The following is an 80,790-nucleotide window of genomic DNA, read 5'->3' as shown; positions in this document are numbered from 1 at the left end:
ACCGTTTATCCCGCACGAAACCATTCACTGAATAGGCAGACTTCACCGTTCACAAGACAACCCGGCTGTTTGTCAACTGCCTCAGGCTCCCGAGGGAGCCTGTTCTGTTTCAACGCTTCCACCGCCTATCGCGGCGTGATATGGCTTAGCCTCCGGCCAGCTTAACCTTCATGCCTTTGGCTTCCAGTAACTGCTTGAGTTGATCACGTTTGTCGCCCTGAATTTCGATCACGCCATCCTTTAACGCACCACCGCAGCCGCACTTCTTTTTCAGCTCTGCCGCAAGCCGCTCCAATGCTGCATCATCCAGATCGACACCCGTAATCAGGCATACGCCTTTGCCCTTTCGCCCACTGGTCTGACGCTGAATACGCACAATACCGTCCCCCTTCGGGCGAGCGGCTTTCTGTACAGGTTCGTCGACACGCCCGGTTTCAGTGGAGTACACCAGGCGACTGTTATCATCACGCATTATTTCTCTCCCAGCGACGCCAGGATCGTTTTCAGCGTCTGCGCCGGATCGGCTGACTGGGTAATAGGGCGGCCAATCACCATATAATCCACACCGGCCTGTTGTGCCTGCTGCGGCGTCATAATACGACGCTGATCGCCCGCGTCGCTGCCTGCCGGGCGAATCCCTGGGGTAATCAGCCGGAAGTCTGTGCCGCACACCTGCTTCAGTCTCAGCGCTTCATGGGCGGAACAGACTACGCCGTCCAGACCACATTGTTGCGTCAAACGTGCCAGTTTTTCCGCCTGCTCGGCCGGCGACAGGCTAATCCCCAACCCCTGAAGATCCGCCTCATCCATGCTGGTCAGCACCGTCACCGCTATCAGTAACGGCGCGTCGTTGCCAAACGGCGCCAGTGCGTCACGGGCTGCCGTCATCATGCGGGCGCCGCCGCTGGCGTGTACATTGACCATCCATACCCCCAGTTCCGCCGCTGCGGCTACGGCTCTGGCCGTGGTATTGGGAATATCATGAAACTTAAGATCGAGGAACACCTCAAAACCGCGCTGTTGCAGATCGTTAACCAGTTGTGGCCCGAACAGCGTGAACATCTCTTTGCCGACTTTCAGCCGACAGTCCTTCGGGTCAATGCGATCGACAAATGCGTAAGCTGCGCGCTGCTCAGCGTAATCCAGCGCAACAATAATCGGAGAGCCTGAAGCCAGGGTATTGGAAGAGGGGGTTGGGCCGTTCACTGATGTGCTCCCGTCGTTAAGCCTGAGTGAGTTAATCATTTCCGCCGCGCATTCTACCCGCCCCTGCCGGTAAATGCCAAACCGCGCCATCGCTTGACCAGAACGCGACCTGCCCACCAACAAGCATGTTGTAACTAAAAATACAAACAAAGCTTCCCGATAACGAGCCCGGACGGAACTATTCCCCATCCAGCCCGCGAATCGGCTTGACGCTGGCCCAGGTACGGCAGGAAGGACAATGCCAGTAGAGCGACTGCGATGTAAAACCGCATTTATGACAGCGATAACGCGGTTTAGCCTGAATCTGCTCGCCAACCATATTACGCAGCACCAACAGGCTTTCTTTAGCCCGGCCATCTTCCGCTTCACGCAGGTGGTAATCAATCAGCCGATGGAACACCCGCATGGTGGGGTGTCGCTGTAATTGGCGCGTAACGTAAGTTTGCGCCGACTCCGTGCTCTCATACTGTTCCAGCACATCCGCCATCATCAGATCCGCGCTGGAGCCACTTTTCTCTTCCACGCAACGGCGAAGAAACGCCGCCCATCCTTCCGGCTGCTGCAGGTAACGATAGCATTCCTGCAACAGGGGTAAGGTTTCGCTGACCAGCTCGGTATCCTGATCAAGCACTTGCTGCAGCATGGCAACCGCCTGAGGATAATTCTGCTGCGCCATATAAATACGCCCCAACATGATAGACACGCGGGCGCATTGGCTATCCGTCGCAGATGCTTTTTTCAACATTGCCACGGCCTTATCCAGATCATCGCTGCCCATCGCCTGTAGCGCCTGTTCACAATAGAAATGGGCGATTTCACTGCGTAGCTGGGTTTTGCCCAGCTTGACCAGCTTTTCAGCGGTATCGATGGCATTCGGCCAGTCGCTGGTAGATTGATGAATTTGCAACAGTTGCTGCAACGCACTGACGCGAAAATCCTCTTCATCCACCAATTGTTTGAAAATCTCTTCCGCGCGATCGTACAGCCCGGCCACCATGTAGTCGCGCCCCAGTTGCTGCACCGCCAGCAAGCGCTGTTCAAAACTGAGTGACGCGCTTTCGGTAAGCGCCTGATGGATGCGGATAGCGCGATCCACTTCGCCGCGCGAACGAAACAGGTTGCCCAGGGTCAGGTGCGCTTCAAAGGTATTGCTATCGTCTTTCAGCATGTCGAGAAACAGCTCGACGGCTTTATCCTGCTGGTTAGACAACAGAAAGTTCACCCCGGCGACATAGTCGCGCGACAGGCGGTTGGTTTCATCCTGTTTGTCCTGCTGTGCACCCCTGCGCCCCATATACCAGCCATAGGCGGCGGCAACCGGCAGCAACAGAAACAGCAGTTCAAGCATGGGGGTGTTCCTTAGTGGGTAGCGGACTCAGCGGAGGTCGCACCGCTGGCGCTCTCCGGGGCAGACAGTTGCTGCTCAAGACGTTTGATTTTACGTTGTTCGCGCCCCAGCGCAATGCGCAGACGCAGATAAAACAGGCCGCAGATCACCCAACCGAGTGCAAAACCGGCGGCAAACAACGTTGCCAGCAATGTCGATAACCGGTATTCCCCCTGCGCCAGCAAATAGTTGAAAGTCATCATCTGATCGTTATGCGCTCCCAGCGTAATCGATACGATGAATACCGCCAGCACCAGAAAAAAAATCAGCATATATTTCACGTTCGCTTCCTGTGATATCGCCTTAAACGGATGAATTATGCCAAATTTCGGCAGTGAACCCTATTAACTTAACATTTCCTCATCGGGGGGGAAACGCTAACGGGACGCACGGAGGGAAAAACGGCTGGCGGCGCACCCACTTAAGGATGAAACGTGCGGTGCTCCGACAGGCAAATCTGGCGAAACACCGTGATAATCATCGCCAGTGGCGGTCGTTCGTTCGGGTATAGGATTTGCGCCCGCCCGTCAGGCATCCGGATGGGCCGGACGACGATAGACGGTTGCCTTTTGCGGCGTACCGGTAGCGCGAAGCGGGCCACACCAGCGGTGCGCCAGCCAGACGGCAACCAGCGACACGCCGGCGCTGATCACCGCCGCAGCCGCCACATCTTGTGGCCAATGCATCCCCAACAACAAGCGACTGGCAATCACACTGTTCGCCCATAATATGATTACCACCACCGTCATATAGTGGCGGCGAGTCCACAATAATCCCACCGCTAACAGCGCCCAGGTGACGGCAAACATGGCATGGCCGGATGGGAAAGCGTAATCCGACTGTTCCTGCCAGTGCCGGCGCTGCCACTGCGGCAATGATGACGCCTGCTGCAGTTGTTGCTCCAGCAAGCCGGCGCGCTCATCGACAGGAAGCGAATAAAAATAACGGTCATCCACCTGATGTGCCTGCTCCAGCCAGACGACGAACGGCCGGGGCTCTTGCGTCCAGTTTTTCATCGCCGATTTAATCCCCTGCCCCGCGACTACGCTGGTAAACAGTATCGTCAGCAGCACCAGCGCCAGCCGGGCGGGTAAACGCAATAGCCATAAAAACCACGCCGATAACACCAGGCTCGTCAATATTCCCCAGGGTGCCGACACGGTTTCCGTCATCCAGAATAAGGGTTTGAGCCACCACCCTGATACGGTCGGTTGCCATTGCCATCCGATACTCCAGACCAGTATGGGCAACACCATCAATGATATTGTGCCAATCAGGGTGCGTCTGGCGAGGTCGTACATTATTTCTCCCTATAATTCAGCAGGATATTAGAACAAAATTTTCACAATTTTATCAAAAAAGGGGGCATAGGTTGTCAGTATGACGTAAAATACCTGCCAGTTATGTCAACGACACCACGATTATCCCGAGTCGTTCAGCACCGGTCAGAGAGACGGCTGACCATCCCGCTGTCGGGATGCGGCCGGTATCGTCGATACGTGATTCCCTTCCGCTCCGGAACGGGAATTCATCATTTATGCGTTGGAGATTAACATGCAGCTAAAACGGGTGGCGGAAGCCAAACTACCCACCCCGTGGGGCGATTTCCTGATGGTAGGATTCGAGGAAACAGCGACCGGGCGCGATCACCTGGCGTTGGTTTACGGTGATATTTCCAGTCCCGAACCGGTACTGGCCAGAGTACACTCAGAATGTCTGACCGGGGATGCACTGTTTAGCCTGCGCTGTGATTGCGGTTTTCAGTTGGAAGCAGCGCTGAATCACATTGCCGAAGAAGGACGCGGCATATTGCTGTATCACCGTCAGGAAGGACGCAATATTGGCCTGTTGAACAAGATCCGTGCCTATGCCTTGCAGGATCAAGGCGCCGACACGGTCGAGGCTAATCATCAGTTGGGCTTTGCCGCCGACGAACGCGACTTCACGTTGTGCGCCGACATGTTTAAATTATTGAACGTGGAAGCGATACGCCTGCTCACCAACAACCCGAAAAAGGTCACTATTCTGACCGAAGCGGGAATCAATATCGTAGAGCGTGTGCCGCTCATCGTGGGTCGTAACCCGAAAAACGAACACTATCTGGCGACCAAAGCCGCTAAAATGGGCCATCTGCTGGATAGCAAATAACCCTATTATTACACGCCAGACGTCATCCGCCTGGCGTGTCGTCATCAATGTTTGATGATGTAGATATCCTTACTGTAGTAATCCCCTTTCAAATCCGGCTTAAACCCGCCCACATACGGCTTCACCATCTGGCTGCGCACATAGTAGTAAATCGGGATCAGCGGCATCTGCTGTTGCAGGATAGCCTCCGCCTGATGATAAAACACGTTGCGCTCGTCCAGCGACGATGCTTTCACCGCTTTGTCCAGCACGTCGTCGTAGGCTTTGTCATTAAACTTGCCGCTGTTATTACTGTCATTGGCGCGCAGGGTATCAAAATAGGTCGACGGCTCGTTATAGTCGGCTCCCCAAGACCCCCTCACCAACTCAAAGTTACCGATACGTGAGGTATCCAGCAGGGTTTTCCACTCCTGATTCATCAACGTGGCTTCCACGCCGAGATTCTGCTTCCACATCGAGGCGGCGGCGATGGCGATCTTTTGATGCGATTCGGAGGTGTTGTACAGCAACTGGAATTTCAGCGGGCGGCTCTCATCAAAGCCCGCTTCTTTCAGCAGCTTTTTCGCTTCGGCATTACGCTGCTGCTGCGTCCAGCTCGCCCATTCCGGCTGATTGCTGGTATAACCGGCCATACCGCGCGGCACATAGTTATACGCCGGGACCTGCCCTTGCCCCAGGACCTTATCGGCAATCACCCCCTTATCCAGCGCCAGGTCCAGCGCGCGTCTTACACGCGGGTCATTGAACGGCGGTTTCTGGGTATTGAAGCGGTAGATATACGTCGAGAGAAACGGTGAAACCTTCACTTCATTCGGTAATTCCTGTTGCAACGATTTAAACAACTGGTTGGGCATGGTGTAGGTGGCATCCACCTCCCCGGCTTTGTAACGATTCACCTCTGCTGTATTGGAAACAATGACCAAATAGGTCACTTTGTTCAGCACCGTATGGGCATTATCCCAATAGTTCGTGTTGCGCTTGGCGGTAATACGCTCATTGACGACCCATTCGACCGGCACAAACGGCCCGCTGCCGACAAAATTAGCGGTTTGGGTCCACTTGTCGCCTAATTTCTCAATCGCGGCTTTAGGAACGGTGACCATCACATAGTGATCCACCATCGGCAAGAAGTAAGACAACGGCTGATCCAGCGTGACCTGTACCGTCTGTTTATCCAGCGCCTTGATGCCTAACTCTTGCGGGCTTTTTTTACCCGCGATAATGTCGCCGGCATTCAGCACATGCATACTGCCGACATACGTCTGGTACGGCGACAGGGTTTTCGGGTCGACCAGGCGCTGCCAACTGAACACCACATCATCTGCGGTAATCGGGCTGCCGTCAGACCATTTCAACCCCGGACGCAAGTGGAACGTCCAGACCTGGTTATCTTTATTTTCCCAGCGTTCGGCTAAACCGGGCACTACCGTACCGTCATCACGCACCGATATCAGTTTTTCGAAAAAATCGTGGGTGAGGTTACCTTCCACATCACTTTCCACTTTGTGCGGGTCCAGCGATGCCGGTTCGGAACCGTTGGCACGCACCAGTTCCTGCTTATCCGCCAGTTGTACACCGGCAGGCACCACTGCCGCCTGTACCGAAACCGCAGCAAAACTCAACGCACCCAGGATGGATGCCAGCCAACCCTTGTCTATTGTCATTCCATATGCTCCTCTATAATTTTATTTTATGGATCATGGCATTAAGCCATTATTCACTAATACTGCATCTGTGCGATCAGCACAAGGAAACATGGCATAATTCCTACGGTGGTGCCACGATGGCAAAAAAAATCAGCCTCGGATTAGAGGCTGATAGCGAGTGGAAGACGCCGACTGTTCAAGCGTCAGACATGCTGTGAATCACCCAGCATACGGCGGATAACATAGTGCAGGATGCCGTCATGGCGAAAATAGGTCAGCTCGGTGCCGGTATCAATGCGGCAGCGGGTCTGGATGATCAACGGCTCACCATCCGGGCGGGTAAGCGTCACCGCAACCGTCGCCCCCGGCGTCAGATCGGACAGATTACGGATCTCAATCTGCTCGTTACCGGTCAAATTCAGCGTTTTGCGGTTTTCGCCATTCAGAAATTCCAGTGGCAAAATGCCCATGCCAATCAGGTTGGAACGGTGAATACGCTCAAACGACTCGGCAATCACGACCCGTACGCCCAGCAGGCGCGGGCCTTTTGCCGCCCAGTCCCGGCTGGAACCCGAGCCGTACTCCTTACCGGCAATGACCGCCAACGGTATGTGCTGTTCACGGTAGCGTACCGCCGCGTCATAGATCGTTGTGACCGACTGCGACGGTACATGGCGGGTAAAGCCGCCCTCTTTGTCCGGTACCATGTCGTTGCGGATGCGTACATTGGCAAACGTGCCGCGCATCATCACCTCATGGTTACCGCGCCGCGCGCCGTAAGCATTGAACGCCGCCGGCTCCACGCCGTGCTCCTGCAGATAACGGCCCGCCGGGCTATCAGGCCGGATACTGCCTGCCGGCGAGATATGATCGGTGGTGACCGAATCACCCAACATTGCCAGAATATGCGCGCCACAGATATCCTGCACCGGCGCAGGCGTTTTCTGCATAAGGTCGAAAAATGGCGTACGTCGAATATAGGTGGAATCGGCTGGCCAACGGTAGGTCGGTTCCTCATCCACCTCGATCGCCTGCCATTCGGGCGTGCCATCAAACACCGACGCATAGGCTTTGCTGAACAAGCCGGCATTCACCGTCTGCATCGTATCCGCTACCGTATCGGCAGACGGCCAGATATCACGCAGATAGACCGGCCGCCCCTGTGTGTCCTCGCCCAACGGCTCACGAGTCAGATCCAGCGCGATGTTCCCAGCCAACGCGTAAGCCACCACCAGCGGTGGCGAGGCCAGCCAGTTGGTTTTTACCAGCGGATGGATGCGCCCTTCAAAGTTACGGTTACCGGATAACACTGCCGCCACGGTGAGATCATCCTCACGAATCGCGCTTTCGATGGCCTCCGGCAGCGGCCCGGAGTTACCGATACAGGTAGTGCAACCGTATCCCACCAGATGGAAGCCCAGTTGCGCCAGCGGTTCAGTCAACCCGGCCAGCGCCAAATAGTCTGAAACGACCCGCGATCCGGGCGCCAGCGAGGATTTCACCCAGGGTTTGATTTCCAACCCGCGATCGACGGCATTACGCGCCAGTAATCCCGCCGCAATCAGCACGCTGGGGTTCGAGGTATTGGTACAAGAGGTAATGGCGGCAATCACCACCGCGCCGGGCGCCAGTGGCGTCGCCGGGTCTTTCTCCGCCGTTGAGGCAACGCTGGCTGCACGGGTTTCCATCGTCAATTCCAGCTCCCGGCTGGCGTTAAACGCACGCGGCACCTCAGACAGCGTTACCCGGTCCTGTGGACGTTTAGGACCGGCCAGACTGGCTTCAACGCTCGCCATATCCAGCTCCAGCACACTGCTAAAACGTGGCTCATCCCCCGCATGACGCCACAATCCCTGCTCGCGGCAATACGCTTCCACCAGCGCGATCTGTTCATCACTACGGTTGGTTAGCCGCAGGTAATCCAGCGTGATGTCATCTATTGGGAAAAAGCCGCAGGTCGCGCCATACTCCGGCGCCATATTGGCCAGCGTGGCGCGATCCGCCAGCGGTAGATGGGCGAGTCCCTCGCCGAAAAACTCAACAAATTTGCCCACCACGCCGTGCTGGCGCAGCATCTGAGTCATGGTCAACACCAGATCGGTCGCGGTGATACCTTCACGCAATCGGCCACTCAACCGCACGCCGACGACATCGGGGATCAGCATCGATACCGGCTGCCCGAGCATCGCCGCTTCCGCTTCAATACCACCAACGCCCCACCCCAGAACCCCGAGTCCGTTGATCATAGTGGTGTGCGAATCGGTACCGACCAGCGTATCCGGGTAAGCCAGCAACACATCATCTTGCTGGCTGCTCCAAACCGCTTTCGCCAGATACTCCAGATTGACCTGATGGCAGATCCCCGTGCCCGGCGGCACCACCCGAAAATGCCGAAAAGCTTTCTGCCCCCAGCGCAAGAAGGCGTAACGCTCATGATTACGGACCATTTCCAGGCGGGTATTTTCTTCCAGCGCCCGTTCATCGCCGAAATGATCCACCGTGACCGAATGGTCGATGACCAGATCTACCGGCGTCAATGGGTTCACCCGGCTGACCTTTCCGCCCAGTCGCTGCACCGCATCACGCATCGCCGCCAGATCGACCACCGCCGGCACACCGGTAAAATCCTGCATTAACACTCTGGCGGGATGAAAAGTAATTTCGCGATCTGCGTGACCATCGCGTTGCCAGCCCGCCAGCGCTTGCAGGTCGGCATCCTGCACCGTGTCGCCATCCAGATGGCGCAACAGATTTTCCAACAGAATCTTCAGCGATTTGGGTAATCGATCAAGATTCCCCAGCCATTGGGCCGCCAGCGGCAAACTCCAGTATTGATAAGTGCGCTTATGGACCGTAAGAGTAGCGAGACAAGCATCGCCATAGGGTTGAGATGACATGGTTCCTCCCCGGCAGGCAACTGCCCGGCGGACTCACGTCAGTGAATACGACGCGGACATGGCTGCAGAATTTGTCGGACGCCTGAAAACCATGCGCATTGCATCGCCTTACAGTGACAGGCATCACCCAGTTAAAGATAACACAACCATCGTTAACGCGTTTTTAACACACCGATAAAACCACACGCCAGAGTGAACATTCCGACTTTGCAACCGATAACAATAGGCAAGGAAACGATTTATCTCAGGATACGAATATCGGGAAAAAGGTGGGCATCGGCAGTGCGTTGATTTCACAGTACTCTTATCTTGCGATACCGCGCACAACCTGATTATTTGATTTATAGCAATATGAATTCACACAAACGTGTGAAAACGCTTACCGTTGCTAACATTATTACCTGATACTACGATTCACCGCAAAGACGTTTACTGAAGGAATGGCGAATGAAACTCTATTACAAACCGGGAAGTTGCTCACTATTTCCTCACATCATCCTGCATGAAACCCGGGCCAAGTTCACTTTGGTGAACGTCGACCTGCGTACCAAGAAAACCGAACAGGGAAGTGACTATTTGCAGATCAACCCGAAAGGCATGGTGCCTGCGCTAGCCCTGGATGATGGAACCATCCTGACTGAAAACATTGCGATTGCCCTGTATCTGGCCGACAAAGCGCCGCAATACAATCTGATCGCGCCATCCAGCACTATTCATCATTACCGTGCCATTGAGTGGCTGGCGTATATCTCTACCGAGCTGCACAAATCCTTCTCTCCTCTGTTCCGCCCCGGCACGCCGGAGCTTTACAAAGATTTGCTGAAAAGCTATCTGGAGCAGCGCTTCCGTTACCTGAATCAGGTACTGAGCGAGCACGATTATCTGGTGGGCAATCGGTTTGGCGTGGCGGATGCTTACCTGTTCACCATTTCTCGCTGGGCGCACGATATGAAGTTCGATCTGATTCAGTTCCCGGCGTTGACGGCTTATCTGGAGCGTGTTTCCGGGCGGCCGGCGGTAGAGAAAGCACTGACGGCAGAAGGGCTTGACGTTAAATTCTGATATGTCGTACGCCAGATGAAAAGCAACGGGGCGCAATGCCCCGTTATTGTATTAGTAGCGACAAAGAAGACTAAAGGCGAACCGCCTGAAAATGGTGACGTGGCTGCACGATCCCCTCCTGCGCCGCCACCAGTTGCAGTTCATACTGCGCCATCTCTTTCGTCACCCGCATCACGTCATATACCGCTGCCGTCGTGTGTTCCAGCGCTTGCGGCGGCGTTGCCCCTTTCAGCAAGTTCACCAGCAATAAACCACTGGTCAAGTCGCCTACACCGACCGGCTGGCGCGGGCCGAAATCTACCAGCGGGCGCTGAATATGCCAGGCGCTTTCCGGGGTAACCAGCAGCATTTCAAAACTATCCTGGCGCGTAGCCGCGCGGCTCAGGTGCTTGACCAGTACCAGATTCGGCCCACGCCGACACAGCTCGCGGCTGGCCTGTACCGCCTCTTCCAGCGTGTGAATCGTGCGGCCGCTCAACAGTTCCAGCTCCGGCAGGTTGGGCGCAATCATATCGCTCGCCTGCAATGACTGGTTGCAGTGAAAATCGGTCACACCCGCCGGTACAATGCAGCCTTTTTCCGGCGTGCCCATCACCGGGTCACAAAAATAAATGGCTCGCGGATTGGCCGCTTTCACCCGGCGCACCACCTCCAGAATATGGCCGCCCTGTTCCGGCGAACCGATATAGCCACTCAACACGGCGTCGCAATCTTTCAGATGATCAATATTACTGATGCCCTGAGCTATCTCCGTCAGGTGCTCAGCAGGCATAACGCAGCCCGTCCATTGCCCATATTGCGTGTGGTTAGAGAATTGCACGGTATTCAGCGGCCAGACATTGACGCCCATCCGGCGCATGGGGAATTCCGCCGCGCTGTTGCCGGCATGACCGAAAACCACGTGAGACTGAATCGACAGTATGTTTTTCATGAAAATGACTACCTTTGCCTGCTCAAATGCGATGTATTTGTCTTTATATACTGTGGGTTATCAAACCGTTTCTTATCGAACAGCGTCATGCTGTTATCCCGTCCGCCACGGTATGGCTGATACGGTATTACCTGGTGTAACCTGTCAGGCTACCCCCTCTGTGGGGAGGCGCCTAAAAACGAAGGGAGCATTCCGCTCCCTTCGGTAAGTCCATCAGTCTTTCCAGCAGACCAGACAATAGTTTTTCTTGCCCCGACGCAGCAAGGTGTAACAGCCAAACAAACGATCAGCATCCGTAAAGGTGTATTCCGGATCAGACTGTTTTTCACCGTTGATAGTGATCGCGTTGGATGCAATGGTCTTGCGTGCCTGCCCGCGCGAGGGCTGCAATTCGGAATCAACCAGCGCCTGCTGTAAATCCGCGCCGGTCGCCAGCTCAACCATCGGCACGCCATCCTGCGCCAATTGGGCAAAATCGGCTTCGGTCAGGTCACTCAGATTACCGTTAAACAGGCTCTGGGTGATGCGTTTAGCCGCCACCAGCCCTTCTTCGCCATGCACCAGACGGGTCACTTCTTCCGCCAGTACATACTGAGCGCGCGGCGCTACACCACTGTTTTTGTCCTCTTCTTCCAGCGCATTGATGACATCGATGTCAAGGAAGGTGAAGAACTTCAGGAAGCGGTAGACATCGGCGTCGGCAGTGTTGATCCAGAACTGATAGAACTTGTACGGGCTGGTCTTCTTCGGGTCCAACCATACCGCACCACTCTCGGTTTTACCGAATTTGGTGCCGTCGGACTTGGTGATCAGCGGAACCGTCAAACCGAACACCTGCTTTTGATGCAGACGACGGGTCAGGTCGATCCCAGAGGTGATATTGCCCCATTGATCGGAACCGCCGATCTGCAATTCCACGCCATGCAGCGCATTCAGCGAGGCGAAATCATAGCCCTGCAACAGGTTATAGGAAAACTCGGTGAAAGAGATACCCACATCATCCCGATTCAGACGCTGTTTGACCGCTTCTTTGTTAATCATCTGGTTGACGGAGAAGTGCTTGCCGATATCACGCAGGAACGTCAGCACGTTCATGGAACCGAACCAGTCGTAGTTATTGGCCGCCACGGCGCTGTTATCGCCACAGTCGAAATCCAGGAAAGGGGCGACCTGACGACGGATTTTCTCTACCCATTCCTGCACCGTATCTTCGGTATTCAGCTTACGCTCGGCAGCTTTGAAGCTTGGGTCGCCAATCAATCCCGTTGCGCCGCCGACCAGCGCTACCGGTTTGTGACCGGCCATCTGAAAGCGTTTCAGGCACAGCAGCGGCACCAGATGTCCCAAATGCAAGCTGTCGGCGGTCGGGTCGAAGCCGCAATACAGTGCAATTGGCCCCTGCGCCAGTCGCTCTGCTAACGCGCCCTCGTCCGTAACCTGAGCCACCAGGCCCCGCTCTTGCAATTGTTGAATCAGATTGCTTGCCATCAAAGTCTCCATGTATAAACGACTGCACCTTTGCCGGTACACGACTTTTCGCCGCTTTGGCGAAAGAAAAAATTCAGGGTGACATAGAATAAAGCGCCGACACCGGGAGTGCCAGCGCTTAGCGCAACAAATTGCGGTGATTTACGGCGCCAGCCGGTCAATTGTCCAGCCATCGCCCTCACGCTGGTACATAAAGCGATCATGGAGACGATGTTCGCCACCCTGCCAAAACTCCATTGATTCGACAGTGACGCGAAACCCACCCCAGAAGGTCGGCAGCGGAATCTCGCCTTGCTGAAATTTCTGCTTCATTTCGAAGAATTTGCTTTCCAACATACTCCGGGCGGATATACGGCTGGATTGCTTTGAAACCCAGGCGCCGATCTGGCTGTCGCGCGGACGGCTGTGGAAATATTTCATGACCTCCAGCATCGGCAGTTTTTCCGCCTTACCCAGGACGATGACCTGCCGCTCCAGCATATGCCAGGGGAACAACAAACTGATGCGGGCGTTAACGGCAAGCTGTTGGGCTTTACGGCTGCCCATATTGGTATAGAACACCATGCCTTTTTCATCATAGTGTTTCAGTAGCACGATACGCTGATAGGGTTGCCCCTGCTCATCGACCGTTGCGACACACATCGCGGTAGGATCGGCCAGTTGCGCTTCACAGGCTTGCTTCAGCCAGCGCTCAAACAAGTCGAGCGGGTTGTCGGTAAGATCCCGGCGGCGCAGGCCGCCTTGAGTATATTCGCGTCGCAAATCAGCGATATCGACGCTTGCGGCTTGTTCTGGCGCCAGCGCTACCTTGTTGCGGGCATTATCGTTTTCGGTGGTCATGCAATCCTGCCGTTGCCTACTCGGGCGAGAAAAGGGAATGGCCCATTTTGCGCCCGCACCGGCAAAATCTCAACGCCTGCAACGACATAGACCTGCAACGACATAGAAATCGATTCACTGCAGCACACAGTCATTAACGATGATTCTATCGCCTCGTACGATAAACGCCTGATTTCCCTTGCTCCAAAAAGCATAGCGCTCATCGCTGTAGCGCGTGCCTGATGCGGCGGGCACCTGAGGCAACGTGTGAGATTCGCCATCCAGCAGGAACGTCGCGCTGTCACCCTGCGGGCCGGGATTAAGCGTAACGGTAAGCGGCATGGTGCCGCACCGGTAGTGTAAGGTTTGCGGTTTCGCCGCCGGCATCAGTTGGGCGCAGCCGCTTAGCAGTAGTAATACACCGGTGATCAGCAATGATTTCATTCTATTCTTCTCCTGTTATACGCGGGTCCGGGTATCCCACCCGAGTAAATCCAATAACGGAGAAGTCTATCAACAGAGCGCCGGCGGACCTCTCGGCAAAATCCGATTACACCGGCATCGCCGGATAAATCGCCCCCAATATGGTTTCATGGCTGGCGCCGGTCACCGACGGTAAATTACCCGGCAGCCCGGACAAGGTGCGAAAAGCCAGCCAGGCGAATGCCAGCGCCTCCATATCATCGCCGCGGATACCGAAATTATCGGTCGTGCAAACTTCAATGCCGGGCAAACGCGCCGATAGTTGGCTCATCAGCAATGGATTACGCGCCCCACCGCCGCAGACCAGCACACGTTCACACCCACCGGTCAGCAAGACTTGTCCGGCGATGGTTTCCGCCGTCAACGCCACCAGTGTGGCTTGAACATCTTCCGGTCGTAAACGCGGAAACGCCGCCAGTTGCCTTTCCAGCCACGCCAGATTGAAATATTCGCGCCCGGTGCTTTTCGGCGCCGGCAACCCGAAATAAGGGTCGGACAAAAGATGACTCAATAACGCGTTATCTACCTGACCAGTCAGCGCCCAGGCCGCATCTTTATCATAGGGCAGAGCCCGATTACGCCACACCCAGGCATCCAGCAGCATATTGCCGGGCCCGGTGTCATAACCTTTTACCGCTCGCCCCGGCACCAACACCGAAATATTGGCGATGCCGCCGATATTCAGTACGATCCGCCGCTCTACCGGATGCTGCAACAATGCATGATGAAATACCGGCACCAATGGCGCCCCTTGCCCACCCAACGCCATGTCGCGGCGACGGAAATCGCCGACGGTTGTGATGCCGGTGACGGCGGCGATACGATTACAATCGCCAATCTGCATCGTACAAGGCGCATCGCCATCCGGCTCATGCCAGACGGTCTGCCCATGACAGCCAATCGCGGTGATCTCGCTGGCGTTTAGCCCGGTTTGACGCAACAGCGCTTGTACCGCCTCGGCAAACAGCGCGCCGAGCCGGGTATCAAGCTTCCCCAGTTCGGAAAGCGTCACTGCCTGCCCCTGATTCATGCTCAGTATCGTCTGGCGAATCGCCGGCGGCAGCGGATGACAATAACTGGCTTGCTGCGCCACGGTGTGCTCATCAATGGCGGCCAGCACCACATCAATACCATCCAGACTGGTGCCGGACATCACGCCAATATATCTTCCAGACCTCATGGGGTTACCTTTGTTATGTCAATGACCGGCTGTCTCGCCATGACCTCATCCGCCAGGCGCATCTCGTTGGTCAACGGTGTATCGGGTTCAATTTTGTCTTTTTTGTCAGTCGGGTGCCAGTACAAGTACCCCATCGCATTCACCGGTTTTTTCAGAAAAAATACATTCACAAGGAACTTTATAACGCGTTTATTATCAATTTAGTCGCGCTATTCTATCCTTAACGTCAATCGAAACAGTAGAATGGTGCGTTAGACCACGCCATAGTGCGACAAGAGATAATTCGTCGGCTTAGGCTGCGCCCCCGACACAGACACAGCTATAACAGGAGTCTTTCTATGATGAAACGTTTTCTCGTGATCACTTTAGCCGGTATCACACTGGCTGGTTGCGCCAATACCAGCACCCTGTCAGGAGACGTTTACAGTGCATCCGAGGCCAAGCAAGTTCAAACCGTAACTTATGGTACCGTCGTCTCCACTCGCCCGGTGCAAATCCAGGCAGGAGAAGAAAATAATGTCATCGGCACTATCGGTGGCGCCGTACTGGGGGGATTGGTGGGTAACACCGTCGGTCGCGGTACTGGCCGCAATCTGGCAACCGCAGCCGGCGCAGTGGCGGGCGGCGTTGCCGGCAACAGTATTGAAGGTGCGGTTAACCGCGTTCAGGGTGTTGAGCTGGAAATCCGTAAAGACGACGGCAGCACTATCATGGTGGTACAAAAACAAGGCGATACTAAATTCCACGCAGGTCAACGTGTAGCGATGGCCAGCAATGGCCGCGCCATCACTGTATCTCCTCGTTAATATTCAATTATCAATCACCACCCAATGGGTGGTGATTTTTTTATGTCATCTATTCGGCGCGAGCATTCAGCTACATCGTCATTCATACTCTAATACGCCATGCTTCGAATTGCAGGATCATTGCCGTATTGCTCTGCTCATCCTTGGGCTTGCTCCCTTCAGGGCTGTGACACATCGATACAACACTGCTCCCACCGCGTTGTACATTATCTCAGTCGCTTACCGAGCGTAAGCATCTTGAAATTCATTCGATTGCCGCGTTAAAGGCCGATAACACACCTTAACCCTGAAGAGCTAACGCATTAACCCTGAAGAGCTAACGCATTGCTCAACACGCAAGCGTTTTATCCTACAATTCGAATTATTTTGGGTATATATTTCCTGAAGTTCGAATTCGATTACCAGGAAATTTACTTTCTATTAATTAAGACTGGCTCTCGTGTAATGCCAATATGTTTTTTTCCAGTCGAGAGATAATAGTGGCTAACTCATCCACTTCCTCAGGGGTAATGCCATTTAATATTTCACAGCGTGTCTGATCAATAACATCATTAACGGCCTGAATGATAGGATCCGCCATATCTGTTAACAAGATTCGCTTGGCACGACGATCATGGGCGCAAATGTGTCGGGTAATTAACCCCTTGTCTTCCAGTTGATCTAATGTACGCACCAGCGAAGGCTGTTCTATTCCTATCGCTTTGGCAAGCTGAATTTGGGACTGCCCCGGAGGCAGTTGGTGAATATTATGCAATGTGACCCAGTGTGTCTGAGTGAGCTCTAGCGGCTTCAATCGATGATCAATCAAAGCACGCCATACACGAACCAACCGGGCTAAATCAGAACCTAACGGCAATTCCATCACTTCTCCTTATAGTTAGCATACTAAGCAACTTCCCTGGATTGCAATCAACTCTGATTTAAAACGAAAGTTTTATAAAAAATGTCTTATTGTTATCAATCTATTCTAGCAAATAATAATTAATTAAAAATGATCTTGAACTTAATTTATGTCATTAAATATCACCACGTCGATTAAAACAAGGCTGGCTGTTCAGGTTCTGAGGGAGCAGAATTTTTTTCACTTCGTTGCGAGCGTTTCATCCTTTGACGGCATAACCGCAGCACATCCTGTTTTTGTGCATCGCTCATTTTTCCCCAATTAAAACGTTCATTGCGACTTCGAAAACAGCCGCGACAAAAACCTCGGTCATCCGCCTGGCAGATACCGCGGCATGGATTGGGTACGGGAAAAAGCTCGAGCTGCTCAGCCACAAGACCTCCTCATCTGGCGCCTTTATTGAAGCCTTGATCGTCGCTACTGGCAAGCATTACGTAGCGTTAATGCACAATTAACCGCCATATTATCGTTTATCATGCCTATTTTTCAGCAAACGCGCATAAAATCAACACATCTCCCCACAGGTTTGAACTCCCCCTGACAACGACGCTATACTCAGGCCCTATTGTTTCAGGCGGTAGCGGAACACAACCGGTATCGGCCAGGCGGTTAACCCACTGATCAAAATAGGGGTCATTATGCGTTTACTTCACACCATGCTACGTGTCGGCAACTTACAACGTGCTATCGACTTTTATACCAAGGTACTGGGTATGCGTCTGTTACGGACCAGCGATAATCCCGAATATAAGTATTCCCTGGCATTTGTCGGCTACACCGAGGAAAGCGAAGGCGCAGTGATCGAACTGACCTACAACTGGGATGTAGACAGCTATGAGATGGGGACGGCCTTTGGCCACATCGCGCTCGGCGTCGATGATGTCGCCGGCGCTTGCGAGCGTATCCGTCAGGCTGGCGGCAAAGTCACGCGTGAAGCCGGCCCGGTCAAAGGCGGCACCACGGTGATTGCCTTTGTTGAAGACCCCGATGGTTACAAGATTGAACTGATTGAACGTTCACAAGCGGGTCAAGGTTTAGGTCACTGATCCGTTTCGTCTGTTTAGACGTGGGTCTTCCCGGGGGAACGCGTGCTCCGTCGTCATATCGGGTTTGCTGCATCCCCCGACATAATTTGCCATAATGCGACATTGCATGTTGCTGAAGAAATAAGAAACGAATGGCTGAAAAAAATAACCTGAACGCGCTGAATGCGCGTTTTCGGGGCTTTTACCCTGTTGTTATTGATGTAGAGACCGCTGGGTTCAACGCAAAAACCGATGCGCTGCTGGAAATTGCAGCCGTAACGCTGAAAATGGATGAAAGCGGTTGGTTACAGCCGGACGCCACCTTACATTTTCACATCGAACCTTTTGAAGGCGCTATTTTGCGGCCCGAAGCGCTTGCCTTCAACGGCATCGACCCGACCAATCCGCTACGCGGCGCAGTGAGTGAATATGAAGCGCTGCATGAAATCTTCAAGTCGGTACGCAAGGGCATCAAGGAACAGGACTGCAATCGCGCTATCATCGTGGCGCACAACGCCACCTTCGATCATAGTTTCCTGATGGCGGCGGCAGAGCGCTGCGGCCTGAAGCGCAATCCGTTCCATCCTTTCGCCACTTTTGATACGGCGGCGCTAAGCGGATTAGTACTGGGGCAGACCGTGCTGGCTAAAGCGTGTATCGCAGCAGATATTCCCTTCGATGCCAGTCAGGCTCATTCAGCACTCTATGACACCGAACGAACGGCGCAACTATTTTGTGAACTGGTTAATCGTTGGAAGCGTATGGGCGGCTGGCCGCTCGCCTCTGGCATTGATACGAATACCGAAGCATCGCTGACCGACGACGACGAGTAACGTGCACGAACACGTCATGTATTCGCTGAACCACAAAGCACAATAATCGCGGGGTGATAGCGGTGATATCAGGCAGCACATGGCTGCCTGATACAGAAGAATTACTGCTGTTCCGGCTGCTGTGAACGGTACTTATCCGCCGTTTCTTTAATCAGTTGTTGCAGTTCACCGCGCTGATACATCTCAATCACGATGTCACATCCCCCCACCAACTCACCATCGACCCACAATTGCGGGAATGTCGGCCAGTTGGCATATTTAGGCAATTCGGCGCGAATATCCGGGTTCTGCAAGATATCCACATAGGCAAAACGTTCGCCGCACGCCGACAACGCCTGAACCGCCTGGGCAGAAAAACCACAGCTCGGCAGTTTGGGAGAACCTTTCATGTACAGCAGAATCGGGTTTTCAGCGATCTGGCGCTGAATCTTTTCAAGTGTCGTTGTCGTCATTCTATTGCTTCCTCAAGCGCGTGATGATCAGCCCATCAACGGCTGTTCATGTGACTCGCGGCAGACCATGCCATACCGCTTCTGTTGTTTTATATTCTAACGATAGCGACGGCCACAAAAAAACGCTATCTTTTGTAAGGTTTTATCCGGTCGACGATATATCAGCATAAGGCAGCCCAAATTGACTGATAATTAAGCAGCAAACACCGTTGTTAACGTTTTCTCACTATTTTGTAGTAACATAAGTCTATCTCCCGCTTTTTTATCAGGTCATTTTCGGGAATACTGTAAAGATTGAACGATTGAGGACAACATTCGGTCAGAATTATTATGCGTTTATTTATTACGCTCTTTTTATTATTTTTCAGTAATTTGTTTGCGAATCTGGCGCTGGCTAATCCGCATGGCGCGTCCGCGTTGCCGCGTAAATCGGGTGTAGAAACGGCAAACAAAGCGCTTGATGAGTCCAAAAAAAATAAGGTCGCCAAAAATGCCAATAAAAAAGGCACGGCGCCCTCGCATGACAAAAAACCTGAAAAGACGACCAAAAACGCGCCGGCGAAAAAGACATCATCCGCTCATGATAAAAGCGCCAAATCTGGTGATAAAAAATCGGTGACGGCAGCGGCTTCAACCCACGCTACCGGTAAACCGCAGAAGCAGGAAAAAAGCCCGCCGACTAAAGCGGCAGCCAGCAAAACGACGAAAAAAGAGCCGCCTGCTACGGCCAGAAATAACCGTAATGCGCATGAATCGGTGATAGCCAAACACACATCCAAAAAAGGCAAAGCGGTCATCGCCGAAGAAGATATCGCCCCGGTCTCATCGCACGGTAAAAATAAAAAAGGTAAACAAGACAAGGCTGCGCTGACTATCAGCGCCGCGCACCAAAAACGTTATCAACATGCCAAGTTAACCGCGATGAATAAGCTGATGAGCCAAATCGGCAAGCCTTATCATTGGGGCGGTTCCACACCGTATTCGGGTTTTGATTGCAGCGGACTGGTGTATTACGCCTATAAAGATGTGGTGAAAATTCCGATTCCACGCACAGCCAATGAAATGTTCCATTTGCGTGACGCGGCGCCAATTAAGAAAAGCGAACTGGAAAGCGGCGACCTGGTCTTCTTTCGTATCACCAACCGTGGGGCCGCCGATCATGTGGGCGTCTACCTGGGCAACGGCCGATTCATTCAGTCGCCACGTACCGGCGCTGATATCAAGATCAGTAAACTGAGTGAAGATTACTGGCAGGATCATTACGTCGGCGCTCGCCGCGTGGTGACGCCGAAAACCATTCGTTAGGCGCTACGCGGCTCGAAGTAATACGACACTCGACGTAATACGACAAAAGGGGCTTAGCGCCCCTTTCTGTTTTCACCGCTATGTTGCCTCAGGCTGTCGAAACCCGGACATTACGCCGCCGGCGATCTGCTATCAGTTCAATACCGCTGTGAAGCTGAAGACAATGATCACCACCAGGGCAACCACCGTACTGAACAGCGACATTTTCAGATTCGTATCCATAATATTCTCCTGTATGTGACTGATGATCACCGTCATCCCGTTGTGTATGAATAAAATCTCTCTCGGCAGACGAGAGGAAACACATAAAGTATAGGTTTATTATTACCCAGCCGATATCAAAAAACCGGTTTGTGCATCACAGAGTAACACGAATTGCCTCTTCCACTTTTGCTCTAAATCGGCCAGAATTCGCAGTTTGCTGTATACACTGCGTTGGTCGAAGCGTCAGCCCTCCCTTCAAGCTACACACCTCGGCATATCTCCTCCTGAAATGTTGCCTTGTTGTCCGGCAGGAGATGAATTCACGCAGGCAAACGATTAACACCCTATTTTACTGCTGTAACAGACACGTTACTGTCACAGATGAGTTCAGGAGTCGCTTTAGATGGCAACGATCAAAGATGTGGCAAAACGCGCAGGCGTTTCAACCACAACCGTATCACACGTGATCAATAAAACACGTTTCGTCGCCGAAGAGACCAAGGCTGCGGTACGCGCAGCCATCGATGAATTGCATTATTCCCCGAGTGCAGTCGCTCGCAGCCTGAAGGTCAACCACACGAAATCCATCGGCCTGCTGGCGACCTCCAGCGAAGCGCCCTATTTCGCCGAAATTATCGAAGCGGTGGAAAACAGCTGCTACGCCAGGGGTTACACGCTAATCCTGTGTAACTCTCATAACAATCAGGATAAACAACGCGCCTACTTGTCCATGCTGGCGCAAAAGCGTGTCGACGGCCTGCTGGTGATGTGTGCCGAGTACCCACCCGAATTGCTATCCATGCTGGCGGATTATCGTCATATCCCGATGGTGGTGATGGACTGGGGCGAAGCACACAACGATTTTACCGATACTATCGTTGATAACGCCTTTGCCGGCGGATACATGGCCGGACGTTACCTGATTGAACGCGGTCATCGGGATATCGGCGCCATTCCCGGCTCGCAGGGGCGCAATACCGGTAGCGGACGTTACCTGGGGTTCTTGAAAGCGCTAAAGGAAGCCGACATTTCCCTGCGCGAAGAGTGGGTGGTTCAGGGGGATTTTGAGCCGGAGTCCGGCTATAAAGCCATGCATCAAATTCTGGCCCAAAAACAGCGGCCGACGGCGGTATTCTGTGGCGGTGACATCATGGCGATGGGCGCCATCTGCGCGGCCGACGAACTTGGGCTACGCGTACCGCAGGATATTTCAGTGATCGGTTACGATAATGTGCGTCACTCCCGCTATTTTACTCCAGCGCTCACCACCATTCATCAACCGAAAGAACGTCTGGGGCAAGCGGCATTTTCCATGTTGCTGGACCGCATTACCAGCAAACGCGAGGAAGCACAAACGATTGAAGTACACCCTACCCTGATCGAGCGTCGCTCCGTTGCCGACGGCCCATATCTCGATTATCGTCGTTAACATCCAGACGATTTCGTTATCGCTGCGCGCCCTTGCCCTCAGGCGTGATGTCGCACCGCATATAGCGATAATGCATGTGATGAATACATGACGTATTGTTTCTCCGTGCTACTTTAGCCCGCTGAATCTTGTCGGCGGGTTAAAGCAGTCATACACTTGTCACTATCGCTGACGACAATAACTATGATCAGACGATGTTTTTCGACAGAGTGCATCGCCTTACTTTTTCTACCCTGGCAATGATGGCCGTACCGTTTATCACGAACGGGGTAGATACCTTTCGTACCGGCTTTTCTCTTATTTTCCTCTGAGACTCTCAGGGATAGACAATGGATGGGGTTCGTTGAACACCCTCCAGCGTGATATTTGTCTGGTTTATTCCTTGTAAACACATTTATCTGACAAGGTAGGGAGAAGTTATGAGTTCATCTTATGTAGAGGAACTGGGTACCCCGCATCATCCCTGGTTCCAAATAGTTAATGAAATGCTGTCGACCGCCGACATCGCCATTAACGGCTCACGCCCGTTTGACATTCAGGTAAAAAATCCCGATATGTACAAACGCATACTGCGCGAAGGCTCGTTAGGTCTGGGCGAAAGCTACATGGATGGCTGGTGGGAGTGTGAGCGGCTGGACATGTTCTTCCATCGAGCGATACGCGCGGGACTGAACAGCCAACTGCCCCACCGCTGGCGCGATACTTTACGAATTCTGATGGCTCGCCTGAGCAATCTGCAATCCCGCCGTCGGGCCTGGATCGTAGGCAAGGAGCATTACGACCTCGGTAATGATCTTTTCACCCTGATGCTCGACCCTTATATGCAATACTCCTGCGGTTACTGGAAACAGGCTGAAACGCTGGAACAGGCGCAACAGGACAAGCTGCGCTTAATCTGCGAAAAACTGCAATTGCGTCGCGGCATGACATTGCTGGATATCGGTTGCGGCTGGGGTGGGCTGGCGGAATTCGCCGCACATCACTATGGCGTCAGCGTCACCGGCGTCACCATCTCTCGCGAACAGCAAAAGCTGGCGCAGCAGCGCTGCCGACATCTGGATGTTAACATCCTGCTACAGGACTATCGCGACCTGAATCAACAGTTTGATCGCATTGTTTCCGTCGGCATGTTCGAGCATGTCGGCCCTAAAAATTACGACACCTATTTTCGGGTAGTGAGAAAAAACCTCAAACCGGCCGGCCTGTTCTTGTTGCATACCATCGGGGCGAACGAGACCAGCCTCAAGGTTGACGCCTGGATTAATAAATACATCTTCCCCAATGGATGTTTGCCGTCGGTGCAACATATCGCCCAACATAGCGAGCCGTATCTGGTGATGGAAGACTGGCACAATTTCGGCGCAGATTATGATCGCACGCTGATGGCCTGGCATGAGCGTTTCCAACAGCACCGGCCGGAGCTGGCGGCACGCTACCCGACCCGTTTCCAGCGGATGTTCAACTACTACCTCAGCGCTTGTGCCGGCGCATTTCGTGCGCGTAGTATCCAGCTCTGGCAGGTATTATTCAGCGTTGGGGGAGTGGAAGGCGGTTTGCGCGTGCCGAGATAACATCGGTACGTCAGTCGTCGCTTTTTCGATTGCCAAAAACCGGCAGCCGGCCTGCCGGTTTTCACTTAGCGATGAGAATGCGGGTGCAGCAACGCCTTACTCACCTTGTGCAGCCGGGGCGGCAGCCTGCTCTTGTTGTTGAGCATGACGCGCCATGACACGTTCAACCGTGTCGATGATAGCCTGCGTTTGCGGGTCGATTTCGATGTTGATGCGGTCGCCCAAACGCTTCTGGCCGAGCGTTGTGCGTTGAAGCGTTTCCGGAATCAAATGCACGCAAAAACGACTGCGGGTAACTTCCCCCACCGTCAAACTGATACCGTCGATACCGATAAATCCTTTGTGCAGCACATACTTCATTTGCGACTCATCAGACAGCCGGAACCAGATCTGATGATTATTTTCCGACGTCAGAATTTTTACTATCTCCGCCGTACACATAATATGGCCGGACATCACATGCCCGCCGATTTCATCGCCATATTTAGCCGCGCGTTCCACATTGACCCGATCGCCGACGTGAATTTCCCCCAGGTTGGTCAACCGCAGCGTTTCTTTGATCAAGTCAAAACTGACCCGATCGCCGTCGATAGCCGTGACGGTCAGACAACAACCATTGTGTGCTACGGATGCGCCTGTTTCCAGCCCCGGCAACAGTTCGGGGGGCAGTTGAACGACATGAGTGCGGAAATTGGGTTTTTCATCAACAGACACGACGGTCGCCGTGCCCTGAACAATACCGGTAAACATGGTGTTGATCTTGCCTCCAGATTAGTAATAGGCGTGAACGCGCCACCATAACAGTAGGCGCAACGGCTGACACGCAATAGTGCCCTTTCACTCATGTGAGACAGTTTGCACCATATCGTCATGAAAACCAAACAGGATCCATTCCCGAACAGTCAATGATTGGTTTACTGTCGGCAAATCGTTACAATACTTCATCTTTTTTCGCATGTACCCAAAATAATTCGTGTTGCAGGCCAACGCCGCCCAGAAGGCACGAGGCCCATTTATGAGCCGGTTAATACAACCAGCACACCTGCAACAGGAGCTATAACGGGTATAAATAAAGGGTGATTGTCTTTCTCTCCTCAATTAGAGATCTCTCTCCATCCTGCTTTAGGAAGGTGTTTTCGTGCAGAAGTACTTATCAGAGGCCCGCCAGTTGCTGGCGCTGGCTATTCCAGTCATCATCGCTCAAGTTTCGCAAACCTCGATGGGTGTGGTAGATACCATTATGGCGGGTTCCTACAGCGCTACCGATATGGCAGCCGTAGCGGTCGGCACCTCTATCTGGCTACCGGTCATCCTGTTCGGCCACGGTTTACTGATGGCGCTGACGCCGGTGGTGGCGAACCTCAACGGTTCCGGACGCCGGGACCGCATCGCGCATCAAACTCAGCAGGCGTTCTTATTGGCCTGCGCCATTTCTCTCCTGACGATGGTGGTGCTCTATCAGGGAAAATATGCCATCAACCTGATGAATGACGGCGCGCCGGAACTGGCTGAAAAAGCGATAAAATATCTGCACGCCTTGCTGTGGGGGGCACCCGGTTATCTGTTTTATCAGGTACTACGCAGCCAATGCGAAGGTTTGTCCAAAACACAGCCCGGTATGGTGATTGGATTTATCGGCCTGTTGATCAATATTCCCATCAACTACATTTTTATCCACGGTAAGCTGGGTATGCCGGAATTGGGCGGTGTTGGCTGCGGGGTAGCCACGGCCTCCGTGTACTGGATAATGATGCTGATGATGGCGGCTTATTCCCGCCGCGCCTACTGGTTAAAAGATATTCGCCAGCACCAAACCCGGTTGCAACCGGACTGGGCTGTACTCAAGCGTTTATCCAGCCTGGGATTGCCTGTCGCACTGGCGCTGCTATTTGAAGTGACGTTATTCGCCATTGTCGCGTTGCTGGTGTTGCCGCTCGGCGTCGTGAATGTCGCGGGCCATCAAATCGCCCTCAACTTCAGTTCGCTGATGTTTGTCCTGCCGCTCTCTGTTGGCGTTGCCGCGACTATTCGCGTCGGCCACCGACTGGGAGAAGGTTCGGCAGACGCTGCCCGGGTCGCAGCCCGTACCAGCATCGCGACCGGCGTGTTGCTGGCGATATGCACAGCCATATTTACCATCACGCTGCGTGAACCTATCGCCATGCTATATAACAAGAATCCGGATGTGGTGGCGATGGCGTCACACCTGATGCTATTGGCGGCGGTTTATCAAATTTCCGATGCAGTGCAAACCATCGGCAGCGGCGTATTGCGTGGCTATAAGGACACCCGCGCCATCTTCTTTATTACCTTCATCGCTTATTGGCTGCTCGGATTGCCCAGCGGTTACGCGCTGGCGCTCACCGACATACTGATACCACGCATGGGGCCTGCGGGGTTTTGGTGGGGATTCATTATCGGCCTGACCTCTTCCGCCACAATGATGGTATTGCGGATCCGTTGGGTACAGCGCCAATCGCCCGCCCGGATTCTGGCACGAGCCGCACGCTAATGACAGAATGCACAGAGCGCCGAAAAAAGCGGCGCTCTGTCTACAAGCTCGTCAATCAGTGTGATATAGCAGGAATTTTGCATTTTTCCCCTTGCCAGCAGCCATCCAGATCATTAATATTCGTCCCCGCTGTCACCCCTGACGGCAGCTGATAGAAACAATGCGTTCATAGCTCAGTTGGTTAGAGCACCACCTTGACATGGTGGGGGTCGTTGGTTCGAGTCCAATTGAACGCACCATTCTTCAGCGCATCAGCATCAACGCACATATTGCGACCGTAGCTCAGTTGGTTAGAGCACCACCTTGACATGGTGGGGGTCGGTGGTTCGAGTCCACTCGGTCGCACCATATCATGTTCTATAGACGCCCATCTATTCCTGTAGTGGCTTGAAAAGAAGAGGGTTTTTATCTTCTTCCGTTCCAGTGAACTCTATCGAAACCCACTCAAATCCGGCGATTTTAAGTCCACGTTTAAGTCCATCTTGAATGCGGGTGAATTCGCGTCCAGAGTGTTGTTTTGCCCAGCCCGAACATCCTGATCTACTCAGAACCAGAATTCCGGCATGATAACGCTCCCCTGAACGGAGGTTGTGCCGATGAAAAAATCGCTATTCACCGAAGAGCAGATTGTTTTTGCCTTGAGGTAGGCTGAGCTGGTACTCCGGTGCCGCAAGTTAAGGATTTCCGACGCTACTTTTTATACGTGGCATAAGAAATAAGGCAGGATTTCACCTTTATAACTCAAGCATATGCGACAGTTGAAAGAAGAAAATCTGCGGCTAAAAAAACGGGTTGCCGATCTGAGTCTCGATAAGGCTATGTTGCAGGGTATCCTCGCCAAAAAGAGCTAATACTGGCTCGCCTGCGTATCCATAAAATCACCGAAACCCGGGTTCATTACGTTGCGCGCGACGGGTATCGCTCGTGGGGCTTTCCCCTGGAGGCAAGCGCCAGCACGCAGGCGTGAGAAATTGAAGCGAATGGCGTGGACGGCACGGGCACAGCCCGAAAGCCCGGTGGTGCAGCGCGCCGACACTCTCGGGACTTTCAATGTCGTCCACAGTGAAATCCGAAACTCGGCCCACGGGTTCGACTAGCCTCACTAGTGAGCCAGCGTGGCTTCGGGCAAATCTTTTCCACTCTGACGCCACTTTCCTGGAGGCTGCCCATGATGCCGGCGGAACGCCGTGACAAAAGCATACAGAGACGAATACCCAACCCGCTCTGCCACTTCTATCAGCGGAATGTCCTGCGTTCGCAAAAGATCGCGTGCAACAGTCATCCGCCAGTCGGTGAGATATCGCATTGGCGTGTTGCCAAGAACCTCCTGAAACACGCGAGCAAACGTGGCGCGAGACATGTTGCTCATCCTTGCCAGTTCATCCACGGTCCACGACTTACTCGTGTCGCCGTGCATGGCCTGAAGCGCTAGCGACAGACGCGCGTCTGTCGCACCGCGGACCCATGCGGGTGCATTCACGCTCGATGCCAATCCGCTGCGAAGCCCAAGCACAACGAGAACATCCAGCAGCCGGTCAAGCACAGTTTGGCGACCTGGCTCAGCCTGAGAGAGTTCTCTCGACAGTAGCTCAACCACACCATGAACTGGATTGTCCATGCGCGATGGAATCAGGAATACTGGCGGCAGTCCATTGACCAATCCCGCACCGATATCTCCGGCAAAGCGATAAGCCCCGCAGAGGAACACCGCCGCACGCGGATCGTGCTCGGCTCCATCAGCGGCGTGCTCTGTCCGGAAAACCTCCGGCACGACACAGCACGCCCCTGGCTCGTGGGCAACGAAGTGGTCTGGCCCACCGCGAACCAGCGCCAAATCTCCTGGCCTGAGTTCGATGGGGTCGTCTCCGCCGTCCAGCCACAGCCAAGCCCGCCCCTGAATCATAGCGTGCACGGCAAGCTGAATCGTGCCGGGTAGACGAAGCCCCCAAGGCGCGATAGCGATAGACCTCGCAAACACGCCGCCAGAGGCGCGAGCGCGCACCAAATGCTCTTGCAATATATCCATAGATTAAGCGTATCACGCAATTTATTGAGCGAATTGATTATTGATGCTCTCACTAACTGCGCATAAAGTTACATCTCTAACCAATCAACCAGGAGCCGCACCATGAACGACGTTACCGACAACCGCACCCTTGTACTCGGAGCAACAGGCAAGACCGGGTCCCGAGTCGCCCAGAATCTCCTCAATCAAGGAATAGCCATCCGCACTGCGGCTCGCAGCGGTGCGGATGTGCGGTTCGACTGGAATGACCCCTCGACCTTTGCAAGCGCTCTGCTCAAGGTCTCTCGCGTCTATCTCGTTTCACCTGTAATGCGCGTCGACTTTGCCGACATCGTTGCCAAGTTTCTCGACGAGGCAGAGCGCGCCGGCGTTCGTCATGTTACCTACCTCAGCGCCTACGGCATGGAGCACGCACCCGCTGAAGTCGCGCTGCGCGCAGTGGAGTTGGATCTGGCGTCTCGCCCTTTACTCTCCCATTCCATCGTGCGTCCCGCTTGGTTCATGCAGAACTTCAGCGAGACGTTCGTCAAACCCGCGAACGATGAAATCGTGGTGCCCGGTGCGATGGGGGCCGAAGCCTTTGTTAACGCAGAGGACATCGCATCCGTCGCGGCGGCGACGCTAAGCGATCCTGAGCGGCACGCTGGCCGCGCCTATTCACCCACCGGCCCCGAAGCGCTGACATTTGAAGACGTTGCTGCACACATCTCGAATGCAGTCGGTCGCAAGATTTCATACTGCGATATCGATCGCAACACCTGGATCGACGCCATGATCCAGGCCGGCGTACCTGCTGAATATGGCGAGGTGCTTCGTCTCTTGACTGAGACGATCGCAAGCGGACGAGGCTCTCGACCCAACAATGATGTTCTTACGGTGACTGGCAAGGCACCAATCAGCTTCGCGGAGTTCGCTGCAAAGACCTCTGCCGCCTGGCGTCAATGAAAGTCTCGCCTTAAGAAGAAACCAAGCCAAGGAGAACATAAATGTCAAATCAGCAGTATTCAACCTTCCTACCCGCCAAACCTTACTTCGACCTGGTCCGGGGCGCCCTGGGCGACCTTGTTGATGGTGAGCATTTCTTTGACATCGTCACCGACGACACCATCTACGAGGTTCTCTACGACTTGGGCTGGCCCCGCGTCATCCAAGGGCGAACCGACCTGATGGCAGCGTTTGGGAACTATGTCGACAACATCGCGCTTCAGTCCGCCGACAAGTTAATCACTCACAAGACGGACGACGGCTGTGTTATCGAATACGAAGTCCATGGGACGATTCTTGCGACAGGTGTGAAATACAACAATCGGTTTTGCTCCATTATCAAAATTGAAAACCGAAAGATCACGCATTGGAGAGACTACATGGACTCCCATGCAGCCTGGAAGGCGTTGAACGTCGTCAAGTCCGCGTTTGTACCGCGACAGCCTTTTCCTGAGTAAATGGCACCTCGAAAATAGGGAACGGCTTCAGTTCACACTTCTCGTCACACTTGCATTGAGGGCACAGGCAATCTGTCTGCATGTTTTGCTGACGTTGTCAGCGACATGCCACGCAACCTCGGCTGCAAGTTGCGGTGCGGCGAAAACCGCATGGCCGAGCCAGTTCGCGCAGCATCCTGACGCGAACGACCGCCGGCTTATACCGGTAGTGGATACCTCTGCCTTATCACCCCATCGCGGGGTTACCCACCCCCGCAATCGGGCCTGGTGTGTCTCCGCTTCATTTTTTAATGGAGATGTCACCATGGTTCATTCTACTTCAGGCGAAAAAGCCGATTTCGATCTGCACACCGAAGGTTATGATCGTCTACAGCGTGTGCGGGAAGTTCCCGTGCGTGGTGGCCGCCGTGCTCAGCCGTTCCTGGCTTGCACCATCGGCGCGCTGGCCGGGCCTGTTGAAGAACCGGAATACCGGTACATGCTTATTTCAAGCGAATAAAAGTGTGGCGCATGACCGCCAGTAAATAAAACGCTGGTAAATACGACCATGCAAGTCACTATTATTCTGTTAACCAGACATCTTCCAATCTGATATTTTTGCTACAGCAAATTCCCTGACACGAAGAGCAATAGTTCTTCACTTATCGCGTCCAGACCTGTTTTTTATCCTTAGTTTGCGGTGTGTTGAGCGCTGGCCGGTGATTAACTGACGCAAAAACACACGCTCCCAAAATACGGGTTCTGTTTGGTTCTCTGCGAAAAACGGCCTGATGAAATGTTGGCTCAGCAGTGGAATATCGCCGCGAATTTGCTGGCGCTGATGCAACCCAGTCAGTGAAACGGGCAGCCAATCCTGCCCGTTTCCATACCCGACCTGTGCTGCGGTTATTTAAAGATCTTCTGTACAAATTCGATATACGCCGGACGCCAGACATCCATTTCATGCCCTAAACCGGGATATTGCCGGTAATCGAATTTCACGCCGTTCTGTTCCAGTTGCGCTTTCAAGCCGGCAATATCCTTACCGGTTACGGTATCCTTCTCACCCACCGCCACCGTGAAATTGCGCAATTGCCGATTGATGCCGGCGGCATTGCCCAGTTGCGCGGTGACCTGAACGTTCGGCACCGTTTCAGTGGTTACGCCGCTGAAGGTTGCCAACCAGCCAAAATGATCCAGATGGCTCATGCCGGACACCAGCGCCTGATAACCGCCTTGCGACAGCCCGGCCAGCGCCCGGCCGTCTGCATCGCGGCGCACGTTAAACCGCTCACTGACTAGCGGAATAATGTCATGGATTAACTCACGATCAGCCGCCGCTGCGTTCCGCGGGTAGAACGTTTTGCGTCGATCTTTCGGCGGGAAATCCTCCGGAACCGCCTCGGCGATATCGGTTTCGGTATCCGGAATGACCACCAGCATCGGCGCAATCTTTTTCTCCGCCAGCAAGTTATCCATGATTTGCGGAATCCGACCCTGCGCGACGGCAGAATCACCGGCATCACCAAATCCGTGATAGAAATACAGCACCGGCAGCGGTTTGCCGGTATCGGTATAACCCGGCGGCGTCCAGACAGAGATCTGCCGTTCCGCTTTCAACGACGCCGAATGATAGGTAACGGTACGCAACTCACCATGTGGCACCGCCCGGATATCCAGTAGGCTGCCCGGCACCAGAATCATGCTGGTGTTGACCTGACGCTGCGGTTTGGGCAAGGCTGAGCCGGTATCGATGCTGCGAAAACCATCCACATTAAAGAAGTATTCATACAGATTAGGGCGCTGCGGCTCACTGCGCCACGACCAGACGCCCAGATCATTTTTCGTCATCGGATGCGCTACCCAGGTTTCCGGCGTCGCGCCGGTCACCACGCTTACCGCTTTCGCCTCCGGCGCAAACAGCCGGAAAGTAATGCTGTTATCGGCATTGACCTGCGACAGATAGTGCCGGGTCGCCACATCGGTACGCGGCAGCGTCGGGAGCGCACCTGACGCGGCCAGCGCCGCCAGTGGCGTGGATACGCTCAACGCAGAGAGCAACAGATACAAACAGGTTTTCCTGGTTTTCATTATCGGCCTCTTTTTTATTCATGCAGGGTAAAAACGGGCAGACCGGGGGATAGTGACATCACCACCACACCTCAGCCTGAACACCGGCGGTAAATTGATCCTTCTTGCTATCGGCAAAGGTGAACTGGTCCAGTTCGTTATCCAGCACCCGAATGTAGGTGCCGTAAAAGCGGATTTCCGGGCGTGAAGCCAACATGCTGGTATCCACCTTGATAGTGTGGAACAGCGTGGTTTTATAGCCGGATTCCGTGAAATACCTGCCGGCCTGATTTTTATTGGTCTGGCTGAAATAACCCAGCTCAACGCCCGTCTGGTTGTAATTGCTCCAAATATAAGCCGGCCGAACCACTGCGCGTATACTGTCAAAATCGGTATGCGCGCCGGTGTCGTAGCTGTAAACATCCTGCCCGCGGGTATACACCAGCGCGTTAGCCATGATCACATCCGGACGCAGGTACATCTCCCCTTGCGAAATCAAACGTAATGCGGTGCCTCCGCTATGGTCGCCGTAATATTTGCCGTTGACCGCCACAAACGGGCTGGACCCGGCATAACGCGCCAGGCTGCTGGCAATCGAGTTATTCGCCAGTTGCGCAGTGAACTCATTAAAACCATTATTTGGCAGTGCCTGACGCAGTACCACACCGCCCAACCATGAATCCTTCATCGGAAAATAGTTGTTGTTGGCTTCATTGTTTTTCTGGGTATCGTTTTTATTCGCCATGGCATATTTTCCCAGCACCATTAAACTGGCGCCGTCCCATAATGGAATGCCTTTATAGCGCGCTTCCACCGCGTTGGTATTCATTTGCTGGAACTGGGTCAGGTTACGGTTATACACATCGATATCTTCACGCGTTAGCGCGACATCGATAGACCCGACGCCCGCCTTAATGTTTTCCACCCCCACGCCGGCGGAAGAATCGGTTTTATTGCTCTTCCAGTCCAGCATCTGAATTTCATACACCGGTAACGCATGTTTGCCGACCCAAAAATCCGCCTCCGGCGCAAACGGCAAGAACCCTTTGGTGGTGAGGTAAATATCGGAGAACTGCAGCTTGTTTTCATTGCTGTTATCTTCGCCAAACCAACCGCCGGAATAAGACTGGCCCACGTTGCCATCCAGTTTTATCACTCCATAGGCGGATTTACCGTCTTTACTGAATACCCGTTGTTTGAGAATTAAGTCATACCAGCTGGTATGCTCATTACCAAACCGCCCCAGTGAACCGATGGCCCAGGACTTGGGCGAACCCTGCGAACCGGTGGCCCAGCCGGAGCGGAAATAACCGGAATAGGTAAAACCGATATCCTCTTTCACATACTGGCTGAGTTCATGCAACGTCATGGAAGCACGCCGGTCCGCCGATGTTACGTCAGCCTTGGCCGGATTATCTGCGAGCGACATAACAGTTTTTGTTCCAATGCCAACGTTATTGTCATGACTCTCACGGGAAGCGGAATTCTCTCGTACCAACGTAATCGTTTTATTTTTTCTTTCCTGATCTTTATAACGTTTTAATTCCTGTTTCGTTTCCTGCAAGTCTTTTTCCAATGCAGCCAGCCGTTGCTCTATAGACAGCGGTGCGGCAGTGGAAATAAATGGCATAGGATAAAGCAGGCTGGCTATCACCCAATAACTATTCTTCATTTTCATTTTTATGTTCCCCGCTGAATAATCGGATAAAGAAAAAAACAACTCACGCAGGCCAATAATGGCGAGCGATAACAACTTGCGGATAAATTATCCGCAAGTTGATTCCTAATATATTTATATCCGTTATACTTCGAGTTGCAGGTGTATCGGCTTTCCTGCAACTCGAATTATTTTTGGTATATCACCGCGTCAACGTTTTTCCTCGGCTGGCAATAACCGACTGATACCAATAGAAGCTCTTTTTACGCCGCCGCTCCAGCGTTCCCTGGCCGGCATCATCACGGTCGACATAAATAAAACCATAGCGTTTGGACATTTCCGCTTTCGAGGCGCTGACCAGGTCAATCGGCCCCCAACAGGTATACCCCAACACGTCAACACCATCCGCAATAGCTTCGCTGACCTGTACCAGATGGTCATTTAAATAACGGATACGATAGTCATCGTGGATTTCACCATTTGCTTCGATCTTATCCTTCGCCCCCAAACCATTCTCAACGATAAAGAGTGGTTTTTGATAACGGTCGTAGAGGAAATTCAATAAATAGCGCAATCCCAAAGGATCAATTTGCCATCCCCACTCCGAGCTTGCCAGATAGGGGTTCGGCACCATATTCAAAATATTGCCGCGCGTTTTTTCATGTTGTGTCTCATCGGTGCTGACACAGCCGGTCATATAATAACTAAAAGAAATAAAATCAACGGTGGCGGTCAAATCCTGCTTGTCCTGTTCCGTGATATTCAGCGTAATCCCCTGTTCACGGAAATAACGATGCATATAACCTGGGTAGGCACCACGTACCTGCACATCGCCGAAGAATAACCACTCGCGATTTTGATGCAGGCTTTCCATCACATCTTCCGGTTTACTGGTCAGCGGATAAAGCATCGCCCCCAACAGCATATTGCCGATTTGTGCGTCCGGAATAATCTCATGGCAGGCTTTCACCGCTCTGGCGCTCGCCACCAATTGGTGGTGGATAGCCTGATAAACCGCTGCCTTGTCGCTGTCCGGCGGTAAGCCGACGCCGGTGAACGGCGCATGTAAGGACATATTAATTTCGTTGAACGTCAGCCAACGTTTGACCTTATGACGGTAGCGCGTAAACACCGTGCGGGCATAACGTTCAAAGCAATCGATGGTCAGTCGATTACCCCAGCCACCGTGTTTTTTTACCAGTCCATACGGCATTTCATAGTGCGATAACGTCACCAGTGGCTGAATGCCGTATTTCGCCAGCTCATCAAACAGCCGATCATAAAATGCCAACCCGGCTTCGTTCGGCTCCGCCTCATCCCCCTGAGGGAAAATGCGTGTCCAGGCGATGGAGACGCGCAGACAGGTAAACCCCATTTCCGCAAACAATGCGATATCCTGCGGGTAGCGGTGATAAAAATCGATAGCCACATCTTTGATTCCGCTGTCGCCGGGGGTCCGCTCCACAATGCGGCCAAAAATCCCCTGAGGCTGCAAATCCGATGTGGAAAGTCCTTTTCCATCCGTCAGATAGGCGCCTTCTACCTGATTGGCGGCAATCGCGCCGCCCCATAAAAAATGCGCCGGGAAAGGATTACTCATCACTGATCTCCTGTTTTTTTGTTCAACAATGATTCAACATACCAGCCGTGTCAGCGGCGTATTCGCATCAACCCTACCGCCGGCGACAGACTCAACCCCGCGATAGTCTTCACTATTGGTAATGACAATCGGGGTCGTGAGATCGTATCCCGCCGCCTCGATCGCCGGTGCATCGAACTCCAGCAGCAGGTCTCCCTGGCGCACCACATCGCCGACGCGCACATGCGGGGTAAAATGGCGTCCATCCAACCGGACGGTATCGATACCCACGTGTATCAACACTTCTGCACCGCCCCGCGATGCCAGGCCAATTGCGTGATGCGTCTTAAACAGCGAGGCAACGGTGCCGTCCACCGGAGAATACAAGCATCCCTCTGAAGGCCGGACAGCGATCCCTTTCCCCATCACGCCGCTGGCAAAGGTACGATCAGCCACTTGCTCTAGCGGTATCACCTCGCCGAAGAGAGGGCTAAACAGCGTCTCATCACGGATCGTCGTTTCGTCATGAACGGCATTCGTACCGTTCGGCGTCGTTGCCGCCGTAGGTGAGCTCTCCTGCACAGCAGGCTGCGTTTCGTCTTTAGGCACGCCGAACGACCAACTGGCCGCAGCGGCGAAAACAAACGCCGCCAGTGTGCCGATGACAGCCGCCCAGACGCTGTTGTCTACGCCGGTCGGCGGAATGATTTGGGTGAAGGTGAAAATGCTGGGAAAACCAAACGAATAGATGGTGGTATGGAAATACCCCATCACCGCCGCCCCTATCGCGCCGCCGATACAGCCAAAGATAAAGGGGCGACGCAGCGGCAATGTCACGCCGTATACCGACGGTTCGGTAATACCGAAAAGCGCCGCGGAAAACGCCGACCCGGCAATCCCTTTCCGTTTCATGTCCCGGGTACGCAGCAGCACGCCCAGGGTGGCGCCGGCCTGCCCCAACACCGCTGGGGTCAGCAACGGCAGCAGGGTGTCATGCCCCATTACACTCAGGTTGTTGAGCATTAACGGTACGAATCCCCAATGCAGGCCGAAAATCACGCAAACCTGCCACAGTGCGCCCATCACGGCGCCAGCCAGCAACGAGTTCAATCCATATAACCATTGATATCCTCCCGACAGCATCTGGCTCAGCCAGGTAGCGCTCGGCCCAATCAGCAGAAAGGTCAACGGAACGCTAATAACAATACACAGCAGCGGCGTGAAGAAATTACGGATATTCGCGTGCAGCCAACGATTCAGCGGTTTTTCCAGTTTGCAGGAAACCCAACTGGCAAACAGAATCGGAATTACCGAGGAGCTGTAATTGATAAACGTAATCGGGATCCCCAGGAAATGGAGTGTGGGGTGATCCGGCGCCTGCATGGCGTTAAAGGTAGCGACCATGCTGGGATGGACCAATGTGGCGCCGATAACCAGCGTAGTAAACGGGTTACCGCCGAATTTCTTGCCGGCCGTATAACCCAGTACAATCGGGAAAAAATAGAATAACGCATCGCTGGCGGCAAATAATAATTTATAGGTGCCGCTGCTTTCCGTTATAAAATGGGTAGCGACCCCTAACGCCAGAAAACCTTTCAGAATACCTGTCGCGGCCATCACACCGACAAACGGAGTAAAAATACTGGAAATAATGTCGATAAATCCGGCAAAAAAGCTTTCTTTTTTCTCTTCTGATGCTGCCGTGTCATTAAAACGGGCCATACCGTCGAGTGAAAGCAACGCCTGATAAACGTCTGCAACCTGATTTCCTACCACCACCTGAAACTGACCACCGCTTTCCACCACCATAATAATGCCGGGATTATTTTTCAGGACATCAGCATGGGCGGCGGCATTATCTTTCAATTTAAACCGCAGGCGTGTAGCGCAATGTATCACGCTAATAATATTTTCCTGGCCGCCTACGCCATCTCTTATTTCACTGGCTAATGTTTCGTAATTCATGGCTACATCCTTCATACTCAGTCCATGCCCGAAGAAAACCGCTGAGTGACTGATCGCTATGGCGTCAGCACACCCCGTGCTCAAGACAAAAAAAAACCTGAACCGTCTCATCGCGGCACCAGGCTCGCAAAAACGGTTCAGGTTTTGCCTGTACTTCCCACGTCAGGGATACAGTCGCAATCCATATTTATCGCTTTACAGACTACCAGCTCGATTTACTCTGGCAAGCGCTTTACTTCATGAATCCATTATTTTGTGATGCTATTCACTTTTCTTTTTCACTGCCCGGCAGGTTATTTCTCTGCTCGTTCCTGTAATTCGGTGCGCACCCGTTCGATATGGATCGTCAGAAACATCAACTCTTCTTTTGTCAGCGTGTAATCATAATTCAACACTATATGATCCTGAATTTTCTCGGCACAGCGATACGCCAGAATATATTTTTCTTTCACAACATCGTGTAGCGATTCATCTTCGCTGAAAACCGATGTGCGTCCTAATAATCGTTGTGCAAAGAATTTCAGATGGGTCACAAACCGGTGATAACTAAAAGCGTGCTCGTTATAATCAATATTCAATTGATACTTAACAATATTCAAAATCTCCTGCATGACTCGGGTGATACGCATCACTTCCGGCATATGGCTGTCCAATTGGGCATTCACCAAATGCAACGCAATAAAGCCCGCCTCATCTTCCGGCAACCGCACTCCCAGCCGCCGGTGAATAATATCCAGCGCCTCCAGCCCGACGGCAAACTCTTTTTGGTACAGCCGCTTCACTTCCCACAGCAACCCATTACGGATATCCACCCCCTGCCGATGCCGTTCAATGGCGAAATGACAGTGATCGGTCAACGAAATATAGAGGCTGTTCTGCAAGTTTCCGGTCAGCTTTTCTTTCGCCAACGCGATGATCCGATCGGCCGTCGTCACTACCTCAAGCGGAATACGCTCCAGCACATCGCTCAGGCGAGCTGTCAGTTCGCTGCTGCGCAAGGAGAAAATTTTTTCTATCAGCGCCGCTTCTACGGTATCTCCCGGTCGTTTTTTGAACCCTAGCCCACGCCCCATCACGACCTGTTCGTTATTCTGCTCATCGATGACCGTGACGACATTATTATTCAATATTTTGGCGATCTTCATTGTCTGACCCCTGAAAACAAAAAAACCAGACGCTCGCCATGAACGCGAACATCTGGTTTTGCCTGCCAATAGCAGTAACAACCCCCGGTTGCACACCATCCTATTCCAAGTTTGTCGTTGGTCAGGCACAACCTGCTGACGCTAACTTATCATCGGCGCACATAGGCTCAACCTCCCGGTAGCGGAAACGTGACCGGGATCGACACAAACTCAACGCTGTTGTGATTAATCGACATTAACCTCAAAAGGCAACTCGCAGTTGTATACCCGGCATACTTCAAGTTGCAGACGATGAACGAGTCATTCGTTGCGAACGTCAAGTTAACATCAAAAATGCCTCATACAAGGTTTTGCGATACCGAATGAAGGGGAGGCAGGCTTACGCGAATTCGCGGCAATCACGGACTATCGTGGCCGTGGGCCGCCACAATCAATGTAATGAGGAATCAAACTATTACGGTCGTTTTTTGATAGCCGTCGATAGTGTCTGAAGAAGGAGGATGATTCGCTGCGAACGATAAATCGGCGTATTGCCGCTGCGTTGAGCCTCCTGTTGTGACGACACCGACAGCCAGATATTTTTCGTGCATTTGCGCAACAAGTTTGTGTAAAAACAATAAATCGCATGTTTTTTTGCGCAAGAGCACGAAAATACGTGTTATCTATCCCTTCGGCGGCTTGTATCTCTTTGCCTGATAACTATAATACGGAACGTTGTTTCATTGAATGGTTTCAGCGAATCCACGTGCCACTGATAAAAATACAACCAACAACGCAATCCTCAGGGATATTGCCGCTTCGCCCACGCCTCATTATGGGCAATATCCAGTCACGTGCCTCTTCATTCCCCATCGTCTGTCGCCATCTATACTTATCATTTTCTCGCAATCGCAAGCATTTCGTTCCCGGTGGTTTAGCTGTCGCTAACCGCCGGTCATCCTGTTTTTTTATCCATCACAACTTGTAGAAACTACCGTTATGAAAAAGACCAAAATCGTTTGTACTATCGGCCCGAAAACCGAATCAGAGGAAGTTCTGGGCAAGCTGTTGAGCGCAGGCATGAACGTCATGCGCCTGAACTTCTCTCACGGTGACTACGCCGAACATGGTCAACGCATCAAGAATCTGCGTGCCGTTACCGAAAAAACCGGTCTGAAAGCCGCTATCCTGCTGGATACCAAAGGCCCGGAAATTCGTACCATCAAACTGGAAAACGGCGCAGACGTTTCTCTGACCGCCGGCCAGACCTTCACCTTCACGACCGACCAGAGCGTGATCGGCAATAAAGAACGCGTCGCGGTCACCTATGCCGGTTTTGCGAATGACCTGAGCGTCGGCAACACCGTGTTGGTCGACGATGGTCTGATCGGTATGGAAGTTATTGAGATCAAAGGCGGCGAAGTCGTTTGTAAAGTGCTGAACAACGGCGATCTCGGCGAAAACAAAGGTGTTAACCTGCCGGGCGTTTCCATCCAGTTGCCTGCGCTGGCGGAAAAAGACAAACGCGACCTGATTTTCGGCTGCGAACAAGGCGTCGATTTCGTCGCCGCCTCCTTTATCCGTAAACGTTCCGACGTAGAAGAGATCCGCGCTCATCTGAAACAGCACGGCGGCGAACACATCCAGATCATCTCCAAGATCGAAAACCAGGAAGGCCTGAACAATTTCGACGACATTCTGGAAGCCTCCGACGGTATCATGGTGGCTCGTGGCGATCTGGGCGTCGAGATCCCGGTTGAAGAAGTCATTTTCGCGCAGAAGATGATGATCGAAAAATGCAACCAGGCCCGCAAAGTGGTGATCACGGCGACTCAAATGCTGGACTCCATGATCAAGAACCCGCGCCCGACCCGTGCCGAAGCCGGTGACGTCGCCAACGCCATCATCGACGGTACCGATGCCGTTATGCTGTCCGGTGAAAGTGCTAAAGGCAAATATCCGCTGGAAGCAGTCAGCATCATGGCGACCATTTGCGAACGTACAGACAGAGTCATGAAATCGCGTCTGGATAAGTTGCAGAACACCGGCAAGCTGCGCATTACCGAAGCAGTCTGCCGTGGCGCAGTGGAAACCGCAGAGAAACTGGACGCACCGTTGATCGTGGTTGCCACCCAGGGCGGCAAATCCGCGAAATCCATCCGCAAGTACTTCCCGAACGCACGTATTCTGGCGCTGACCACCAACGAAATCACCGCTCGTCAATTGCTGTTGAGCAAAGGCGTGGAAACCATGCTGGTGAAAGAAATCGCGTCTACCGACGATTTCTACCGTATCGGTAAAGAAGCGGCGCTGAACAGCGGCTTAGCGCAGGAAGGCGATGTCGTCGTCATGGTTTCCGGCGCGCTGGTAGCGAGCGGCACCACCAACACGGCTTCGGTTCATCGCCTGTAATTCGATAATGAGAATATTTTAAAGCGCCCTGCGGGGCGCTTTTTATTTTCGCGCCCCATCCGTCGCGGATAAATAGCACGATCGGTTAGACAAAAAAGATATATCTGCGGCCATCAAGGCCAGACTACTCTGATAAAATAGCCCTGTTTTCCTTACTTTTTTAACCTGCTTGTAAAACTCGATGATTCTTTGAGCGAACGATCAAAATTAAGCATGTTCCCATCAAAAATTTATTCTCATCAGAAAACGGTTTGTGTAATACTTGTAACGCTACATGGAGATTAACTCAATTTAGAGGGTATTAATAATGAATCGTACTAAACTGGTACTGGGCGCGGTAATCCTGGGTTCTACTCTGCTGGCTGGTTGCTCCAGCAACGCTAAACTGGATCAGCTGTCTTCTGACGTTTCTTCTCTGAACGAGAAAGTATCTGCTCTGACCAGCAAAGTTGACGCTCTGGCTACTGACGTGCAGGCTGCTAAAGATGACGCAGCTCGTGCTAACCAGCGCCTGGACAACCAGGTTCGTACTTACAAGAAGTAAGAACTGGTTGAATGAAAAATGGCGCACATCGTGCGCCATTTTTTTTGCCCTTCCTGTTGCTCCGCCACACTACACACCTGAGTATAACGCTCGCCTTACCAAACACGCTGACTGAGCAAAACTGATATGTCAGAACGCCCGTTCATGGACGCCATGACAGAGGTGGTGTCGTTAGTGAGACGGAGACGTTCCTACCGCCGATATCGGCGCAGCCGTTTGCTGTAACGGCGATGACTGATGAGGAATATTCTGCCCGACATTCACCAATACCGGCATACCGGAGCGACGAACAATCGCGCTATGCACTGCCTCAGCATCGGAATCATCATTGTGAATAAAGGCTTTTACCTTCTGGCTCAGCGCAATCGGCATGGTTTGCGGGTCATCCTTATCGGTGCGTGACAGCGGCTGATGCACTTCTACATAGCGTTTCCCATCAGGTTCCACCGCAATCTTGATAGGTTCATTGATGATTTGTACCCGGGTGCCGACCGGCACGTCATTAAACAGCGCTTCAATATCTTCCGGACGTAAGCGGATACACCCGGAACTCACCCGCATACCGATGCCAAAATCAGCATTCGTGCCATGGATTGAGTACACCCCGCCGCTTTTCTCCAGCCGTAACGCGAATAATCCCATCGGATTATCCGGCCCACCCGGCACCACCGCCGGCAACGTAATCCCTTGTTCTTTGTAATGGCGTCGCGTATTGGCGGTAGGGATCCAGGTCGGGTTTGGGCGCCGCTCAATCACGTGAGTCACCATTACCGGCGTGTTGCGGCCAAGCTGGCCAATGCCAATCGGATAAACGATGACGGTGTTTTTCCCTTTAGGGAAGTAATAAAGTCGCAACTCAGCCAGATTCACCACGATCCCCTCCCGTGGCGTATCCGGCAGCAGCATCTGTAACGGGATCGTCAGGCTGGAACCGGGCTTAGGCAGATAAGGGTCAGTACCTGGATTCGCTTCTAACATGCCAAGCAGACCAATTTTGAAGTTGGCGGCGATGGTTTCCAGTGGATGCCCATCATTCGGCACCGTGTAGCTAATATTTTCCCCAATCAGACGACTGTCTGGAGGCGGCAGAGGATATTCCGTTGCATTGGCAGGTTGTATGCCCGTCAGGCAAGAGGCAAACAATAATCCCATTAGGGTAAGCGCACGTTTCATTATTGGTTTCCTGTTGTAATACTGAAGATCAGTTGAGCGCCAAAGCGCGACACGCGGCGGCGACCATCAAGGACACCGGTGAATCGCCGTTGGCGAAAACTTTCTTTCTTGTTGCTTATCAATGATTTGAATCTCTTTGAACGTTGGGAAACGCCAAGGATAAAAGCAGGGTAGCAGGAAATCCACCGGATGGATTCTGAAATGTGGCGCATCAGGGCGCAGATATCACGCCCTGCAGGTTTTATATCAAGGTAGCCGCCCGTGCCCGCACGTTGCGCAGCATGGCTTCAAGCCCTTGTGACCGTGACGGCGTCAGATGCTGGGTTAACGCCAGCGATGCGAAAAAAGGACGGACGTCCTGCTCGACGATCTCTTGGGCAGACAATCCCTGATACAGGCTAAAAACGATGGCAATCAATCCCTTGACGATAGCGGCATCGCTGTCGCCATACAGCACCACGTGGCCTTGTTCATCACGACTCAAATCAATCCAGACCTGGCTCTGGCAGCCAGAGACCCGATTAGCGTCCTGACGCTGAGCGTCGCTAAGCGGTGTCAAGCTGGCGCCCAGTTCAATGATATAGAGGTACTTCTCTTCCCAATTGCTGCAACGAGCAAAATTCCGCAGCAGCTTTTGTGGATCCGGCAGTTGCGCCATCGCCGTTTGCGCCATAACAATTTTCGCCATAACAATGCTCCAGAAACAATAATTTCGTTGCCGTCGGCTTACTCGCCCAACAGACGATGTATACGGTGCAGCCCCGCGACCAGACGGTCAATGTCATCCTGACAGGAATAGAGGGCCAGTGAGGCACGGCACATACTGGACACGCCATAACGGCTCATCAGCGGCATCGCGCAGTGGTGACCGGTGCGGATGGCGATACCGTACTGGTCGAGAAAGCTGCCGACGTCAAACGCATGGTGACGCCCCAAATTAAAGGCGATCACCCCGTGGCGATGCACCGGGCCGTACAGGCTAAGCGTCGGCACCTCGGACAGCGCCGCCAGCGCATAACGCATCAACCGATCTTCATGCGCCTGAATCGCCGACATCCCCAGCGAGGAGACATAATCCAGCGCCGCCCCCAGCCCCATAATCCCGGCGGTATGCGGCGAGCCGGCTTCAAAGCGCCACGGCGAATCGGCATAGGTCGTTCCTTGCGTCAGGCTGACCTCACGGATCATGGCGCCGCCGCCTTCCCACGGCGGCATTGACTGCAGCAGTTCGCTTTTGCCGTACAGTACGCCAATGCCTGAAGGACCGTATAGTTTATGGCCGGAAAAGGCGTAGAAATCGCAATCCAGCGCCTGCACGTCCACCGCCCGGTGCATTACCGCCTGCGCGCCATCCACCAGTACTTTCGCCCCACAGGCATGAGCCTGACGGATAATCTCCTCCAGCGGATTGGCGGTGCCCAGCACGTTGGAAACCTGCGTGACCGCCACTAATCGGGTGCGTTCATCCAGCAAGGCCGGCAGTTGCGCCATGTCCAATTCGCCGTCGTCATTAATCGGCAGAACGCGCAGCGCCAACCCGCGCGCCTGCGCCAGCATTTGCCAGGGCACAATGTTGGCGTGATGCTCCATCTCGCTAATCACCACGTTATCACCGGGCTGAAACGCGATACGGCCGTAACTGTTGGCGACCAGATTGATGGCTTCGGTGGTGCCGCGCACAAACACGATGTTTTCCGCCGACGCGGCATGAATAAAGGTGGCAACCTGCGCCCTCACCTCTTCCATCTTGCTGGTAGCGCGGGCGCTCAAAGTATGGATGCCACGGTGTACGGCGGCATATTCGTGCAAGTAGAAGTCCCGCTCGCGATCGATAACCGCCAGCGGCTTCTGTGCGCTGGCAGCGCTGTCCAGATAGGCCAGCGGCTGCCCGTTGACCGATTGCTGCAATATCGGGAAATCCGCCCGCACCCGCTCAATAGGATAATGATCAACAGGATGATCATCGATGAGATAATTCACGCTGTTTCTCCTCCCAGTGCCTGCAAGCGCTGGGCAACACGCGCCAGCACCGCATCACGTAGCCTGTCATCATGGATCGCTTCCGTCAGTTCGGCCGCAAACGCGAAGATAATCATCTGTTGCGCCGCCTGCTCGCCGATACCGCGTGACCGCAGATAAAACAGTTGATCTTCGTCGATACGCCCAACCGTCGCACCGTGACTGCATTTCACATCATCGGCGTAGATTTCCAACTGAGGTTTGGTATCCACCTCCGCCAGTCGCCCGATCAACAGGTTGTTGTTGGTCATCTTACCGTCTGTCTTCAGTGCGCCGGGAGCCACCTTGATCAACCCGTTGAACACGCCGCGAGCACGATCGCGCACAATCGCTTTGTGCAACTGACGGCTTTCACCGAACCCTTGATTGTGTTCCAAGTACGTACGGGTATCGCATACTTCGTTGCCGGTCGGCACCATCAGGCTGTTCATCGACAGCGTCGCGCCTTCACCGTTCATCTGCGCGCTGGTGTGGTGGCGGGTCAGCCCCGCGCCCAGCAGAAAACTGTGGCTGTGCAGTTGGGCAGCTCGGGCCAAACGTAAATCGTTGTGAGCAAAGTGATAACTGTCAGTCGCTTCAAACCCCAGCTTGTAGTGCTCGACAACGCTGTTTTCACCGGCGTCGATGGTCAGGCGCGCGCCGCTAAAATGGGCGGCCCCCGCCAGGCTTGCGTAATGCTCAATCAGCGTCGCGCTGGCGCCTGCGCCGATACGTGCATGGTGGCGATAGTGCAATGTGTTGAGCGCCGCCGGCTGACCACTGCTGATATGCAGCAGGTAAAGCGGTTTTTCCGCTATCACCCCGTTGCCGACCTGAATCAGCGTTTGTTCTACCGCCAGGCTCTCCGTCAGGTGCAGAAAGACCTCGGGCTGAATCGGCGCTAAACCAGACTGTCGCCGGGAAGATGAGAGCACCTCCACCTGATACGGCCCGCTGTCGGCATCGCTCAGCGCGCGGCACAAGCGCCCGTCGACAAATACCAGCCGCCAGCCGTCGACCGGCAACGCCAGCGCGTCGCACTGCGCCGGCGTCACCTCGGTGTCGGTCACGGTCGTGGTGAATTCATGCTCAAGAAACTGCTCCAGCGGGGTGTATTTCCAGTGTTCCAGCTTGCGGTGAGGAATCCCCAGTTGCTTCACCTGTTGCCAGTGCTGCCGCGCGTCATCGGCGCGCGGCGCGGCGGTATCAAACAGGCGTTGCCACTGTTGCAGCGCCTGCTGCGCTTTACTGTTGGTCGGTAAGCCAGCCATAGCCCTGCTCCTCCAACTGTTTCACCAGCGAAAAATCCCCGGATTTCACAATCCGCCCCTGATAGAGCACATGCACGTAATCCGGGCGGATGTAATCCAGAATGCGCTGGTAATGGGTGACAATGATGAAAGCGCGCTTGCCGTCACGCAGCGCGTTGACGCCGCCGGAGACGATTTTCAACGCATCAATATCCAGCCCGGAGTCGGTTTCATCCAGAATGCACAGATCGGGTTCCAGCACCGCCATTTGCAGAATGTCGTTACGTTTTTTCTCGCCGCCGGAAAAACCGACGTTGACCGAACGCGTCAGTAGGTCGTCCGGCATGTTCAACTGCCGGATTTTATCCTCTATGAAGTCTTCAAAATCAAACCGGTCCAGCGCCGGTTGTTGGCGATAGGCACGCACGGCGTTTAGCGATGTCTGCAGGAAAAAGCGATTGCTGACGCCGGGGATTTCCACCGGATACTGAAACGCCATGAAGATCCCTTCGCCGGCCCGCTCCTCCGGCGAGAGCGCCAGCAGATCGTTGCCCTTGAAGCGCAGCGTGCCGCCGGTCACGGTATAATCCTCACGACCGGCCAGCGTGGCGGACAGAGTGCTCTTGCCCGATCCGTTCGGCCCCATAATGGCATGGACCTCCCCCGGATTGACCTGCAAGTTCAACCCATTGATGATCGGCTTGTCTTCGACGCTGACGTTCAAGTTTTCAATCGTTAACATACTCTTACCCTTCCGGCGTCTTACCGACGCTCATGATTATCGGCACCGCGGCGCGGTGCGTGGCATACCGTGGCGTTGGCGCCTACATCAGCCCACACTGTGTTCAAGGCTGATGGACAACAATTTCTGGGCTTCCACCGCGAATTCCAGCGGCAACGCCGAGAACACGTCTTTACAGAAACCGTTCACTATCATTGAGATGGCGTCGTCTTCGCTGATGCCGCGTTGCAGGCAATAGAACAGTTGATCCTCGCCGATGCGCGAGGTAGTCGCCTCATGTTCCAGTTGCGCGCTGTTGTTTCTCACCTCCACGTAAGGGAAGGTATGCGCGCCGCAGTCGCTGCCGATCAGCATCGAATCGCACTGGGTGAAATTGCGTGCATTGGTCGCGCTGGGCATGATTTTCACCAGCCCGCGATAGGTGTTCTCACTGTGTCCGGCGGAAATGCCCTTGGCGATGATGGTCGAACGGGTGTTCTTGCCGATATGGATCATCTTGGTGCCGGTATCCGCCTGCTGGTGGCCGCTGGTCAGCGCTACCGAGAAGAATTCGCCCACCGAGTAGTCACCGCGCAGGATAACGCTCGGGTATTTCCAGGTGATTGCCGATCCGGTTTCCGACTGCGTCCAGGACATACGTGAATGGTCACCGGCGCACAGCGCGCGTTTGGTCACGAAGTTGAGAATGCCGCCTTCGCTGCCCTGACCGGCGAACCAGTTCTGCACCGTGGAATATTTCACTTCGGCATTCTTGTTGACGATCACTTCCACCACCGCCGCATGTAACTGGTAACTGTCGCGCACCGGCGCCGAGCACCCTTCGATATAGCTGACGTAGCTGTCGTCGTCGGCAATCAGAATAGTGCGCTCGAACTGACCGGTTTTGGCGGCATTAATGCGAAAGTAGGTCGACAGCTCCATCGGGCAGCGCACCCCTTTCGGGATGTAAACGAAGGTGCCGTCCGAGGCCACCGCGGCGTTCAGCGCAGCGAAGAAATTGTCGTTAGCAGGCACCACCGTGCCCAGATACTGGCGCACCAGTTCCGGATGCGATTGAATCGCTTCGCTGAACGAACAGAAAATGATGCCTTGCTTCGCCAGTTCATCCCGATAGGTGGTGGCGACGGATACTGAGTCGAAAATGGCGTCAACCGCCACCTCTTTGCCTTCCCGTACCGGGACGCCCAGTTTATCGAAAGCGTCTTCCACCTCGCGGGTCAGGTAATTACCGTGGGCAACCTCGCCGGCCGGCTGTTGCTGCGCGCCGGGCTGAGAACCGCAGCTATCGTCACACTGCCCGCATGACGGTGCCGAGTAATAGCTGTAATCCTGATAGTTCAGATGCTCGTAGTGCGCTTTCAGCCAGTGCGGTTCCTCCATTTGCAACCAGGCCCGATAGGCGCTGAGCCGAAACGCCAGCATCCACTCCGGTTCATTGCGTCTGGCGGAAATCGCCCGCACCACATCCTCATTGATGCCATGGGCCAGTTGATCCATCGCCAGCTCGGTGAAAAAACCCTCTTTATAACGGCCGTCACCAAGCCAGGTCTGGACATCGTCGGATACGTCTACATTACTACGCGCCATAATCGTGTCGCCGCTTAAAGCCCAAAACTTTCGCCACATCCACAGGCATGGCGGGCTTTGGGGTTGTTGAATTTGAATACCTGATTGATGCCCTCCTGGACAAAATCCACTTCCGTACCGTCGAGAAACGGCATCGCCTTGAGCGGAATAAACAGTCGCGCGCCTTCGTGCTGATAGATCTGATCGGTAGGATCAGGCTGATGCACCAGTTCCAGTACGTAACCCAACCCCGCACAGCCGGACTGCTTAACCGTCAGCCGGATGCCCTGTACCGATTCATCCCGCCGCATCAGGTTACGGATATGGGCCACGGCGCTATCAGTCAGCGTCAGCCCCTGCCATACCTGCTCGTCAAGTGAAAAAGTGCCTATATCATCGTGCGTTTGCATCGGGATCACCTCATTTGCTGTTATTGCCCTTACATGGCGGCTCGTCATACCGACCGCATGACCTCCGTTTTCTTCTGATTGATCGATTCGGATGTCTATACAGTCAGCATTCACACAATGTTAATGATAATTATTACTACATCAACCATGTGATTGTGGGGCTTTTCTCAATTAATTGTGGGGCTTTTCCCGGTTACAGGAGCAATCTGTTCATCGGTAGCCGGTGTTTCCGGCATTTGCCCCCCTAAAAATAAGTAACTGACTATTGATATAGCAAAACTTAATAATTTATACCTATGGTTTTACCTGTTAATACCATCAACATTTTCTTATCATCAGTATAACACCTCTGAATCAGCCTATTTTCTGAACACCCCTGTCATGCCAAAAATTCTCCACTGCACGCGTATGGCGATAAATTCAGCACGTTTCATTTAGAAAATGCGATCGTGATCGCCTCTTATCGGTGAATATCCGCCGGAAGCGTTGCATGATAAGGCGCTTAAAAATATGATAATGATTCTTATTTAATGAATGAGGTGCCAGACATGTTCCCGTTCAGAGCCTGGTTGCAAACACAGATTGATGACTACCGGCGGCAATTACGTAATGCCGCCATGGAGTTTTATCTGGCGGAGTTATCGCTGGAACGGGATGACGGCGACATGAGTGAATTGCGGCATTACTACCTGACGGGCATTCACATGGCGGAACTGAGCCAGCAGCAGGGAGACGAAAACAGTTACCTGTTCAGCCTGATCAAAATCCACCAGCGTTTGATTCATGAAATCAACAATGCCGAACGCGACCACCTGTTCCGGGTACAAAGCTACTACTTTGCACGCCAGACACTACGGTGTATTTGCATCCAGTTCAACCTGATGGGCAACTGGGATAAAGCCACCGCTTTCCAAACCGATTTTATGCAGCGGGTGGCGTTTATCCCATGATATCGGGCAGTGACGAGAATTGTCCTGCCGGGCCGGCAGCGCGACAGGACGGGGTAAACGACGAGACGTCAGGCGTCGGGTGAAATCACCGCCGTGGTCAGCCGCGAGGTGCAACACAGCCGATCCTGGCTGTCAAAAATATCAATTTGCCAGACCTGCATCCGTTTGCCGGTATGCAACGCACGACAGACGCCGCGGACCTCGCCTTCCGTCACCGCGCGCAAGTGGTTGGCGTTGATCTCCACGCCAACCACCCGCTGCTCGCCTTGCGAACAGAGATAACCGGCAATAGACCCCAACGACTCCGCCAGCGTCACCGAGGCGCCGCCATGCAACAGCCCGAACGGCTGACGCGTGCGGCTATCCACCGGCATCACGCCTTCCAGCGTATCATCGGTCAGGCGCGTCATACGGATGCCGATATGACCGGCCATGCCGCCGACCGCCATCTGATTCAACTGTTCAATATCTACGTGACGTTTCCACAGCATCACACCAGCTCCAACAACGCCTGCAACGGATGTTTCAACCCACGCCCTTCCATACGCTTGACCTGACTGCGGCAGGAGTAGCCGGTGGTCAGGCAGCGTGCCTGCGGCAACCGTTGCAGGGACGGCTGCCAGGAGAGCGCGTAGATCCCCTGAGAGTGCGCCAGATTGCGGGTTTCATGGCCATAGGTGCCCGCCATACCGCAACAACCGACGCTGATATTTTCCAGTCGGGCGCCGAAATGGGCGAAAATGGCCGACCACTGCTGCCCGCTGGCCGGCAATGCCGTGGTTTCAGTGCAGTGACCGAACAGATACCACGGCTCGTCGCGCAGTGCCGGCGCACGGTCGTCGCGGCCGTTCACTAGCGTCGTCAACCATTCATGCACCAGTTGCACCTGAAAGTCGCCGCGTTGTGAGCCCAGCACTTCCCGGTACTCATCCCGGTAGCACAGCACCAACGCCGGGTCGACCCCGACCATCGGTAACCCCAGACGGGCTACCCGGTTGAGAAATTCCGCCGTTTTGCCGGCGGTTTTCGCAAAGCGCTGCAAGAACCCTTTGATATGCTGCGGCTTGCCGTTTGGCGAAAACGGCAGCAACACCGGCCGTAACCCGAGTTTTTCCACCAGTTGGACAAAATCGGCCACCACCTGCGCGTCGTAATAGCTGGTAAACGGATCCTGCACGATCAGGACGTGATCGGCGCGCGCCTGCGGCGACATCTGTTCCAGTTGTTCCAGCGTGGTGGTCATCGCCCGGTGACCAACAAATTGCCGGCGCAGCGACGGTGCCGACAGCAACGGTAAATCCACCATACCGATGACTGTACGGCTGACCGCATTCACCCACGGCTGGCGCAGGAAAAAGTTGAACGTTTTCGGGCTGTGCGCCATCAGCGGCGCGTAGCTTTCCACGCCGGCCACCAGATAGTCCCGCGCCGGCCGCAAATAGCGGGTGTGGTACAGTTGCAGGAAACGGGCGCGGAAACCGGGAACGTCAATCTTGATCGGGCACTGAGTGGAACAGGCTTTGCAGGCCAGACAGCCGGACATCGCCTCCTTAACTTCATGCGAGAAGTCATACTCGCCCTGACGCGCCGCCAGCGTGTTACGGGTTTTGGCGATTAAGCCGCGGAAACTGACGCGCTGACGCGGCAATGCCTGCTCCAGCGCCAACGGGTCAACTCCCTGCTCCGAGAGCAGACGCAACCATTCGCGCACCAGCGTGGCTCGGCCTTTGGGCGAGTGGATACGGTTGCCGGTGATTTTCATCGACGGGCACATCGGGCTGTGGGTATCAAAATTGAAGCACAGACCGTTGCCGTTGCACTCCATTGCGCCGCGGTAGGCGGTACGCACCGCCAGCGGAATCTGTCGGTCATAGGTGCCGCGCTTCACCGCATCCACCTGCATCATCGGCGCGTCCACCCCGAGCGGTGGGCAGATCTTGCCGGGGTTGAGGCGGTTATCCGGGTCGAACGCCGCTTTAATCCGGCGCAACTCGTCATACAGTTCCGGCCCAAAAAACGCCGGGCTGTATTCGGCACGGAATCCTTTGCCGTGTTCCCCCCATAACAACCCACCGTATTTGGCGGTCAGCGCTACAATCTGATCGGAAAGTTGCTTCATCAGCACTTCCTGTTGCGGATCGCACATGTCCAGCGCCGGGCGCACGTGCAGCACGCCGGCGTCCACGTGGCCAAACATGCCGTAGCTCAGATTATGGCTATCCAGCAGCGCCCGAAATTCGGCGATGTAATCCGCCAAATGTTGCGGCGGCACGCAGGTATCTTCGGCAAACGGAATCGGCTTCGCCTGCCCTTTGCTGTTGCCCAGCAGGCCAACCGCTTTCTTGCGCATACCGTAAATACGTTCGATGCCCGCCAGCTCACGACAGACCTGATAACCGATCACCCCCGCTTCGCGGGCCGCCAGCAATCCATCCAAACGCTCACACAACGAGGCAACCTGACTATCAATCAGCGATTCGTCATCACCGGCAAACTCGACGATATTCAGCCCCAGCATCTCTTCACCGGGCACATCGGTAATCAGTTCGCTGACCGAATGCCATACGATGTCTTCACGCGCCAGATTCAGCACTTTCGAATCGACCGTCTCCACCGACAGCGCCCGCGCCTCCACCATGAACGGTGCGCTGCGCAGCGCGGAATCAAACGAATCATATTTGACGTTGACCAGCCGCCGCACCTTGGGTAGCGGCGTGATATCCAGCTTCGCTTCGGTAATGAACGCCAGCGTCCCTTCGGCGCCGGTCAGAATGCGGGTCAGGTCAAACGTTTGCATATCATCGCTGAACACATGACGCAGGTCGTACCCGGTCAGGAAGCGGTTCAGTTTGGGGAATTTGTCGATGATAAGCTCACGCCGCTCACGGCAACGATGCAGCACGGTGTGATAAATACGGCCGACCGGCGAGTCTTCCTGCGCCAGTTGCTCCGCCAGCGCGACCGGTATCGCCTGCGTATCCAGTAATTCGCCGCCAGGCAGCACGGCGCGCAGCCCCAGCACATGGTCTGAGGTTTTGCCGTATCCCAGCGACCCCTGCCCCGAGGCATCGGTATTGATCATGCCGCCCAGCGTGGCGCGGTTACTGGTGGAGAGTTCCGGCGAGAAAAAGTAACCGAACGGTTTCAGGTACTGGTTTAGTTGATCCTTGATAACCCCGGCTTCTACCCGCACCCACCCTTGCTCCGGATTGATTTCCAGAATACGGTTCATATGGCGGGACATATCCACCACAATGCCGTGATTGAGCGCTTGCCCGTTGGTGCCGGTCCCACCGCCGCGCGGCGTGAAAACCAGCTCGCGAAAACGCGCCTCGTCGGCCAGCCGGGCCAGCAGCGACACATCGGCGGTTGAGCGGGGAAAGACCACCGCGTCCGGCAGCAGTTGATAGATACTGTTATCCGTCGCCATTGTCAGGCGGTCGGCATATTGCGTGGCGATATCACCGGTAAAACCGTGTTGCTTCAAGGCTTCCAAAAAGCTCAGCACCGGTTGAACGATGCCCGGTGCTTGTGTGATCTGTGGGATCATTATGTGTTGACCCTGTCCATGCGAGAGGTGTTTGCCAATAAAATAAATGCCGTCGGGCGGCTATCGCACACCTGCGGCCCTTTCGTTTTATCATATTTCCCCTGGCAGTGCGTCAACGGATCACGAAAAACTTGGGGGAGCGGCAATCGAAGACCGGCGTCGTCAGACACGCGCAATAATGTCTCCCGTTCAGGAATCACTGTGCAAACCGGCGGAAATCACGCATGATAAATTCCGGCTTAAATCCTTTGCATATCAGCCTGCCGGGTAGCGGCCGGCCCCGTTTTCATCATTTTGCATTAGGCCTGTCACCTGAATTAACGAGGTAATCTCTCTTGATGAAACAATCTCAGTCACAGCGATTCGATCTCGCCCGAATCCTGTTTAGTTTGTTATTTATCGGCATTCTGATTATTGCCTGCTTCTGGGTGGTACAACCCTTTATCCTCGGGTTCGCCTGGGCCAGTATGGTGGTGATCGCCACCTGGCCGTTACTGATTCGTCTGCAACAGATGCTCTGGGGATACCGTTCTCTGGCCGTAATAGTGATGACTTTGCTGCTGGTTCTGCTGTTTGTGTTCCCAACATCAATTCTGGTCAGCAGCGTGATTGATAACGCCTCCAATCTGATCAGTTGGATCAGTGCGCAAGGGCGATTGAGCCCGCCGGAGCTTGACTGGCTACAGTCCATTCCGCTGGTCGGCGCCAAGTTGCACAGCAGTTGGCATTCGCTGGCGCACAGCGGCGGCCCGGCGCTGATGGCTAAAATTCAGCCCTACATCGGCCAGACGGCATCCTGGGTCGTCTCTCAGGCGGCGCACATCGGCCGTTTCCTGATGCACTGTGCGTTAATGGTGCTCTTCAGCGTGTTGCTGTACAGCAAAGGGGATCAAGTCGCATTGGGTGTGCGTCGTTTTGCCATTCGGCTGGGGCGCCAGGGTGGCGACTCGGCGGTCATTCTGGCGGCTCAGGCCATTCGGGCGGTCGCACTGGGCGTGGTGGTTACGGCTATTGTGCAATCGGTATTAGGCGGCATCGGTCTGGCGCTGGCGGGAATTCCCTACACCACACTGCTCACCGTGCTGATGTTTCTGTCCTGCGTGGCGCAACTCGGGCCGCTGACCGTGTTGATTCCCGCCATCATCTGGCTTTACTGGAGCGGCGATACCACCTGGGGAACTATTTTGCTGATCTGGAGTTGTGTGGTCGGCACGCTAGATAACATTATCCGCCCGTTGCTGATTCGTATGGGCGCCGACTTGCCGATGTTGTTGATCCTGTCCGGCGTTATCGGCGGGTTACTGGCATTCGGCATGATCGGGCTGTTTATCGGTCCGGTGGTGCTGGCCGTCTCTTATCGTCTGTTGTCGGCCTGGATGAAAGAGTCGCCGGAGCCATCTCCGATCCGCACTATTTCTTCGCATTCTTCGCACCACCACAAGAAGTCCTGATTATCCCATTCATTTCCCGGTGCAATCCGCACCGGGAACATTCCTAATATGTAAGATAAATTTATATTTTTAGGAAACATCTCAGCCAAAACACATAATTTTTGACAGTTAACTCGAATCTAGATCAGTTTTACTGAAAAAAAATCTTATGTGACAAATCTATCATTCAAAAATAATTAACCATTAGGATGATTCCTAATGACTCGATTCGCGCTAAAACCTAGTATTCATACCCGGAGCTATTGTTAACGTAATGTTTGTCAGTGAGGTTTCTCCTCATCAGAGCTAGTAACGAATTGCTGTGTGTAGTCTTTGCCCATCCCATGCGGTGGGCCTTTTTTTTATCCGCTTCTGATGTTCTTCATCATGTTCCCATCGGTTTCTTTCCAGCGTTCTTTTCTGAACATCCCATATCCTTGATCACAACATACAGGCGTAAAAAAACCGCCCGGCGCATTCACCGGGCGGTTGAGTATGACCTTTACACAGCGGGACGTTAGCGCGTCTCGGCCAGACTCAGCCAGGTCTGCACCACGGTATCCGGATTCAGCGACAAACTATCAATCCCTTCATCCATCAGCCAGGCGGCGAAATCTTCATGGTCGGACGGTCCCTGACCACAGATACCGACGTATTTACCCTGCTTTTTCGCCGCACGGATCGCCATCGCCAGCAACGCTTTCACCGCGGCATTACGTTCGTCAAACAGCTCGGACACCACGCCGGAATCGCGGTCCAGCCCTAACGTTAACTGAGTCATGTCATTCGAACCGATAGAGAAACCATCAAAATGCTGCAGGAATTCCTCCGCCAGCAACGCGTTCGAGGGAATTTCGCACATCATGATGATTTTCAGACCGTTCTCGCCGCGTTTCAGCCCCTGATTAGCCAGCTCAGCCACCACGGCTTCCGCTTGTGCTACGGTACGCACAAACGGGATCATGACTTCGACGTTGGTCAGCCCCATGCCGTTACGCACCCGTTTCACCGCCTCGCACTCCAGCGCAAAGCAGGCCCGGAAATCCGGCGACACGTAACGGCCGGCGCCGCGGAAGCCCAGCATGGGGTTTTCCTCTTCCGGCTCGTAACGGGTGCCGCCCAGCAGGTTGGCATACTCGTTGGATTTAAAGTCGGACAAGCGCACGATCACGCGCTTCGGCCAGAACGCCGATGCCAGCGTCGCGATGCCTTCCTTCAACCGCTCGATATAGAATTCGACCGGATCGTCATACCCTTGCATCAGCGCGCGGATTTCGCGCTGCAGTTCCGGCGTTTGTTGCGAAAACTCCAGCAACGCGCGCGGATGTACCCCAATCATCCGGTTGATGATGAATTCCAGCCGCGCCAGCCCTACCCCTTCGTTAGGCAGGCAAGCAAAATCGAATGCCCGATCCGGGTTACCGACGTTCATCATAATTTTCAGCGGCAGCGCCGGCATGGCGTCCACCTGCGAACTTTTCACCGTGAAATCCAGCAAGTCCTGATAAACATAACCGGTATCGCCTTCGGCGCAGGAGACGGTAACTTTCTGGCCGTTCTGCAACCGCTCGGTGGCATCGCCGCAGCCCACCACCGCCGGGATGCCCAGCTCGCGGGCGATAATCGCCGCATGACAAGTGCGCCCGCCGCGGTTGGTGACGATGGCCGCGGCCTTTTTCATGATCGGCTCCCAGTCCGGGTCGGTCATGTCGGTCACCAGTACGTCGCCGGCGTTCACCCGGTGCATCTCGCTAATGTCATGAACGATTTTCACTTCACCGGCACCGATACGGTGGCCGATGGCACGCCCTTCCACCAGCACTTCACCGCCGGCCGGTAAATGATAACGCTCCATCACCTGGCCGTTGGAGCGCACCGTTTCCGGACGCGCCTGCACGATATAAAGCTTGCCGGTGTGGCCGTCTTTGGCCCATTCGATGTCCATCGGACGGCCATAATGTTTTTCAATCAACAACGCCTGATGCGCCAGCGCCTGCACTTCGTCGTCACTCAGGCAGAAACGGCTACGCTGCGCGTCTTCTACGTCCTCTATCCGCACTTGCTTGCCATGCTCTTGCGTCGCGGCATACACCATGCGGATTTTTTTCGATCCCATATTGCGGCGCACAATCGACGGCTTACCGCTCAACAACGTCGGTTTATGCACATAAAACTCATCCGGGTTAACCGCACCCTGCACTACCATCTCACCCAGCCCCCAGGCGGCGGTAATAAACACCACCTGATCGAAACCTGACTCGGTATCCAGCGTGAACATCACGCCGGACGCCGCCAGATCCGAGCGTACCATACGCTGTATCCCGGCGGACAACGCCACGCCGCGGTGGTCATAACCCTGGTGCACGCGATAAGAAATGGCGCGATCGTTAAACAGCGAGGCAAACACATGCTTCACCGCCACCATCACGGCATCAATGCCCTGTACGTTAAGAAAGGTTTCCTGTTGACCGGCGAAGGAGGCATCCGGCATGTCTTCCGCCGTCGCGGAAGAACGTACGGCAAACGATGCCTGCGGTTCGCCGTCAGACAGTTGCTGATAAGCGCTGCGGATCGCCTGCTCCAGCTCCGGCTGGAACGGCGTATCGATAATCCACTGACGAATCTGCGCGCCGGCCTTGGCCAGTTGGTTAATGTCGTCGGCGTCGGTGCGATCCAGCAGCGCATAGATGCGTTGATTGATGCCGCTTTGGTTGAGAAAGTCATTAAACGCCTGGGCGGTAGTCGCAAAACCGTTCGGAACCGACACCCCAAGCTCCGACAGATTGGTGATCATTTCCCCCAGAGAGGCATTTTTGCCCCCCACCCGCTCAACGTCGTGCATACCAAGCTGGTTATACCACAGGACATTACGCATATCAGGGCCGTTGTTTGACATCGAAAATAATCCTTTTTGCATACAGTTACGGTGTGAAGAATTAGGGCGTGAAATATTTCGCCGCGAATGAGTTTCGGCTTTATGAGCGTAGCACAGGGTTTCAAAAAGGACGGAAAGGTGAATCGATCAACCTGGTGAAAAAAAGAGTAATTCAGGGCTTGAGATTGCCAAAAGTCAGAAAAATCCCAATATTGTAAAATAATACCATCGTAATCATGAAGATAATGAAATACTGTTTCAATAAAAAAGTCAGGAAACACCTGATTTTCGGCACAAAAGATTTATGATAGTCCACGAAGGAATTGGAGGAATTGGTATGGAAAGAAACGTATTTTATGTCTCTGACGGCACGGCGATTACCGCCGAAGTGTTGGGACATGCGGTCATGTCTCAGTTCCCGGTCAACACCGTCAGTTATACCCTGCCGTTTGTCGATAATGAAAACCGGGCTATAGCCGTTCGTGAGCAAATCAACACGTTATACCACCAGAGCGGTGTGCGCCCGTTGGTGTTCTACTCGATTGTCACGCCGGCTATCCGCGATATCATCATCAGTAGCGAAGGATTCTGTCAGGACATCGTGCAGGCACTGGTCGCGCCGCTACAGCAGGAACTGAACGTCTCGCCGACGCCGGTGGCTAATCGCACCCACGGCCTGACCGCCAGCAACCTGACCAAATACGATGCCCGTATCGCCGCCATCGACTATACATTGGCGCATGACGACGGCATTTCGCTGCGTAACCTCGATCAGGCGCAGGTGATCCTGCTGGGGGTTTCCCGCTGCGGCAAAACCCCGACCAGCCTGTATCTGGCGATGCAGTTCGGCATTCGCGCCGCCAATTATCCGTTTACCGCCGACGATATGGACAACCTGCTGCTGCCGGAGGCACTCAAGCCTTATCAGCAAAAGCTATTCGGGTTGACCATCGATGCCGAACGGCTCACCGCCATCCGGGAAGAACGGCGCGGCAACAGCCGGTATGCATCGCTGCGGCAGTGCCGTATGGAGCTGAGCGAGGTGGAGTCGTTATTCCGTCGTCATCAAATTCGTTACATCAACACCACCAATTATTCTGTTGAAGAGATTTCCGCCAGAATTATTGACCTTATGGGGATAAATCGACGTATGTATTAGCTGTTTTCATCCATCGGAGTCGCAGATCGTCTGTGATAGACTATCGTCATCGCGGCCTGGCGGACCCGGAAAATATCGGTGGCCCTACGGCCACCTTCCCGCGCTTTCTGCCAGACCTGATGGTTATTCATAAAAAAGCCTCTACCTAATGGAACAGGCACCACGCACATTCAGAGATTACACATGCAACCAACTGATGAGCTGCGCAGTGAACGGCTTGCCAGCCTGATGACGCCCCATGAACTGTTGACCGAGCATCCCCTCACGCCGGATGTCGCCGACACCGTCATCGCTGCACGCGCACGCATAGAACGCATCCTTTCCGGGCAAGACCGCCGTTTATTGGTGATCATCGGCCCGTGTTCCATTCACCATATTGATAGCGCCAAAGACTATGCCAGACGACTGGCGGCGTTACGGACGAGATACCAGCACCGGCTGGAAATCGTCATGCGGACCTACTTCGAAAAACCGCGCACCGTGGTGGGCTGGAAGGGGTTGATCGCCGACCCACAGCTTAACGGCAGTTTTCTGATCAACGAAGGGCTGACGCAGGCACGCCGGTTGCTGTTGGATATCAACGCGCTCAGCCTGCCGACCGCCACCGAGTTTCTGGATATCGTTACCGGGCAATACATCGCCGACACCATCAGTTGGGGGGCGATCGGCGCACGCACCACCGAAAGCCAGATTCACCGCGAAATGGCTTCAGCGCTCTCCTGCCCGGTCGGGTTCAAAAACGGCACCGACGGCAACGTCCGTATCGCGGTCGATGCTATCCGTGCCGTCCGGGCGCGCCACATGTTTTTATCACCCGACAAGCACGGCCGTATGACGGCATACCAGACCCACGGCAATCCGTTCGGTCATATTATTTTGCGCGGCGGCAAAGCCCCCAATTATCAGGCGGAACACATTGCCGCAGCCTGTGCCGCACTGCGGGAATTCTCGCTGCCGGAACGGCTGGTGGTGGACTTCAGCCACGGCAACAGCCAGAAACAGTTTCAGCGTCAACTGACGGTCGCACAGGCGGTCTGTGAGCAAATCCGTAACGGCGAAGGCGCGATTGCCGGCGTGATGGCAGAGAGTTTTCTGGTGGAAGGCACCCAGCCGCTGCGCCATCCGGATCAACTGACCTATGGGCAGTCGATTACCGATGGTTGCCTTAGCTGGCAAGACAGTGAACGCCTGTTGAATATGCTGGCAGAAGCGGTAGACAGCCGTTTCATTGGCTGACGCCACGCCGTTCGGCGTATGTTGTTTCTGCTTGATGAAAACGAAAACCTCCGCCGCAGCGGAGGTCATTCCCTTTTCAATTAACAGGGTACGATCAGGCAATCGCCGCCCTGTCCTCCATGGCCTCTCGCCAGCCTCCCAACCAGTTAGACCGGGCATCGATCGATTGATAAGGACAGAGCTCCTTGGACCGGCCAACGATACCAGCCTGATAGCCCCGTGAATGCGCCCGTGCCAGACGATCTCTTTTCTGTCTCTTCATGCCTTGTTTCCCTCATTTCGACTCTGGTGGAAAGAAAACAATGGTTGTTTTTCACGCAACCACACCCTATGAATAGCTATTCGGGCGGCGAAGATCAAGGCGCAAAATTCACGCCGTTGTCATATTTGTGAACCAGAATGAAGAATTTTCCGCGAAATAAAACCACATTTTGATCTAACCGGCTGAGACAAAAACAAAACCCCTGAAACCCGATCACGGTCACAAAATCAGCATCCAAAGGGATTTGCTATTACTCAGCTCATATCGCTATAACAGCGCCGGGCTTTCACTTCAGGTTCCCGTTTGCAGACGTTGACCGACCTGCTCCGCCACCTGCTGCCAGCCCTTGCCGAGCGCAGCGACCAGCGCATCGTAGCCGTCTTCCGTCTGGGGCACCTCGATACTGAATGGCTGAGTCGTCATACGCTTGCCGTCCTGCAGAACCCACTCGCCGCGGACAACCGCTTTGCCGTCGAAGCGCCCCTGAAACGCCGTAACATTGACCTGTAAACGGGAAGCGGCGGCATTTGCGGTGCCCAGACTGGCGATATGCCACCCCGGCAAACCGTTACGTAGCGATGCCGCCAGCGCCTGTTGCAGTTGCTGGTCCAACGGGCCGGCCCACAGATTATTGGACGCGATGGTATAACGTACCGCCGATGTCTGAAATACGATGCCGTTTCCGGCCAGCGAATCCGTCAGGGTAACCGGCGCGACCCACAACTGGCGCGCATCGGTCGACGTCGCCGACAGGTGCGTATTCGGCACAGCGACAGGCAATTGATAATAGACTTTCTGCGGGCTGCTACAGGCGCCCAGCAGCAACACCAGCCATAATGGCCATCGTTTCATCACGGTTTCGCCTTCTTCGGTTGAGGATCATCGGCATCCGGCGCTTCAAAAATCAGCGCATTGCTCTTGTCGTTCAGGGTGCGTAATAACGGCTGTAACTCACGCAGCGTCTGGTCCAGACGCTGCATATCGCCCACCATGCGGTTATAAGCCGGCGAGCCGGGTTGCACCCCTTGTAAGCTACTGTTCAGCTCGCGCAACGTACGCTGCATATCCGCCGGCAACTGCTGCATCGCGTCGCTGCTGGTCAGCTTATTGAGCGACGCCAGCGTTTTTTGCAGTTCCCGCAGGGTGGACTGGCTTTCCGCCAGCGTTTTTGTCGCCTGCTCCACCATCGGATTAAGCGGCAAACCATTAATCTTATCCAACGCCGCCATCAGTTTCTGCTGGATCTGCGTCAGGCCGCCGTTGACGGTAGGTAATATCGGGTAACCGTCCATCGACGTCAGCGACGTCACCCGCCCTCGTTGTTGCGGATAAAAATCCAGATCCACATACAATGCGCCGGTCAGAAGACTGGCGGTTTTCATTGATGCCCGCAGACCCGATTCAGCGCCTTTGCTTAACTCCTGTTCCAGATTGATCTGGTCGCGCAGCCCCGGTTTAAGCCGTCCCGGCTCAATGCGTACCAGTACCGGGATACGGTAATCACTGCCGAAACTTTGCGGCAAGTTACGGGGGAAAAAGGGGACTTCCGCCACGGTTCCCAGCCGGATACCGCGGAACTCGACCGGTGCCCCCGCCTGTAAGCCGCGAACCGACTCATCGAAAAACATCAGGTACTCTTTGTATTCGGTGTAAAGCGAGTCCTGAATACTGCTTTGGTTGTCAAACAGTTGGTATTCATCGCGCTCATGCGCCGGATTGCCTACATCCCACCCGGCCGGCACATCGAAACTGACGCCGCCGCTCAGCAACGTACTCAACGCCCCCATTTCCACCCGCATTCCCTGCGCAGACAGATTCAGCGCCACGCCGCTGTCTTTCCAGAAACGCACATTCGATGTCACCAGTTGGTCGTAGGGCGCGGCGACAAACAGCTGGTACTGCATTTTTCTGGCGGAAGGATCAAAATGGCTGGTTTCGACCGAGCCTACCCGGTAACCGCGAAACAGCACCGGATCGCCGGCGGTCAACTGCCCGGACTGCGCGCTATTGAGAATAATGCGGATGCCTTTGGCGTCCGGCGATGCCAGTGGCGGCGAATCCAGCAGTTTGAAAGCGCGGCTGTCTTCCTTGTTGGACCCCGGCTGGAGTTCAATGAAGGAGCCGGACAGCAGCGTCCCCAGCCCGGAAACCCCCTCCCGGCCGATCTGCGGTTTTACCACCCAGAACGCCGAATCTTTACTCAGCAGTTTCTCCATACCGTCGTTAAGGCGCGCCGTGATCTCCACCTGGTGCAGGTCTTCACTGAGCCTCACGCTCTCAACGACGCCCACGTTCACGCTGCGGCTTTTAATCGTCGTTTTTCCCGCCTCGATCCCTTCGGCGTTGCGGGTGGTCAGCGTAATTTCCGGCCCCTGATGACTCACGTGATAAAACAGGATCCAGGCGCCAATCAGCACCGTCACAATCGGCACAATCCATACCGGCGACCAGCGTTTGATGCTTTCTATCTGCGCCATACCTTGATTAGTTTTCGTCAACGGAACGCTCCTCTCCTTGCACGTGATGCCGATCCCACAGCAAGCGGGGATCAAAAGTCATTGCGGCAATCATGGTCAGAATGACCACGGTGGCAAACAACACCGCGCCGATGGCCGGATAAATACTCATCAGTCGCCCCATACGCACCATCGCCGATAGCACGGCGATGACAAAGACATCAATCATCGACCAGCGGCCGACGAATTCCACGACTTCATACACCCGGTGCAGCCGCTCGGTATCGTAACGGCGTGAACCGTGTGCGCACCAGCACAGCCAACCCATCGCCAACATTTTGAGCGTCGGCACCATGATACTGGCGATGAAAATCACCAACGCCACCGGCCACGAACCGGAGTCCCATAACAGGATCACCCCGGACATGATGGTTGACGTCACGTGATGCCCCAACGCTTCGGTCACCATAATCGGCATCAGGTTGGCGGGTACATACAGCAATACCGACGTCAGCAGCAACGCCAGCGTCCACTGTAAACTGTGGCGCCGCCGCACATGGCCATGGGTATGGCAGCGCGGGCAACGCACCTCGTCGGCGGGCAGAATGGCGCTGCAACAGGTACAGGAACGCACGCCTTGCCCTTGCCCGCTACGGCCGGCCTCCAGCCCTGCCGGCATCGGCGGCGGCGGAGCGACGTCGTCCCACAGCCAGCGACGGTCGAGACTCTGAAAGGCCAGCAACTGCAACAGGCAGAACACGATATAAGGGATGAAACTGGCGCCGATGCCGATATCGCCGTATGACATCAATTTGACGAAACTGACCAGCACGCCCGCCAGAAAGATCTCCGCCATGCCCCAGCTTTTCAACTGGAACAGCATTTTGGTGAACAGGCGCCGCGCCGCATCAGGCAGCGGCGCACGCAGACACAGCGACAGGATCACCGCCATCGAACAGGCCGGCACCAGTTGAGCAAACAACAGAAATAGCGTCGCCATACTGGCGTAGTTTTCCGCCACCATCACCCGCGGGATTTCCAGCAAGGTAATTTCACTGCGAATTCCGGCGACGCTCATCGAAACGAAAGGAAACAGCATGGACAGCAACAACATGACCAGCGCACTAAACGCAAAGCTGGCAGGACGCCAGCGTGGCTCGCGCTGGCGGCTGGATAACGCGGTTTTGCAACGTGGACACACCGCACGTTGCCCATCCTGCAATATCGGCAACGCGACCAGCAAGTCACAATGCGGGCACAGCATGTGCCTGTCATAGTGGTGGTGATGAACACCCATTCGCCGCCTCCTAATGGCCTGATTGATGCAAAAATCGTCATGCTGTCGTACCGTGGTCGGCACGGTGTTAAAGTCATGGAGGCACTCACCTTAACACCGTTTTTGCGCCGGCTAAGCCGCCAACGCCGTCCACACAGACCAGACCTTAGCCGTTCTTTTGCGCTTCAAGCGCCTCCCAGCGTTCAAAACAGGCTTCCAGTTGCTGTTCCGCTTGCTCCAGCGCCGCCAGCACCGGCTGGGTTTCATCATGCGACCGGGAAAAAAACGCCGGATCGTTCATCTGCTGTTGCAGATTTTCAATCTCGTTCTCAAGCGCTTCAATGCGCTGTGGCAACTGTTCCAGTTCACGCTGCTGGTTATAACTGAGCTTGCCGCCGCCGCGTTTAGCCGGCTGTGCGGCCGGCTCGCTCGGCACCTTCTCATTGTCGCGGTTTTCTTTCACCGCGGCGCTTTTTACTGGTGCGCTTTTTACTGGTAAGGACGTGCGCAACGGCGCAGCGGACGCACGCTGTTGCTGAGCATCATAATAGCCGCCGACATAGCGGCCAATCAGACCATTCCCTTCAAAAATCCAGCATTCGGTGACCGAGTTATCGACGAACTGACGATCATGGCTCACCAGCAGCACCGTGCCCTGATAACTTTCCAGCAATTCTTCCAGCAGTTCCAGCGTTTCCACATCCAAATCGTTGGTCGGTTCGTCGAGGATCAGCAGGTTACTGGGTTTCAGGAACAATCGAGCCAGCAGCAGGCGGTTGCGTTCCCCGCCGGACAGCGCTTTAACCGGCGTCATGGCACGTTTCGGGTGAAACAGAAAGTCTTGCAGGTAACCCAGCACATGGCGCGAACGGCCGTTAACCATCACTTCCTGCTTGCCTTCGGCAAGGTTATCCATCACCGTTTTTTCCGGGTCTAATTCGGCACGGTGTTGATCGAAATACGCCACTTCCAGCTTGGTGCCGCAGTGAATGCGTCCGGATATCGGCGCCAGTTGCCCCAACATCAGTTTCAGCAGCGTGGTCTTGCCGCAACCGTTCGGCCCAACCAGTGCGATTTTATCGCCGCGTTGTACCTGAGCGGAAAAGCCGGATACCAGCGTCTTGTCATCCACCTGGTAATGCACGTCTTCCAATTCAAAGACTACCTTGCCGGAGCGTGCCGCCTCTTCCACCTGCATTTTGGCGCTGCCCATCACTTCGCGGCGCTCGGCGCGTTCCTGACGCATCGCCTTGAGCGCCCGCACCCGGCCTTCGTTACGGGTACGACGGGCTTTGATGCCCTGACGGATCCACACCTCTTCCTGCGCCAGCTTGCGGTCGAATTCAGCATTCTGCAGATCTTCCACCCGCAGCGCTTCTTCTTTACCCAGCAGATACTTGTCGTAATCGCCGGGCCAGGACACCATCTTGCCGCGATCCAGATCGACAATGCGGGTCGCCATATTGCGGATAAACGACCGGTCATGGGAAATAAACACAATGCTGCCGGAAAACGCCTTAAGGAAACCTTCCAGCCAGTCGATGGTGTCGATATCCAGGTGGTTGGTCGGCTCATCCAGCAACAATATCCGCGGCGCGCTAACCAACGCACGCCCCAGCGCCGCTTTACGCAGCCAGCCGCCGGATAACGCCGACAGCGGCGTATCCGCCGACAACCCCAGTTGAGCCAGCACCTCGCTGATGCGATCTTCCAGCTTCCACAAGCCCTGATGATCCAACACGTCCTGAATCTTCGCCAGTTGATTCAGGTTCTTCTCACTCGGGTCTTCCCCCACCAGCCGCAATGCGACATGGTAGGCTTTCAGGTACTCGGCCTGCGCCGCCACGCCTTCCGCCACAAAATCAAACACCGTGCCGTCGATATCGCGCGGCGGGTCCTGTTGCAGACGCGCCACGATCAGGTCTTGTTCGTACACCAATCGGCCGTCATCCAGCGGGATTTCCTTCGCCAGAATTTTCAGCAAGGTGGATTTGCCGGCGCCGTTACGCCCGACCAGACACACGCGCTCGTTGTCTTCAATATGCAGTTCGGTGTTGTCCAACAGCGGCGCATCGCTGAACGACAGCCAGGCGCCGGATAAACTGATTAATGACATGGTAGTTATTTTTCCTCGCCGGCGTGTTTCAGCAGCCAGCAGTTGTGAATCTGACGGTTACGGGCGAAATCCTGCGACAGTGTTTGTGCGGTAATCTCCTTCGCCTCCAGCCCCAGCGCGGCAAGCCCGGCATTGTCCATCTGGAATCCGCGTTTGTTGTTGGAAAACAGGATGGTGCCGCGAGGGCGCAACAGGCGTTTGAGCTGGGTCATCAGCATCAGGTGGTCACGCTGTACATCAAACGACTCGTCCATCCGTTTAGAGTTGGAGAAGGTCGGCGGATCGATAAAAATCAGGTCAAACTGTTCGTGGGTCTCCCGCATCCACGCCAGACAATCGGCGTGGATCAGCCGATGCTGACGACCTGTCAGGCCGTTAAGGCGCAGGTTCTTCTCCGCCCATTCCAGATAGGTGCGCGACATATCCACCGTGGTAGTGGAACGCGCGCCGCCAAGCCCGGCGTGCACGCTGGCGCTGCCGGTGTAAGCGAACAGGTTGAGGAAATCCTTGCCGCGGCTCATCTCGCCCAGCATCCGGCGGGCGATGCGGTGATCGAGAAACAGCCCGGTATCCAGATAGTCGGTCAGGTTAACCCACAGTTTGGCGTTGAACTCCGACACCTGTAAAAACTCGCCTTTTTCGGCCAGTTTTTCGTACTGGTTTTTGCCTTTCTGACGTTCGCGGGTTTTCAACACCAGGTGGTTGGCGGGCAGTTCCAGCACGCTCAGGGTGGCGTTAATCACATCGAACAACCGCTGGCGAGCCTTCTGAGCATCGACGCTTTTCGGCGGCGCGTATTCCTGAATCACTACCCGATCGCCGTAGCGGTCTACCGCCACGTTATATTCCGGCAGGTCGGCGTCATACAGCCGATAACACTCAATGCCCTGCTGTGCGGCCCATTTTTCCAGCTTGCGCAGGTTCTTGCGCAGACGGTTGGCGAAATCCTCAGCAAAGGTTGCCGTGTTTTCCGCGCCGTTTTCCTTTTCCGCCAGTTGATAATTCTTCTGTACGCACTCCAGCGGGCCGTTCTTGGCCTTGAACTGGCGATCGGCACGCAGTTGCAGGCAACTGAGCAGTTCCGGCGAGGCGCTAAACAGCGACAGCTTCCAGCCGCCGAACTCGCTTTTCATTTTGCGGCCAAGCAGGTTGTGCAGCGCAATCAGCGCCGGTTCGCTTTCCAGTCGCTCGCCGTAAGGCGGGTTGCTGACCACCGTGCCTGTCGGCCCCTGCGGCAAGGGGTTTTTCAATTGCGTGGCGTCATGGGCGTCAAACCGAATCAACGCATTCACCCCGGCGCGGCGCGCGTTACCGGCGGCAATCTCCACCATGCGGCGGTCGATATCGGAACCGAAGAAACGGGAGGTGGTCGCCTGCAAACCGGCCTGGGCTCGCTCCTGCGCTTCGGTGGCGACGCTTTTCCACAGCGTCGGATTATGTTTTTGCCAGGCCAGAAAACCCCAGTGCTGGCGATGCAACCCAGGCGCGCGATCGGCTGCTATCATCGCCGCTTCAATCAGCAGCGTGCCGGAGCCGCACATCGGGTCTACCATCGGCGTACCGGTTTCCCAGCCCGAACGCAGCACAATCGCCGCCGCCAGGTTCTCCTTCAGCGGCGCCTGCCCGGCCATCTCGCGATAGCCGCGCAGATGCAGGCTCTCGCCGCTGAGATCCAGTGCGACGCTGGCCTTTTCGCGTTGCAAAAACACATTAATGCGGATATCGGGCTGCTGACGGGCAACATCCGGGCGCTGGCCGGTTTTACGGCTAAAGCTGTCGACAATCGCGTCTTTCACCTTAAGCGCGCCGTACTGGCTGTTGCGAATCTCGTCATTGGTGCCGGTAAAATGCACGGCAAAGGTGTGATTAACGTCAAACACCGCGCTCCAGTCCACCGCTTGCACACCCAGATACAGATCCAGATCGCTATAGACTTTAAACTCGTTGAGCGGCAGCAGGATGCGCGACGCCAGTCGACTCCACATCAGGCTTTGGTACATCAGCCGATCGTCTCCCTGAAAGTGCACCCCGCCCTGCACCACCGTGCAGTGCTGCGCGCCCAGCGCTTCAAGCTCACTTTTTAACAATTCTTCCAGACCACGCGCCGTGCTGGCAAACAGAGAGTTCATATTGCAACGATTACCTTAATGAAGAACGACCTGAATAAGCGCGCTCTCAATAAAGAAAGCGCCCTGAAAAAACGCCCCGGCAGGAAAACCGGAGCCTGTAAAGAAAATTGAGGCGCATTATAGCTAATCCCGGCGGCTTGTCATAAAGTTGCCGCTTTACGTCAGTAAGGAATCTTCATCGTGATTGCGTTAAGTCGGCTTTTTGTTTATCCGGTTAAATCCATGCGTGGCCTTCAGTTGTCGCAAACGATGGCCGGCACCAGCGGACTGGCGTTTGATCGCACTTTCATGATCACCGAGCCTGATGGCACCTTTATTACCGCCCGTCAGTTCCCACTGTTGGTGCTATTCACGCCGGCATTGATGCATGACGGTGTGTTCCTGTCCGCGCCCGACGGCCAAACCTGTCTGGTGCGCTTCGACGATTTCGCCCCTGACACCGCCCCCACCGAAGTGTGGGGTAACCATTTTCAGGCCCGGATCGCGCCGGAAGCGGTCAACCGCTGGCTGAGCGAGTATCTGCAACGCCCGGTTCAGTTACGCTGGCAAGGGCCGCAATTGTCGCGCCGCGTCAAACGCCGCCCGGACATTCCGCTGGGATTCGCCGACGGGTATCCTTTCCTGCTGATTAACGATGCCTCGCTTGACGATCTGCGTCATCGTTGCAGCGCAGGCATTCGTCTTGAGCAATTCCGGCCTAATCTGGTGGTCAGCGGCGCGGCGGCCTATGCCGAAGATGGCTGGCAGACGCTGCGCATCGGCGAGGTGATGTTCGATGTGGCCAAACCCTGTAGCCGCTGTGTGCTGACGACGGTGAGCCCGGAGCGCGGGCGCAAACACCCGGCAGGCGAGCCGCTGGCGACGTTGCAACAGTACCGAACGGCGGAAAACGGCGATGTGGATTTCGGCGTAAACCTGATCGCCCGCAATAGCGGCATCATTCGCGTCGGCGACGACGTCGAGGTGTTATCCACCAAACCGTCGCGGCCTTATGGCGCCGGTGCTGGCGTGGAAAACCTGACGCTACAGCCCAGTACGGCTCAAACGGTACAGATTACCTATCAGGGCACTCGCTTCACAGGCAATAACCAGCAAATTCTGCTGGAACAGCTGGAGCAGCAGGGGATCCGCGTTCCTTACTCATGTCGGGCCGGGTTGTGCGGTTGCTGCCGGTTAACGCTGAGCGACGGCGACGTGTCGCCGCTGAAAACCGGCGCGCGGGGAGAGGACGGAACGATTCTAGCGTGCAGTTGTATTCCGGCTGGGGATATTGAATTAACCTGACGTTGAGACATGACGCGATAGCGGGATGCCTCACGTCATCAGCGTTCAGCCGGCAAACGCGTAACGCGCCGATGCTTCATCGCTATTTTCCGCCACAGCACACAGGCGGTCGTGCATGATTTTGATGGCATCGCCCAGTTGCATCACTTTGCCGTTGAGCGCTAATTGCCCTTGCGCCAACACGCACAGACTGGCTTTATCGCCGGCTTCCACCACCATAAAGTTCGCGACTTCCGGGCGCTCATTGAGTTGCACACTGACCTGATCGCCGGTTTGCGGCGAGGCGTGCGCCCGTTGTTGCGCCGCGAAGTGCCAGCTTTTCGGCATCATCGGCTTCAGGAAGCGGTTCGCCACCAGCGCGTTCAACACCAACTCCGCCCGCGCCTCAGTCGATAGTCTCAATGCCTGGCATTTTTCCTGATAGGTGAAAAACAGCGCGGCATCGTCGACACAGAACACACTTGGCGTAAATGCATCCGGCGTCAGCATCGAAGAAGAGAAACGGGAACGAAATACCATGCCGTTGGCCAGGTCAAGCATCAGCCGCGCCTGATCGGTATCGAAATACCAGCGCCAGCTATCATCAGGGACTAATTTCATCACATTACCTTTATTTATGCCTTACTGATGCCAAAGTACCGGAAAACAGGCCCGGATGAATAATCGGCCGCCAAATCAATAAGCAACCGAAATGAATTAAGTCTCACCAACATACCCGCAACTCGAATTATTTGGGGTATACCCGTCATACTTCAAGTTGCAGGTGCGTTGGCTTTATTACTCGGCCCATCCTTGGGCCTCGCCCTTTTAGGGCCGCAGCCAGCTGCGTTCAAATCTGCTCCCGGCAGATTTGTCGTTCACCCGAATCACTTACCTGAGTAAGCTCATCGGGGTTCGCTCTCTTGCCGCCTTCCCGCAACTCGAATTATTTAGGGTATATATATTGGTCGTAAATGACCGCGTTAAAAATAACCCATCATGCACGGTGATGCTGTATTTTTGCACAAACAAAGGGAATATAGACCAGCGCAGAGGAGAAATAAACCCCTACGCTGGGTAATGGGAATGAAAAATCAGATGTGGGTAACAATATCTTTAATCAGCCGCGGTCCGCGATAAATGAATCCGCTATAAATCTGAACCAGCGTCGCACCGGCCGCTAGTTTTTCTCTGGCTGCGACCACCGAATCAATTCCCCCGACGCCGATAATCGGCAATCGCCCCTGCAATTCCTGCGACAGACGACGAATCACCTCGGTGCTGCGCAATTGCAACGGACGGCCGCTTAATCCGCCGGTTTGTCCGCAATGATTCAATCCCTGAATCAATTGTCTGTCCAGCGTGGTATTGGTGGCGATCACACCGTCGATATTATGACGTACCAGGCTGTCGGCAATTTGAATCAATTCTTCTTCACACAGATCCGGCGCAATTTTTACCGCCACCGGCACATATTTCTGATAACGGCTATGCAGCTCAGTCTGCTTATTTTTTACAGCCTGTAACAAATCATCCAGCGCATCGCCATATTGCAGCGTACGTAATCCCGGCGTATTGGGAGAGGAAATATTGATGGCAATATACCCGGCGTGGGAATAAACCTTATCCATACAGATAAGATAATCCTCTTTTCCCTGTTCTACCGGCGTGTCTTTATTTTTGCCGATATTAATGCCGAGCACGCCGCCAAAACGCGACTGTTTGACATTCTCGACCAGATTATCCACCCCACGATTATTGAATCCCATGCGGTTAATCAGCCCTTCAGCCTCCACTATCCGGAACAACCGCGGCTTGTCGTTGCCCGATTGCGGGCGCGGGGTAACAGTGCCCACTTCAATAAAGCCGAACCCCATGGCGCCAAGCGCATCAATGCACTCGCCATCTTTGTCCAGCCCGGCGGCCAACCCCAACGGGTTGCGGAACGACAACCCCATGCAGGTAACCGGCTTGGTGGGAACCGACTGACGAACCAGCCATTCAAACGGGGTGTGGGTAATACGGCGCAACTGATGCAGGGTAAACTCGTGCGCCTGTTCGGGGTCGAGCTGGAATAACGCTTTACGAATGAGGGGATACATGACTTCTCCTGGATTCCCGGTTATAAACCGGGGGCGTATTATCGTCCATCACCGGGCGAAAGGGAATTGACCTGGGCCAAAAAACGCTGCAACAACGCAATCGTTTTCGTCCTTCCGCCGCGAACCGGGCCTTTTTTATCCGTTTTTTCGCTTTCCATTCCACAATAAATCATTTTCCGAATCGCCGCCGCGTCTGACAGACTAAGCCAATTGTTATTAACACGTAACAAATACTAATTTTTGGTTATAAGGAGTCGCTATGCGCGTCATCACGCTGGCAGGCAGCCCTCGCTACCCTTCCCGTTCAACCGCTTTACTGCATCACGCCGGAAAATGGCTGGAAGCCAAAGGCATCGAGGTATTGCCGTGGCACTTGCATAACTTCCCGCCGGAAGACCTGCTCAATGCCCGTTTCGACAGCCCGGCATTACAAACCTTAAACGAACAGCTCGCCGGTGCCGACGGCCTGCTGGTCGCCACCCCGATCTATAAAGCATCGTTCTCCGGCGGCCTGAAAGCCCTGCTGGACGTGTTGCCGGAACGCGTGCTGGAACACAAGGTGGTGCTGCCGCTGTCCACCGCCGGCTCCGTCGCTCATATGCTGGCGGTGGATTACAGCCTCAAACCGGTGCTGAACGCCCTGAAAGCACAAGAAATCCTGCAAGGCGTATTTGCCGATGACAGCCAGATTAGCCACTACGACCGCACGCCACACTTTAGCGATGCCCTGGAAGCACGTCTGCAAGAAGCGCTGCATGTCTTCTTTCAGGCATTGATTCGCCGTCAGCCTGAACCGCTGCGTCAAAGCGCCTGACCTCTGCTGTCTATAAGGAAAAATGTGATGCTCTCTTCGATCAAACAAGCCGCCCTGACATTACTCTTCGCCGCCGCCGTTGGTACATCGGCCGTTGCTCATGCCGCCGACGCCCCCGAACAACTGCGCATCGGCTTTCAGAAAGGCTCGGTCAGTCTGGTGCTGGCTAAAACGCATCAGTTGCTGGAAAAGCAGTTCCCACAGACCAAAATCAGCTGGATTGAGTTTCCCGCCGGGCCGCAAATGTTGGAAGCGCTCAACATCGGCAGTATTGATGTCGGCAGTACCGGTGATATCCCGCCGATCTTCGCGCAGGCCGCCGGTGCCGACCTGGTCTATATCGGCGTCGAACCGCCCAAACCCAAAGCCGAAGTGATTCTGGTTAAAGAGGACAGCCCAGTCAACACCGTCGCCGACCTGAAAGGGCGCAAGGTGGCGTTTCAGAAAGGCTCCAGTTCCCACAACCTGTTGCTGCGTAATCTGCAAAAAGCCGGGCTGACCTTCGCCGATATCCAGCCCGCCTACCTGACGCCGGCCGACGCCCGCGCCGCCTTCCAGCAAGGCAACGTCGATGCCTGGACTATTTGGGACCCCTACTACTCCGCGGCCCTACTGCAAGGCGGAGTACGGGTACTGGCCGACGGCACCGACCTGAACCTGACCGGCTCGTTCTATCTGGCGTCGCGTAGCTACGCTGAAAAACACGGTATTTTCCTGCAACAGTTGCTCGCCACCCTGACCCAGGCCGATGCCCTGACCATCAGCCAGCGAGCGCAGAGCGTGACGCTGCTGGCGAATGCAATGGGCCTGCCCGAAGCGGTCATCAGCACTTATTTCGATCACCGACCGGTTACGGTGATAAAACCGGTGGATGAACGCACGTTACAGGCACAACAGCACACCGCCGATCTGTTTTACGACAATCGCCTGATTCCCAACAAACTGGATATTGCCAGCCGGATCTGGCGTGCCCCGGTAACCCCTTAATCCTCATACTGATTTCACGGAGACGCTACGCATGAGTCTGAACATTTTCTGGTTTCTTCCCACCCACGGTGATGGTCATTATTTTGGTCGGGGCGAAAATGCCCGTCCGGTTGATCACAGTTATCTGCAACAGGTAGCCCAGGCGGCGGACCGCCTGGGATTCGGCGGCGTGCTGATCCCTACCGGCCGCTCCTGCGAAGACTCCTGGCTGGTGGCGTCGTCGCTGATTTCGGTCACCCGGCGTTTACGTTTTCTGGTGGCCTTACGCCCGGGGATTATTTCGCCGACGCTGGCGGCTCGCCAGGCCGCCACGCTGGACAGGCTGTCTAACGGCCGGGCGCTGTTTAATCTGGTCACCGGCGGTGACCCGGAGGAACTGGCCGCCGAAGGGTTATTCCTCGATCACCAACAACGTTATGAAGCTTCAGCCGAATTCACCCGCATCTGGCGGCGGGTATTAGAAGGCGAAACCGTCGATTACGACGGCAAGCACATTCAGGTAAAAGGCGCCAAATTGCATTATCCACCGGTACAGCAGCCGCGCCCGCCGCTTTACTTCGGCGGCTCGTCGGATGCCGCATTGGATCTGGCGGCGGAACAGGTGGAGCTTTATCTCACCTGGGGCGAACCGCCGGCACAGGTGAAGGAAAAGCTGGATCGCGTACGCGCCAAAGCCGCCGCACAAGGGCGTAGCGTACGTTTCGGTATTCGCCTGCACGTGATTGTGCGTGAAACCAACGAAGAAGCCTGGCAAGCCGCTAACCGGCTGATTTCTAAGCTTGATGATGAAACCATCGCCGAGGCGCAGGCTTCGCTGAAGCGGTTTGACTCGGTGGGACAACAGCGCATGGCGGCGCTGCACGGCGGCCGTCGCGACAAGCTGGAGATCAGCCCCAACCTGTGGGCCGGTATCGGTCTGGTGCGCGGCGGTGCCGGCACCGCGCTGGTGGGTGACCCACAGACTGTGGCGCAACGTATTCAGGAATATGCCGATTTGGGTATCGATACCTTTGTGTTGTCCGGTTATCCGCATCTGGAAGAAGCCTACAAAGTGGGTGAGCTGTTGTTCCCGCTGCTGGATGTGGCGGTGCCGGAGGTGCCGCAGCCGCAACCGCTGCATTCGCAGGGCGAAATCGTCGGCAACGAATTTGTCCCGCTGTTGAAAGCGGCGCAAAGCTGAGGGCCAACTAATGCAGAGGATACTGACGCCCATCGCTTCACGCCTGACGCCCTGGCTGCTGCCGCTGTTGCTGGTGGCAGTCTGGCAACTCGCCTCCAGCGCCGGCTGGCTTTCCAGCCGTATTCTGCCGTCGCCGCAAGCGATTACCGTAACGTTCTGGCGGCTAACCCGCAGCGGTGAACTGTGGCAGCACCTCAGCATCAGTACCTGGCGTGCGCTGATCGGGTTTGCCATCGGCGGTGCGCTGGGACTGGCGCTGGGTTTTATCACCGGGCTATCCCGCACTGGCGAACGCCTGCTGGACACCTCGGTGCAGATGCTGCGCAACGTGCCGCATCTGGCCTTGATCCCGCTGGTGATCCTGTGGTTTGGCATTGACGAGAGCGCCAAGATCTTTCTGGTGGCGCTCGGCACCTTATTTCCCATCTACCTCAACACCTATCACGGCATCCGCAATATTGACGGCGGCCTGCTGGAAATGGCGCGCAGCTACGGCTTATCCGGCTTTCGGCTGTTCCGTGAGGTGGTGCTACCCGGCGCCCTGCCTTCAATCATGGTCGGCGTGCGTTTCTCGCTCGGCTTGATGTGGCTGACGCTGATCGTGGCGGAAACCATCTCCGCCAGTTCCGGCATCGGCTATCTGGCGATGAACGCGCGCGAATTCCTGCAAACCGACGTCGTCGTAGTAGCAATCATCCTGTACGCCCTGCTGGGTAAGCTGGCGGATGTCATCGCCCTGACGCTGGAGCGCATCTGGCTGCGCTGGCACCCTAGTTGGCAATTAACGGAGGAACACGTATGACGTTTCATTACGCCGCCCCATCCCGCCTGAATGCCGGCACGCCGCTGTTAATCAACGGCGTCACCAAGCGTTATGGGCATCGCACGATTCTAAATGAGGTGCACCTGCATATTCCGGCCGGCCAGTTCGTCGCCGTGGTCGGCCGCAGCGGCTGCGGTAAAAGCACTCTGCTGCGGCTGCTGGCCGGGCTGGAACAGGCAAACCACGGGGAACTGCTGGCCGGCCGGGCTCCGCTGCATCAGGCGCGCGACGATATCCGGCTGATGTTTCAGGAGGCACGTTTACTGCCGTGGAAACGGGTGATCGACAACGTAGGATTAGGGTTGCGCGGCGACTGGCGCACCGCCGCGCATCAGGCACTGGAAGCCGTCGGGCTGTCATCACGCGCCGCCGACTGGCCGGCGGCGCTGTCCGGCGGGCAAAAACAGCGGGTGGCGCTGGCACGCGCGCTGATCCATCACCCCGGCCTGTTATTGCTGGATGAACCGCTGGGCGCGCTGGATGCGCTGACCCGCATCGAAATGCAGGGGTTAATTGAATCACTGTGGCTGCAACAAGGTTTTACCGTCTTGCTGGTGACCCACGACGTCAGCGAAGCCGTCGCGCTCGCCGACCGGGTGATTCTGATCGAAGACGGTCAAGTCGGGCTGGATGTGGCGATTGACCTGCCGCGCCCGCGCCGCCGCGGCTCCGCCCGGCTGGCGGAGCTGGAAGCGCAAGTGCTGGAGCGGATACTGACGCCTGTCGCCAGTAACACGATAGCAGACATCAGCAGCAGTGAACCTCAACGTGTTGGCTGGTGAAAGCGAACACTGATAAAGAAAAGCGTTGATAAAGATAAGATGCGGTATGTCTCATCTCCGCACCTTATCTTTTAGAGTGGGTAGTCAAAACGATAAATACGCCCGTTCTCATTTAACGCCGCCACCTGTGCCAGTGCATCCTGCTCGCTGTAGCCAAATTCGTTCATCAACACGGTAAACAAATGATAAAACTCCCCTTTCATGTCGGTGACAAAAATACCCTGATCGTCAGACCCTAATGCCACCGACATGCGGTGATCACCTGCGACATAACGCCCAGGAAGATGCATCCAGCGAAACACATGGTGCTGGGTAATATCATCGTAATAACTGATCCTGACATTGCTGGTGGGCAGTGTTTCAATCACCACATGTTTTTCACGTATCCGCTTTTGCACGTACTGCTGTGCAGCCAGCAGGGCGCTGTCAGGCAGAAAGGCGGTGTCGAACTCGGCAGAGGCTTCATAGCGTTTAATTACCTCGGCATCAAACCAGCGCTGCTTTAATAATGACAGTGCCTCTTTACCATAACGTTTTGCAAATTCACCCACCCGATCAAACTCTTCGCCTACCCAACCTACTGGCCGGTCGGTACGATCTTGCAGATAATTTCGCACCTGTATGGGGTCCAGCCCGCGCCCGTCAAAAACGTGCTGTAACACGACGGCTGAAGGATGCTGTTCAAAAATCCGATACGCCAGCATCGCAATTTCGCTATCCAGTCGTACCAGCGATAAATCGCTTCCCTCACGCTGTTCCAGCAACAATTTGCGCACAAACAGCAGGTTTTCCAGCCATTCCCCTTGCTTAATAAACAATGTTTCCGGCATTTTCGCACTCCAAAACGCTGGCATGATGCCAATCGCCGTGGCATGGCCGATACGATCGCCATTCGATAACTCCAGCAGCGTCAGGCTGTCGTAGACAGCGCGAATGCCACTGAGCAGGTGTTCAAAATCCTCCCCGGCGTGATAGGTAAAATGGGCGATCCCCTGACGGCGGGCCTGACGAAATAACACTGCAAACACTTCCGGTGGGGCCTCACGCTCATTAGCTGCGGCATCAAACCCGGTAAGCAGCGAGCGCAACGCCGGAAACTCGTCCAACACCTGAAATAATGCGTGAGCACGCATCAACACATCTTCACGCAGTACGCTGAAATGGGGGGAGCCATCACGATGATCCCAGCGGCGTTTGATGAAATGCACCACCAGCCGTAACGCCAGGCGTGTCGCGGTAAGACAGGCTTGTGCCAACGCATTTAATTCTTGTGGTTTATCAAACGATAAAGCGGTGGGGTTCTGGTAGTCCCAAAACCCGTCGAGGATACGTGTGATCAGTTGCTTATTCTTGCCGGGCGTGTCTTTCGGCGCAAAACGCCCTTCAATCGTCGCCATCATCGATGCGCCAGCAACCTGCTCACCATGTAACTGATAAAAACGGGCAGCATAGCGTTCTTCTATCGGCTCACGTGGACCTAACTCGGTAAATTTCTGGAACTGATCAAAACCTATCTGATCTGTGCGCTGTACCAGCAAACGCTGAAACAGGTTCATGCATAGCAAATACAGCCAATAGCAGGCATCTTCCATCGCCGACGGATGAGCGCGCAAGGCATGTAACACCCGGATATGAAAATGCAACTCGCACAGGCCCTGATACTGTTGCTCCTGAGCATACGCCGCCTGTTCCCAGGCAAAAAAGCCCGCGTCGGGCGCGATAATATCGTTACAGCGCAGCAAGTCAGCAAAGTGCTGTTTTGCCGGTTTACCCTCACACGCCGGGTGATACCGACCTTCGGCCCAGCGTAGTAGCCACTCGCGGCAATAACGCGCGATATGCAGCATACGGCTCACTTTAACCGGGGTATCCAGCGAGTGGGCTACGGCATAAAAGCGCCGCAATCGGGTAGGGTCATCCTTACGGCTTTTCTCCATTTCATTAATCAGCGCATCGGGATGCAGCAGGCTGTGATGCCACATCAGCTCCACAAACGTCGTACCGTTAAGGTGCATATGCGCTTCATGCAGTCCTTCGCGCCGTAGATAATCTTCAACGCGTGGATGCCAGGGTGACACAATCGGCCGGTAACCCAACGTCTGCTTCAGCCGCTCCAGCAATTCAAACAACTGTGGGCACCCCTTGCCGCACCACATCTGTTCCAGTTGATAAGCGATAACCGGGAAGCCGGATTGATTCGCCACCCAGTTTTGCCACTCTCCAAAGCGCGACTGGCGTACCGCCAACCGACGCGAATCGTCTTCCAGATGATAGCGTGCCGCCTGCCCGAGTAGCGCCCGGCACCACCCCTTGGCTTCATGTTGACGCGACAGCAAGTGTTCCCAATGGCGCTCAAACATCGGGTCGGTATGGGTAAACTGACGCTGATACCAACTGTTATAGGTCACTGCTTCGATGTCTTTTTCCGGCAGCGTCGAGCACTCACCCGATAGCAATAACGGCAGTTGCGTCAGCAAAAGCTCGTACAGCCGAGGCTCCGCAAGAAGATATTGGTTGAGAAACATGTTGGGGCCTTATTTTTATCTGCTGATAGCTTTTTATTTTTTTGTAAAACATCCAGAAATAGGCAAACGAGAAATATATAAATATTTATCTCTCGAAGGTGTGTTATTCTCATGAATTGATTCAGGTGCCGGTTCGCCTTGATCTGGTATATTTTTAATTTCGTTAATAGAATACAAGCCATCCAATAACCCAGTAGATAAAATCGCCTGATAGAGTTTTTCGCTATCTTTTCTACTGTCATCTTTTATTTTCCACAATGTAATTTTTTTATTTCCTAAATCTCCCTGACAAAAAGAGGAGGGTTTAAAATCAGGCAATAAGAAGGGTAAAATTAGCGGACAACGAATGATTGCACTGGTTACTGGCAGTAAAGTAGCGAATTTATGCTCTTTATTTTCTGATTTTTCATCATTAACAAAAACAATAACTCGATTTATATTATTGACTAACTCCCTGGGAGACGTAGCTGTATTTTTAGCAGAAGCGAATCGTTTTATCAGTTCTTCAGGAACATCTGGGTTGTAGTTGACCTCTTCTATCATAAACGAATTTATCACCCCAAAAACAAATACTGAAAACAGATGACCGAGAAGAACATCTTCCTTTTTGCTTCCTTCTTCATCTTTTCCTTTATATGAAAATTTCTTGCCAGAAAAATCGTCTGATACAGAAAGCAACGTATACTGAATTCGCTCCCAGGCTTTCCCCATCAATAAAGATGAACAGCTTATTTCGTTAGTTCCTTTCCACTCTCTTATTTTATCATTCAGAATATCTATAAAATAATTTCCTGAATCTTTCGTATTGCCATCACTATCATCATCCTCTGCACCCGCCTCATCCTTCGTCTCTTTTTTTCTATCCAAAAATGCCGGATAACCGAATGTCTGCACCGAAATAAAACGTTCAACAGAATAATTATTATTTTTATCCAGCAACCGTGCCATCACCGCCAGCAAGCTAAAGACAGAAATATAATCTCTTTTTTCTGCCCCTTCCTGAACGCTGCTGGCTGAGGCCAGAATAGTCACTGCCGCGACGACATCAATATAGTTATTGTTCACTTTCGCTAAATTTCTGGAAAGCCAATCTAACGAGCTTATCACGTCACCATTTTCCCATCCCGTTAGGGATTTGAATCTCTCTTTAATAAGCTCATTTCTTCTTCTATTGACTCTGATCACTCCGCCATGAATTTTTTTTGATATATTACCATGTTCATGGAAAATTATCGGGTTACAATGCGCCGCTACCCCCGTTACGTTTTCCCCCCGGCTTAGTCCAAGATACTCAACATACGCTCTTGGCAGATTACTGACCCCTTTTTCTTTTTCAGCCAAATAGTGCATGTAGATATTAGCTGGCATCGCACTGGTTAACATAAAGGTCAGGGCATTTGATAATGTATTTTTCTCTAATAACCGGCTAACTAGCATTGCCAGATACATTTTAACGGCGTTATAGGCGTTATTGTCATTATCGGGACGCAAATAAAACCCAGTTTCCAGATCGCCGTGCCGATGGCACACATTAAATATTGCACAGGCAATTTTATTAAAATCTTTAACCCCTTCTTCCGATAGGTCATCATCGATCCCCTGATCAATAAACTCCCCCAAGAAAATACGCTTCAATGCAAATATTATCGTTTCTGTTAACTTAGGTGATTTAAGTAACTCGACATTCTGATTCACAGGCATCATTCTTAAAAACTGCACAACCGTTCTTATTGGTTGATAAAGAATAAAATCCCTAAAATACTCTTGCTGGTCTTTTTTTACTTTCAGCGAGAGGGATATAATATCAAACAAAAAGTCTGGCGACTGCCCATCTGTATGTGGATCAGAACTTTCAACCCCCTTGTACTTTTCACCATTTCTTGAAAAAAACACGCTTCTCTGTTGGCTTTTAAATAATTGAATCAACAACTGCAAATCGATGCGTTGATATGCAGGAAAAACTTTTAGCATATACTGCTGAGTTAAGTTACGGGTCAAATCCCTGGATTCTTTTTCATCACTTTCTTTTTTATCACCCGACTGTAATTCAATCTTTTTTTGATTTTTGACAATGTAATTGTACAGTTTTAAATCTCCTGAGATCAGAACCACCACTCTGGGGTGGTTCAAATAGCGGCGGATAGTTTCCAGAACCTCATAAGCTTTTTGGGTATGGGTATCAACATCATCAATGGCGATAATAAACAACTTTTTATTTAATGCCTTAGCGACCGCATTGATGAAATGATGAAAACGTTCTTCCAGATATTGTCCGCTGTTGGCACTTTTCAACGCCTGACTTAAGAACCAGCTATCATCATGTTTATCATGGTTTGTTTTATGGTGACTGGCTAGTTTCAGACCTTCAGCCATCTCTTCAAGGCATGTATTCAACTGGCGATTGATGCCTTCATCAGCACAATATTTCAGTTTTTCATCATATAATTGCTTAAATTTCACCACAATATCGACAAGAATATTTTGATGTGTTTCAATCAATGTCGGGTCGATAAATGCTAACGGACAAATCCCCTCATCGTTATTTGAATAGTAATCCAACATCGCACGTAAAAAGGTGGTTTTACCGGTGCCGCGTTGGCCATTAATAAAAATGGTATTATTGCTTCGGGGTATATCATTTAACCGTTTGTCA

Annotated in this window: 66 protein-coding genes, 2 tRNA genes, 1 other RNA gene and 2 pseudogenes (1 of these 71 running past the window's edge); 28 read left to right on the top strand and 43 right to left on the bottom strand. The window is 54.1% G+C overall.

All coding sequences use genetic code 11. The features are described from left to right. Positions 1 to 145: 145 nt before the first annotated feature. From yciH to pgpB, 5 genes are all read right to left on the bottom strand, one after another. Entirely contained in the window at positions 146 to 472 is a 327-nt protein-coding gene (gene yciH / locus FDP13_RS07040) for a stress response translation initiation inhibitor YciH (protein WP_012769459.1), read from the bottom strand. Continuing rightward, complete coding sequence (gene pyrF, locus FDP13_RS07035; RefSeq protein WP_012769458.1) at positions 472 to 1,206, bottom strand: orotidine-5'-phosphate decarboxylase; 735 nt, start codon at positions 1,204 to 1,206, stop codon at positions 472 to 474. The genes yciH and pyrF overlap by 1 nt, the downstream gene beginning before the upstream one ends. Positions 1,207 to 1,384: 178 nt before the next feature. Further along, entirely contained in the window at positions 1,385 to 2,554 is a 1,170-nt protein-coding gene (lapB, locus tag FDP13_RS07030; RefSeq protein WP_012769457.1) for a lipopolysaccharide assembly protein LapB, read from the bottom strand. A gap of 11 nt (positions 2,555 to 2,565) precedes the next feature. Next, complete coding sequence (locus tag FDP13_RS07025) at positions 2,566 to 2,874, bottom strand: LapA family protein (protein ID WP_012769456.1); 309 nt, start codon at positions 2,872 to 2,874, stop codon at positions 2,566 to 2,568. A gap of 246 nt (positions 2,875 to 3,120) precedes the next feature. Beyond that, positions 3,121 to 3,894: a phosphatidylglycerophosphatase B gene (gene pgpB, locus FDP13_RS07020; RefSeq protein WP_143839092.1), complete on the bottom strand. Its 774-nt coding sequence runs from the start codon at positions 3,892 to 3,894 to the stop codon at positions 3,121 to 3,123. A 253-nt stretch (positions 3,895 to 4,147) separates the two neighbouring features. Between pgpB and ribA the strand changes: the two genes are divergently transcribed. Beyond that, on the top strand, positions 4,148 to 4,741 hold the full coding sequence (ribA, locus tag FDP13_RS07015) for a GTP cyclohydrolase II (protein WP_012769454.1): 594 nt from the start codon (positions 4,148 to 4,150) through the stop codon (positions 4,739 to 4,741). Between the two features lie 44 nt (positions 4,742 to 4,785). On the opposite strand, the gene FDP13_RS07010 is transcribed toward ribA, so the two are convergent. Both FDP13_RS07010 and acnA read right to left on the bottom strand, forming a co-directional pair. Beyond that, positions 4,786 to 6,405, bottom strand: a complete 1,620-nt coding sequence (locus tag FDP13_RS07010; protein WP_033577347.1) for an ABC transporter substrate-binding protein — start codon at positions 6,403 to 6,405, stop codon at positions 4,786 to 4,788. A gap of 185 nt (positions 6,406 to 6,590) precedes the next feature. Beyond that, positions 6,591 to 9,284 (bottom strand): aconitate hydratase AcnA, encoded by a 2,694-nt coding sequence (gene acnA, locus FDP13_RS07005; protein WP_143839091.1) that lies wholly within the window; start codon positions 9,282 to 9,284, stop codon positions 6,591 to 6,593. 447 nt (positions 9,285 to 9,731) lie between these two features. Here acnA and gstA point away from each other — a divergent pair, with 447 nt between their 5' ends. Continuing rightward, on the top strand, positions 9,732 to 10,346 hold the full coding sequence (gene gstA / locus FDP13_RS07000; RefSeq protein WP_012769451.1) for a glutathione transferase GstA: 615 nt from the start codon (positions 9,732 to 9,734) through the stop codon (positions 10,344 to 10,346). Positions 10,347 to 10,416: 70 nt separating this feature from the next. Here the strand turns inward: gstA and pdxY are convergent, their stop codons facing one another. The 5 genes from pdxY to anmK form a co-directional block, all read right to left on the bottom strand. Continuing rightward, positions 10,417 to 11,277: a pyridoxal kinase PdxY gene (gene pdxY / locus FDP13_RS06995; protein ID WP_012769450.1), complete on the bottom strand. Its 861-nt coding sequence runs from the start codon at positions 11,275 to 11,277 to the stop codon at positions 10,417 to 10,419. A 213-nt stretch (positions 11,278 to 11,490) separates the two neighbouring features. After that, positions 11,491 to 12,768: a tyrosine--tRNA ligase gene (tyrS, locus tag FDP13_RS06990; protein WP_038927215.1), complete on the bottom strand. Its 1,278-nt coding sequence runs from the start codon at positions 12,766 to 12,768 to the stop codon at positions 11,491 to 11,493. Between the two features lie 138 nt (positions 12,769 to 12,906). Beyond that, on the bottom strand, positions 12,907 to 13,605 hold the full coding sequence (gene pdxH, locus FDP13_RS06985; protein WP_012769448.1) for a pyridoxamine 5'-phosphate oxidase: 699 nt from the start codon (positions 13,603 to 13,605) through the stop codon (positions 12,907 to 12,909). A gap of 114 nt (positions 13,606 to 13,719) precedes the next feature. After that, on the bottom strand, positions 13,720 to 14,028 hold the full coding sequence (locus tag FDP13_RS06980) for an MliC family protein (protein WP_143839090.1): 309 nt from the start codon (positions 14,026 to 14,028) through the stop codon (positions 13,720 to 13,722). Positions 14,029 to 14,134: 106 nt separating this feature from the next. Further along, positions 14,135 to 15,247 (bottom strand): anhydro-N-acetylmuramic acid kinase, encoded by a 1,113-nt coding sequence (gene anmK, locus FDP13_RS06975; protein ID WP_027711780.1) that lies wholly within the window; start codon positions 15,245 to 15,247, stop codon positions 14,135 to 14,137. 338 nt (positions 15,248 to 15,585) lie between these two features. Here anmK and FDP13_RS06970 point away from each other — a divergent pair, with 338 nt between their 5' ends. Beyond that, entirely contained in the window at positions 15,586 to 16,053 is a 468-nt protein-coding gene (locus FDP13_RS06970) for a glycine zipper 2TM domain-containing protein (RefSeq protein WP_012769445.1), read from the top strand. A 424-nt stretch (positions 16,054 to 16,477) separates the two neighbouring features. Here FDP13_RS06970 and slyA read toward each other — a convergent pair whose 3' ends face one another. Both slyA and FDP13_RS06960 read right to left on the bottom strand, forming a co-directional pair. Continuing rightward, positions 16,478 to 16,915 carry a transcriptional regulator SlyA gene (gene slyA / locus FDP13_RS06965; RefSeq protein WP_012769444.1) on the bottom strand — a complete coding sequence of 146 codons (438 nt, stop codon included), beginning with the start codon at positions 16,913 to 16,915 and terminating at the stop codon, positions 16,478 to 16,480. Between the two features lie 173 nt (positions 16,916 to 17,088). Further along, the gene (locus FDP13_RS06960) at positions 17,089 to 17,328 is read right to left on the bottom strand and encodes a DUF1289 domain-containing protein (RefSeq protein ID WP_027711779.1); all 240 of its coding nucleotides are present in this window, start codon (positions 17,326 to 17,328) and stop codon (positions 17,089 to 17,091) included. Between the two features lie 264 nt (positions 17,329 to 17,592). On the opposite strand from FDP13_RS06960, the gene gloA reads away from it, so the two are divergent. Then, positions 17,593 to 18,000, top strand: coding sequence for a lactoylglutathione lyase (gene gloA / locus FDP13_RS06955; protein ID WP_012769443.1), 408 nt, complete (start codon positions 17,593 to 17,595; stop codon positions 17,998 to 18,000). A gap of 131 nt (positions 18,001 to 18,131) precedes the next feature. Further along, positions 18,132 to 18,812 (top strand): ribonuclease T, encoded by a 681-nt coding sequence (gene rnt / locus FDP13_RS06950; RefSeq protein ID WP_012769442.1) that lies wholly within the window; start codon positions 18,132 to 18,134, stop codon positions 18,810 to 18,812. Between the two features lie 101 nt (positions 18,813 to 18,913). On the opposite strand, the gene FDP13_RS06945 is transcribed toward rnt, so the two are convergent. Continuing rightward, complete coding sequence (locus FDP13_RS06945) at positions 18,914 to 19,264, bottom strand: Grx4 family monothiol glutaredoxin (protein WP_012769441.1); 351 nt, start codon at positions 19,262 to 19,264, stop codon at positions 18,914 to 18,916. 330 nt (positions 19,265 to 19,594) lie between these two features. On the opposite strand from FDP13_RS06945, the gene FDP13_RS06940 reads away from it, so the two are divergent. Beyond that, on the top strand, positions 19,595 to 20,569 hold the full coding sequence (locus FDP13_RS06940; RefSeq protein ID WP_033577352.1) for a C40 family peptidase: 975 nt from the start codon (positions 19,595 to 19,597) through the stop codon (positions 20,567 to 20,569). A gap of 132 nt (positions 20,570 to 20,701) precedes the next feature. Here FDP13_RS06940 and FDP13_RS06935 read toward each other — a convergent pair whose 3' ends face one another. Then, positions 20,702 to 20,791 (bottom strand): YnhF family membrane protein, encoded by a 90-nt coding sequence (locus FDP13_RS06935; RefSeq protein ID WP_167315911.1) that lies wholly within the window; start codon positions 20,789 to 20,791, stop codon positions 20,702 to 20,704. Positions 20,792 to 21,176: 385 nt separating this feature from the next. On the opposite strand from FDP13_RS06935, the gene purR reads away from it, so the two are divergent. Next, the gene (gene purR, locus FDP13_RS06930; protein ID WP_012769438.1) at positions 21,177 to 22,202 is read left to right on the top strand and encodes an HTH-type transcriptional repressor PurR; all 1,026 of its coding nucleotides are present in this window, start codon (positions 21,177 to 21,179) and stop codon (positions 22,200 to 22,202) included. Between the two features lie 419 nt (positions 22,203 to 22,621). Then, the gene (gene cfa, locus FDP13_RS06925) at positions 22,622 to 23,773 is read left to right on the top strand and encodes a cyclopropane fatty acyl phospholipid synthase (protein ID WP_143839088.1); all 1,152 of its coding nucleotides are present in this window, start codon (positions 22,622 to 22,624) and stop codon (positions 23,771 to 23,773) included. A gap of 96 nt (positions 23,774 to 23,869) precedes the next feature. On the opposite strand, the gene FDP13_RS06920 is transcribed toward cfa, so the two are convergent. Then, positions 23,870 to 24,523: a riboflavin synthase gene (locus FDP13_RS06920; protein WP_012769436.1), complete on the bottom strand. Its 654-nt coding sequence runs from the start codon at positions 24,521 to 24,523 to the stop codon at positions 23,870 to 23,872. A gap of 388 nt (positions 24,524 to 24,911) precedes the next feature. Between FDP13_RS06920 and FDP13_RS06915 the strand changes: the two genes are divergently transcribed. The 4 genes and pseudogenes from FDP13_RS06915 to FDP13_RS21775 all read left to right on the top strand — a co-directional run. Beyond that, entirely contained in the window at positions 24,912 to 26,285 is a 1,374-nt protein-coding gene (locus FDP13_RS06915) for an MATE family efflux transporter (RefSeq protein WP_012769435.1), read from the top strand. A 162-nt stretch (positions 26,286 to 26,447) separates the two neighbouring features. Next, positions 26,448 to 26,524: transfer RNA gene (locus FDP13_RS06910), tRNA-Val, on the top strand. Between the two features lie 32 nt (positions 26,525 to 26,556). Further along, positions 26,557 to 26,633 (top strand) — tRNA-Val (locus FDP13_RS06905). A gap of 305 nt (positions 26,634 to 26,938) precedes the next feature. Next, positions 26,939 to 27,133: pseudogene (locus tag FDP13_RS21775) on the top strand (transposase); the annotation flags it as partial. A 254-nt stretch (positions 27,134 to 27,387) separates the two neighbouring features. On the opposite strand, the gene FDP13_RS06900 reads toward FDP13_RS21775, so the two are convergent. Then, positions 27,388 to 28,311, bottom strand: a complete 924-nt coding sequence (locus tag FDP13_RS06900; protein WP_012769434.1) for an AraC family transcriptional regulator — start codon at positions 28,309 to 28,311, stop codon at positions 27,388 to 27,390. Between the two features lie 102 nt (positions 28,312 to 28,413). Here FDP13_RS06900 and FDP13_RS06895 point away from each other — a divergent pair, with 102 nt between their 5' ends. The 3 genes and pseudogenes from FDP13_RS06895 to FDP13_RS06885 form a co-directional block, all read left to right on the top strand. Further along, complete coding sequence (locus FDP13_RS06895; RefSeq protein ID WP_143839087.1) at positions 28,414 to 29,256, top strand: NmrA family NAD(P)-binding protein; 843 nt, start codon at positions 28,414 to 28,416, stop codon at positions 29,254 to 29,256. A gap of 41 nt (positions 29,257 to 29,297) precedes the next feature. Continuing rightward, positions 29,298 to 29,753, top strand: a complete 456-nt coding sequence (locus tag FDP13_RS06890) for a nuclear transport factor 2 family protein (protein WP_012769432.1) — start codon at positions 29,298 to 29,300, stop codon at positions 29,751 to 29,753. 304 nt (positions 29,754 to 30,057) lie between these two features. Continuing rightward, positions 30,058 to 30,231 (top strand): annotated as a pseudogene (locus FDP13_RS06885) (DUF3577 domain-containing protein); the annotation flags it as partial. A 407-nt stretch (positions 30,232 to 30,638) separates the two neighbouring features. Here the strand turns inward: FDP13_RS06885 and FDP13_RS06880 are convergent. The 5 genes from FDP13_RS06880 to licT all read right to left on the bottom strand — a co-directional run bounded on the left by FDP13_RS06880 (position 30,639) and on the right by licT (position 38,148). Continuing rightward, positions 30,639 to 31,823: an esterase family protein gene (locus tag FDP13_RS06880; RefSeq protein ID WP_143839086.1), complete on the bottom strand. Its 1,185-nt coding sequence runs from the start codon at positions 31,821 to 31,823 to the stop codon at positions 30,639 to 30,641. A 58-nt stretch (positions 31,824 to 31,881) separates the two neighbouring features. Then, complete coding sequence (locus tag FDP13_RS06875) at positions 31,882 to 33,480, bottom strand: carbohydrate porin (RefSeq protein ID WP_143839085.1); 1,599 nt, start codon at positions 33,478 to 33,480, stop codon at positions 31,882 to 31,884. Between the two features lie 181 nt (positions 33,481 to 33,661). Then, positions 33,662 to 35,059 carry a glycoside hydrolase family 1 protein gene (locus FDP13_RS06870; protein ID WP_143839084.1) on the bottom strand — a complete coding sequence of 466 codons (1,398 nt, stop codon included), beginning with the start codon at positions 35,057 to 35,059 and terminating at the stop codon, positions 33,662 to 33,664. A gap of 33 nt (positions 35,060 to 35,092) precedes the next feature. Next, complete coding sequence (gene bglF, locus FDP13_RS06865; protein ID WP_143839083.1) at positions 35,093 to 37,003, bottom strand: PTS beta-glucoside transporter subunit IIABC; 1,911 nt, start codon at positions 37,001 to 37,003, stop codon at positions 35,093 to 35,095. A 293-nt stretch (positions 37,004 to 37,296) separates the two neighbouring features. Continuing rightward, positions 37,297 to 38,148 carry a BglG family transcription antiterminator LicT gene (gene licT / locus FDP13_RS06860; protein WP_012769426.1) on the bottom strand — a complete coding sequence of 284 codons (852 nt, stop codon included), beginning with the start codon at positions 38,146 to 38,148 and terminating at the stop codon, positions 37,297 to 37,299. Between the two features lie 978 nt (positions 38,149 to 39,126). Here licT and pykF point away from each other — a divergent pair. Together pykF and FDP13_RS06850 are read left to right on the top strand one after the other, a co-directional pair. Continuing rightward, positions 39,127 to 40,539: a pyruvate kinase PykF gene (pykF, locus tag FDP13_RS06855; RefSeq protein ID WP_033577362.1), complete on the top strand. Its 1,413-nt coding sequence runs from the start codon at positions 39,127 to 39,129 to the stop codon at positions 40,537 to 40,539. 307 nt (positions 40,540 to 40,846) lie between these two features. Then, positions 40,847 to 41,083, top strand: a complete 237-nt coding sequence (locus FDP13_RS06850) for a major outer membrane lipoprotein (protein ID WP_012769424.1) — start codon at positions 40,847 to 40,849, stop codon at positions 41,081 to 41,083. 171 nt (positions 41,084 to 41,254) lie between these two features. Here the strand turns inward: FDP13_RS06850 and FDP13_RS06845 are convergent, their stop codons facing one another. The 7 genes from FDP13_RS06845 to sufA form a co-directional block, all read right to left on the bottom strand. After that, positions 41,255 to 42,256, bottom strand: coding sequence for a L,D-transpeptidase family protein (locus tag FDP13_RS06845; RefSeq protein ID WP_143839082.1), 1,002 nt, complete (start codon positions 42,254 to 42,256; stop codon positions 41,255 to 41,257). A gap of 241 nt (positions 42,257 to 42,497) precedes the next feature. Beyond that, positions 42,498 to 42,914, bottom strand: a complete 417-nt coding sequence (sufE, locus tag FDP13_RS06840) for a cysteine desulfuration protein SufE (protein WP_033577387.1) — start codon at positions 42,912 to 42,914, stop codon at positions 42,498 to 42,500. 68 nt (positions 42,915 to 42,982) lie between these two features. Then, positions 42,983 to 44,236, bottom strand: coding sequence for a cysteine desulfurase SufS (gene sufS / locus FDP13_RS06835; protein WP_143839081.1), 1,254 nt, complete (start codon positions 44,234 to 44,236; stop codon positions 42,983 to 42,985). After that, positions 44,233 to 45,525, bottom strand: a complete 1,293-nt coding sequence (gene sufD / locus FDP13_RS06830) for a Fe-S cluster assembly protein SufD (protein WP_143839080.1) — start codon at positions 45,523 to 45,525, stop codon at positions 44,233 to 44,235. Before sufD ends, sufS begins: the two co-directional genes overlap by 4 nt. After that, positions 45,500 to 46,246, bottom strand: a complete 747-nt coding sequence (gene sufC, locus FDP13_RS06825) for a Fe-S cluster assembly ATPase SufC (RefSeq protein WP_027711764.1) — start codon at positions 46,244 to 46,246, stop codon at positions 45,500 to 45,502. Before sufC ends, sufD begins: the two co-directional genes overlap by 26 nt. 87 nt (positions 46,247 to 46,333) lie before the next feature. Then, on the bottom strand, positions 46,334 to 47,833 hold the full coding sequence (gene sufB, locus FDP13_RS06820; protein WP_033577366.1) for a Fe-S cluster assembly protein SufB: 1,500 nt from the start codon (positions 47,831 to 47,833) through the stop codon (positions 46,334 to 46,336). Between the two features lie 14 nt (positions 47,834 to 47,847). Next, the gene (gene sufA, locus FDP13_RS06815; protein ID WP_033577367.1) at positions 47,848 to 48,222 is read right to left on the bottom strand and encodes a Fe-S cluster assembly scaffold SufA; all 375 of its coding nucleotides are present in this window, start codon (positions 48,220 to 48,222) and stop codon (positions 47,848 to 47,850) included. Between the two features lie 548 nt (positions 48,223 to 48,770). Between sufA and FDP13_RS06810 the strand changes: the two genes are divergently transcribed. Beyond that, a complete protein-coding gene (locus FDP13_RS06810; protein WP_033577368.1) occupies positions 48,771 to 49,172 on the top strand; it encodes a hypothetical protein in 402 nt (133 codons plus the stop codon). Between the two features lie 68 nt (positions 49,173 to 49,240). On the opposite strand, the gene FDP13_RS06805 is transcribed toward FDP13_RS06810, so the two are convergent. Continuing rightward, the gene (locus tag FDP13_RS06805; RefSeq protein WP_143839079.1) at positions 49,241 to 49,663 is read right to left on the bottom strand and encodes a hotdog fold thioesterase; all 423 of its coding nucleotides are present in this window, start codon (positions 49,661 to 49,663) and stop codon (positions 49,241 to 49,243) included. After that, positions 49,663 to 52,722 (bottom strand): FAD-binding and (Fe-S)-binding domain-containing protein, encoded by a 3,060-nt coding sequence (locus FDP13_RS06800; RefSeq protein ID WP_143839078.1) that lies wholly within the window; start codon positions 52,720 to 52,722, stop codon positions 49,663 to 49,665. Before FDP13_RS06800 ends, FDP13_RS06805 begins: the two co-directional genes overlap by 1 nt. Before the next feature lie 335 nt (positions 52,723 to 53,057). Here FDP13_RS06800 and ydiK point away from each other — a divergent pair, with 335 nt between their 5' ends. Then, positions 53,058 to 54,173, top strand: a complete 1,116-nt coding sequence (gene ydiK, locus FDP13_RS06795; RefSeq protein WP_033577370.1) for an AI-2E family transporter YdiK — start codon at positions 53,058 to 53,060, stop codon at positions 54,171 to 54,173. Positions 54,174 to 54,406: 233 nt separating this feature from the next. Continuing rightward, an RNA gene (gene rprA / locus FDP13_RS06790) (antisense sRNA RprA) lies at positions 54,407 to 54,517 on the top strand. A gap of 152 nt (positions 54,518 to 54,669) precedes the next feature. Here the strand turns inward: rprA and ppsA are convergent. Next, positions 54,670 to 57,048, bottom strand: coding sequence for a phosphoenolpyruvate synthase (gene ppsA, locus FDP13_RS06785; RefSeq protein WP_012769412.1), 2,379 nt, complete (start codon positions 57,046 to 57,048; stop codon positions 54,670 to 54,672). A 316-nt stretch (positions 57,049 to 57,364) separates the two neighbouring features. On the opposite strand from ppsA, the gene FDP13_RS06780 reads away from it, so the two are divergent. Both FDP13_RS06780 and FDP13_RS06775 read left to right on the top strand, forming a co-directional pair. Beyond that, positions 57,365 to 58,186, top strand: coding sequence for a pyruvate, water dikinase regulatory protein (locus FDP13_RS06780; protein ID WP_012769411.1), 822 nt, complete (start codon positions 57,365 to 57,367; stop codon positions 58,184 to 58,186). Between the two features lie 183 nt (positions 58,187 to 58,369). Beyond that, complete coding sequence (locus tag FDP13_RS06775) at positions 58,370 to 59,422, top strand: 3-deoxy-7-phosphoheptulonate synthase (RefSeq protein ID WP_143839077.1); 1,053 nt, start codon at positions 58,370 to 58,372, stop codon at positions 59,420 to 59,422. Between the two features lie 94 nt (positions 59,423 to 59,516). Here the strand turns inward: FDP13_RS06775 and rmf are convergent, their stop codons facing one another. The 6 genes from rmf to rlmKL form a co-directional block, all read right to left on the bottom strand. Next, positions 59,517 to 59,684, bottom strand: a complete 168-nt coding sequence (gene rmf / locus FDP13_RS06770; protein ID WP_012769408.1) for a ribosome modulation factor — start codon at positions 59,682 to 59,684, stop codon at positions 59,517 to 59,519. A 291-nt stretch (positions 59,685 to 59,975) separates the two neighbouring features. Further along, positions 59,976 to 60,539: a membrane integrity-associated transporter subunit PqiC gene (pqiC, locus tag FDP13_RS06765; protein ID WP_143839076.1), complete on the bottom strand. Its 564-nt coding sequence runs from the start codon at positions 60,537 to 60,539 to the stop codon at positions 59,976 to 59,978. Next, positions 60,536 to 62,182 (bottom strand): intermembrane transport protein PqiB, encoded by a 1,647-nt coding sequence (gene pqiB / locus FDP13_RS06760; RefSeq protein ID WP_033577373.1) that lies wholly within the window; start codon positions 62,180 to 62,182, stop codon positions 60,536 to 60,538. The genes pqiC and pqiB overlap by 4 nt, the downstream gene beginning before the upstream one ends. Continuing rightward, positions 62,169 to 63,437, bottom strand: coding sequence for a membrane integrity-associated transporter subunit PqiA (gene pqiA, locus FDP13_RS06755; protein ID WP_072033835.1), 1,269 nt, complete (start codon positions 63,435 to 63,437; stop codon positions 62,169 to 62,171). The genes pqiB and pqiA overlap by 14 nt, the downstream gene beginning before the upstream one ends. 145 nt (positions 63,438 to 63,582) lie before the next feature. Then, positions 63,583 to 65,532, bottom strand: a complete 1,950-nt coding sequence (locus FDP13_RS06750) for an ABC transporter ATP-binding protein (protein ID WP_143839075.1) — start codon at positions 65,530 to 65,532, stop codon at positions 63,583 to 63,585. Positions 65,533 to 65,537: 5 nt separating this feature from the next. After that, positions 65,538 to 67,661 carry a bifunctional 23S rRNA (guanine(2069)-N(7))-methyltransferase RlmK/23S rRNA (guanine(2445)-N(2))-methyltransferase RlmL gene (gene rlmKL / locus FDP13_RS06745; protein ID WP_033577376.1) on the bottom strand — a complete coding sequence of 708 codons (2,124 nt, stop codon included), beginning with the start codon at positions 67,659 to 67,661 and terminating at the stop codon, positions 65,538 to 65,540. A gap of 180 nt (positions 67,662 to 67,841) precedes the next feature. Between rlmKL and FDP13_RS06740 the strand changes: the two genes are divergently transcribed. Next, the gene (locus FDP13_RS06740; protein WP_143839074.1) at positions 67,842 to 68,945 is read left to right on the top strand and encodes a YcbX family protein; all 1,104 of its coding nucleotides are present in this window, start codon (positions 67,842 to 67,844) and stop codon (positions 68,943 to 68,945) included. 45 nt (positions 68,946 to 68,990) lie between these two features. Here the strand turns inward: FDP13_RS06740 and FDP13_RS06735 are convergent, their stop codons facing one another. Together FDP13_RS06735 and pyrD are read right to left on the bottom strand one after the other, a co-directional pair. After that, on the bottom strand, positions 68,991 to 69,545 hold the full coding sequence (locus tag FDP13_RS06735; protein ID WP_033577378.1) for a cell division protein ZapC: 555 nt from the start codon (positions 69,543 to 69,545) through the stop codon (positions 68,991 to 68,993). A 473-nt stretch (positions 69,546 to 70,018) separates the two neighbouring features. After that, positions 70,019 to 71,026, bottom strand: a complete 1,008-nt coding sequence (gene pyrD / locus FDP13_RS06730) for a quinone-dependent dihydroorotate dehydrogenase (RefSeq protein WP_033577379.1) — start codon at positions 71,024 to 71,026, stop codon at positions 70,019 to 70,021. A gap of 259 nt (positions 71,027 to 71,285) precedes the next feature. On the opposite strand from pyrD, the gene ssuE reads away from it, so the two are divergent. Genes ssuE through ssuB form a run of 5 tightly spaced genes read left to right on the top strand, consistent with a single transcriptional unit; the run spans position 71,286 to position 75,612 of the window. Next, a complete protein-coding gene (gene ssuE, locus FDP13_RS06725; protein WP_143839073.1) occupies positions 71,286 to 71,840 on the top strand; it encodes an NADPH-dependent FMN reductase in 555 nt (184 codons plus the stop codon). A 27-nt stretch (positions 71,841 to 71,867) separates the two neighbouring features. Continuing rightward, positions 71,868 to 72,827: a sulfonate ABC transporter substrate-binding protein gene (locus tag FDP13_RS06720; RefSeq protein ID WP_033577380.1), complete on the top strand. Its 960-nt coding sequence runs from the start codon at positions 71,868 to 71,870 to the stop codon at positions 72,825 to 72,827. A gap of 31 nt (positions 72,828 to 72,858) precedes the next feature. Further along, positions 72,859 to 74,007, top strand: a complete 1,149-nt coding sequence (gene ssuD / locus FDP13_RS06715; RefSeq protein WP_027711746.1) for an FMNH2-dependent alkanesulfonate monooxygenase — start codon at positions 72,859 to 72,861, stop codon at positions 74,005 to 74,007. 10 nt (positions 74,008 to 74,017) lie between these two features. Next, positions 74,018 to 74,809 carry an aliphatic sulfonate ABC transporter permease SsuC gene (gene ssuC / locus FDP13_RS06710; RefSeq protein ID WP_027711745.1) on the top strand — a complete coding sequence of 264 codons (792 nt, stop codon included), beginning with the start codon at positions 74,018 to 74,020 and terminating at the stop codon, positions 74,807 to 74,809. Then, positions 74,806 to 75,612, top strand: coding sequence for an aliphatic sulfonates ABC transporter ATP-binding protein (ssuB, locus tag FDP13_RS06705; RefSeq protein WP_143839072.1), 807 nt, complete (start codon positions 74,806 to 74,808; stop codon positions 75,610 to 75,612). Before ssuC ends, ssuB begins: the two co-directional genes overlap by 4 nt. Before the next feature lie 71 nt (positions 75,613 to 75,683). On the opposite strand, the gene FDP13_RS06700 is transcribed toward ssuB, so the two are convergent. Beyond that, entirely contained in the window at positions 75,684 to 78,137 is a 2,454-nt protein-coding gene (locus tag FDP13_RS06700; RefSeq protein WP_143839071.1) for a hypothetical protein, read from the bottom strand. A 33-nt stretch (positions 78,138 to 78,170) separates the two neighbouring features. Beyond that, positions 78,171 to 80,790 carry the 3' portion of a P-loop NTPase fold protein gene (locus FDP13_RS06695; protein ID WP_143839070.1) on the bottom strand. The gene runs 185 nt beyond the window's last position, so only the last 2,620 of its 2,805 coding nucleotides appear in the window; its start codon lies beyond the right edge, outside the window — the gene reads right to left on this strand; the stop codon is at positions 78,171 to 78,173.

This window comes from Dickeya sp. ws52, from assembly GCF_007210685.1.
GTDB classification, from domain to species: Bacteria; Pseudomonadota; Gammaproteobacteria; order Enterobacterales; family Enterobacteriaceae; genus Dickeya; species Dickeya chrysanthemi.
This window is presented reverse-complemented; position numbering and strand designations above follow the sequence as displayed.

Excerpts from the sequence above, each read along its gene's own strand:
- ssuD (WP_027711746.1), top strand. The coding sequence starts at position 72,859 with ATGAGTCTGAACATTTTCTGGTTTCTTCCCACCCACGGTGATGGTCAT.
- FDP13_RS06720 (WP_033577380.1), top strand. The coding sequence starts at position 71,868 with ATGCTCTCTTCGATCAAACAAGCCGCCCTGACATTACTCTTCGCCGCC.
- FDP13_RS06880 (WP_143839086.1), bottom strand. The coding sequence starts at position 31,823 with ATGAAAACCAGGAAAACCTGTTTGTATCTGTTGCTCTCTGCGTTGAGC.
- ssuB (WP_143839072.1), top strand. The coding sequence starts at position 74,806 with ATGACGTTTCATTACGCCGCCCCATCCCGCCTGAATGCCGGCACGCCG.
- pgpB (WP_143839092.1), bottom strand. The coding sequence starts at position 3,894 with ATGTACGACCTCGCCAGACGCACCCTGATTGGCACAATATCATTGATG.
- FDP13_RS06940 (WP_033577352.1), top strand. The coding sequence starts at position 19,595 with ATGCGTTTATTTATTACGCTCTTTTTATTATTTTTCAGTAATTTGTTT.
- purR (WP_012769438.1), top strand. The coding sequence starts at position 21,177 with ATGGCAACGATCAAAGATGTGGCAAAACGCGCAGGCGTTTCAACCACA.
- sufE (WP_033577387.1), bottom strand. The coding sequence starts at position 42,914 with ATGGCGCAACTGCCGGATCCACAAAAGCTGCTGCGGAATTTTGCTCGT.
- ppsA (WP_012769412.1), bottom strand. The coding sequence starts at position 57,048 with ATGTCAAACAACGGCCCTGATATGCGTAATGTCCTGTGGTATAACCAG.
- FDP13_RS06850 (WP_012769424.1), top strand. The coding sequence starts at position 40,847 with ATGAATCGTACTAAACTGGTACTGGGCGCGGTAATCCTGGGTTCTACT.
- acnA (WP_143839091.1), bottom strand. The coding sequence starts at position 9,284 with ATGTCATCTCAACCCTATGGCGATGCTTGTCTCGCTACTCTTACGGTC.
- bglF (WP_143839083.1), bottom strand. The coding sequence starts at position 37,003 with ATGAATTACGAAACATTAGCCAGTGAAATAAGAGATGGCGTAGGCGGC.
- rnt (WP_012769442.1), top strand. The coding sequence starts at position 18,132 with ATGGCTGAAAAAAATAACCTGAACGCGCTGAATGCGCGTTTTCGGGGC.
- FDP13_RS06970 (WP_012769445.1), top strand. The coding sequence starts at position 15,586 with ATGATGAAACGTTTTCTCGTGATCACTTTAGCCGGTATCACACTGGCT.
- FDP13_RS06890 (WP_012769432.1), top strand. The coding sequence starts at position 29,298 with ATGTCAAATCAGCAGTATTCAACCTTCCTACCCGCCAAACCTTACTTC.
- FDP13_RS06775 (WP_143839077.1), top strand. The coding sequence starts at position 58,370 with ATGCAACCAACTGATGAGCTGCGCAGTGAACGGCTTGCCAGCCTGATG.
- FDP13_RS06845 (WP_143839082.1), bottom strand. The coding sequence starts at position 42,256 with ATGAAACGTGCGCTTACCCTAATGGGATTATTGTTTGCCTCTTGCCTG.
- sufB (WP_033577366.1), bottom strand. The coding sequence starts at position 47,833 with ATGGCGCGTAGTAATGTAGACGTATCCGACGATGTCCAGACCTGGCTT.
- rlmKL (WP_033577376.1), bottom strand. The coding sequence starts at position 67,661 with ATGAACTCTCTGTTTGCCAGCACGGCGCGTGGTCTGGAAGAATTGTTA.
- lapB (WP_012769457.1), bottom strand. The coding sequence starts at position 2,554 with ATGCTTGAACTGCTGTTTCTGTTGCTGCCGGTTGCCGCCGCCTATGGC.
- FDP13_RS06810 (WP_033577368.1), top strand. The coding sequence starts at position 48,771 with ATGTTCCCGTTCAGAGCCTGGTTGCAAACACAGATTGATGACTACCGG.
- sufC (WP_027711764.1), bottom strand. The coding sequence starts at position 46,246 with ATGTTAACGATTGAAAACTTGAACGTCAGCGTCGAAGACAAGCCGATC.
- FDP13_RS06800 (WP_143839078.1), bottom strand. The coding sequence starts at position 52,722 with ATGATCCCACAGATCACACAAGCACCGGGCATCGTTCAACCGGTGCTG.
- FDP13_RS06870 (WP_143839084.1), bottom strand. The coding sequence starts at position 35,059 with ATGAGTAATCCTTTCCCGGCGCATTTTTTATGGGGCGGCGCGATTGCC.
- FDP13_RS06895 (WP_143839087.1), top strand. The coding sequence starts at position 28,414 with ATGAACGACGTTACCGACAACCGCACCCTTGTACTCGGAGCAACAGGC.
- FDP13_RS06875 (WP_143839085.1), bottom strand. The coding sequence starts at position 33,480 with ATGAAAATGAAGAATAGTTATTGGGTGATAGCCAGCCTGCTTTATCCT.
- pqiA (WP_072033835.1), bottom strand. The coding sequence starts at position 63,437 with ATGGGTGTTCATCACCACCACTATGACAGGCACATGCTGTGCCCGCAT.
- FDP13_RS06945 (WP_012769441.1), bottom strand. The coding sequence starts at position 19,264 with ATGACGACAACGACACTTGAAAAGATTCAGCGCCAGATCGCTGAAAAC.
- FDP13_RS06735 (WP_033577378.1), bottom strand. The coding sequence starts at position 69,545 with ATGAAATTAGTCCCTGATGATAGCTGGCGCTGGTATTTCGATACCGAT.
- slyA (WP_012769444.1), bottom strand. The coding sequence starts at position 16,915 with ATGGAATTGCCGTTAGGTTCTGATTTAGCCCGGTTGGTTCGTGTATGG.
- FDP13_RS06780 (WP_012769411.1), top strand. The coding sequence starts at position 57,365 with ATGGAAAGAAACGTATTTTATGTCTCTGACGGCACGGCGATTACCGCC.
- rmf (WP_012769408.1), bottom strand. The coding sequence starts at position 59,684 with ATGAAGAGACAGAAAAGAGATCGTCTGGCACGGGCGCATTCACGGGGC.
- sufD (WP_143839080.1), bottom strand. The coding sequence starts at position 45,525 with ATGGCTGGCTTACCGACCAACAGTAAAGCGCAGCAGGCGCTGCAACAG.
- ribA (WP_012769454.1), top strand. The coding sequence starts at position 4,148 with ATGCAGCTAAAACGGGTGGCGGAAGCCAAACTACCCACCCCGTGGGGC.
- FDP13_RS06935 (WP_167315911.1), bottom strand. The coding sequence starts at position 20,791 with ATGGATACGAATCTGAAAATGTCGCTGTTCAGTACGGTGGTTGCCCTG.
- FDP13_RS06900 (WP_012769434.1), bottom strand. The coding sequence starts at position 28,311 with ATGGATATATTGCAAGAGCATTTGGTGCGCGCTCGCGCCTCTGGCGGC.
- pdxH (WP_012769448.1), bottom strand. The coding sequence starts at position 13,605 with ATGACCACCGAAAACGATAATGCCCGCAACAAGGTAGCGCTGGCGCCA.
- pdxY (WP_012769450.1), bottom strand. The coding sequence starts at position 11,277 with ATGAAAAACATACTGTCGATTCAGTCTCACGTGGTTTTCGGTCATGCC.
- cfa (WP_143839088.1), top strand. The coding sequence starts at position 22,622 with ATGAGTTCATCTTATGTAGAGGAACTGGGTACCCCGCATCATCCCTGG.
- sufA (WP_033577367.1), bottom strand. The coding sequence starts at position 48,222 with ATGCAAACGCACGATGATATAGGCACTTTTTCACTTGACGAGCAGGTA.
- anmK (WP_027711780.1), bottom strand. The coding sequence starts at position 15,247 with ATGAGGTCTGGAAGATATATTGGCGTGATGTCCGGCACCAGTCTGGAT.
- pykF (WP_033577362.1), top strand. The coding sequence starts at position 39,127 with ATGAAAAAGACCAAAATCGTTTGTACTATCGGCCCGAAAACCGAATCA.
- ssuC (WP_027711745.1), top strand. The coding sequence starts at position 74,018 with ATGCAGAGGATACTGACGCCCATCGCTTCACGCCTGACGCCCTGGCTG.
- yciH (WP_012769459.1), bottom strand. The coding sequence starts at position 472 with ATGCGTGATGATAACAGTCGCCTGGTGTACTCCACTGAAACCGGGCGT.
- FDP13_RS06700 (WP_143839071.1), bottom strand. The coding sequence starts at position 78,137 with ATGTTTCTCAACCAATATCTTCTTGCGGAGCCTCGGCTGTACGAGCTT.
- pyrD (WP_033577379.1), bottom strand. The coding sequence starts at position 71,026 with ATGTATCCCCTCATTCGTAAAGCGTTATTCCAGCTCGACCCCGAACAG.
- gstA (WP_012769451.1), top strand. The coding sequence starts at position 9,732 with ATGAAACTCTATTACAAACCGGGAAGTTGCTCACTATTTCCTCACATC.
- FDP13_RS06750 (WP_143839075.1), bottom strand. The coding sequence starts at position 65,532 with ATGTCATTAATCAGTTTATCCGGCGCCTGGCTGTCGTTCAGCGATGCG.
- licT (WP_012769426.1), bottom strand. The coding sequence starts at position 38,148 with ATGAAGATCGCCAAAATATTGAATAATAATGTCGTCACGGTCATCGAT.
- FDP13_RS07010 (WP_033577347.1), bottom strand. The coding sequence starts at position 6,405 with ATGACAATAGACAAGGGTTGGCTGGCATCCATCCTGGGTGCGTTGAGT.
- gloA (WP_012769443.1), top strand. The coding sequence starts at position 17,593 with ATGCGTTTACTTCACACCATGCTACGTGTCGGCAACTTACAACGTGCT.
- FDP13_RS06920 (WP_012769436.1), bottom strand. The coding sequence starts at position 24,523 with ATGTTTACCGGTATTGTTCAGGGCACGGCGACCGTCGTGTCTGTTGAT.
- FDP13_RS06980 (WP_143839090.1), bottom strand. The coding sequence starts at position 14,028 with ATGAAATCATTGCTGATCACCGGTGTATTACTACTGCTAAGCGGCTGC.
- FDP13_RS06805 (WP_143839079.1), bottom strand. The coding sequence starts at position 49,663 with ATGCTGTGGAAACGTCACGTAGATATTGAACAGTTGAATCAGATGGCG.
- ssuE (WP_143839073.1), top strand. The coding sequence starts at position 71,286 with ATGCGCGTCATCACGCTGGCAGGCAGCCCTCGCTACCCTTCCCGTTCA.